The following is a 115,343-nucleotide window of genomic DNA, read 5'->3' on the forward strand; positions in this document are numbered from 1 at the left end:
GCTTATTAAATTGATGAAATTATAATAAAATACGGAGAATACAAAACATGATCATCCATTTATTTGGATATTCGAAAGATAAAACACTAAGGGATTGACTTTTACACCTGATATTAAGTCATGTAATATGCTTATAACAATTAAATTACCCTATTTCTTAACACAAATTTAATTTTAAACGCAAAAAGCCCCGTCAGTAAAACTAACGGGGCTCTGTATACTGATAATATACTATTTAAGAAACAGCTTTCACTTCATGTTCTTTAGCGGCAAGATAACGTTCCGCATCCAAAGCTGCCATACAACCTGAACCCGCAGCAGTTACTGCCTGGCGGTAATAATGATCCTGTACATCACCTGCTGCAAAAACACCTTCAATATTTGTTTTTGTAGTTCCAGGAATGGTTTTGAGATAACCCGTATCATCCATATCCAACCAGCCCTTAAAGATGTCAGTATTTGGTTTATGACCGATAGCCACAAAGAACCCTTCTACTTCCAGGTCTTTTTCTTCACCAGTTTTGTTATTTAAAACCTTCAGACCAGTTACATTTTTACCATTGCCTAAAACCTCTTTAGCTTCAGAATTATAGATCACTTCAATATTAGGCGTATTTAATACACGGTGAACCATTGCTTTAGAAGCTCTGAATTCATCACGACGTACTAACATATATACTTTCTTACACAATTTAGCCAGGTAAGTAGCCTCTTCAGCTGCAGTATCTCCTGCACCTACGATAGCAACATCCTGATTTTTGAAGAAGAAACCATCACATACTGCACAAGCTGAAACTCCAAAACCATTGTAATGCTGCTCACTAGGTAAACCTAACCATTTTGCAGTAGCACCTGTAGAGATAATTACCGTATCGGCAGTAATAGTTTTAATCTCATCAACCACTACTTTATGTGGTGTAGAAGAGAAATCTACTGAACTTACATAACCAAAGCGAATATCTGCACCAAAACGTTCTGCCTGCTTGCGGAAATCTTCCATCATTTCAGGTCCCATGATACCATTAGGGTAACCCGGGAAATTGTCTACATCAGTAGTCTGCGTCAATTGTCCTCCAGCTTCCATTCCGGTATACAACACAGGTTTCAAATCTGCTCTGGCAGCATAAATTGCAGCAGTATAACCTGCCGGACCTGAACCTATGATCAGACACTGAACGTGTTCTATTTCTTGAGAAGTATTCATCTATTTATTTATTATTGTTATAGCTGTACACCTGTAAGTTTTACAGGTGATCTTATATTCTTTTAATGTACAAAATTAAGCTTTAAAGCGGGATGCGCAAAGATTAAATTGGCTAATTTGTCTTCGTACGTTCTGCCTGTTTATCGCGGAGTTTTTTACCTTTTAAAGTAGAAACCAACTGATCATTGACATATTCATTTTCCTGTTTTCCGCCACTGAGCGTCCAGGTGCCTTCTTTTTTTCCGTTGGTGTACAAACCAGATACCTGTTCCTCACCCCGCATATCATAAGCTTTATATGACCCATGGATAATCCCCTGCGAAAAAGTAATGATCTGCTTCATTTTACCATCCGGATAAAAAGTAATCCAGCGGCCATCACGTCTTCCATTCTGATAAGAACCGATCAGTTCAATATATCTTTCCTTTCCGTTGATCTCAAAGCCATCATTCCTGTTGTTATTCTCAGGTGTGATCCAGTTGTAATAAACGAATTTACCTACAGGTACCTCCATATTATCATCCCTGAAAGAACCAGAAGCCAATAGTACACCGCTAAAATCATACTTTTTAAAAGTATAAACAGTATCTCCGGTAATTTTACCAAGTACACCATAAGTTACGGCCTGGGCAGAGTCCAGCGTAAGCTGATCTTTACCATCAAGTAAAATCGTTTTAACCTGGGCATAAGTACTAAACCCGGCGAACAGCAGAAAAAAACAAACAAGTATCCGTTTCATTGTAGCACAAAGTTAGGGACTAGGTCTGGATAATTCCAACATTGAATTGTCTTTTTATTGGTGACTGATTTGCTGCCTCAATTCCCATAGAAATAACCTTACGCGTCTCCAGAGGATTGATAATTCCATCTACCCATAACCTGGACGCTGCATAAAAAGGAGTCGTCTGGCTATTGTAACGGTCTGTAATCTCTTTCAGCAATTCAGCTTCCTTCTCCGGAGTAATTGTTTCCCCTTTTGATTTGAGGGAAGCAGCCTGAATTTGTAACAAAGTCTTTGCAGCCTGAGAACCACCCATTACGGCAATTTTAGCACTTGGCCACGCATAAATCAAGCGCGGATCATAAGCCTTACCGCACATGGCATAATTACCAGCACCATAAGAATTACCAATTACAATAGTGAATTTAGGGACTACTGAATTCGCTACCGCATTCACCATTTTTGCACCATCTTTAATAATTCCGCCCTGCTCAGACCTGCTTCCTACCATGAAACCAGTTACATCCTGCAAGAAAACCAAAGGGATTTTTTTCTGGTTACAATTCATAATGAAACGTGCCGCTTTATCAGCACTGTCAGAATAGATTACCCCGCCAAACTGCATCTCGCCTTTTTTAGACTTCACTACTTTACGCTGATTCGCGACAATACCGACAGCCCATCCATCTACCCTGCCTAAACCGCAGATAATACTCTGGCCATATTCTTTTTTATATTCTTCAAATTCCGAATTATCTACCAGGCGGTAAATGATTTCGTGCATATCATACTGCTTCTCCCTGTTTTCAGGCAGAATTCCGAATATATCTTCAGGGTTTAATTTTGGTTCCTGAGGCTTCACGCGGCTAAAACCAGCCGATTGAGGTTCCCCAAGCATACTCATAATATTACGGATGCTATCCAGTGCAGCCTGGTCATTCGGTTGTTTGTAATCTGTAACGCCAGATATTTCACAATGCGTGGTTGCCCCACCCAGTGTTTCATTGTCAACCTCTTCACCAATGGCAGATTTCACCAAATAAGAACCTGCAAGGAAAACAGAACCAGTTCCTTCCACAATCATAGCTTCATCACTCATGATCGGTAAGTATGCCCCACCAGCAACACAAGAACCCATAATTGCAGAAATCTGTACAATTCCATCCGCAGACATCATTGCATTATTTCTGAACATTCTTCCAAAGTGTTCCTTATCAGGAAATATTTCGTCCTGCATGGGCAGATAAACCCCGGCACTATCTACCAGGTAGATCACCGGAAGCCTGTTTTCCATCGCAATTTCCTGCGCACGAAGATTTTTCTTGGCAGTCATTGGAAACCATGCCCCTGCTTTCACCGTAGCATCATTGGCTACAATCATACACTGGCGGCCGGAAACATAACCAATCCCGCAGATTACTCCCGCAGATGGACAGCCTCCTTGTTCTGCATACATACCGTCTGCAGCAAAGGCCCCTATCTCCAAAAATTCTGTTTCTTTATCGATCAGGTAAGCAACTCTTTCCCTGGCCAGCATTTTACCTTTTTCTTTTTGCTTCGCCGCACTCTTCTCTCCCCCTCCAGCAAATATTTTCTTCAGCCTTGTTTTAAGATCATATACCAGCTGCTTATTAATATCTTCGTTTTTGTTGAATTCGATGTTCATTCGGGCAAGATAAGCCATTCTACCAAATTATAGAAAGAGAAATGCAAATTTTACAAGATAAAATCACTCTTATTGTCAATAAGACACATTATATATTGGGCGATTAACTTAAATTTCTATCCTCAAACCAAACCGAATCTGGTGCAGCCTTGAAGTCCATCATTTTCTGTATTAACTCCACTGGCTCAGTCGCATCAATCACCAGTTTCCTGTTGTTTGGTGTCAATAATTTATGGGCAACCATTACATCCAGCTGTGCGAATAAATGATCGTAAAAACCACCAACATTCAGTACACCAATAGCCTTATTGTGTAACCCCAGCTGTAACCACGTCAATACTTCAAAAAACTCTTCCAAAGTCCCGAAGCCACCAGGAAGAATAATAAAACCATCAGAAAGGTCAGCCATCTTTTGCTTGCGCTGGTGCATATTCTCCGTAACAATCAGCTCAGTAACTTCTAAGTTTCCAACTTCTTTATCCAATAAGAACTGAGGGATTACGCCAGTTACCAATCCCTTGCGGTTCAATACTTCTTCTGAAATAATCCCCATTACCCCCACACTTCCACCGCCGTAAATCAGACGGATGTCATGGTCTGCAAATGCTTGTGCCAGGTTCTCTACAGCCGCTCTTAAAACAGGGTCCCCGTTAAAATTGGCACCACAATAAACACAAATCGATTTCATTTAAAAATTATTTAATATCAGTTTTAGCTTTTTTAGTGTTTGCAATAAATGCGTCTCTTAAATTCTCCAGATCAGCAACCAGCTGTCCTTTAATAGCCTGAAAATCAAAATCCAAAGTATTGAAAGAATAGTTTTTAAAAGTTAATTTATAACTTAAAACCAAGGGGCCTAATTCATAAGTTGATTCTTTAACAGCCTCTTCCAGATCCAAACCATTCTCAGTGAATCCGATATTTTCAATCAGGTTGTTCAGAATTTGTTTTTTATCTTCTCTATGCCCTTCCCGGTCATATACGAAAGTGAATAAAGCTTCAGCATAATTTCTGATGGAATCCATGATCGCCAGGTTCTCTGATATTGCTTTTTTTAATTCCTTCTTGATTTTGGCGCGTATTTCATTACGGCCTTCAAATCCTGCTGCCTCATCTTCAACCAATAATTCAGCCTGATAACTTTTTAAGGCCTCAATACCAAGGAATGATAACTTAACACCATCTTCAGATTCTTCCAAAAAAGCAGGAGCTGCTATTTGATCAAAATCAGCTATATAAACACCTGTAACAGGTACTTCAATTTCTATTCTCATGAGATTCTATGATATATTTTATAGTATAATAAAAAATCACTTCAGTTCTTTATGAAAAAGCACTGAAGTGATTTAAACAATTTTGAAAAGAAAAAATCTTAACGTGAATAATTTGGAGCTTCTTTAGTGATCGAAATATCATGCGGATGGCTTTCTCTCATTCCAGCTGCAGTTATCCTTACAAACTTGGCTTGTTGCAACTCTTCAATAGTTGCAGCACCACAATAGTGCATTCCAGCTCTCAGGCCACCAACATATTGATAAATGACTTCAGCTAAAGTACCTTTATAAGGAACACGGCCTACAATACCTTCAGGAACAAGCTTAGTCACTACATCTTCCTCATCCTGGAAATAACGGTCTTTAGAACCATGCTGCATCGCCTCCACAGAACCCATACCACGGTAAGACTTAAACTTACGTCCTTCATAGATGATAGTTTCACCCGGTGACTCCTCTACTCCTGCGAATAAAGAACCCGCCATAATTGAACTCGCACCAGCCGCAAGTGCTTTAACAATATCTCCGGTTTGTTTGATACCGCCATCAGCAATAACAGGGATTCCCGTGCCTTTTAAAGCTTGTGCACATTCATAAACTGCATATAACTGAGGTACTCCCACACCTGCTATGATTCTTGTTGTGCAGATTGAACCCGGTCCTATACCAACTTTAACAGCATCAGCACCAGCTTCAGCAAGTGCCAAAGCAGCAGCGGCAGTTGCTATATTACCAGCGATAACCTGTAAATCAGGAAAACGGGCTTTGATAGCTTTAACCATATCAATTACACCTTTTGAATGCCCGTGTGCAGTATCTACAGTTACGACATCTACACCAGCTTTAACCAGGGCAGCAACGCGGTCAATATTATCAGCTGCAACACCAACAGCAGCACCAACCCTAAGGCGGCCACGTTCATCTTTACAAGCTTTAGGATAGTTTTTATATTTCTGAATATCTTTGAAGGTGATTAAACCTGCAAGGTGACCTTCTTTATTGATAACCGGTAATTTTTCGATTTTGTAATCCTGAAGGATTTCTTCCGCCTGGATCAGGGTAGTCCCTTCAGCAGCAGTGATCAGATTTTCAGAAGTCATCACCTCAGAAATCGGGCGCTGCATATCTTTCTGAAAACGAAGATCGCGATTGGTAATAATACCAACCAGTTTATTGTCATTGTCAATAATAGGTATACCGCCTATTTTATATTTAGTCATGATCTGGAATGCGTCTGCAACAATGGCATCAGCACGAAGCGTTACCGGATCTTGTATCATTCCACTTTCTGAACGTTTAACCTTGCTGACTTCTTCAGCCTGGCGTTCAATACTCATATTCTTGTGCAGCATGCCAATACCACCAGCCTGAGCAATTGCAATTGCAAGCCCTGATTCAGTAACGGTATCCATTGCTGCAGAAACTACAGGTACATTAATACGTATTTTTTTTGTTAAATAACTTCCGGTGTTGACATCACGGGGAAGGACTTCGGAGTAGGCTGGAACTAATAATACGTCATCGTATGTTAGTCCTTCGGCAATAAATTTTTGGGGATCGAGTTGCATGGCAAATAATTAGGAGTTATTACTTGCCGGGCAAATCTACATAAATTATTTGAAATCAGAAACATTTCTCTCCAATAAACGAGGATTGGAGAGAAATTGACAATTAAATTAGATCTCTGAACCTTCTTCAGGTTCACAATGTTGTCTCAGCTGCTTAGGCCCTTGTGGCCAGATATAAGAAGTTGTTTGTTTTTTCCAGCCCAGCTTCTGATAAAAGTCACCCTTTCCCGGAGCCGCTGTTAAATTCACAAAATGATAATTATCAAGCTGTCCGTTCAGCATATTGATGATCTTCTTTCCTAAACCATTTCCCTGGAAATCAGGATCAACAACAATATCTGCCATCACAGCATAATAACGTCCATCCCCTACCACTCTCCCAAAAGCGATGATCTGATCTTCATGGTAAACAAACAAAGTCCATGTGCTTTTTCTGAAGGCAGATGCTATCTCATCTTCTATCCTTGTTCTCCAGTCAATCTTATAGAAAAGCTCACAAACATAAGTCCAGTCTACCGTAGACAAATCATGGTTTAGTTTATATACGAAATTATTAATATCGATTTTTTTTGGTGTCATAAATCTATTTTACTATCATTCCAAAGGGAGAAATGATTTTTATCCGGCGCAAATATGAGCAAATATTTCAGGTAAAAAAATGGCTGAAAAGAAAAGAAATCTTTTTTTATTACACTAAATGTGTTTCCATCAGGAAGAACACATCCGCTGAAAATTTTAAATATTTATATTTCAAAACACTTTTTATGAGAAAACTTAGTTTTAATTTTCAAAACCAAACTAACGCTCATGATTAAAAAATTAAACATAATAGTAATAGTTCTACTATTACTAAAAATTGAGGTTTCCGCTCAAAAACACAAGAAAAACTTCCCGTTTTTAAATATGGTAAAGTAGAACTCACCGAATTTGAAACCAAACCAGATGGAGTTGATTCAAGCGCTGCGGCCGTTAAACTCTTTGATGTGGGAAATGGGTATTTTGAAATCGGACTAGGTAGTACCTTTATTTATGTTTTTGAGCGTCATGTCAGATATAAAATCATACAGAAAAAAGGTTATGATTTAGCAGATTTAGAGTTAAGGCTATATCGCGACGGTAAAGGCAATGAAGAAAAACTTGATATCGTCAACGCTGCGACTTATAACCTGAACAATGGAAAAATTGAAGTTAGTAAAATGGCTGGTGATGCAAAATTTACAAATTAAGTGGATAACAAGCATGTTATCAAAAAAATCACACTTCCAAATATAGAATATCGTTACAAAACAAAATCTGACTTTACTTTAAGCTGGACGACTGGTATTTTCAGGAAAAGTATCCTACCAAATATTCATCATTCACCATAACGATTCCAAAATATTACTTCTACAAATTGATGTAGGTGGATATTATGATATTAATAAAATTGGTCCTATTAATAATTCACAGAACCTGACGATACAAAATGGCACTGGAAAATCAGAAACATGGGATGTCAAAACTACTAAAACCCAATATTACATCAAAAATATCCCGGCTATCAAAGAGGAAAGTTATATCACTACACTCGATGATTATGTCAGCAAAATAGGGTTTGAACTTAACTCGACTAATTTCCCTCAGGGCGGCTACAAGGAATATACCACACCTGGCCAAAAATCATTAAAGAAATGATGAATCATGAGAACTTTGGTGGATACATCCAGAAGAAAAATCCCGGTAAGGAGTTAATCAAAGAGATCATTAAAGGTGAGACCACTCCAGAAGGAAAAATGAATCTCATCTTCAACTATGTAAAAAACAATATTAAATGGGACAATAAATATCGGCTATATACCGAAGCAAACAGCCCGAAATCTGTACTGGAAAAGAAATCTGGCAGTTCATCGGAAATCAATCTGTTACTGCTCAATCTGCTGGATGCTGCCGGACTGGAAAGTTATCATGTTATCATCAATACAAGAGGTAATGGCACACACCCTGGTTATCCACTGGCCAGCAAGTTTAACAGCGTTATTGTAATGACTATTACCGGAGATAAAAAAAACCTGTTAGATGCCATAAATAAAAACAATACCCCGGGACTTTTAAGTTATTCGAATTTAAATCATCGTGGATTAAAGATAAACAGGGGTGATAATGCCGGAGAGTGGATTTCTACCGAAAATAACAAAACGAGCAAAAACAGTATTTTTTATGGTCTCAAGTTGGACATAGAAAATAAACTGAAGCGAACATTATCAATCTCCAGAAATAACTATGAAGGTCTTGATGCAAGGAATGCTTATCAGGCAGCAACAAATCAGGAAGAATTCCTTAAAAATTATAAAAGCAACAAACCAGGTCTTGAAATAAGCAATTACAAGATTGAAAATCTGGACAATCCAGATGAAGCACTTATTGAAAATATGGATGTGACGATTGAAGACAACATAGAAGCTGCTGGTAATCTCTCATACCTTATGCCACTATTATATGAGCGGACAAAAGAAAATCCATTTACCCTGGAAGAACGGAATTATCCGGTAGACTTTGCTTACCCTAAAGAAGAAAACTATCATATTTCTATCGAATTACCTATTGGTTACAAGCCAGACCAACTTCGGATTATGCAAGTTTTGGACAGGCTAATCATATGATCCTGTGCATCCCTGCGGCAAAAGATACAACCTGGCTGGAAAGTACAAGTCAATATACACCAGCAGGATATATATTGGCAATAATAATTCAGGAAGGACTGTACTATTGGTTACAGAAGCCGGTGGACAACTGGTCAGCACTCCTGTTTATAAGCCCAAAGACAATTTCCAAAACCGCATCACTACTATAACGCTGGCCACAGATAAGCCTATTGACGTTCATATCAAAACCACCTACAGCAATTCTCAATACGAAGATCAATTGGGTATGCTATTGTCAGAACCCGTGGAACAACGGAAAAGAGTCATGAGGAATCTCGGAATACCCGATATGGAAATTTCATCGTTAAGCTTTTTACAACCAGACAAAAGTATTCCAAAAATAGAAGAAGATATTGTTTTAAAAAGTTCTCAGATGATCAGCCGCGGAGGAGATAAGTTATTTATAACCCCGAATTTATTAAACAGAAGAGAGAGTGTACTGGCAAAGGTTGAAAACAGGCAAACTTCTTTTTCAGTGGCTTATGGATTCCAGGATACTGATGTAACTACCTATACCCTGCCACAAGGTTATAAAGTAGAATTTGTTCCTCAGGATATTTCACTGGAAACAGAATTTGGGACATATACTGCAAAAATAAAGGTGATAGATAATTCAATCATCTATACACGCAATCAGATCATGAGCAGCAAAAAATATGCGCCTGAAAAATATAAGATATCGTAGAGTTCTACAAAAAAATCTATGTTGCAGACAAACAAAAAGCAGTACTGGCTAAAATTAATTAGCCAGTACTATTTCTCTATTTTTTACCAACCACAATTTTCGTAAAGTCAGCGGTCCATCTCCTACTACATCTCCAAAAGCTATGATGTAATCTTTATAGTAACCAAATCCATTTGCTCTTTCTAAAGACAGATTCCAGGCACCACCTCGTTCTCTAATCAACCTTAGGTAGATCATAATTTAAATCATATACGAAAATATTATTGAATTTTTTTTAGCATCATCTATTTTATAATAGTCATTTTTTTTATTTCATTAGAGATAATAACTCAAATAAACATGTCTAAAAATCCACTTTATTTAATTTTTACGTAAGTAAAACCACGGTTAACGTAATAAAAAATAAATTTAAAATAAATTTAAGCACCTTAATTAGACAAAGTCATATTTCGAATTCTTAATACAAAACGTAATGTTTACAAAAAAATCTAAATCACAAAACGTATGAAATTAAAACTAACGATCCTGGCATTGAGCCTGGCATTAGCAACCATCTCTTGTAAGAAACAATCTGTTTCTTCACTTGAACAGCAATCCCCGGATGTCAAATTAGAAAACGATTACCTGGCCTTCAAGGATCAGGCAACTTTCTTCAAATATTACCAATTAAATTCCACTCTTTCTGAATCTGAAAGACTGAAATGGGAACAATCCATTCACTTTAACTCTCTGACAACAATTTACAACAAATTTAACAGTGAATTAGATGAGCTTGAAAAAGGCACTAAAGAAAATTATCTCATTGGATTTAAGTCACTTCAGCAGCAATACAAGGGGGCAATCTTATTTACAGAGGACAGCTATAAACTGAACTCTTCAGGAATGAGAGAAGCTGCTCTGGCTAACAAAAATGGAATTCTAAAAGTAGGAAATGACTATCTGTACACTTCTGAAAAAGGAGTGACTACCTACAAATCAACAACCTATGAAAAAGCATTGGAAATGATTGCATCTAAAGTCACAACTGAACTGTATGGGGCAGTACCACCTCCAAATTCATTTACATCGAGACTTGGTGGCTGGTATGTTGTAAATAAAGACCGCGGAAGAGTATTGATGAGAATGAAACTATATAACATTAATAATCCTGCTTTTGGTTATCAGAGTTTCTCTTCTTTAGAAGGGATGACAGAACACAAGAATATTTTTGGAACATGGCGTGATGTCAATATGAGTATCAATTTCACTCCTGTATCCTCAAAGACCCCTGGAATGAGTTTCTGGCCGGATAATCTAACAAGTAATCTTGGTGATTATCCAAATTCGTTAACCTTGAATCCTAACTGCCTTGATGGATTATATAACACTAAACACTTTGATCGTGTTCTGGCTATTTCAAATGGCCTTCAAGGTAAGATTAATTTGATAGATCCAAATGCAAAAGGGAGCAGTGAATTTGTAAACTACGCAATTGCGCCTGCGATGTACCCTAACACAAATCTATATTGGAGAGATGTGAGTTTAAATGTTACGGAATTTTCAGTGATGATACAACCAGGTGGTGTTTTAAGTAATCCAGCAGTGGTATTCAATTCAATTATTATTTTTGATACTCAGGATGGTGGCGTTATAAATCAGTAAATACTGATCACAAACAAGTTCATTCTTTTTAAATACACAAAAAAAAGCCCGGGATATTCCGGGCTTTTTGTAATTACTTTTTACCAACCACAACTTTTGTAAAATCTGCAGTATTTAAATATTTATTAGCCAACGCTTTCACCTGTTCAGCAGTAATTGATTTGACTGTATGAATGTAATTATCATAATAATCATAATCTAATCCTGAATAATAGATGTTTTTAAACTTATCAGCATGAGAGAAGGCATTTTCAAGACTTCCCAGCATAGAACCCAGCATATAACTGCGAACCAGGCTAAGCTCCTGCTCAGAAACTGCTTCCGATTTCAATAAATCGATCTCTTTCTCTATTTCATTTAAGGCACTCGTACAAACATCAGCGCCAACTTCTGTAGCGATAAAAAAGTAACCAGCATCTTTCAAAGAAACGATTGCAGAACCAATACCATAAGTATAGCCTTTATCTTCCCGGATATTAGCCATTAACCTGGAACCAAAGTATCCGCCCAATAAGCAGTTCATCACCTGGAAACCTGCAAAATCAGGATGTGAGCGATTGATACTTAAAGTCCCCATTCTGATTGCAGACTGTATAGCATCTGCCCTTTCAATAAAAATTTCCCCTTTTGGTGAAGCTTCAAAAGAAAACTGATTGATCACAGAACCAGCCTCATTATTCCAGTCCATACCAAAATTGGCATTTAACAAGTCGAATTCAGCGGCTTCAAATTTTCCAGCAACGAATATAGTACAGTTTTCAGGCTTGTAAGCAGCACTGAAATAAGCCACTAAATCTGCTCTTTCTATAGCCTGGTAATCTTCCACATCAATATCAGAACCATAAGTTGAAGTCCCGAAAATTGCATGAGCAAAGTTTTTTCTGGCAAGAAAATCATTCTTCTGCAAACTCACCTTCAGCGACTGCTGCTGATTTTGCTTAAAAATATCCAATTCCTGCTGAGGAAAAATACTTTCATTCAATACTGACCATAAAATAGGCAGTACCGATCCAAGATGTTTATTCAGCGTATAAATTTTGATACTTGATTGATCAGCACCATAATCAGTTTGCAAAAACGCACCATAATAATCTACCCTATCGGCAATTTCCCTTGCAGTCAGCTTATCAGTTCCATTATTAATCAAATGGTTTACCGCAATAGCCTGCAACGGTTTAGATTCATCCCAGTTTACGTTTTCAAAAACAAATTCAATACGAACAAGCTCCTGTTTTCCGGCATTCACAGTAAATACCTTAATTCCGTTCGCTAATTCCTGTTTTTGAGGAGCAATAAAATTAATATCATTCACCTGTCTTGACTCAGGTATAAGGGTTCGGTTAAGCATTTTCGGAAGTTAAGTAGTATAAAGTAGAACATTGCTCTCTCACGAAAGTCTTTTTGGCAACCTGAAGCAATTTCGCTGCATCAACAGCAAGATATTTCTGAATTTCAGTATTTAATCCGTTTGCATCACCCAGTAACTCATAATAAGCCAGGTTCATTGCTTTATCGAGCAGGCTCATTTCAGCAAACACCATAATAGACTCCGATTTGTTTTTCACTTTCGTTAATTCTATCTGGCTCACCTCTTCAGTTGCAATCTTATCCAGCTCTGCCCAAACAGCTTTTTCTGCTGCCTCCATGGTCACCCCTTCACTCAGTTTACCTTCTACAACGAATAAACCCTCATCCAGGCTACTGGTGATATACGCATGGATGTCACTAAACAACTGCTGATCTTTCAGTAAACTGTTATATAATCTTGAAGATTGTCCCTGAGAAAGTACATCAGATAAAAGATCGTACACCTGGTAATCCGCGTCTCTTCGGGCAGCCATTTTGAAAGCGAGGTAAAAAGCATTCAAAGGCACGTTTGCAGTCACAGTTTCCTTGCGCGCTTCAGTTTGTGCAGGCTCCTGAACCAAATCCCTCACATATTTATCTCCGGCAGGAATAGGACTGAACCACTTTTCTGCCAGCAATTTAATCTCTTCAGTTTTTACATTTCCACCCACAACCATAATGGCATTCTGCGGATTATAATGTTTTTTAAAGAAGGCCTTCACATCTTCCATCGAAGCATTTTCGATTTGCGCGAGATCCTGTCCTATAGTTGCCCAGCGATAAGCATGCTTTTTATAAGCAAGCGGCCTTAACTTCAGCCATACATCACCATAAGGCTGATTTAAATATCTTTGTTTAAACTCTTCACAAACCACATTCCGCTGTGTTTCCAGACTTTTCTCAGAAAACGCCAGGCTCAGCATACGGTCACTCTCCAGCCAGAAAGCGGTTTCAATATTCGTAGCCGGCAAAGTGATATAATAATTTGTTATATCATTACTTGTGAAAGCATTGTTTTCCCCTCCCACTCTTTGCAGTGGTTCATCATAGACAGGTATATTAACTGACCCTCCAAACATAAGGTGCTCAAAAAGATGTGCAAAACCGGTTTTACCCTCTTCCTCATCCCGTGCACCAACATCGTACAGGATGTTTAATACAGCCATAGGGGTTGTATCATCTTCGTGTACCAGGACACGTAAGCCATTAGCTAGTGTAAAACGATTAAAATCTACCATAAAATATATAATTGTGTCAAATATAGGAATAATGATTTAGGGTAAATGTGATAATCTCATGAAATAAAAACAGCAGAACAAATGGTATATTTGCTGTATGAATACTGCCGAATTATTACAAAGGGCTCTGCAATTCGACTTTTTAACAAAAGAAGAGGGCGTGTTTTTGTACCACAATGCTTCAACAGCCGATTTGGCCTTTGTTGCAAATGAGCTGAGAAAGAAACAAGTACCAAGCGGAAAAGTTACCTGGCAAATTGATAGAAACGTCAATACAACCAATGTGTGTATAGCGAACTGTAAATTTTGCAATTTCTTCAGAAGACCAGGTCATGACGAAAGCTATATTACGGACATAGAAACTTATAAAGTTAAAATTGAAGAAACTTTCCGTCTGGGCGGTGATCAGTTACTTTTACAGGGCGGGCACCATCCCGACCTTGGGCTTGAATTTTATGCTGACCTGTTCAGAAAATTAAAAGCACTTTACCCTGATCTTAAATTACACGCATTAGGCCCGCCGGAGATTGCACACGTTGCAAAAATCGACAAACTTACCCATACAGAAGTTTTAAGTGCGCTGAAAGCTGCCGGTATGGATTCCTTACCTGGTGCAGGCGCAGAAATACTGAATGACAGGGTACGCAGGCTGATTTCTAAAGGAAAATGCGGCGGACAAGAATGGCTTGATGTCATGCGCGCAGCACATCAGCTGGATATAACGACTTCTGCAACGATGATGTTTGGCCATGTTGAAACTATAGACGAACGTTTTGAACACTTAGTGTGGATCAGGGAAGTTCAGAGTGAGAAACCAGCAGATGCCAAAGGATTTTTAGCCTTTATACCGTGGCCATTTCAGGATGACGGTACTTTATTGAAGCGTTTAAGAGGAATTACGAATGATGTTTCAGGAGACGAATACGTGAGAATGCTTGCTTTAAGCAGGATCATGCTGCCGAACATTAAAAATATACAAGCCTCATGGCTAACCGTAGGTAAAAATGTAGCACAATTATGTTTACATGCAGGGGCTAACGACTTTGGCTCTATCATGATTGAAGAAAACGTTGTTTCTGCCGCTGGTGCACCACACCGTTTTACAGCCAAAGGAATACAGGATGCTATCAGAGAAGCAGGCTTTGAGCCACAATTAAGAGGTCAGCAGTATAACTACCGTGACCTTCCTGAACATTTAGAAGAACAGGTGATTAATTACTAATCATTTTTGTTATAAAAAATAAAAAGGAAGAGAACTTAAATCCTCTTCCTTTTTCTCACCATATCTCCCCCCCGAAAAATTATTTGATAAACAGACTTGCAATCGAAAGTACCTGAGGCATAGTTAGTGGTTCATCAAAAGCTTCTGTTGATGCATTTACTGAAAAACCAAGACCTGGAATATTAATACCTAATTGTGTTACATTATCTTCACCAGCGTAACTCGCTGCTGCTGCTGCAACGCCACTATCGTTAGCACCAGTAATCCATGGTTTTAAAGCAGTTACACCTCCACCAGCAGGAGCTTTACGCATTTGGCGGATATGTGAAGCGTGACGCGCCTCAACAGAATGTATTTGTAAAGCAGTTTGCAATACACTTGGACTGCTCATTAGGTTACCAGCTTGTCCTTTATAAGCTCTTACACCTGTATCTTCGAACACTTGCGCTACCGCAAGAAAAGTTGGATAATCAGAGAACACTGTAGGGAAATTTCCTTTTGCAGTAAAATCAAATGAAGCTGCGGTATAAGATACCGGGGTACCACCAGAAGCAGTAATTGCTCCTTTTAATAAATTAACGTGTGCTAATTCATGATCACGAATGTTAGCAATCGCTGCTACAGCAGGTGTACCGGCAGGAATTAATCCCGCAGTATTAATACCAGTCTGATAGAAATTATATTCAATATATTCTAAAGTTAAAGCAAAGTTCAGCACATCAATCACACTGGTTGTGGTTTGTCCGTAAGCTTTTTTGAACATAGAACCTAAAGCCATTGGAAGCGCAGCTAAAACTACTTTTGATCCAAAGCCATAAAATGATTTCATTGCTGCTCTGCGTGGATTTAAGCGTTCATACACTTCACCATCCACTTTTTCAATTTCTTCTAATATGTTAATAATATTCATGATTTCCCGGATTAAGAAGTAGGTAAATTAGACGCGTTAATTGCAGTTTTAAGGAAGACTTTAGCCTTAGTTAAAACCTGGATAGGTGTCAAAGCACCATCAAGTCCATTTGCATCCACAGCAGTGTTATCAGCAAAAGATCCATTTGAAATCAAGTCACGGATTAAAGCCGCGTGGCGTGCTTCAACAGAGACGATTTTTCCTGCAACTTCTAAGTATTTTAGTGTTTTAATGAGTTTACCGGCTCCGTTATAAGCTGAAACACCTAAATCTTCAAAGCCTTTAGCTGCATTCAGTACACTTGTTCTGTCAGCGAAATTGATTGACGAAAAATCTACTTGTAAGCCTACGATCGCGCTTGTATCTAATGCTTTTTTGAAAAATTCACGGTGAGCTAACTCATGATCTCTAATATCCGTAAGTAAAGCAAGCTCATTTGCAGGAATGTTAGCATAAGGACTTTTTACCACTGCATCATAAAACGCACCTTCTAATTGTTCCAGTGCATAAGCATAATTTAAGATACCTATATCACCGGTACCTAAATCCACACCTGTATCCAAACCTGGAGTACTTTTATCTTTTTTACAGCCTGCAGCAATTAAAGCCACTCCTGCAACCCCTGCTCCTGCATATTGCAGAAAAGATCTGCGTTGCAGTTTTGCAGTCAGAATACCGCTCTCCTGAAGCAGTACTTCTTTCTCTTCTTGTAAACTTTTCATAAGAAATGATTTAAATTATGGTTCAACTAAGTTGAGGGCCCCCATGATTATACCGTGACATACGGCATCTAAATCGCTTTGGTTTTTGACTTTGTCAAAAAAATTCTTGACTCCCCTATTTTTTTGATAATTTCACCTTATAAAAATATCGGCCAGTGTTCAATGTGATAATAGTAGACGATGAAGAATTTGCGCGGTCTTCACTTTTTTTTCTCTTACAGGAAAATTGCGAAAATGTGCACATCAGCGGGATTGCAAAATCTGTAGATGAAGCCCGGGAACTGCTCTCTTTACATGAGGTCGACCTGATCTTTCTGGACATCGCTATGCCCGGAAAAAACGGCTTTGAGCTCATTCCTGATGCGAAACAGCATAATACCCAGGTAGTTTTTACAACCGCTTATGACCAGTACGCTTTGAGAGCGATTAAGGCCAATGCGCTCGACTATTTACTGAAGCCAATTGACATCGATGAGCTCAAAGAAACGGTAGAAAAAGCAGCAAAATTAATACGTTTTATCGACCAGGAATCTGACCGGAATGAGCGCTTAAAAAATTTAGCAAATAATTTAGCAGACCGGTCAGAAATCAGGAAAATAAGTTTGCCGAACGGACAAGGATATACCCTGATTGACCTCAATGAAATCATTCATATAGAAGCAGATAGCAATTATTCTATCTTTCATTTGGACAACAGGGAAAAAATTACCGTATCCAAAGTATTAAAAGACTACGAAGAAATTTTGCCAGAAGATCAATTTATCCGGATCCATAAATCCAGTATTGTAAATTTAAACTATCTTAAAGAATACAACTCAAAAAACGGTCTGGAAGTTTTGCTGAAAAACGGAGAGAAAATAGCCGTATCAAGACGCAGAGCAAGTATTTTTGCAGAGAAAGTTAAACAATATACCAATTTCGCCAGTGATAAATAAAACAAGCACTTTCTATAGCAAAAGACTCATCCTATTACTCCTTTTAATTGTTTCGGGTATTTACGGCTATGGACAGACTACTTTTATTAAACATTACAGCAGCAAAGACGGTTTGCCCAGCAACAGCTGTTATTTTATTCTCCAGGACAAAAAAGGTTATATCTGGGTTGCCTCAGACGCAGGCGTAAGCCGGTTTGACGGAAAAGTATTTGAGAACTTCTCTATCGATGACGGTTTGGCCGACAACCAGATTATCAGGTTAAATGAAGACCGCTCCGGAAGAATCTGGTTTTTCTCTTTAAACGGTCAGCTCAGTTATTTTCAAAATGGGGTGATTTACAATGAAAGCAACGACAAGTTACTTCAGCTTTTAAAGTTTAATGGCGTAGTCACCTCCTTCTTTGAAGACAGTAAAGGACATATCTGGTTTGGGACCAATAAAAACCTCCTCGCCAGGTGGGACGGAAAAACATTAAAAAAATATACCTCTGCAGATCCCGCCAATCAGTTTATCAATACCTTTATTTACGAAGACAAATCTGGCAAAATCTGGGCAGCAAGCGCACACTGCCTACGGACCTTTGATGGAGAAAACTTTAATAAAACAAAATTCCAAATCAGCCCGCTATCTTACAAAACTGTTAAAAACCTGCCCGACCGGACGATGTATTTCCTCGATAAAAAGGGACTTAATTTCAAAAACGGTCAGCAGCAGCAGCTGACAATGAAAATCGACAGCACTTTACTAGCAGATAATCCGGGCTATTTTTATGCAGAAAATCAGAAAGACCTGTGGCTAACTACAAATTCAGGAGTCTACCACCTGGAAGCAGATGGCACAAAGACACATTACCTGCATAACCTGACTACAAATCAGGTAATCAAAGACATGAGAGAGAACATGTGGTTTGCCACCAGTAACGGCATCTACATGCTCCCTAAAAAATCTAAAAGAGTCTACATCCGGGATAACCACTACGGACTGAGCAACAATACCGTAAAAAGTATCAATAAAGATTATGCTGGCAACCTTTGGCTGGGACTGGATAACGGGAAAATTAATGTCCTGAATAAATCAGCCAATCAAATCCGTACCATTCAACTGCCAGATAAGAAAAAATTCAGCAGCATTAAGCAAATCAGTACGGACTCTGCCGGAAAAACAGTTTTTTTCAGTTCAGATTACGGCTTAGGCATGCTCTCCGCTCAACACACAAAAGACCAGCAAATTAAATACCTGCAGGAAACTCACAGCTCTGGTTTTGTCTTGAAAAGTTTTAGTGTGAGTAGTAAAAACCACCTGTCCCTCGCCCTGTCCTCAGGTGTGGTCATGGTGAACGACCCTTTTCATAAATTATCATTTACCTCATCAAATTATAAAGAAGGAGAAAACTTTTTCAGCAACAGGGCCTATCGCGTCTATTACGACAAAGACAATAACCTCTGGTTTTCCAATGTGAACGGACTGGCCGAATTATCAGCAGGCAAACTTACCAGGCATTATCAGCGTCACCCGCTGTTAACCAAAAGGATCAATGACATTGCACAATTGCCAGATGGCACTATTGTCCTCGCTACCGATGGGTATGGCCTGCTCTTTTTCAAAAACAACCTGCTGATCCGTCAGATCACCCGTGAAGATGGCCTGGCAAACAACATCTGCAAAAAGCTATTTATACAAAAAGACCATGTCTGGGTCGTGACCACCAATGGCGTAAACCGTATCTTTTTAAACGGAAAAAATCCGGTAGAATCATTTGAATACACCAATAGCCTGCTCGACAATGACGTTAACGGATTATACGTAGACCGCGATACCGCCTACTTTGCGACCAATCATGGCCTGGTTTTCTTTGCCAATACCCCTTTTGACAGGAATAAGGAAATGCCTAAAGTACTGATCTCCGGAATTATCAATAACAGAAAACCACTGAGCCTGAATACGGATTCCTTTAACCTGGCACCAGCTGCAAATAATATTACCTTTTATTACAGCGCCCTTGACTTTCAAAACAATTATATTTTATACCGCTACCGGTTAAAATCAGCCAGTCCATGGACAGAAACCAAAAACAGGAGACTGGAATTCTCTTCGCTGGAACCCGGCAGCTATAAATTTGAACTCAGTGCAAAAACAAACAACAGCCAATGGAGCAAACCAGTAGCTGTAAGTTTCGTCTTAAAAGCACATTTCTGGCAATCCTGGTGGTTCATCTTCGTGATCCTGCTTTTGGCCAGTTTTAGTTTTTACAAGATTGCCGTTATCGTTACCCAGCAGCAAAAAGATAAAGAACAACAAAGGCTGCTGCTGAAAAATAAGATCCTGATGCTCGAACAGCAGGCTTTGCAAGCGATGATGAACCCGCATTTTGTTTTTAATGTGATGAACTCTATTCAGCATTACATCAATACCAAAGACACTTCCTCGGCCAATAAAATCCTGACCGGTTTTGCCCGGCTGATCAGAAAAAATCTGGACATCTGTACCAAAAGCTTTATTTCCCTGGAAGAGGAGATCGAATACCTGTCCCTTTACCTGACCCTGGAAAAGAAAAGATTTGGAGAGAAGTTTAATTACACTATCCAAATTGCCCCGGACATCGATCAGGATGAAACCATGATCCCCTCCATGATTTTACAGCCCTATATAGAAAATGCCATCTGGCATGGTCTGATGCCTAAAGAAGAAGGAGGGAAAATTTCTATTGTGATCCAGCACCAGGATACAGCCTGTTTATTGATTCAAATCATAGATGATGGGGTAGGCATAGACAATTCGCTGCGCGTGAAAAGGGAAAAACATGAAAGTAAAGGGATGAGCCTTACCCAGGAAAGGATCAACCTCATTAACCAGATTGAAGCAAATCCGATACAAATCAGCATTAAACAGAACGGTAAATCGGGCACAACTATCTCTATTTTAGTCCCAAACAGGTAGATTTTACCGTTTACTCAATGATACCTACCACTTACTAAGTATTATTCGTTTGAAATGAAAATAGCATTAAACTTGTTATAGATATTAAAACAAACAAAGTTTGTAAAACGCGTTCTTATAGAATTGGCCAAAGATATTTTTAACCTAACCTAAAACTTATCTCAATTCAGGTTTCATTTGTGTGTTAAAAGTGGTAAAGTTAAAGCTTTACCACTTTTTTTTTGTCCGGAATTATTTTCAATTATTTATCTGATCAGCAACCTCTTGAAAAACTTCGTTCAAAATTTGAAAAAAGTTCTTTTTTTGAAAAGCTTTTTATGTTAAATTTGATTGAGCAAAAAATCATTAAAAGCAGCTTTGATGCTCTTTAAAAAGATTTTTCGTAAATTTAACGTATCAACAACTCTGGTAATTTTATTTAAGACAAATGACAACTCCAAAAAAATCTGTTAAGAAAAGTTCATTAGATGATCAGGCACAGGACAAAGAGATGAATGATGAGAATTCTTACGACTCTATTGAGAAGAAGAAAACTTACGACGATGACGACGATGATTTTGATCTTCCATTAGATGATCTGGACACCTTCGATGACTTTGATTCAGACGATGACGATGATACTTACTAAGTAATTCTGTCCAACCATATAGAGCATCTTATCAAAAGGATGCTTTTTTTTTATCAGTGCTTTAACCCCAATGAATAAATGCAGTTAATTTCCGTTTCCGGTTCACCAACAAAAAAGGAATTTTTACAGGTTCCGCACACCATCTATCAAAATGATCAGAACTGGATCTGTCCGCTCGATCAGGATGTAGAGAAGACATTTGACCCGGAGAAGAATATCTTCTTTAAACACGGTGAATGTACCCGCTGGATCTTAAAAGATGAACAGGGAAATACAATTGGAAGGATTGCTGCTTTCATCAATACCAAAAAAGCATTTAACTACGAACAGCCCACAGGCGGTGTAGGCTTCTTTGAATGTATCAACAATCAGGAGGCTGCTTTTAAGCTATTTGATGCTGCCCAAACCTGGTTAAAAGAAAAAGGAATGGCAGCGATGGACGGGCCTATCAATTTTGGCGAAAATGATACCTTCTGGGGTTTGCTCGTCGAAGGCTTCACTCCCCCATCCTACGGCATGAATTACAATCCTGCTTATTACCAGGCCTTTTTTGAAAACTATGGATTTGTCACCTCTTACCAGCAAATCACCAATCATCTGGCCGTTAGAAACCCTTTTCCCGAACGCTTTACAAAAATTGCGACCTGGGTAGCGAATAAACCAGGGTATACCTTTGAACACTTCTCCAAAAAGAATTCAGAGAAATATGTGCAGGACCTGATGGAAATCTATAACGATGGCTGGAAAGACTTTGAAAACTTTGTTCCGATCAAGAAAGAAACCCTCCAGGAGAGTTTCAAACAGATGGAGGCTATCATGGATGAAAAACTAATTTGGTTCGCTTACCTCAACGGAGAACCCGCTTCTTTCGTAGTTATTATCCCTGATGCTAATCAAATGATAAAGGATTTCAAAGGAAAACTAGGTTTGATAGAAAAACTGAAGTTTGTTTACCGCAGATGGAAAGGTGTAAACAGGATGAGAGCCATTGTAATGGGTACAAAAACTGCTTATCAAAAACACGGACTTGAATCTGCCTTATTTATTAAACTAAAAGAATATGTTCTGCCGCTGGATCAGTATGACGAACTGGAATTATCCTGGGTAGGCGATTTCAACGATAAAATGCTTTCTATTCATGAAGCAACAGGTGCTGTTTTCGGAAAGCGTCACCTCACTATGCGAAAGGTCTTCTCTTAATTAAAAGAGAAGACCTTTGGAATTCTTAATTAGCCTGTTAATTTAAAAGCCCGTTTAGATTTAAACAGGCTTTTAAAATCTTACTATTTTTCTCTGATTTCTTCGTAAAGATCAATAACCTTCTTTTGAAGTTTAATGATTTCTTCTTCTCTCAGTGATAGTTTCGCTTTCAGATTATTGATCTCTTCAAAATTTACAGATTGAGGATTTTCTCCTTCTTTAGAGATGATGTCCATTGTAGAGACTTCAAAAAGATTAGCGATCTGAGCCAGCCTTGAGATATTAATATCTGTAATCCCAGTTTCAATCTTTGAAAATGCAGGAATAGAGATATTTAACCTTTTAGCTACTTCGCCCTGACTCCATCCATTTTTTTGACGGAGCTGTCTGATGTTCTTACCGATGATGTTCATTGTTATAAATTTAGGTGTGTTTTGTTCTTTAAGTATTCAACTCACGTGCCAGTTTGGTTAAATCCATCCCGCCAAAGTTACCCGAGCTCATCAGCAAAAGGTTTGTCTGGCGAAAATCCAACCCTCTTAAGTATTGCTCAAGAGTAGAGGCATTGTCAAAAAACGTAAGCTTATCGTTATTAAATGCTGTTTGAACATCTATTTCCGTAAAGGGCTTAATTTTTTTTTGTTGAAATGTTTTTATATCTATATATACGATAGGATTCTCTGCACGGATCATCGTATCTGCATATTGTAGTAAAAAATTTTTATTTAAACTACTAAATGTGTGTAATTCTATACAAGCTACTAATTTTCTTTCCTCAAATTGTGACTTTACTGCCTCAATCGTAGCTTTCAATTTTGAAGGGGAATGTGCGAAATCCTTATAAACATTTGTATTTTTCTCTGCATTTAACAACTCCAGCCTTTTTGCAGCCCCTTTAAACGAGGTAATTGCCAGATTAAAATCATTTTCATTGATACCAATTTCTTTACAAACCAATTTCGCCGCACTTAAATTCATAAGGTTATGGTCACCGAAAACTTTCAGTGGCAGATTTTCAGGCAGTAAATAGGTTATACCATTGTTAACGTGGTGTGCAGGAATTTCGTATCCTGTTTTAACAATTTCTTTATGATTATTCATCACAAGAGTACGTAGCTCATGATCTGTCGAAGCATAAAATAATTTGCCCCCAGGCATGATCGTATCAATAAAAAGCTCGAATTGGTGCAAATAATTTTCAAAAGTAGGGAACACATTCACATGGTCCCAGGCTACTCCGCTAATTACTGCAATGTTTGCTTTATAAATATGGAATTTTGGTCTTCTGTCAATCGGAGAGGCTAAATATTCATCCCCCTCGATAATAATTATTGGCGCGGCCTGCGTAAGGCGTACCATCGTATCAAATCCTTCCAGTTGTGCACCGACCAGGTAATCGAAATCTTTTTTGTAATAGTTAAGTACATGCAGGATCATGGAAGTAATCGTCGTTTTACCGTGACTGCCACCAATAACTACTCTCAGCTTATCTTTAGTCTGTTCGTAGATATATTCAGGATAAGAATAAACCTTCAGTCCAAGCTCTTGCGCCCTGAGTAATTCAGGGTTATCAATCAGGGCGTGCATCCCTAAAATCACTGCATCAAGATCAGCAGTGATAGACTCCGGGTGCCAGCCCAGTTTTTCGGGTAAAATCCCGTGTCTGGAAAGTCTGCTTGCCGATGGCTCAAAAATTAAATCATCAGAACCGCTTACAATAAAACCTTTCTGATGCAAAGCTATTGCCAGGTTGTGCATTGCACTTCCCCCGATAGCTATAAAATGTATTCGCATTCTCAAATATTAAAAAAAATAAAGCAATTAAATACTTTTATTTATTAAACCTTTTTAAAACGGGAGGCTACCCATTCCCCAATCTTCTTATGGTTCAGATAATTCATGCCAAATTCAGCACAAGCATCTTTAATCATCTGAAGGTCCGGAGCTTCATAAAATCCACTAAAAAATATTTCGCCGTCGCTTTTCAGCACGCTGGCATATACAGGAATCTGATCCAGTAAAATATTACGATTAATGTTGGCCAGGATTATATCATACTGATCTGCAGGAATCACTTCTTTTCCACCACATAAAGCAGTAATATTAGAAATATTGTTTAGTGCAGCGTTTTCTTTAGCACTCAGATAACAAACTTCATCGTTATCAATAGCCACTAAGTTTTTAGCACCTTTTTTAGCTGCAAGAATAGCTAATATCGCTGTTCCGCAACCCATATCAAGGATATTTTTTCCTGCAACATCACTTTCCAGAATGTACTGCATCATCATCGTTGTTGTTTGATGATGACCAGTTCCGAAAGCCATTTTCGGATCAATAACGATCTCGTATTTGTATTGAGGCTGCACAGGGTGAAAAGTAGCTCTCACATAGCAGGTTTCATCAATAATCAGGGGTTCGAAATTCTTCTCCCATTCCTCATTCCAGTTTTCCGCTGCAATTTCTGTTACTGTATAATTATAATCGAACTCTCCTTCAAACTGAAGAAGAGATCCGGTTAAGTTTTCTTTACTATAGCTATCGAAATCAATAAAAGCAGAAAATCCATTTTCGGTATCTTCAAACGTATTGAATCCAATTTCAGCCAGCTCACTGATTAATATATCCTGTTGATACTCCTGGATAAGCGTAAAGCTGAAGGTGACTTGTATATACTGCATTAAGAATTAAAGGTTTTAATTATATCTGCGAAATCACGCGATTTAAGAGAAGCGCCTCCGATTAATCCACCGTCAATATCTTTTTGTGCGAATAATTCAGGTGCATTTTTAGGGGTGCAGCTACCTCCGTATAAAATCGAAGTTTCTTCAGCAGCAGCTTCACCAAATTTACCAGCAACTTCTGCACGTATAAACTCATGCACTTCCTGAGCTTGCTCCGCAGTAGCAGTAAGTCCGGTTCCAATAGCCCAAACTGGCTCATAAGCGATTACAACTTTCGCGAAATCTTCAGGGCTCAGGTGGAAAAGGCCATTTTCTAATTGTCCTTTAAGGATTTCAAAGAAATTACCATTGTTTCTTTCATCTAATGTTTCGCCGATACAAAAGATAGGTGTTAATTGATTCGCTAAAGCAATATTAGTTTTATCAGCAAGTAAAGCATCGCTTTCAGCAAAATACTGACGGCGTTCTGAATGTCCTACAATTACATATTCACAACCAACTGATTTGATCATTTTGGCTGAAATTTCACCAGTGAAAGCACCGCTTTCTTTTTGGTGGCAATTCTGGGCACCAATTTTAACGACATCGCCTCCTAATTTTGATAAGCTGTTCAAGTGAATGAACGGAGCACATATGATAGCAATCTGATCGCCTTTTTTTTCATCTCTTACGATGTTAACGATTTCTGAGAATAATGAAATACCTTCCGCATAGTCCGTATTCATTTTCCAATTTCCTGCTACTATTTTCTTTCTCATAATTAAATCTAATATTATTTTAACTGTAATCCTATTTCGTTGGCACTTAACCCAAATTTTGACGCTCAAATTAAGTTTCTATACATCAACTACACATATAGCTGATAAAAATACACAAAGTCTCTTAAAAAGATCTATAAATTGAAGTTAAATCAAAAATCGATGACAATATATCTTTTTCTATCTGATTAAACTCAACATTTTTACGTTCGTATACTTTTTCTGCTGTTTCGAACATTTTTTCAAGGCTATAAACAGCCAGGCTATCGCATCCACCCCATGTAAAATCCGGAATAAAGTTCTTCGGATAGCCCGAACCAAACACATTTGCACTGACACCTACTACAGTACCCGTATTAAACATGGTATTGATACCACATTTAACGTGATCCGCCATAATTAAGCCGCAAAACTGAAGACCTGTCTGTCTGAAACCTGTTTTTTCATAGTCCCATAATTTAACAGCTGCGTAATTATTTTTAAGATTGGAATTATTGGTATCCGCTCCGATATTACACCATTGGCCTAACACCGAATTGCCCAGGTAACCTTCATGTCCTTTTGCAGAATATCCCCAGATTACTGCATTGTTAATCTCGCCGCCTACCGTACTAAAAGGGCCTATGGTGGTTTGCCCGTAAATCTTGGTTCCCATTTTCACTCTTGAACCTTCGCCCAGGGCAAAAGAACCTCTGATATGTGTACCTTCCCAGATCTGCGTATTTTTACCCAGGTAAACAGGCCCTGTTAACGTATTAAATGTTGCACATTCTGCCTCCACGCCTTCTTCCAGGAAAATCTGGTCACCCAGTACAGTATTGGTGGCACTTAATTTTGCTGAAACCCTTCCTTTGGTTAAAAGGTCAAAGTCAGCCCTGAGCTGTATATCATTGTTTCTAAAAATGTCTTCAGGAAATACGATACGTGTAAAAGTCCCGCTATAAGAAACAGGACGCAGTAAAGCACCCTGTGTTAAACTAACGATTTCACCCGGATTAACTTTATAGGCTAAAATCAGTTCACCCTGAACCAATACTTCACCGCTATGCAAAGCAGTAATTGCAGCAAAAAGACTTTCGTCCGGGCAAACAGAACCGTTGATGTAAGTGTCCGCATCCTTGCGGGTTTTATATTTTGCAGTCAGATAAACTGCAGTACAGAATCCTGCAACAGCTGATGCGTACTTTTCCCATTTTTCAGCTATGGTTAATATTCCGATCCGCAGATCGGCCACAGGCCGGGTAAAAGTGAGCGGCCTTAAAGATAAAGCAGTCTGATCATCAAATAAATTAATGTTCATTTGTGTTGTTATTGTGTTTCACAGAATTTGCAGAGCGCAAATCCCTATTATATAATATAAGCAAAAATAAAAAAAGTCCCGAAGCTGAGCATCGGGACTTTATAATAATTTCTTATAACTGTAGAATTATTTCTTAGCGTAACGAGTTTTAAATTTATCGATACGACCAGCTGTATCTACCAGTTTCATTTTACCAGTATAGAATGGGTGAGAAGTGTGAGAGATCTCTAATTTATAAAGAGGGTATTCGTTACCATCTTCCCAAGTCACAGATTCTTTAGTTTCAACACAAGATTTAGTTAAGAAAGAGTATTCGTTAGACATATCTTTAAATACTACGAATCTATAGTTTGAAGGGTGAAGATCTTTTTTCATAATGAATATATACTTATTTGTACTTATTTGTCGCTTATTTTGAAGGTTGCAAATATCCTAATTATATTTTTTATTTACAAGCATTATTAAAAAATTATGTACTATACTTTTTTCTGGTTTCGATTTTCTGCAACTGTCTGCTAATATATTCATCTGCAATCACTTCTGCCGAAGGTAGTTGAGAGCTGCTGATCAGCAAAGATTTTAATCTTTCTTCATTCACATCCGTGCGATATAATATTTGCATCATTTTAGCTATATCATTATCCAGCAACCAGGAGAAAGCATGTACCATTTTCGCCCTTAACTGCTCCGCAGACAGTTCCTGCTCCAATTCAAAATCATTCCCTATAATCCTGCAAAGCACTTTTAAATCATCCATTCCCTCATTTTTTAATTTCCTGACACAATTCAATCAGCACTCCATTTGTTCCTTTAGGATGCACAAAGCAGATCAGTTTATTGTCGGCCCCAAATTTAGGTTCTTCATTCAACAGTACAAAGCCCTCCTCCTTCAGTCTTTTCATTTCCGCATAAATATCGTCCACATCAAATGCAATATGATGTATCCCCTCTCCCCTTTTCGCTATAAACGAAGCAATCGGGCTGTCCGCAAGTGAAGCCGCCAGCAATTCAATTTTATTCTCCCCCGTGCGAAAAAAAGCAGTGTCCACCCCTTCGGATACTACAGATTCCCTTTTATAAGCCGCTGTTCCCAGCAACTTCTCATACAGTGAACAAGACGCATCCAGGTCTTTTACTGCAATACCGATATGTTCAATTTTATTCATTGTCTATATAAACGTTAAGCGAATGTAAAAATGCACCTTTCCCCCCGATGTTCATAGCCCTATATTACATTCTTTGGCAATCTTTTTTTGTACATTTGTATATTAAAAGAACAAATTACATACAATGGAACTTCCTATTTATCTAGATAATAACGCGACAACCCCCCTTGACCCAAGAGTGCTTGAAGCAATGTTGCCTTACTTCACCACTAAATTCGGTAATGCTGCAAGTCGTAACCACGCCTTTGGCTGGGTGGCAGAAGAAGGTGTTGATTATGCACGTGAACAAGCTGCAAAGCTGATTGGCTGTACTGAAAAGGAAATTATTTTCACTTCAGGCGCTACAGAAGCAGACAACCTTGGTATTAAAGGTGTGTTCGAAATGTATCAGGATAAAGGTAATCATATCATTACTGCAACTACTGAACACAAAGCAGTATTGGATACTTGTAAACACCTGGAGAAATTAGGTGCAAAAGTAACTTACCTGTCAGTAAAAGAAGATGGCTTAATCGATCTTGCTGAATTAGAAGCAGCAATGACTGAACAAACTATCCTGGTTACGATCATGTATGGTAACAATGAAATTGGTGTTGTTCAGCCTATCAAAGAAATTTCTGCAATCGCACATAAGTTTGGCGCATTGTTCATGACTGACGCTACTCAGGCCGTAGGTAAAATACCTGTAGATGTAAATGCAGACGGAATTGACCTGCTTGCCTTCAGTGCACATAAAATGTACGGACCTAAAGGAGTTGGTGTATTATATGTACGCCGTAAAAACCCAAGGGTTAAAGTAACTGCACAAATGGACGGTGGTGGTCATGAGCGCGGTATGCGTTCAGGAACATTAAACGTACCTGGAATTGTTGGTTTAGGTAAAGCCTGTGAACTGTGCCGTTTGGAAATGGAATCAGAAGCAGCACGCCTTTCCGCATTGAGAGATAAATTAGAAAGCGCACTGACTGTGATGGAAGAAAGTTACGTGAACGGAAATACACAACACCGTTTACCACATGTAGCCAATATCTCTTTCAAATATGTAGAAGGTGAAGGCTTGATGATGGCTATGAAAGATCTGGCTGTTTCTTCAGGTTCTGCCTGTACTTCAGCTTCCTTAGAGCCTTCTTACGTTTTAAAAAGCTTAGGGCTTTCTGATGATCTTGCACACTCTTCTATCCGTTTCGGTTTAGGCCGTTTTACAACTGAAGAAGAAATTGATTACGCTATTGAGAACACTAAAAAAGCAGTAAATCACTTAAGAGATCTTTCTCCGCTTTGGGAAATGTTTAAAGAAGGAATTGATTTAAGCAAAATTGAATGGGCAGAGCACTAGTCTCTTCACTGATTCATTTATAAATTAAAATATTAAAAAACAATCCTCTTTAACAAGAGGTTTAGCGGAAAATAAAATGGCATACTCAGAAAAAGTAATGGAACACTATACCAACCCCCGTAACGTTGGTACATTAGATAAAAATAGCAAATCAGTGGGTACAGGTTTAGTTGGCGCACCAGAATGCGGTGACGTAATGCGTCTTCAAATTGAAGTAGATGAAAACAATGTAATCACTGACGCTAAATTTAAAACATTCGGATGTGGTTCTGCGATTGCTTCTTCCTCTTTAGCAACAGAATGGCTGAAAGGCAAAACTGTTGATGAAGCGATGACGATTGACAATATGGACATCGTAGAAGAATTGGCATTGCCACCAGTAAAAATTCACTGTTCAGTATTAGCAGAGGATGCGATTAAATCAGCAATCAATGACTACCGTGTTAAAAATGGCATGGAACCAATTGCATTGCCTAAATCACACCATTAAACTAATACCGCGCCTTATTTAAACAATTAAGCATATGATCACGATCACAGATAAAGCTAAAACCAAGATTGATAACTTAATGCAGGAGTCTCAGATGGATACGACTTACTTTTTACGTGTTTCAGTAAAAGGTGGTGGTTGTTCAGGCTTATCCTACAATTTAGATTTTGATAACGAGGAAAAGACAGGAGATCAGTTTTTTGAAGACAGAGGAATCCGTATAGCACTGGATATGAAATCATTTTTATATCTGGCCGGTACAGAACTTGACTTCACAGACGGTATCAACGGAAAAGGATTTAACTTCAATAACCCAAATGCCAGCCGCACTTGTGGTTGCGGAGAAAGTTTCTCAGTTTAACCTGATATTATATAAGAGAAGGGCACTTTATAGTGCCCTTTTTTGATTTAAGCTAATTTTACCGTTATTTATAAAAACACCAATTGTGTTTTTAATGTAAAAAACTTTATTATTGCCCTCGCAAAAAAATAAATATGGTATCATTTAACGAGTTTTCTACGGTTCCCAGCTTATTAAGAAACGTAGTAGAAAACATTCACAAGCCTGAAGAAACATTCTTAATCCATAAAAAGAATAATGAATGGGAAAATATCTCCTTTAAGCAGACTTTAGACACCGCCGATGCAGTAGCTGCATTTTTCTTATCAAAAGAAGTAACTAAAGGTGACAGAATGGGACTGATGATTGAGAATGGTCCTGATTATGTATACTATGATCAGGGAATTCAGCAAATTGGTGCCATCAATGTATCTATTTATCCTACCCTGTCAGAACAGGAAGTGGAATATATTATTAACGACTCCGGCATCAAATCTATCCTGGTCGGTAACCCATTTCTTTATAAAAAGATACTGAAGATTGCAGAAAACTGCAGACAGCTTCAATACATCATTCCTGCTTTTGCAGAATATACTAAAACAACCATTCCACAGGGGCTCGATAAAACAATTATCAGTTTTGAAGAGCTGATCAAACAAGGTAAAGAACTCGTTTCTACCTACCAGGTTAAAATCAAAGAAACAAGGGCCATCCTGCGTCCTTCAGATACCTCTTCTTTAATCTATACCTCGGGCACAACCGGCACCCCAAAAGGTGTGATGCTGTCTCACAGTAACTTCGTGGAGAATGTGAAAGTTTGTTTACAGCAAATCCCGATCATTGATGAAACAGACGTATTCTTATCTTTTCTGCCTTTATCCCATGTCTTTGAAAGAACAGCAACCTATCATGTATGCTGCGCACAAGGCTGTAAAATAGCTTATGCACAAAGCCTGGAATTACTGGCGAAAAACATGGCCGAGATCAAACCAACGGTCATGAGCTGCGTACCCCGTTTATTAGAGCGTATCCATGATAAAGCCATTAAAAGCGGTACAGCAGAAGGCGGCCTGAAAGCTAAAATATTCCTTTGGGCACTGGAAACAGGACAAAACTACCGTTATGAAATTGAAGCAGGAAAAACACCAGGTATCATACTTGCTGTAGAAAAGAGAATTGCCGAGAAACTGGTATTCAGTAAAATTAAAGAGAAAACCGGTGGAAGATTAAAATTCATGATTTCCGGCGGTGCAGCACTTCCTAAAAATGTAGGCGAATTTTTCGGTAACCTGGGTATTAAAATACTTGAAGGCTTTGGCCTCACTGAAACCTCTCCGGTCATGTCGGTTACAGAATATGACAGACAAGTTTATGGAACCGTAGGCCGGATTATCCCGGGCATAGAGGTCGCTATCCAGAACATTGAGACTAAAGAAATGATCAGCATACAAACGCATGAATCCTTTACGCCAGATTTTGAGTGTGCTGAAGGTGAAATTATTGTGCGCGGCCATTGCGTAATGCAAGGCTATTTTAATAAACCTGCAGAAACTGCTGAAGCCATCGATAAAAACAACTGGTTTCATACCGGTGATATTGGCCGTTTCTATAAAGGCAACCTTCAGATTACTGACCGTTTAAAGAATATGATCGTCAATGCTTACGGAAAGAACGTTTATCCTACCCCGGTAGAAAATATCTATCTGAAAAGTCTTAAAATAGAATCCTTATTTTTAATCGGCGATAAAAGAGAATACCTGACTGCTATTATTATTCCGAACAGAGAAAGCCTGCAGGAAAAATTCAATTTACCCGACGCTTATTTCTTACAGCCTGATATTTTCATCAATGAACCGGAAATTGTAGACTGGATCGGACAGGACATCAGGAAACTATCCAATGAGCTCTCTAAATTTGAGCGCATCAAGAACTTCAGGATTAAAAGAAACCCATTCAGCATTGAAGACGGGGAGATTACACCTACCATGAAAATAAAGCGTAAGGTGGTCGAAAAGATCTATGCAGAAGCGATCAATGAGCTGTATACAGAAGCTGTAGAGGCAGATTAAAAATTCTAAAAAAAAACAGCCTCTAATTTAGTATTTTTGCAGCTGCCTGAACACAGCGTTCAGACAACGATAAATTAGAGCTTATCCGGCGAAAGCCGAATATAAAACATATATGAGTACAGGATTATCAGAATTAGAAATACTGCGCAGAAACGCGCTTACTCAGTTACGTGAACTGGGCATTGATCCATATCCGCCTGAAGGATATGAAATCAATACAAATGCAGCCGATATACTGGCTAATTACGAAAATAATAAGGAGGCTTATCAAAAGGTAAGTTTTGCAGGCAGGATCATGACCCGCCGTATTATGGGAAGTGCAGCTTTTGTAGAAATACAAGATGCTACCGGCCGTATCCAGGTTTATTTAAAGAGAGACGAACTTTGTCCTGAGGAGGATAAAACACTATACAATACCGTTTTTAAGAAATTACTGGACCTTGGTGATTTCATCGGGATCAAAGGTTATGTGTTTACCACCCAAACAGGTGAAATCTCTGTACACGTAACTGAATTCAAATTACTGGCTAAATCATTAAAACCTCTTCCAATCGTTAAACGTGATGAAGACGGAAACATTTTTGATGGTTTTACTGATCCTGAATTAAGATACAGACAACGTTATGTAGATCTGACCGTAAATCCGGACTTTAAACAGATTTTTATTACCCGTTCTAAGGTAATCAATACCATGAGAGCTTACTTCGATGAGCAGGGCTGGATGGAAGTGGAAACACCTATCCTGCAGGCTATCCATGGTGGAGCAGCAGCGCGTCCGTTTAATACACACCACAATACCCTGGATATGCCTTTATATCTGAGAATTGCGAATGAGCTGTACTTAAAAAGACTGATCGTTGCTGGTTTTGACGGTGTATATGAGTTCGGAAAAATGTTCAGAAATGAAGGTATGGACCGTACACATAACCCTGAATTCACCTCGATGGAAATCTATGTAGCTTACAAAGATTATATCTGGATGATGGGCATGGTAGAAGCCTGCCTGGAAAAAGTAGCATTAGCTACGCATGGTTCGGCTATCGTTAAAGTTGGCGAACATGAAATTAACTTTGCAGGGCCTTACGAGAAACTGACCATGTATGAATCTATTCAGAAATATACAGGGATCGACGTTTCAGCAATGACCGAAGAGCAGCTTAAAGAGACTTGTAAAAGCCTGAACATAGAGGTTGATCCTTCTATGGGCCGCGGAAAACTGGTTGATGAATTATTCAGTGAAAAAGTAGAAGCTAGTTTAATCCAGCCAACTTACATTACTGACTATCCGATTGAAATGACTCCGCTGGCTAAAAAGCACCGCAGTTCAGCAGGTTTGGTAGAGCGTTTCGAACTCTTTGTAATGGGTAAAGAAATCGGGAATGCTTATACAGAGCTGAATGACCCTATCGATCAGAAAGAGCGTTTTGAAGAACAGTTAAAACTGGCTGCAAGAGGTGATGACGAAGCGATGGCGATGGATGATGACTTTATTCGCGCACTGGAATACGGTATGCCTCCTACCTCAGGTTTAGGTATTGGTATTGACCGTTTAGTGATGCTGATGACTAACCAGTCTACGATCCAGGAAGTTCTTTTCTTCCCTCAGATGAGGCCGGAGAAAAAAGCTAAAATCACTACGGATGAAGATTTCGTGAATGCAGGTATCCCTGCCGACTGGGTTCAGGTGATCCGTAAAATGGGTTTCAATACGATAGAAGACTTAGCGGGAGCGAATGCAAACAAGGTATTTAATGATTTGGGCGGTATGCGTAAAAAGTTGAAAATTGAGTTGGCTATGCCGACCAAAGAAGAGGTAACCGCCTGGTTCTCTTAACATAATCATAACAAAAATTTAAAGGCCTGCTACATTGATATATAGCAGGCCTTTTCTATTTTTAGCAAACAATAAAATTGAATGTTATGAATAATTCAAGTCTGGAGATAACTGAAAACGAATACTGCATAAAATTAAGTAAAGATGCCTTTGATCTGTCCCTGATCCGTCAGCTTATCAAAAGAATTCAATCTGAGCAATTGTTTTTCAGCAGAAAAAAAGAAGGTATGGAAGAAGATATTATCAGCCGCGGTGCTATGGGAACGGTTGATACTTTCGACCATCTGAATGATAAATAAAAAAAGCCACATGATGTGGCTTTTTTTATAATGCTATATTAATTCCTGATGAACTACCTGTATCTTACTTGCTGCTGCTTATCCATCATGCCCAGCTGATCTTTCATTTGTTTGATCTGATCTGCCAGTAATTTGTTTTTATCAGCTTTCTTAGCTTCTGTCAGATAAATCTGAGCTTCTCTTTTATTACGTTTACCCATTGCAATACCAGCTAAGCTTAATTTCGCCAGTGCGATATTGTGATCCATCTGCATCCCTAAAGCCAAAGCTTTCTTGAAATACTTTTCAGACTGCATTGGTGCTTTTCTTGATTCAATCAAACCGATTAACAATTGATAGTAACCATGCTGAGGTCTGATCAATTGAGTTTCATAATTTGTTATTCTATTTAAAAAGCGCTCCGCTTTAGGCATATCATCTTTACGTAAAAACCATTGTGCAAGCAGCATGTTTTCGTTGTAGAAAAAAGTAGCAACGATTAGTATACTAATCAATACAGCTAAAACTCCCCAACCCCAAAAACCGAAAATCATAAGTGCTACCGCACCCCCCAGTATCACAAAAGCTGCGATAAGTCTTACTATGTTTGGCATATCTATTTTTAATTATTTCGTGCAAATATCGTGTTTATATACCAAAAATCAGATTTAAATTTAAAACAGATTCTAAAAATGTTTATCTCATTTTGATGCTTATCTTTGTTAAAACCTGACCAGAATCATTATCCAACCAGGAATAATGATTCTGGTCAGGTTTTAAACACCAAAACTAAAGGCGAAATAAAATATGCTAAATACAGCTGCCCGGGAGAAACTATTTGAATCTCCGGAAATGAAAGCACAATACGCTATAGAATACCCAGACTACGTGCCCGGTCCTGAGGCTGTACAAAAGCTAAAATCATTGTTTCAGGATATAAAGGTTACGATCGTACTGGGAACCTGGTGCAGCGACTGCAGAAGACAAGTACCCCGTTTGTACAAGGTTCTGGATGAGGCTGGTTTTTTAGCAGAACAAATCACACTGATCTTTGTTGATGAATCAAAAAAGGCATCTGGTGGATTAACCGATCACCTGAATATAGACAAGGTTCCCACTTTCATCTTTACCGAAAATGGAAAAGAGATCGGCAGAATTACAGAATCACCCTTAGTTACGCTGGAAAGCGATATGATTGAAATACTTACTAAATAAAATAAAATGTCAGCAGCATTAGAACCAGGCTGGTTAAAAGTACTGGAACCTGAATTTGAAAAAGAATACATGAAAAACCTGAAGGCTTTTCTCCTGCAGGAAAAAGAAACAGGAAAAACAGTGTATCCCAAAGGGGCAGATATTTTTGCAGCCTTTAACCATACCCCTTTTGACAAAGTAGAAGTGGTGATCTTAGGTCAGGACCCTTACCATGGAGACGGGCAGGCACATGGTCTTTCTTTCTCTGTTCAAAAAGGAGTGGCTACCCCCCCTTCATTAAAGAATATTTATAAAGAACTGGAAACAGATATAGCAGGGTTTAAAACGCCAAATCATGGTAACCTGACACAATGGGCCGATGAGGGTGTACTACTACTGAACGCATCCCTTACGGTTAGAGCACATGAACCGGGTTCCCATCAGGGTAAAGGCTGGGAAGCATTCACAGACCAGGCGATCAGTCAGCTTTCTGATAAAAAAACAGGATTGGTGTTTTTATTGTGGGGTAAGTTTGCACAACAAAAAGCAGCACTGATTGATGAAACAAAACATACAGTTTTAAAATCTGCACATCCATCACCATTTTCTGCCTACACCGGATTTTTCGGCAGTAAACATTTCTCGAAAACAAATGAAATTCTGATTGCTGAAGGAAAGAAGCCAGTTAACTGGCAGATCAGTTAATCTTAAATTGGCACCACACATTGGTGACGAAACAGTTTATAGCTTCTTTTTGAGCGAAACGATGAAAATTAGTTTCTGGTAGCTTTCCTACCAGAAATTAATTTGAAGAAGTTGTAGCTAAAAAGAAGTATAAACTAATATTCCAGGGGAACGATCGGCTCTTTCTTCGTAGTAGACATGATCATCATCGTCTGAAAAGTCTTCACCACGCTGATTTTACTGATCTTATCCATAATTAAACGCTCGTAAGCCTTAATATCACTCACATAGACTTTCAACAGGAAATCTGCCTGTCCGGTCACATGGTGACATTCAGTAATTTCTTTAATCTGGTTTACCTCATCCAAAAATATCTGGATCGTGTTGTTCTTATGGAAGTCCAGTTGTACCTGGATAAACGTTTTAATGCCTAAACCCAGTTTCTCTTCATCCACTAACGCATGGTAACTCTTAATGAAACCGGACATCTCCAGTTTTCTTACTCTTTCTAAAGTAGGTGCTGGCGACAACCCAATTTCCTGCGATAAAAGCAAATTGGTTATTCTTCCGTTTTCTTGTAAAAGTTTAAGTATTTTAAAATCTATCTTATCTAATTCTGCTGCCATTTTTCCGATCTTGAACCCAAAGGTAGAATAAGAACACCTTATTTACCAAATTTAATTCTAAAAATAAACATAAAAATTATGCTTTATTCTATTCAATAATTTTTAGATTTACCTAAAACTATTATTAGGCTAATAAAATGCACTCATTTACTGAAGAGAATTACCTTAAAGTCATTTATCATATCTCCCAGACAGAGCCAGGGACTGTGCAAACCAATGCGATTGCCAGTGGATTGAACACTAAAGCCGCCTCTGTAACTGACATGCTTAAAAAGCTGGCAGATAAGCAATTAATTGACTATATTAAGTACCAGGGAGTCACACTAACTGAAAAAGGGAAAATTGCAGCGATCAAAGTCATCAGGAAACACCGCTTATGGGAAGTCTTTTTAGTAGACAAACTCAAATTCAGGTGGGATGAAGTCCACGATATAGCAGAAGAACTCGAACATATTAACTCTTCCATATTGGTAGAGCGGTTAGATGATTTTCTTGGTTTTCCCAAGAGAGATCCGCATGGTGATCCTATTCCTGATCAGCATGGAAACTTTGAACCTTCTGCACATATACACCTTCATGAAATTGCGAAAGGAAAAAAAGGGATCATCATCGGGGTCAGTGAACATTCTTCTCCTTTTTTAATCCACCTGGAGAAGCTGGGCCTGACCATAGGGGTTACGATAGCCATCGATGGGATTACAGCCTATGATGGTTCAGTAGAACTCTTGGTAAATGATCAAAAGATAAATGTGAGCCGCAAAGTAGCGCAGCACATCCTGGTTAAATTAGAAGAAGCTCAGTAATTATTAAAAGAATTTTCAGCTGATGAAGCAAACAGAATCATTAAGTGAAGTACATCAAAGTGTAGACACCGGTAAGCGCACCGGGTGGCGAAGAATATTGTCTTTTATTGGCCCGGCTTACCTGGTCAGTGTAGGTTATATGGACCCCGGAAACTGGGCAACCGATCTTGCAGGAGGTAGTAAATTTGGCTATCAGTTAATCTGGGTATTGCTGATGTCGAACTTAATCGCCTTGTTATTACAATCTTTAAGCGCAAGACTGGGGATTGTAAGAGGATTGGATTTAGCGCAGGCTTCCAGAAACGCCTATCCCAAATGGGTCAACATTCCCCTGTTTGGTTTAGCGCAGACCGCCATTGTAGCCTGTGACCTTGCCGAGATTATAGGTATGGCCATCGGCTTGAACCTGCTCTTCAGCCTTCCGCTGATCTGGGGCATCAGTATTACCATTTTTGATACCGTGTTACTTTTGTTCCTAATGAACAAAGGCATGCGGAAAATGGAAGTTTTCATTGTTTCTATGGTTTTCATTGTAGGGCTCTCCTTTTTAGTAGAAATGTTTATTGTGGAGCCTTCCTTAAAAGAAATCGTGAAAGGACTGGAGCCCTCTGTACTTTCCGGACAGGCCCTGTATATTGCTATTGGTATTATCGGTGCCACCGTGATGCCGCATAACCTCTACCTGCACTCCTCTTTAGTTCAGACCAGGAAATTTGAGCGCGATGACAAAGGAATCAAAGAAGCTATTAAATTCAACTTTATAGACACTGCTGTTGCACTTAACCTTGCCTTTTTTGTGAACGCAGCGATCCTGATTCTGGCTGCAGCTGCCTTTTATAAAAATGGAATGCACGAAGTTGCAGAAATACAGGATGCCTATAAACTGCTTGGACATATATTTGGCGGTGTTGCGCCAACCCTTTTCGCCATTGCACTGATTGCCGCCGGACAAAGTTCTACCATTACCGGTACACTGGCAGGACAGATTGTGATGGAAGGTCACCTGAACCTGAGGATACAACCCTGGATACGCCGTTTAATTACCCGTTTACTAGCCATTATTCCTGCCTTTTTCACGATTCTTTATTTCGGAAACGATGCACTGAGTGGTTTACTGATCCTAAGCCAGGTCGTACTAAGTTTACAACTCGGCTTTGCCGTGATCCCACTGATTCATTTCACTTCTGATAAAAAAGAAATGAAAGGTTTTGCAATCAAACTCTGGGTAAAAATACTGGCATGGATCAGTGCTGCTGTAATTGTGGCCCTGAATATTAAACTCGTGATAGAAGAGATCTCAGGATGGGCAACCACTACCCACGGCTGGTATATTTATGGACTGATTATTCCGGCTGCGATCCTGATCGGGCTGCTTTTACTCTATGTTTTCGTTTATCCGATGCTCAGGTCCAGCACTACCCTAAGAAAAAACATTCCACACGGTAATGCACTGGCTATTGATCCGGTAGATCAGATCCACTATACGCGGATCGGTATTACTGTAGACTTTTCAAAAAATGACCTGAACACGATCCGTCATGCACTGATTCAGGGCGGTAAAAAAGCAGATTATCACTTAATCCATATCGTTGAAACTGCAGGCGCTCAGTATCATGGCAAAGCTGCCCTCGATCATGAAACACTAAGTGATGCAGAAAACCTGAAGAAATACGGGCAGAACCTGGCCGATCTGGGTTATCATGGCATTCCACATATCGGTTTTGGAGGAGCAGCACGTGCGATTGCAGAGATCACTAAAACCAACGATTTACAGTTACTCGTAATGGGTGCACATGGGCATAAAGGACTGAAAGACTTGATTTTCGGCACTACTGTAGATGCCGTAAGACATAAAATAACTATACCGGTATTGGTGGTCAGATAACCTGCCGCAATCCTATAACCATTGTAAAATTCAGAAAGAATTGCCATAAATCGGCAATTCTTTCTGATATTAGCTGATTCTATGGCGACTGACATTCAAATAAAAAATAAAAGAGCATACTTCGATTACCATGTTGTTGATAAATACAACGCCGGACTGGCTTTGCTTGGTACAGAAATAAAAGCAATCAGACAAGGTAAAGCCAATATGACCGATGCTTTCTGCATGTTCATTGGCAATGTACTTTATGTAAGAAATCTTCATATCTCAGAATATAGCCACAGTTCTTTCCACCACCATGATATTAAACGTGACCGGATCTTACTGCTGCAAAAAAAGGAATTAAAAAAGCTGAAATTCAGAAGTGAAGAAAAAGGATATACCATTGTTCCGCTTCGCATTTTCACGAATGAAAGAGGCTTTGCAAAAATAGAAATTGCATTGGCACAAGGAAAGAAAGACTTTGATAAAAGGGACAGCATCAAAGACCGCGAATCTAAGCGTGAAATGGACCGGGCAATGAAAGGCTAAATTACCAGGCCTGGTCCCCGACCAGCGGGACAAATCTGAAAGTGTCCAGTTCAAACTTTTCATAATCAGTTTCACTGACACGAATTACGGTCACCATAGTCTGTGAATGCTCATCACCTACCGGAATTACCAGCATCCCACCAATTTTTAGTTGTTTCAATAATATTTCAGGAACAAACGGCGCACCAGCAGTCACAATAATTTTGTGGTAAGGTGCATGTGCTGCAATTCCCATGGAACCATCACCAAAAAAGAAATTCGCACTATAGCCCATTCCCGGCAATACTTTCAGTGTGTGTTTGTAAATACTTTCCTGTCTTTCGATGGTAAATACTTCCGCCCCCAGCTCCATTAAAATACAAGTCTGATAACCAGAGCCAGTACCAATTTCCAGTACTTTATCTCCTTTACCGATATGCAGCAATTCACTTTGGTAAGCTACCGTGTAAGGCTGAGAAATAGTTTGTCCGTCACCAATCGGGAAAGCAATATCTTTATAAGCCTGGTTCCAGAAGGTTTCATCAAAGAAAAAATGTCTGGGTACTTTGCCAATTGCACCCAATACCCGTTCATCTGTGATGCCTCTTGATTTAAGATGCTCCACCAATTTCTTCCTTGCTCCTCTTTCCCGGTAATTATCTACAAACTTATACGCCATTGATTTCAAAAATACTTCTTTGAAACCGATTTTTAAGGTTTTAATTGGATGAATTTAACCTCAAAGTTGTAAAGGCCAACAGATCAAATCTTAAACGATCAATAAGCCTGTTAATGAAAAGAATAAATCTTTCACTTATTCAAGATAAAAAGGCAATTTTTTTTCATCAAAAACTGAAATATTACCTATAAATACAAATAAAAAAATGTGAGGCACATTTTTACCTGTACTATAAAATAATATATATTTTTATATATCTAAATGAAAATTAACGCTTTATGAAACAGGGATTGCTCTCACTTTTACTCGTTTCTCTTTTTTCCCTGAATGCCAGCTCGCAGCCTAACAGTACTTACAGCGTTGGCTTTAATGGATTCAATTATTTGCAGCTGCCAAAAATAGCTGATCAGGACCCGCTAAAGTATATCACGTCCAAATTTAATGGCGGAATATTCAAAATCGATGACCGGCAGATCAATTATCGTCTGAGCGGAAGATTTATCAATCAGTCAATAGACTTTAAAAGTGATTGTGCAAACTGTAACCTCGTGAATGGAAAAGTAACCGATTACGCTGTTAAACTGGGATTTGAGAAAAACCTGACCTATTCCAGCGTGCAGCCTTATTTTGCTTTCGATATTGGATACCGCTATAACCGTTTTAAAGGGATAAGGGATTTTATCGGCCTGCAGAGAACGAGTATACTCACAGATCAGATGGAAACTATAAAAAACGGTTTGACCATTGGCCCCACCCTTGGGCTCAGGATTAGTCCGGTTGAGCAGTTTTCTATTTTTGCGGAAGGCAGTCTTGAACTTTATCTTTCCCATTTACGCACACAAACTGTTGCACAAAATACTGCCGCTTCAAGCACAGAAACCTCAGAGAATAAAAAAGAATTCCTTTTTAGCCCGGTAGCTTCCCTAATAAGGATCCACGTCAATCTGTATAATTACCCCTTTAAAGGCGTTTTCTCCATTAAAGTCTGCAATAGTCTGTTTTAAGGCAGCCTTAACTTTGTGAATGGCAGTTGACTTATCTGTTTTAATGATCAGTTGTTTGATATAATAACTTCTGATCCTGGAAACCAAAGGCTGTTCAGGCCCCAGCACGCGCGTTCCGAGTTGTGCCCTTAACATCGTGGCAAAACGTGCCGCTGCTGCGTTGAGTAAATTTGAATCCTTATGTTTCACATTGATAAAAATCAGCCTGGTAAAAGGTGGATAATGAAACTGTCTGCGTTCAGCAATTTCATCATTAAACATTTCCAGGTAATTGTTATCCACTACCTGTTTGATGATCCGGTGGTCTGCATCATAAGCCTGGATACATACCTTCCCTTGCTTGTCTCTTCTGCCTGCGCGGCCTGCAACCTGTGCCAGCAACTGAAAACTGCGCTCAAAAGCTCTGAAATCAGGGTAATTCAATAAAGTATCTGCATTGATCACTCCGATCAGGGTTACATTATCAAAATCCAGACCTTTGGCCACCATTTGTGTACCGATCAGAATATCGGTTTTCTTTTCCTGGAAATCACCAATAATCTTCTGAAGACTGTTTTTTGTTCTGGTACTGTCTACATCAAGCCTGGCAATTTTTACTTCCGGAAAAATGAGACTTAACTCCTCCTCTATTCTTTCAGTTCCAAATCCTTTCTGTTCGATATGCACAGAACCACAGGCAGGACAAATGTTCATGCTGCTTTCGTGGTAGCCGCAATAATGACAATGCAGTTTACCACTGCTTTTATGGAAAGTAAGGCTCACATCACAGTTCACACATTTAGGTGCGAAACCGCATGTTTTACAAATCAGTATAGTCGCGTAACCCCTGCGGTTCTGAAAAAGAATTACTTGTTCTTTTCTTTCCAGCGTTGCGGTGATGTCATCAATTAATACACTGGAGAAATAAGAAACCATTTTCTTCTTCTTGGTTTCTTCAGCAATCCCCACCACTTCCTGAATAGGGAGTTCTACCCCTCCAAAGCGTTCATTCAGGGTAACCAGACCATATTTTTGATGAAGCGCATTGTAATAGCTTTCTATCGATGGCGTGGCCGAGCCCAGTATGATTTTTGACTGATGCAAATGTGCCAGGTAAACAGCAGCATCCCTGGCCTGGTATCTTGGGGCAGGTTCATTTTGCTTGTACGATGACTCATGTTCTTCATCGACTACAACCAATTTTAAATTTTTGAAGGGTAAAAACACAGCAGAACGTGCGCCAAGAACGATTTTATATTTGCCGTTCATCACACTTTTCCAGATTTCCACCCTTTCGTTGTCATTGAACTTGGAATGGTATACCCCGATTGCATCACCAAAATAGCGTTTGATCCGTTCTACAATCTGTGTGGTTAATGCAATTTCAGGCAAAAGGAACAAAACCTGTCCGCCTTTTTCTATCGCCTGCTCAATCAATTTAATATAGACCTGAGTTTTACCGGAAGCGGTTATCCCATGTAATAAAACAACATCTTTTGTCTGAAACTCTGTTTCTATTTTTTCCAGCGCTGTATTTTGTGCCGGGCTGAGTTTAAAGTTAAGGATCATATCATCAGACTCATCGTTCAGCCGGCTTACTACTTTCTTCTGGAGGAAAAAGATTTCTTTATCCATTAAAGCTTTCAGCGCTGCTTGTCCGCAACCGCTGTCTTCCAGTAATTGCTGCCTGGATATTTCAATTCCCGATTTGGAAAGTTTAATATACATCAGTAAAGCATCCAGCTGTTTTGGCGCACGTTCCAGCACTTCGAACAGTTGCCTGAAATTCCCTTCTTCATTATAAAAAGGATTCAGGGTGATATATGATTTTAATAAAGGCTTATATTTTTCAACGACCTCTTCTGCAATATGAACCACTTCTTTATCTAAAAGAGCGCGGATCAGCGGAAATACAGTTTTCTGTCCCAGTAATTTAGAAATCTGATCTACGGTCAGGCGTTTTTGCTTTTCCAGTGCAGTAACCAGTATATTCTCTTTGTCGGTTAATTCAAGCTCTTCTAAAGACACATCATCCCGAAGGATAATGATTGTCTCACTCGCCAGTTTTAATCCCGCCGGAAGCGCCGCAGACATCACATCCCCTTCATTACACAGGTAGTAGGCAGTCATCCAGTCCCAGAACTGAAATTGCAGCGGGTTTACCACAGGGTGTTCATCAATCACATCGATAATATATTTGGCCTGGTATAATGCCGGGGCTGTCTGACTGATACTTTTAATCAGTGCGGTATAGATTTTATTTTTCCCAAACTGCACGATTACCCTTTTACCAATGGCAGTATGTTCGTTTAATTCAAACGGGACACGATAGATATAGTTTTTTGAAAGAGAAAGCGGTAAAATTACTTCTATAAATAAGGTATCTCTTTCTGAAAAATCAATATCATTTAATTCCTGCATTTATCTGTTTTTTAAAGCGGCAAAGAATAGAAAGATCCAGCCGGTAATTAATAATAATCCTCCCAATGGAGTGATCGGGCCTACAATATTTACCCAGCTTAACTGTAATACTTCGCGGGTAGCCAGCAGGTAAAGTGAGCCCGAAAAGAAGATAATCCCTATTGTGAAGCAGTAATAGGCGAAATCAACCAGCTTATTCCTGAACCTGGCGAAGGTGGATAGAAAAAGCAAAGCAAAAGTATGATAGAACTGATATTCCACTCCCTTGCTCCAGATGGCCAGCTGATCTGGCGCAACCACATTTTTCAGTCCATGCGCACCAAATGCACCCAGTATTACCGCTACTGCTCCAAAGAAAGATGCAGTCAAAATTATTTTCCTATTCATTCAATTCGTCTTAATTCCAGCCCGGTAAAATTACACAACCTAAATTCATTTTTGTTAATTCTATTTGCAAATTATTTAATTAAGCCACTTATAGGTGCTTAAATGATGGATTTACCGGCAAAGAAAAAACCGCCCCATTCCCCAAGATAAACAGCAATTTACCCTAAAAAACAGGGGCTTTATCCGGTTTATAAAAAATGACTTTCAAAAGTTAATGACAAAGACAATCCGTATAAGACAAAAACGTGGCCTTGACGTATAAAACAGGTGTTGACAAGGGGTTGAATAGTGCCTTGAAATGACCTTGGAATGAGGTTGGAATGACGTTGGAATGACCTTGCAATGACCACAGTCATTCCAAGGTCATTCCAACGTCGCTTTAATGTCCTTTCAAGGCACTATTCAACTAAAAGACAACCAGCATTCAATCAGATCCGCTGCCAGTTCAGACAAGAACTCATCAGAATCAGCAAATTCTTCTCTCCTATCCTGTAAAACATCGGAAGAAAGCCCGTTTTAACAATAAAATATCACCTAATGCCCAACAATTACCTTAAATTTGTTAGACGCAAATGAAAAAGATATACTTCACCCTCTTTACTTTATTCGCAGCCATTGTGGGTATGGCCTACTTATATTTTTCTAAACTGAACAAGGAAACCTCTTATAAAGAAACCAGTTTGTATGCGGCAACAGCAAACTCTGGTCTGGTCTTCTGTATTCAAAACGATAAAAGCATATTCGATATATTGAAAGGACAGGACTTCTTTGAGAAACTGCTGGGGCAGGAGAAATTCAATCAGCTCAGTTTACTGAAGAATACACTCGCCAGTAATCCTGCGGCCAATGGCATGGTGGGCAACAAGAATATATTCATCAGTTTCTCTGCCGGAAAAAATAAAGAGATTGATTACCTGATCAGCACCCAGTTAAATGATGAACTGGACAAGCCAAAACTTTACAGTGCGCTGCAGTCCAATGGGGCTAAAGTGACTACTGATAGTGGAATGATGAAGGTTATATTAAATGATAGTGCGACATTTTACCTGAATATCGAGAAGAATCTGATCTTGCTTTCCAACAGTTCTGCACCTGTAAAAGCAGCAACCAAAGCGGTTTCAAATGAGGAAAACAATCAGTTTGTAGCCTATATAAAAGCCAGCAATAAGTTCAAAAGGAACAGTCTGGGGAACTTATATATCGATTTCAATAAAATACCTGCTTTGTTAAAAGCAATGCTGCCAGGCAATTTAAATGGCAATCTGTCTGTACTTAATCAGCAGAATTCATTTGCTGCTTTGAATTATAACTTCAGTAAAGAGCGGCTATTTTTTAATGGAAGTTCAGCAATCAATGATCAGAAAAACTATCTGAACCTTTTTGCAACATTAGCTCCGCAAAAGAATGACATTGATAACCTGTTGCCGGAAAACACAGCCAATTTTAAATTATATGCACTGGCTGATTATAAAAGCTGGAGAAAAGGACTGGACAATTGGTTTTTAGTTAACAAGGAGGCTCAAAAAATCAAAAACACGATCAGAAGTTTTAACAATGAATATCATTTAGATGCAGAAAAAATATTACCGGTATATTTTCAGAATCAGCTGCTATATTTTCAGCTGAAGTCATCCGAAAATATAGCAGCGATCAATCTGACCAATGGCGACAAAGTGAAACAGCTGTTATTGGATATGAGCGATGATTACAGTACAGAGATTAAAAGATTCAAAAAATCAGGGCTTTTATATTGTTATTTCGGGGAGCCTTTCAGACCGTTCAGCAGACCATATTATGCTATAATTGATAATTACATGGTCTTCTCCAATCAACCATCCGCTTTACAGTCTGTTTTAAATGATTATCACCAGAATAAGTTACTGATCAATACGCCTGATTATATCAATGTATACAGTCAGTTATCAAAAACATCCAATGTTACTTATTATGTGAACCGTAAAAACTCCGGGGATCTGGTTAGAAGAGCTATCTATATGCCGTATTATAATCATATGATCAAAAAACAGGGATTAGAAACATTCACTTCTATGATTTATCAGCTAAATGGCGATAAAGGAGCTTTTCAAACTAATCTGCTGTTGAATACGCTACCAGAGGTTGTAACCGATACCCTTCAAAATTTAACAAACTAATATTTAGAATCTATATTTTAAATTCTCATATTTAAACATCGTTTTCAACTTATGGCAAAAAGATACCTTATACTGAGCCTTTTTCTAATCCTGTCTACACAAATTAAGGCGCAACAATACGGGCTATTTAATACCAAAACATTATTTGATGCTTTTGAAAATCCGGCTCAGAAAGCTTTTGTCCTTGATTCTTCCCGTCAGTATGCTTCTAATTTCCTGCTGCCCTATTTCGGTTTAAATGCAGCCAATAAGGGGGCTTCTAATTTTAGCCTGAGAGGTTTGATTAATGATGGTAAATATAACACTACGGGCATTCCGGTAGACATTGGAAGAAATCAGGCCTATCAAACCTCCAACATCTATTTATTCACTTTCAGGATTTTCAAATCTTATAAAGATCACCAGGAATTAGGGTTTTCATGGCAGATGAGATCAGATGCTTTTGCAGATTATACGAATGCAACACTGGTTGCTTTTGATGATTTCAATAAATTTAAGGACAATATAACTTCTCCTTTCAACGGCAATGGTTACGGTCAATCTTACCACCAGTTCAGTATGAACTACAGAGAGAACGTGAGTAAACAACTTGCTTTTGGTGTAAAACTGAGTTTGTTAAGCGGAATAACTTATAATAAAATAGATATTACCAGCTCTGATGTACAATTCAACCCTGAGCAAAGACGACTTACCGTCAACGTAGGCGGAACCTATCAATCAAATTTTCTCCGTGCAAAAGAACTGAATACAAATACATTAATTCCTGATTTCAAAAATCCAGGACTCTCCATGGGCTTTGGTACGACCTATACTTCTAAAACAGGTTTCTTTTTAATGGGAAGTGTGAAAGACCTTGGCTTTATCAGATGGAATAAAAATTCGCATTCGATTATTGCTCCTGAAGAAGACGACATCATTGTTAATGAGCGTGATGATAAAAACACCTTACAAAGAAAATTAGAAGACCACTTTATTGCTAACGATCAGCGAAAAGGTTTCTACACTGCAACCAACGCCAAACTGGATTTACTGGTTTCCAAAAGGTTCGACTTCTATACGCCAAACTTCATCGTCTCCAAAAATATCTGGAACAAAGGCGGAGACATCGCTTTAGTCAACAACTTTGCCTACAATGAGTTCTCAGTCAGCCTTTCCCCTATCTATAACTTAAACGGTTTCATGATGTTAGGCACACAAGCCAAATATCAAACCCCGAACTTCGAGTTTTTCTTAGGGAGTGATAACGTCTTAAAATCAGCTGCTTATAATCAGCAGGCAAGTATTACAAATAACAGTTATGCCGGAGCCTCAGTTTATATGGGGGTCGGTATTAAATTCGGCTATACCGTAGAACATCCTCAAAACAGCAGTTATATGCCGGGAGTTGGTGATGATCCGGATAAGAAAGGGTTCTTTGCTAAATTATTCGGGGTATTTAAAAAGAAAAAGTAATTAAACTTTCTTTTTAGGCTGCGTTACTACGAAATCTTTCAGATAGTAAGGTTCAAAATAAGCTACATCCTCAAAATTACCGGCTGTAAAAGCACTGTATGCCAATTGGCTCATGTTTGCCGCAGAATTAAAATTGAGGTCAGAGAAAGCCGCATTCGCAGAAATAATAGAAGTATTACATTTCATTGCACCATCTCCTATAAAAGTGATCTGATGCGCATTTAATTGTTCCTGGTATGAAGTCCCGTCAATAATCTTTGCTTCCACTGGCAGTACTTCATTTAGCTGGTTATCATATAATCCGGTAAAAACTTCCATTCTTCTGGCATCAATCATCGGGCAAACCAAACCTGTATAGGTATCTGCAGTTTTCAAAAATCCCTGCGCCATCATTCTCAGCGTTTCAATTCCGATCAGTGGTTTATCCAAAGCAAAACAAAGTCCTTTAGCGGTTGATACCCCAATTCTTAACCCGGTATAAGAACCTGGCCCTTTACTCACAGCAACTGCATCCAGATCTGCATAAGTTAATCCAGCTGTTGCCATTACTTCCTGGATAAACAAAGTCAGGCTTCCTGCGTGAATATTCTGTGCAGCAAGTTCTTTTAACGCGATCGTCTCTCCGTTGACAGATAATGCTGCGGAGCATACCTGTGTAGCTGTTTCTAGTTGAAGTATGGTAACCATTAAGGCAAATATAATAGATTTAAAATTCAGACAAGCCGGAAAAATTAAGGAACAGGATCATGTCCGTGTTTTCCCCAGGGATGACAGCGTCCGATGCGTTTAAGCGTTAGCCAGCCACCTTTAAAGGGGCCGTATTTTGTAATGGCCTCTACTCCGTATTGAGAGCAGGTGGGCGTAAAACGACAGCTTGCACCCAGCAAAGGAGACAGGAACAACTGATAAAACTTAATCAGTGCCAAAAAGAACCAGCCAATGATTTGCTTAATTAGTTTCATCTTTTGGAGTTGAAGGTACTGGGTTTTCAGTTGGGGCCGTTGCTGCAGCTTTGACAGGCGTATCAACAGTCAGGATCAGTCTTTTTAAAGCATTAGCCAGTTTCTTTTCAAAAAAAGCATAATCATAGTGTTCCTTTCCAACAAATTGGAGAGAGAGCAATAACAATTGATCAGGATGATTTAATAAAGGATAAAGAGCTGATGATTTAAGTATACGGTAAGCTTCCCGCGTTCTGCGCTTGATCAGATTTCTGTCGTGCGCACGCTTGAACCGCTTTTTCGATACATTGACTACTACCTGTACAGGAAAAACATTTTTCTCCGGTATAAACAGATAGGAAACCCGAAAGGGATATACTAAAAAAGAAGAACCGTTCTTAAATAGCAGGTCTAATAATTTCCTGCTGCATAACCGTTCTTCTTTGGTAAAATTTTTCATGTTTTTGATCGCAGATTTGCAGACTAAATGATCTGCCAGCACCAGAGGTGCTGCAATCAAAATTATGCTTTGTGACGACGTTCGTCAGAAACTGATAATTTTCTTCTTCCTTTTGCACGACGAGAAGCTAATACTCTTCTACCGTTTGCTGTAGCCATTCTTTCGCGGAAGCCGTGTTTGTTTCTTCTCTTTCTTTGCGAAGGTTGGAATGTTCTTTTCATAACTGTATGATATCTTAACTATTATTTTTTAATTGAGAGGTGCAAATATAATGCGATTTTTTCTTAAATGCAAATACATGCAGCCTATGTTTTCATTTTTATTTGTGATCGCTGTGTTAAAGCCGTTTAAATTTCTATAAACCAAGGGCAGCCTTAAGCTTAACATAGCCGGTTTTGCTGACAGGCAGCCATATACCAGATTTCAAAAGTACGATATAACTATCTTTTTCTTTCAATTCAATTTTAGTGACCTGTGCAAGATTTATCAGATAAGACCGGTGAATTCTTATAAATTGTTCACCATCCAGCGTTTTTTCAAAGAAACTCATCGTCTTATTTTTATAAAAAATCCCTTCTGTAGTGCTTAATTTCACATGGTCATCATCAGCTTCCAGGTAATGAATGTCTGCTACTGCAATGATTTTGATCACCCCGTTATTTTTAACCACCACCCTATTGTGCTGCGAAGGGCTCTGTGCCGCTGTTTCCAGCAATTCCCGCGTAAGTTCTGGCTGCTTTAATTTTGCAGGCAGCCTTTGCATCGCCTGCTCAAACCGTTCCTGCTCAATCGGCTTCAATAAATAATCGACAGCATTCACTTCAAAAGCTTTAATAGCGAATTCATCAAATGCAGTCGTAAAAATTACTGCCGGCGGATTCTCTACCAGCTCCAGCATTTCAAAACCATTGATTTTAGGCATCTGTATATCCAGAAAGATGAAGTCAGGACGAAAAGCCGCAATCGCTTTTAATCCTTCGAAACCATCATTGCATTCGGCAACAATCTCTATATCAGGGAAGCTTGTCAGATAATGTTTTACAATATCTCTGGCTAGTGGCTCATCATCAATCAGTATCGTTGTGATCATATTTTTTGGGGTATTTTAAGCGTAGTAATATATTTATTATCTTCTGTAGAGGAAGTTTGCAGTAAGGTATTATCTGCAAAAAGCAAATAAAGCCTCCTGCGGATCGCGGTCAGTCCGAAGCCTGTACCATCAGTAGCTTTCGTTTCCGGATCAAAGGGGTTTTCAACCCTGATCACCAGCAGGTTATTCTCTACACTGACCAAAATAGAAATCAAGATAGCCGCAGAGGTATTGTACAGTCCGAATTTGATCGCATTTTCCACGATAGGCTGCAATAATGTGCCCGGTAAAGAAAGCTGCAATGTATCTTCCTCAATCTGAATATCAATATTTAAGCGATGACTGAACCTCACCTTTTCAATGTCCAGGTATAACTGGATATAATCCATTTCTTCGGCCACACTCACCCAGACCTCATCGTCTCTTTTCAGGGTACCTCTTAAAAAAGAAGCTAATTTTGTAATCATTGTCCCGGCTTCTTTTGGGTTCACAATAGTGAGCGCGTAAACAGAGTTTAAACTATTGAACAAAAAGTGGGGCTGCAATTGATGTCTCAGCTTGTTCAACTCTGCTTCCTTCGCTAAATTCTGAGCGGTAAAAAGGCGTTCCTGCATTTCTGATTGTCCCTCTAACCGATACCATAATACATTTACAAAGGCACACCAGGCCAGAAAAACGAAGATGACAATAAACCTGAATACCAGAGATAAATTCAAAAAACTCACATAAGTATGGTCCTGCGCAAAAATACCGGTTAATAAGCAGCGGCAACACCAGGTAATCAGCAAAGAGAGCGCAATAGCCAGTACAATGACAAACAATACGATTTCATCTTTCGGCTGATAAAACCTCAGCACGACACTAATTACCAGGCAGCTGAGGGCTAAAAGCGTATTGGTAATTAAACTATCTGCAATTGACACGACCCAGCTGAAATTAAGCGTATAAAAAAACAGCAGCACAAGCGCAGTTGTCCAGGCCACAAAGAGTATGGCTGCCGTTTTTTGTGTTTTTCTGGTTAGCAGCGGGTTACTGGTCAAAATTTATTGGTTTAGAAATTACTGATACTTACTCCACCAAATAAAACTACTCCTTTTATCGTAATTATTTTAAGCGGTTCGCTATTTACCGGATTAATTGTGCGGCTATCGTCCAGTCCGCCGAATATCGGGCTCACTTGTGATTCCACTACCCATGTTGGCGGAATGATGAGTTTAACCCCTCCAAATATAGCTACCACTTCGATCGATACCTTATCCGGGAAATCAGCCTGCGTCAGGTCCAGTTCACATCCTCCGAAAACCGAAACTACATCACCACCTTTAAAATTCTTGGAATAGATTTGCTGTTTACTTCCACTAAATACATTTACAGAATCTATATAGTCGTTTTCAGTAGTCTGGGCCCTGTTATAAGCTGCTGAAGACTGATCGCTCAGCGGATCTGGCTGCGGATCTACAGGACTGGTTTGCCCGGCTGAGGGATGGTTCCATGATCTCCCAGGCCCGTGCTGATAGTCTGTCCATTTGAAATCTTCAAACTTCCGCTCCCATCTTTTTTTACGCGGACTTACAGGTTTAAAGATGACAAATAAGCCTAAAATTACAAACGCAGCGCCGACATAGTATTGCGTCAGGTTAAAATCCACAAAGTTCTGCAGGTTAAAATAGCCGCCCACCAGTATCATGATCAGCCAGCCGCCGCCGTGAAATTTGCGTTTAAAACCAATCACTAAACCTATTAAAATTAAAAGTGTAGGCCAGCTGAATATCCAGAATGGGATGTCAAACCCAAAATTCCGGAGTAAAAAGACAGCGCCGATGATCAAAAGAATCAAACCGCTCCATACCCTGTTAGACCGATTTTTATATTTATAGTTTTCCATAACCTTGATGTTCATTTATTGAGATCAAAACTAAGCAGTAAATGTGCATTGCTAAACAGAGATCTTCTATGTTGGTGTAAAACCCCGGTGAACATCATTTTTTCGCCGGTGAATAATTATGCGTTACTTTGAGAAATACTAAAAGATATGAAAAAGAAACTCCTTCTGTTTGCGTGGGTCTTGATCCCTACAGCTTTATTTGCCCAGAATAATGATCAGTCTTATAAGATATTTGAAACAAAAACCAGGAAAACGATCAGTGTAGAGGAACTGGTTAAAAATATGAAAAAAGTTGATGTGCTTTTTTTTGGTGAAGAACATAATGATTCGATCGGACATGTACTGGAAGCACAAATATTCAGTAAAATGAGCCAGGCTTATCCGGGTACAGCCGTCTCTTTAGAAATGTTCCCGACCGATGTACAGCCCATACTCAATGAATATCTGGCTGGCGTAATTTCCGAAAAGAATTTCATTAAAGAAGCGCGTGCATGGAATAATTACAAGGATTATAAGCCATTAATTGAGCTGGCCAAAGAAAATAAAACAGACGTGATCGGGGCCAATGCAGCGACCAGGTATAGCAATGCAGTTACCTTTTCAGGGTTAAATAAACTGAATGATTTCCCTGCTGCTTCCAAAGCATTCTTACCCCCGCTGCCTATTGACACCGCAACAGGAAGATATTATGATAAGTTCGTAGAAACTCTTGGCGGACATGATATGGGCGGAATGAAGATCTTCCAGACGCAGAGTTTATGGGACGCTTCGATGGCCTGGTCTATTGCAAAATATAACAAGTTAAATCCGAAGAAAAAGATCTTCCAGGTGAACGGAAGGTTCCACAGCGATGAAAAACTAGGGACTTTTGCACAGCTTCAAAAATATGCACCTAAACTGACATTGATCAATATTTCCTGTTTTGCAGCGAAGGATTCGACAGAACCAGACTGGACAAAACAGGCAGGACTTGGAGATTATATTATCCTGACGGGTAAGTAACAAAATAAATACGCCTGGCCGGTCCAGCAAAAAAGGCCATCCTGTAAATTAGCAGGATGGCCTTTTTCGTAGCTATATTTTAATTAAATATTCCTGGTTTTCAGTAAGTCTCTGATTTCACCTAACAATACTTCTTCTTTTGTCGGAACTGGCTCAGCCACAACAACTTCTTCTTGTTTACGTTTCAATTGGTTAATCGCTTTCACCATTAAGAAAATAATGAAGGCCAGGATCACAAAGTTAATCACTTCTGTGGCGAAATTTCCCCATGCAAACACAGGACCTGCTTTTTTTGCATCTTCCAGAGAAGCAGTAGGATTAGCGGCAACAAATGCCCTTACCTTATCGCTTAACGGAATATAATAATTTACAAAGCCCTTATCTCCAATCAATAAGCTGATAGGAGGCATAATTAAATCATTAACCATAGAGGTCACAATCTTACCGAATGCCCCTCCGATAATCACACCGACTGCCAGATCGACTACATTGCCTTTGATGGCAAATTCCTTAAATTCTTTTACAAAACTCATAGTATTTAATTTTTCATGGTGTTCAACTACCAATAAAAATATAAACTTTATTGTGAAAACAAAGCTTTTTTATCGGAAAAACACATCTAAACGCAATATTCGTTCCACAATATGGTTGATATATAAACCAAATGCTTATTTTTGAAACGGGTCATAATACCTTTTCTACAAAACATGCTTAAACAACATTTACAACAAAAGTTACTTCAAAAGTTATCGCCTCAACAAATTCAGTTTATTAAACTGTTGCAGGTGCCTACTGTTTCCCTAGATACCAGAATTAAAGAAGAGTTAGAAGAAAATCCGGCGCTCGAAGACCCAAGTTTAATGATCGCGGAAGAACCTAAAAGTGAATATGATGATCTGAATGACTCTCCGGATGATTTTGACGGAGGTTCAAAGGAAGAAAGTACTGATGAATTTAATGTAGATGATTACTTACAGGATGATGGCGGCAACGACTACAGCACTTCCTACAATAACAATGATGATGATGAGGAAAAGAAAGAAACTCCGATAGCGATTGAGAGCACTTTCTTTGAAAGCCTTCAGGAACAGCTTGACCTTGTTCCTTTATCAGACCAGGACTTTATTATTGGTAAACAGATTATCGGCAGTTTAGACGATGATGGTTACCTGCGCAGGCCAATTACCTCGATGATCGATGATCTTGCTTTTTCACAAAATGCAATGGTCGAAGAAGAAGATGTACTGGAAATGCTGAAAGTAATTCAGAGCTTCGATCCTCCGGGAATTGCAGCCAGGGATTTGCAGGAATGCCTGACCTTACAACTGCGCAGAAAAGATCCGCACAATCTGATCATCCAGAAAGCGATCATGATCGTAGAAAATTATCTGGATGAATTTACAAGAAAACATTACGACAAACTTGAAAAATCATTAGGCTTAAACAGTGAAGATCTAAAGGAAATCATTGCAGAGATCCTTCGTCTGAACCCTAAGCCGGGAGATTCAAACCAGGTGACCACCAAGCAATTGCAGGTTATCCCTGATTTCCATATCTCCAATAATGACTCTGTGCTTATTTTGACTTTAAACTCAAAAAATGCGCCGGAGTTAAGAGTGAGCCGTTCTTATATAGACATGTTCCAGCATTATGATAAAGCTGCACAGAAAGATAAAAAGCTAAAAGAGGCGGTTCAATTTGTGAAGCAGAAACTGGATTCAGCCAAATGGTTTATTGATGCCATTAAACAACGTCAGCAAACTTTGCTTAAAACAATGAACGCTATTATGCAATATCAGTATGAATATTTGCTGACAGGTGATGAACGTAAAATGCGTCCGATGATCCTGAAAGATATTGCAGATAAAATTGACATGGATATATCTACTGTATCCAGGGTAGCCAACTCTAAATATGTACAAACAGAATTCGGGACTTTCTTATTGAAATCGTTCTTTTCTGAAGCGATTCAAACTGAAAGCGGCGAGGAAGTATCGAATAAAGAGGTAAAGAAAATTCTGGAAGATTGTATTGGCAACGAAGATAAACGCAAGCCGCTGGCAGATGAGAAGCTGACAGAGATCTTAAAAGAACAAGGTTATAATATTGCCCGCAGAACTGTTGCGAAATACAGAGAGCAGATGAATATTCCTGTAGCAAGGTTGAGAAAAGAGCTTTAAGCTCCGCTCTTGCGCTTAAAATAACTAGATACACAAATGGAACCTGCAGAGGTTCCATTTGCATTTAACGGTCTTTAGTTAAGAAAGCAGATTTTGTCTGAGCAGGAATTCCAGTTGTTTGTTCGCAACCAGTAAAGCTTCAGTCAGCTCTTTATTTTCTTTCCTCAGCGCATAGATTTCGTATGCTTTTTCGATGTTGATCCTTAAATCTTCATCCATCCATGGTTTCTGGATATATTTATAGACCTGACCTTTATTAATCGCATCAATAACGGCGTTAATATCTGCGTAACCAGTCAATAATATTCGGATCGGATCAGGAAAATCAGGAATTATTGATTCCAGAAATTCTATACCAGTGGTGACTGGCATGCGTTGATCGGTAATAATTACATGAATAAGTTCAGTTTCTAATACTTTCCGTCCCTCTACCGCAGATTCTGCAGTAAAAATGTTGAATTTCCTTCTAAAGCCAGCTTTAAAAGAGTTAAGATTATGAACTTCATCATCCACATAAAGCACATTAATTGGGGCGTCGGAATTCATTGTTATTTATTGGATTTTTTTGTTAAATATATTGCTTTTATAAATTCTAAAAAACTAATTTCGGATAAAAATTATTTCTAAATAATAATTGATCAATTTTACACAAAAGCTCACACAATAAAGCAAAAATGGATAAGATTAATTCTAGTGTTAATGCTCCCGACCATTCAATGATATACCGCCCCGTTTATTTCAGATTAATCAATCCGGAGGAAGGAGAAAAGCTAAAAGCTTTAATCAGCAGCAACCCTACCCTGCTCATTTATGATACCATTTTAAGTCAGCTTGCAGAACTTATTAAACTAAATAATCCGCAGCAAAAATTAACTCCGGAAGAATCGGCCGCGTTAATTGCAGCACACCTCAAAACTGATGCAGATCAATATGGGGTATGGGTATATTATCCATGGGCAAACAAGCTGGTCCATACACTTGATGAACAGGAATTTGCACAGGTAAGAACGAGCAGAAATGTCTATAAGATTACACCTGAGGAAATAAATATCCTGAAGCAGAAAAAGATCGGGATTATCGGCTTATCTGTAGGACAGAGCATTGCTTTAACCCTGGCTATGGAAAGAACCTGCGGAGAGCTTCGCCTGGCAGATTTCGATGAAATTGAACTGAGCAATATGAACAGGATCAAGGTCAATGTACAAGACCTTGGTTTAAATAAAGCGATTGTAGCGGCCAGACAGATTGCCGAACTTGACCCTTTTATCAACGTGATCTGCTTTACCGAAGGCATCACACTGAGTACTATCGATGAGTTTTTTACCGGAAACGGAAAACTGGACATCCTGGTAGAAGAATGTGATGGTATTGACATCAAAATTCTTGCCCGCATCAAAGCCAAAGCTTTAGGAATTCCTGTAGTGATGGATACCAACGACAAAGGGATGCTGGATGTGGAACGTTTCGACCTGGAGCCTGAAAGACCTATCTTCCATGGAAAAGTTGCGGAACTGGAAGCCTTAAGTGCAGATCAGCTGACAGAAACTTTAAATAAACTGACTATTCCTGAAAAAATAGGCTACCTCGGAAAAATCATTGGCTTTGAGAATTTATCTCCGGCCATGATGAGATCGGTAGGTGAAATGAACAAAACTATTGTTGGCTGGCCGCAGCTTGCTTCGGCAGTTACTTTAGGCGGGGCAATGATCACTGACATCAGCCGCCGGATACTGCTTAAACAATTTAGTGATTCAGGAAGATACTTCGTTGATTTCGATGAGCTGTTTAATGATGAATTTAATACAATTACTAATATAAACGGAGACAATGATACACATTAGAACATTCAGAGCTCCGGATGATCCGGAAGCTTGCTCAAAATTTATTGTCGGCCACAAACGCTTACTTGAACTTTATGGCATCACCCAAATCACTTCAAATAAACAGGATTGGGTAGAAGACCCGAAGACCATGGTAATTTTAGTGGAAGACAAAGAAACTAAATTTGTCTACGGAGGTGCAAGAATCCAGGTTAAAACTGATCAGTATGAATTGCCTATTGCCTCTGCAATTGGTAAATACGATCCGAAAATATATGACATGATCAACGCGGATGAGGAACGTGGTGGTACTTGCGAATTATGCGGGTTATGGAACTCCAGAGAGGTTGCGGGTATGGGAATTGGAAGTCACGTACTGGCCAGGGTTGGTTCTGTACTTGCTGCAAAACTGCCTATCGTAAGCTTATTTGTATTGTGTGCCCCTGTGACAGTGAGAATGGGAAAAAGAGTCGGCTGCGTGATTGAAACTTCCTTAGGGAATAACGGTTTGTTTTATTATCCTAAAGATGATCTGGTAGCTACTGCCATGCGTTTAAGAAATCCTTTTGATCTGAGTAATGCGGACGATTCAGAACGCGAAAAAATTCTTTCCCTGCGTGACAATCCACATCAGCTTTTTGAAGAAAGAGGCCCAAAAGGTATGTACCAGTTAGAATATAATTTAGACATCCCAAATCTGCATGATCCTGTTTAAAAAATTACTTTTTTTATTAATAGCGCTCGTATTCAGCAGCGCTCTCACCTATTCAGCGACACCGGACAGTACGCTTGTCTTTAAAAACGAAAACACGGTTTTAAAGATTGAACATGGTATATCCATTTTCAGGGATCCTGCAAAATCATTAACTATCCATGAGGTAATCGGCCGTAAATTCGACTATCTCAATCAGAAAGTCCCTAACCTGGGCATAACTTCAGATAAGATATGGATAAAATTTACGGTAGACAATCAAAGCCCTGCGGAGAATTTAATGCTCGTTGTTGCGCAGCCGGCCATTGATAGTATTACCTTGTACAGACTGGATGATCATAAGCTTTATGCCTCTTCAAAATTAGGGAAGTTTAAAGCCTTTCATGCCAGATTAGTCAATAACCCGAACTATATATTTCCGATAAACATCGCCAGGAATAAAAAGGAGACATTTTATATCAGCATTAGTTCTACGGATCAGATTCAATTGCCGATCTCTTTAGGTACTCCAAAAGTAGTACTGGTCAATGATAACAGCAAAAATATACTCTTCGGGATTTATGCCGGCATTATCATGATTTTGTATAACCTGTTTATCTCCTTTACGGTCAAAGATCCAAGTTATATTTACTACATCATTTATATCTTCTTTGTAGGCTTAACACAGGCAACTTTCCAGGGTTACGCTTTTAAGTTTCTATGGCCGGATAGCCCGTGGTTAGCCATAAACAGCTCTTTTCTGGTGCCATTTTTCTCTGGTATCACTACGGCATTGTTCTTAAAGCGGTTTTTACAAACCAAATTACATACGCCAAAACTACATATCGGGATAGATATATTTGTTTTCTTATACTTTATAGCACTAGGGGCATGGATTTCCGGCGCACATACTACTAGTATTAAATGTTTGCAGACACTGGCTTTACTCGGTTCACTTTACTTCTTGTATGTGGCCAATGTGATCCGCAGGAAAGGTTCCCGCCCTGCCCTGTTCTTTCTGGTTGCCTATACGATATTCCTGCTGTGTGTGGTGATCTTTGTTTTAAGGAATTTCAACTTAATTGAGTACAATCTATTTACTTCTTATATTTTAGAAATCGGTTCTGTTATACAAATCACGTTACTTTCTTTCGCACTGGCGGATAAAATAAACGTCTACCGGAAAGACAAAGAACAGTCTCAGGAACAAGCACTTAAAATCTCCAAAGAGAACGAAAGACTGATCCGTGAACAAAATATTGAACTGGAAATCCAGGTGAATAAGCGGACAGAGGAATTACAGAATTCGAATGTGACTTTAAACCTGACGCTGAAAGAATTAAAAGAAGCGCAATCACAATTGGTTGATGCCGAAAAGATGGCTGGTCTGGGTCAGCTGACTGCCGGTATTGCGCATGAGATCAACAATCCTATCAATTTTGTAACTTCCAATATTAAACCGCTCGGGCTGGATATTAATGATCTGTATGATGTGATCCAGAAGTATGAAGAACTCGATCCTGATCAGGATATAAGGGAACAGATCCTGGCAATAGACAGGTTTAAAAAACAAATTGATATTGATTTTATCAAAACAGAAATTAATTCTTTACTTTCAGGAATTGGGGAAGGTGCGAAAAGGACAGCGGAAATTATCAGGAGCCTGAAAAATTTCAGCAGACTGGATGAGAGTGATACCAAGCCTGTAGACTTAAATGAAGGACTGGAATCTACCCTGGTTTTACTCAGGAGCACGGTTCCTCCTTATATAAAAATTATTAAAGATCTGCAGCCGATCCCGTTGGTAGAGTGTTTGCCCGGTAAAATAAACCAGGTTTTCATGAACCTGATTACTAATGCCATACATGCGCTGAAAGTGAAAGAAAATCCGGCAGAAGAAGAGTATATTTATATCACCACTTCTTCCGTAAATGAGCACGTAGTCATCAGCATTAAGGATACCGGATCGGGAATGACGGATGAGATTAAACAGAAGATATTTGAGCCTTTCTTTACCACAAAACAAGTTGGCGAAGGAACAGGTTTAGGCCTTTCAATTGTTTTCAGCATCATAGAAAAACATAAAGGCCATATAGATGTTGTTACAAAAGTGAATCTAGGTACAGAATTTATTATTACCTTGCCTCTAAACATACAATAATATGACTCGCTCGCCTGTTAAAGTTTTATATATTGACGATGAAGAGAACAACCTCCTCGCATTCAAAGCAAGTTTTAGGAGACAATATGAGATTTACACGGCGATCTCCGCGGCCGAAGGTTTAAAGGTATTAGAGAACCTTCCGGTCGAAGTGATTATTGCGGATCAAAAGATGCCCGAAACTACAGGTGTAGAATTTTTTAAGAGTATCGCGCATACCTATCCGGACCCTATCCGTATACTTTTGACTGGTTATACAGATATTGCTGCATTAGCGGATGCGATTAATCATGGTGATATTTACAGATATATCACTAAACCATGGAATGATCTGGAACTGCATAATTCTATCAAAAATGCACATGACGCTTACAAGTCCAAAATTGATTTGAGAAATAAGGTAAAAGAGCTGGAAAAGACTAATGATGAGCTTAACCGGTTTATTTACAGTATTTCTCATGAATTAAGAGCTCCGCTGGTTTCAGTCATCGGTATTGTAAACCTGGTTAAAATGGAAGGGTTATACAATTCGAGCGGAGAATACTGGGAACTGATAGAATCCTGCTCTAATAAGCTGGATTATTATATCCAGAAGACGCTTCAATATTATAAAAACAATAAGAACATTTCTGAAAATTCGGATATTAATTTCAAGACCCTGGTCGATGAAATGATTGACTTATATGCTTACAGTGACAGGGATACGCAATTCAACCTGAATATTAACCAGACGCATCAGTTTATGGGGGATTCGTTCCGGATTGAGGTAATTTTGGGTAACCTGATTTCCAATGCGATCAAATACCAGAAAGAAAGCGGACATCATAAGGTCGTGGATATTTCGATAGAGGCCAATTTGTTATCTGCCGAAATATCAATTACTGACAATGGACTGGGTATTCTCAATGAACACCTTGAAAAGATATTTACGCAGTTCTTTAAAGCAAAAAATAACAAAGGAAGTGGTTTGGGATTGTTTATCGTGAAGGAAGCCTTAAACAAGATTGACGGAAAAATATCTGTCAGTTCGTCTCTGAATCATGGTACTACGTTTAAAATTACTATTCCCAATGCCAAATAAACTCGAGAGCGCAATAAAAGTGATGCTGATCGATGATAATATCATTGACCTGAAGATCAATTCAAAGATCATTTTTATCTCTAAATTATTCGACGAAATCATTCAGTGCCAATCTGGAGAAGAGGCGCTCAGCTATTTCAATACCCATTCGAATCAACTGGATAAATTACCAAACCTAATTCTTTTGGATATTCAGATGCCTGAAATGGATGGTTTTGAATTCCTGGAGAACTATAAGCGCTTCCCTCCTGAGCTGAAAGATAATTGTGTGGTCGCCATGCTTTCTTCTACGCTTGATTTTGGTGACATCCGAAAAGCAGAAGCAAATCCTTATGTGATTAAACTCCTTAAAAAGCCTCTTTATCCTGCACATCTGGAAGAATTGTTCAAGGCGAATTTCTCTGTCGTAAAATAGATCCTGTTTATGGCATTATTAATGCCTGCTATAAGTATGAACGGGTTAAAAGTTATCGCTGCATTTTTCTGTCTTTCTCTTGCTTTTACAAGCTGTAAAAAAGATTCGGGTCTTGATCCGTTGTCTAATGTATTGTTTGCAAAAGATGGTGTGATCAGAGTGGAGTGTGCAGATTGCACATTAAATTACACGGTTATTAACGATAAGTATGCTGTAGGTATTAAAAACAGTGAAGACGTTAAATTTAGCTATGTGTCTGATTTTGAACTAAAAACAACGATACAATCTCCAAAGAAACAACTGATCAGATTGATTGTCATGGATTCTTACGGCAGAACGGTTTCTAATGAGCTGACTGCGATTGATGCGGGAGAACCTAAAACTGATAGTTTTAAAATTAAAATCCAATAATCAGGTTAGCCTGGTATTTCAATAAAAAAATCCCGGAGTTTTAAACGCTCCGGGATTTTTTATATTAAGAAGTTGTGGAATAAATAATTCATATTGAGGAATATCATCCACAACTGTTTAGTCACTCACAAACAACCACTTATGCTTTAAACTCTCCTTTTCTTGCTTCGTGATTAGCCTTCGCCAGTTCCAGAAAAGAATCCTGCGCGGCTTTCACGTTTTCAGGTTTACCTTTCCATATTTCCAAGGCAGGCTGATGTAAGGCTCTGGAGAAAGAATAAGTAACCGGCCATGGCAATTGTGCTGGATAACCGGAGTTAATTGCATTTAAATTTTGTGAAGCGGTTTCCGGGTCCTGGCCACCAGAAAGAAATGCGATTCCTGCAACTGCAGCAGGAACAGCATTACGCAGACAGTTTACAGTTAATTTAGCTACCAAAGCTGAATCAGCTTTTTGAGGGGCATCTTTACCTGCAAGGATCATATTGGGTTTTAAAATCAGTCCGCCGAGCTCTACATTGAGTAAATGCAGCTCCTGAAATAAAGAACGCAGCACTTTCTCAGTAACTTCAGCACAACGTTCAATGGTATGGTTACCATCCATAATCACTTCCGGTTCTACAATGGGTACAATCCCTGCTTGCTGACAAGCAGCAGCGTAACGGGCAAGGGCATGGGTATTACTGACAATGCAAGCCTTGGAAGGCAGCGCTCCATCAATCAGGATTACTCCTCTCCATTTAGCGAACTTTAAGCCCAATGCGGCATAAGTGGCCAGTCTTTCCTGCAGATCGTCCAGTCCTTTGGTTACCTTTTCTTTGGGGAAACCTGCCAGGTCTTCAGTTCCTTCATCCAGTTTGATTCCCGGGATAACGCCTGCTTTTTTGAGTTCCTCCAGAAATGGAACACCTGCGAGGGTTTGCTGATGAACGGTTTCATCAAATAATATTGCGCCGTTGATATAATTTCCTATTCCCGGCGTAGTAATTAATACTTCGCGATAGGCTCTTCTGTATGCTTCGGTCTGTGGTATACCTGCGAGTTCAAAACGTTTGTTAAGTGTAGCAACACTTTCATCTATAGCAACTAGGCCTTTGAAATCGGCCACCATAGCTTTGGCGGTATTGATCAGTTGTTTGGTTATATGCTCCATAATTATTACTGCGGGCCCTGATCTGATCAGGCTCAATTAAAGAACAATCTGACAAATACAATTGTTTGCGCTAATAGTGTTTGCCGGGCCTGGTGATACAAAAACCTTTACCAGCTATATCTTTGAGAAATTTCCGGGGTGTAGTGCCTAAAAAATGATTAAAATCTTTAATCAAATGACTCTGGTCATGATAACCATGTTTTTCTATAAGTGCAAAAAGATCAATTTCTTCTTCTTTTTGGCTGACAAGCTGATTGATGACTTCTTTGAAACGCATAAAACGGAGCATTTCTTTAGGAGAGTAACCTGTAAATTTTTGAAAACGCTGTTGTATAGTTCTCTCGCTTAAGGCAGCATTTGCGGCTATTGCTTTAACAGGTGCTACCGCCGGATTCTGGAAATAAGACAATCCATTTAACAAAGGGATAGTGAAGGGTTCATTTTCTGTCATAAAAGAAGCCGCATAAGCTTCAATTGATTGCATTCTGTCTATCAGGATGGGTAAAACAGCTAACTGCTCCCAGAACTCTGCAAAACAGGTCTTATCAATTAATATATCCGGGTCCATCACTTCCGATGAGGCTAATTCATTGATCGGAATTTTAAATAACCTGTAAAAGCCGTTCAACGTGAAATTTACAACAATGGCATCTGCTGCTGGCTGCAATTCGTAATTCAGCATCTTTTTGAGCGGCCCGATAACCGCAACCCGATGGATCGGAGTGTCGTTCAAAGCCGCATTATTAAATGAATACCGGATAGGTGTTCCAAAATTGAAAAGCATTAACATATCAAAATTGGGAGAAAGATGATTCACGACAACTTCTGCATCTGCTGGAGTATGCACATGATAAAAATGACTGACTACATCACTTAAAGGCTTCTGAACCTCATATAAATCTCCGTCCATCGCTGCGTCTTTCATAGCTTTTTCGTTTACTTCCAATCTTAAGAAGATCGGCCTCGGTAAGTTTGTCTTAGCAAATTTAAAGAAATCAGGAACAACTTAATTATTTATTATCCCGATAGAATGAGGCTGTATAAAACGTTTGAATTTCGCAATTATCGGTTTGATTCTCGTAGCCTCATCGCGCAGGATCTGCTTAAATTTACATTCAGAAATAAATGTAAACCCACCATTTAAAGATCACCTTATGAAAACTCAGAACAGCTACATTCCTTCTACACTTCCAACACACCAGATTTCATGCACACGCCTTACTGACCAGACTATTGTCTGTAAATCTCCGGATAAGATGAAAGAGATTTACACTGCTCTGGGCGAAGAGCGTGAACTGGCTCTTTTATTCCTGGACATCCGGAATTTCACAGCTGCCATGGAGATCAGATCTTCGTATGAGGTTATTTATATGATCAGAAAACTGTTTGTTTTATTTAACCGCTCCATTACTGAGGCCGGGGGCCGGATTGTTGAAACCAATGGTGATAGTATCTATGCAGTTTTCGGGTTAGACACGAACTTAAAAATGGCAGTACAAGCTGCTGTTGATACTGCTTATGCTTTACTGCGTGATGTGGAAGTTTTCAATGCTTCTTATGCCCAGCCCTACTTTAACCTGAGTTATGAGATTGGTATCGGGGTACATCATGGCAAAGTTGTAGTGGGCCAATATGATCTGACCAGTAAAGAACAGCTGACTGTAATGGGTTTGCCTGTCAACATTGCTTCACGTTTGCAGGGAGAAACTAAAGGGCTTCATAACAATCTGATAGTTTCTAAGCTCACTTATGATTTACTGACTGACCCTAAAGATGCCGAGCTCAAATCTGTGCAGCTTAAAGGTATATCCGCTGCAATGAATGTGATGTTAATGGGAAATACTTTTCATCCTGAAAACTATATGGATGACATGGACCTGAATTATTACCTTGGAATATCCGGTTAAATCATTGCTTGGCACGGGTTAAAGCATAACCCTGCCGCTGTCCTGAATAGCCCATTCAGCCATCATGTTCATTAAAGGAACTAATTCCCGACCTGAAGGGCTTAAACTATAAGTAACAAAAGGAGGAACTACGGGCTCAGCTTTCCTGATCACCAGGTTATCGGCTTCCAGTTGTTTTAAACTCTGAATCAGCATCTTTTCGGTAATGATAGGAATTGCCCTTCTCAGCTCGCTGTAACGTTTAGCGTCTTCTCTAAGCTGATAAATAATAATCGGTTTCCAGTGACCACCAATTTTATTCATCACATAGGTAACCGGACAGGTCAGTTCTGCTAATCCTTTGTTCAGGCTGATACTTGAGCTTTCTTTAATCTTGGTCATGATACATACTTTGGGGTAAGTACTTGTAAAAAAGTAAGTACAAATATACCTTTGTCTTGTCAATAATAAAAGATAAAAATATGAACATTACCATAACAGGTTCTTTAGGAAATATAAGCAAACCATTAGCGCAAACCTTAGTTAGTGCGGGTCACCAGGTAACTGTTATCAGCAGCAACGCTGATAAAGTAAAAGCAATTGAAGAGTTAGGTGCTACAGCGGCAATCGGCTCAGTAGACGATCTTGATTTTTTAACAAAGGCCTTTAAGGGCGCAGATGCAATTTATACGATGTGCCCGCCAAATTATGCAGCTGCCGATTTCAGAAGCTACATGAATACAGTTGGTCAGAATTATGCCGCAGCTATTCGTGCGTCCGGAGTGAAACAAGTTGTAAATTTAAGCAGTATCGGGGCACATTTATCAGCTGGCACCGGGCCGATTAAAGGCTTGCATGATGTAGAACAATTGTTCAATAAGCTGGAAGGTGTTTCGGTTAAACACATGCGTCCTGCTTATTTTTATGTCAACTTATATGGCAGTGCCGATATGATTAAACATGCGGGTATTATTGGGGCTAATTATGGAGAAGCAGCTGAATTAGTACTGGTTCATCCGAAAGATATTGCCTTAGCGATAGCAGAGGAGTTACAGCAGCCGTTTACTGGAAAAAGTATTCGTTATGTGACCAGTGATGTACGTAACCTTGCTGAAGTGGCAACTGCCTTAGGAACAGCGATCGGAAAGCCTGATTTGAAATGGGTAGAGTTTACGGATGAACAGGCTTATGATGGAATGATCCAGGCTGGTTTACCTCCGGAATTGGCTAAGAACTTTGTAGAAATGGGAACAGCAATCAGAAGCGGGGTTTTATGGGAAGATTTTAAATTGAACCAGCCGGAGTTTTCAGCAACAAAACTGGAAGATTTTGCGAAAGAGTTCGCGGCTGCTTTTTAATAGTTGCTGGTTTATATCTTTATAATAGCTACTGGTTTTTAACGCTTACACTAACTTTAACAATCACTATATAACGGCAAAGGTATTACAGCACCTTTGCCGTTTCTATTTTAGGATTAAAGCACTGGCTCCAATCCTGTAGTAATCGCAAGTCTGTTCCAGGCATTGATGGTAATAATGGCCAGAATAATTTCTGCAAGGTGGGCAGGTTCGAAAACAGCTGCTGCATTTTTATAGGTTTCATCAGATACGTGGTTACTAATTAAAGTAACTTCTTCTGTTAATGCTAGTAAAGCACGTTCTTGTTCATCGAAAAAAGGAGTATCACGCCATGCGGAAAGCGCATAGATCCTTTGTTCAGTCTCTCCTTCTTTACGTGCATCCTTGGTGTGCATATCAATGCAAAAAGCGCATCCGTTAATTTGTGAAGCTCTGATTTTGATCAGGTCTTTGTGTTTAGCAGTCAGGCTGGTACTTTCAATATATTTTTCAAGAGCCATGATGGCCCGGTATCCTGCCGGCAGTACTTCGTTGATTTTACTTCTATTGCTCATGTCTTTGTTTTTTAGATAATTACTTTGATCCTTATTTGATAATTAAGAAGCTAACCGAATAGGCTCTTATAAAGATTAAAACAAAGATCAGGAACAAAGGGGCTCAAAAAAATGAACTGCGGTTAAGAAATTACAAATCCTTTTTAGCGCGCAAACGACTTAAAAACTGCGGGGTAAAGCCAAGATAAGAAGCCAGCATATATTGCGGAACGCGCTGAACAAAACCAGGATAGAGCTTAGAGAAAAACCGGTAACGCTCTTCCTCGGTCTGGTTAAAGATGAATCCTATTCTGCGCTGAGAAGCAACAAACGATTTCTGCATCATGATCCTGAAATAGGTTTCTAAAGGCGGGACCTCTTTAGCCAGACTTATCCGGTCTTTCTCATGAATTAAAAGTAAATCAGTTTCCTCCAGAGCCTGAATATAACAAGCTGAAGGCTGATTATTCAGCAAACTGTCCTGATCTGCAATCCACCAGTGCTCAATTCCAAAATGGATAATCTGTTCATTGAGTTTCTTATTGATCAGGTATTGACGTATGCAGCCCTTAAGGATAAAGTAATTGCCTTTGCATAATTTGCCGGGTTCAAGCAAAAACTCTTTCTTCTTCAGTTTTTTGAACTTCAGCTTTTCACAGAACTGCTGTTCTTCCCGGGGGGCTAACTGTACGTACTTTTTGATATGGTCTAAAAGCTCCTGATACATCGTGATACAATACTACGAATTAAACAACTATGCTTTTGGATTTCTGTGTTTCCCTTTCCAGAACTTATACCAGTTTTTATTGGCGGGATACCTGCGGTGGGGTGTGGCATTGTTACAAATAACAGCAACGATAAACAGGATCATTACCCCTGTAAATATTGGGCTCAGTACATAGAAATAACCTAATGCGTTAATTTTAGCTGTTCCGGTAGTCGCAATCAATGCGGTTGCTCCACCCGGAGGATGCAGGGTTTTAGTCATCTGCATCACTACAATAGAAAGTGAAACCGCAAGGGCAGAACTTAACCAGATTTCTCCGGGAATCAGCTTGTGCATGGTTACCCCTACTATTGCAGAAAATACATGCCCGCCGATTAAATTCCGGGGCTGCGCTAAAGGACTGTTGATAATCCCATAAATCAATACAGAAGACGCACCAAAAGAACCGATCATAAAAAGGTTTTCATAGGCTGTGAAATATTTACTGTTTATAAATCCGATAATCCCTATCCCCAAAAACGCCCCCATAAAGGTCCATAAATGCTCTCTGAAATCGACCAGTGTTTCCTTATAAAAGATATATTTCGCTTTCCTGACGTGCCTTCTTATTTGATGTCTCATAAATCTGTGGCAAAAATAAACGTTTTGAGACGAAACACCTGCATGATAAAATAATAGCGGGTCAGAAAACCCCGCTATTATTTTAAGGCGTTAAAGAAAATGGCCGGTCCGCAGCAGCAAGTCCGCGGGTTAATTCCGGCTGGTTCGTCATTTCTAATTTCAGGATTCCTCCGTTCACAAGATCACTGTGCCTGATAAAGTTGGCGGTATAATTTTTACCATTTAAAGTCGCAGCTTTAATATATAGATTTTCCCGGCTGTTGGCCGCTGCATCTATAATGAACTGTTTACCGTTCTCTAGATTCAAGGTAATCTTTTTAAACATCGGACTGCCCAATACATACTCATCTGTCCCCGGGGTTACACTGTAAATTCCCATTGCACTGAGTACAAACCATGAAGAAGTTTGCCCCTGATCTTCGTCTCCGGGGTATCCGTTTTCTGTGGAGTTGTACAGTTTATACATGATATTACGCGTATGAAACTGTGATTTCCAGGGCTGACCGGCATAATTATACAAATAAGGCATATGCTGTATAGGCTGGTTACCATGTGCATATTGACCCATATTCGCCATCACCATTTCCGTCATTTCATGAATCATTCCGCCATAGCTACCTGTATTTACCCGGTTAGGTACGGAGAATACAGAATCCAGTTTTTTAGTAAAGTTCTCCTGACCTCCTGTTAATTTAATCAGCCCATTAATATCCTGAAAAACAGACCATTCCCAATGCCAGGCATTTCCTTCAGTAAAAGGGCCACCCCATTCTGCGGGATCAAAATCGGGGCTCCATTTTCCGTGCTGATCTCTGCCGCGCATAAAACCTGACGCAGGGTCATACACGTTTTTATAGTTAAACATCTGCCTTTCAAATATCCCGGCATAAAAATCATTACCAGTCATTTTTGCCAGGTTATAACCGCAGAAATCATCATAAGCATATTCCAGCGTTTTTGCAGTAGCTTCTCTGTACTGCGGATAAGGGACATAACCCAATTGAAAATATTCTTTCCAGCCGTCTCTGCCGTTTGCAGGCCCCCATGGCCCTTTTTGAGTGGCTTCATGCAGGTAAGCTTTCAATACCGTTGCAGGATCGAAAGTCCGGATTCCCTTTACCCAGGCATCAGTCAACAGGGAAATAGCATGGTTACCAATCATAGAACCTGCTTCACTGGGGAAAGACCAGGAAGGCAACCAGCCGCATTGTTCCCAGGAAGAAAGCAGTGACTGCATATATCTTCCGTGCATTTGCGGATGAAGCAAGGTGTTTAAAGGAAATTGTGCTCTGAAGGTATCCCAAAAACCAGTATCCGTAAATAGGTAACCTGAATGTACTTTCCCATCATAAGGGCTAAAGTAATAGGGCTTACCATTTTTATCCAGTTCATAAAACTTTCTGGAAAACAAGCTGGCCCTGAACAAACAGGAATAGAAAGTAGCTTTATCTTCTTCTGATCCGCCTTCTACCACTACCTTCCCTAAGGTTTCATTCCAGATTTTTGCGGCTTTGGCTTTAGTTTGTTCGAGCGTTTGATCCGCCCCTGATTCTGTGGTCAGATTCAGTTCTGCCTGTTCCTGGCTGATATAGGAAGAAGCGACCTTCACCTGCACTTTTGCACCTGCGTTAAATTCAAGGTAAGCGCCTTTACCTGCTCCGTCTGCCGTTTTTTCACCTGCTTGTAAGCTATTTTGTTTATTCTCCCAGGTTCCATAAGCTTTAAAGGGCTGATCAAACTGAATGACAAAAAAGCTTTTGAACCCTTCTTTAAACCCCTCTCCGTTATTCACATAACCGGTTATTTTCCGCTGCTCAGGAAAGATCCGGATACTGCTGATCTGCGTATAACCGTCCAAAACCAAATAGCTTTTCTTGTTTTTCGGATAGCTGAACCTCAAATGTGCACCACGTTCTGTTGGGGAAATTTCTGTGGTGATCTTATTCGCAAAGCTTACTTTATAGTAATTGGGCTTCGCTATTTCGTCCGCATGATTGAATTGAGCTTCCCGCTTATTTTCATCCACCACCAGTTCATCAATTACGGGCATCAAAGAGAAAACTGCATAGTCCCTTGTCCAGGAGCTGCATTGATGAGCCTGTTGAAATCCTCTGATCTTACCTTTCTGATACTGATATTTCCAGCCGTCTCCGTTTTTCCCGGTCTGCGGAGTCCAGGTGTGCATGCCAAAGGGTAATGCTGTAGTCGGATAAGTATTGCCCCTGGTCAGTTCGTGGCTTGAATTTGTACCTTGTAAAGTATTGACATACCTGACCAGGTTTGTTTCCTGTGCATACGTTGAAATGCACAGGAAACAAAATGAGATAGTGAGTAGTTTAAATTTCATCGTGCCTGATTTTACCATCCTGGGTTTTGCACCAGGTTTTCATCTACATTGACATCATTCGAAGGAATAGGAAACAGGTAATGTCTTTTGTTAAAGACCCTGCTTTCAAAAGTAACAACCTGCAGGAAATCGGGTAAGTTTTTACTGATATTCAAGCCGTACATCGGCCCGTTATCAGTAGTTTCTGCAATTTTCCATCTGCGGGTATCAAAAAACCTGACGTTCTCAAAAGCAAGCTCTACTCTTCTTTCTTTTCGCAATGCTGCAGACATTTCGGTTTGTCCGGCGGGAACAGGTAATTCCGCAGATCCGTAAAGTGGCACCCCTGCTCTTTCCCTGATTAAGTTCAGGTATTTCAGAATATCGGGATCACCGGGACTGGCTTCATTCAATGCTTCTGCATAGTCCATAAAAACATTGGCCAGACGATATAAGATGACGGGTCTTCTGTCTATGTTCCAATTTCCTAATCCCATGGCTTTCCTGACTACATAACCCGTGGTACTGTAATCATTGCCTCCGGTTTCTTTACCTGAATTACCGGTATTAAATAATTCTGTGGAAATCAATCCATCGTTTGTATTTAACCAGGTACTTCCATTGTAGGTGATATTCACATAAAAACGCGGTTCACGGTTCACCCATGGGTTATAAATCCCTGCTTTGGTATATTTTGTCGCTGTAGCAGCAAACCCGGTGCTGATATAACCTGAACCTGGATCATTGATACTTTTACCATTCTGCATAAAAAAGGCATCTACTTGATTTTGAGTGGCCCCGAGTGCTCCCCCGCCTCTGGATGCAGAGTTTGCTCCCCGATGATACGGGGTCATTTCATATTGCCTGGCCGATAAAGAGGATTCTGGCCTTGCTAAAATCACTTCTTTATTCCAGTCGGTTAAGAAAACGTCTCTGCAAGAGAGATAAGGATCAAAGTTACCGTTGCCATCTGTCTTTTTAAATAAGTCATAAGTTCCGGGTACAAATTGAGTGATAAAAGATTTATAAGCATCGGCTGTAATTTTCCATTTATTAACGTCAAAACCCGGGCTTATCAGTGCTTTACCGTCTTTATTTTTCAAAGAGGAGAAGTCATTGTTACCGTTATACAGCGGACTGGCTGCCAAAAACAAGGTCTGTGCTTTGAAGGCAAGTGCGATACCTTTTGTTATTCTGCCATAACTATCATCATTTGCAGGGCTAACAGGCAAATCCTTAGCTGCGGCATCCAGCTCTGTCGTAATATAAGTGACACATTCATCCATAGAGCTCCTTGGCAATTGTACTTCAGAACTGGGTACATCCGGGGCAACGACTTTATCGCCTAAAAGGATAACAGGCCCGTATAAACGCAAGAGGTAGAAATAATACATGGCTCTTAATGCCCTTGCTTCTGCCCGGTACTGGGTAATCAACTGGGGAGAAAGGTCATTCTTTACTTTTTCAATATTTGCCATAAAGAAAGTAGCGGAACGTATCCCTCTGTAGTAATTATTCCAATAGGCATAAACAAAACCGGAGTTAGCATCCCAGTTTCCAATATTTAAGGCGTTGCTGGCCACACCTCCCCAGGTAAATTCCGCTTCATCAGAACCTCCTGTCCATAAGCCAGCATTAGCACTTCCGGGATTTCGTTGTCCGAATTCATCAGGTACGCTACTGTAAATATTATTTAAGAATTTCTCGGCTGTCAGCCTGTTCGAGAAGGTTTCATCCAGCGTTAACCTGTCATTAGGCACCTGATCCAGAAATCCTTTTTTACAAGAAAGAGTGAAAAGGGCGATAAGACTTAGTATACATATATATTTTTTCATGATTTCCGGCTTTTAAAATTTAACATTTAATCCTACTGACAAATTTGCGGTCAACGGGTATCTGGTTCCGTTTCCAGTCAGCAACTCGGGGTCCCAGAGCTTGAATTTACTGAAGGTCAAAAGGTTCGTCCCAATCAGGTAAACGGACATATTTTTAAGGTGTAATCTGGCAGAAGCTTCTTTGGAAAAGTTATAGCTCAGCTGCGCACTTTTCAATCGGATAAAGCTGTTGTCTTTCACCCACCATGAACTCGGCTGCGTGTTGTTAAAGTTCTGATCTTCTCCATAGGCTAACCGCGGATAAAAAGCATCTTGTCTTGGGTTTTCAGGTGTCCAGCGGTCTGTGACATTGCTAAAGGCATTACTCAATCCGCCACCGCCATTAAATGGATAAATAGCAGATCCTCCAAGCATCACATCTGAGTGTTGCAAGGCTTGAAAAAGTGTACTAAGCGCAAATCCTTTATAGGCCACGCTAAAGCCAAATCCCATCACCAGGTTAGGTACATCACCTCTGCCAATCCTGGTTTTATCATAGTCATTGATTAACCCGTCACCATTCAGGTCTTTGTATTTAATATCACCAGGCTTTAATAGTTTTTTTGATCCGGGAGCTGCACTTGCGTCAATCTCTGCCTGGTTATCAAATAGCTTTTCGGCTATATACCCATATCTGGACAAGATGTTATTGCCAACATGAGTCATCCACGGATATTTCTGAGCAGGACGATCGTCGTTAACCAATACGTCTTTGTTATAAGTCAGGTTACCTCTTAAGCCGACATCTACCTGCCCTATTTTCATGTTATACTCCAGTGTCGCATCGATACCTTTGTTGTCCACCACACCCAGGTTTCCGTAAGGTGAATTGACTAATCCAATAAATCCGGGTACAGATTGCCTTTGTAAGAATATCCCTGTACGTTTCTCGCGGAATATGTCTACCATTAAACTGAGCCTGTCATTCAGTGTTCTTATTTCCACGCCCAAATCCTGTTTTTTGGATTCAGCCCATCTTATATCCACCCCGTAATCGGTTACATTGATTCCACCTGTGTTTGTAAAGTTCTTACCTAACTGATAACCAGCCGCTCCATCTGTAACCAGTGTTAAATAGGCAAAACGTCTCCCCACTAAATCTTCATTTGAAATCTTCCCGATGCCGGTCGTTCCTACAGAATATCTGAATTTCAGGAAAGAAATAACCTTTTTTAAAGGCTCAAAGAATTTCTCGTTCGAAGGAATCCAGCCAAAGCCAATTGCCGGAAAAGAGCCGTATCTGTTGGCCGGAGCAAATAATTCTGAGCCATTATAGCCATAATTGAATTCTCCGAAGTAACGGTCATCATAAGAATAGGTAGCTCTTGCTGCAATTCCTACAAATCTTTCCGGAATGGAAGAAGTAAAATCACCTGCAAAGGGATTGGTATAATCCTGGGTATAGCCCAAAATCAGTCCACCAACCCTGTGTTTGCCAAATGCGCGATCGTAGTTAAGGGCGGCTTCATTGTATAATTTCCTGTTTCCGCCTCTGTTAGGTTCGTAGCTCAGATAATTACCTGAGCTGTTGAAAGTTTTAATCAGGTTTAAAGTACCATCTTCGTTGTAGGGTTTGCTGGAATCAGGAAAATAGGTGCTTTCTCTTTTAGAGCGCTTTGCACTACTGGTATTTTTGGTATCAAAGGCAATCATTGCTGTAGCCGTTAACCCTTCGGTCAAAAACTTCAAATCTTGCGTTAACCTTAAATTCGTATACAATTGATTTTCGAATTCCGTCCGGTAGCCGCGCCTGGTTAAATCGGCATAAGGGTTTCTGAAACCACCGTTTGAGGCTTTGCCGGGTATAAAGTTTCCGGGGTACATTACCGGATATTCAACGGGAGAAATGTCCATGGCAGATCCAAATATGCTTTCTGTATTCTCTCCCGGATAATTGCCTGTTGACACATATCCTTGTATACCCAGATCCATTTTTGTAGTTCCTGTCAATTTCATGTTCAGGTTAGACGTGAAATTATACCGTTTAAAGTCAAGGGAGGAGTTGTATTGAGAGAGCTGATCGGTCTTTAGAAAACCTGTTTCATTGTAATAGGCCAGCGAGACGTAATATTGTGCATTGTCTGTTCCGCCGCTTGCATTCAGGTTCGCCCTGCGGTTACGGCTGTATTTGTTAAATATTTCGTTCATCCAGTTTACATTTGGATAAAGCAGCGGATCAATTCCAGAGGCTGTTTTGTCAATATAGTCCTTGCTGTATTTTTCACCTAAACCTCTTCCTATACTGGCTTCATTGGCCATGTTCATGAAAGTAATTCCATCTGCCATTTCAGGTCTTCTGGTGAAGGTGCTGACTCCTTCGTTATAGTCCAGAAAGATGGAGGTTTTACCGGCTTTACCAGTTTTTGTTTTCACCAGGATTACCCCATTTGCACCTCTTACGCCGTAAACTGCGGTTCCGGAGGCATCTTTAAGTACAGTGAAAGATTCTATATCTTCAGCGTCCAGGTTATCTATAGAGCGTTCCACACCATCGACCAGCACCAGCGGAGAGCTGGAATTGCCTCCAAAGGTAGAAATACCCCTGATCCATATATCAGCTGTGCTTCTGCCGGGTTCTCCACTGCGTTGTACGCCTACTACACCAGCAATTCTGCCGGAAAGTGATTGTGTAATGCTGTTAACGGGCTGTTTAAGTTCTTTGGAACTGAGTGTAGATTGTGCGCCAATCAAAGAAACTTTACGTTGTACACCAAAACCTACTACCGCAACTTCTTCCAGTGCATTATCACTTGGTAAAAGACTTATTTTTAGGTTTTTCTGATTTTTCACCGTAACTTCCTGAGGTAGATAACCTACATAACTAATGATCAGCACGGCTTCGGCAGAAGGCACATTAATACTAAAACTTCCGTTCACATCTGTAGAGGTGGAAACCAGGCTTCCTTTAACTTTAATACCTGCTCCGGGAATTCCCATTCCCTTTTCATCGGTTACAATCCCACGAATTACAATCGGGTCTGCTTTAGTAGACAAAACCTCCTTTTTAGACAATAAAATCGTTTTATCAACTATATTATAAAAAATAGAAAGTTTATCTAAAGAAGATTTTAAAGCTTCTTCCAGGGTTGCATCTTTCAAATTAACGGTTACGATTTCTTTGGCCGGGTCAAAGTTATTACTCAGAAATACATAGCCTGTTTGTTCTTTGATGGCTTTTAAAACGGCAGAAAGTGATTTGTTTTTTTGATGGAGACTAATTTTCTGCGCCGAAACGCTGGCGCTTGCCTGTACAAGGGCTATCATGAGGATGAAAGTGGTTAATTTCATTATCAATAGCAGTTTAGGATATATCCTGCGAAAGGACATACCGGGGTGAAAAGCATTTAATTTCATACTTTTGATTGGGTTTGAGTAATTACAGAAATTGGTTCAGCTTAATTTTTCCGATAAAATCGGATGGGTAGGCTCAAATCTTCGGCCGGGCAATGGGTCCAATCATTGTCCGGCTTCATTATTCAGCCACCCACAGTAGCGTTGCTACGTCAAGGTAGGTGTTTCATCATGCTCATCTGTTTAATTTGGTTAGGTAAAGGTTTATTATATTATCCTGGCGTTTCGGGCCAGGTCATGGTTCATTCTTAATTAGAGGTGATAATTATTTTTCTTCTGTTGTGTTGCTGGTCAGGGGTTTCCACTCTGAATTTTATCTTTGCATAACTTAAAATCCGAAGTGCTTTAGAGGCATCCATATTCCTGTAAACTTCGCCTGTAAATTTATTATCAGGTATTTTACCTTCATAAGCGACATCCACATTATACCATCTTGAAAACTGTTTCATGATGGTATAGATATTAGCGTTCTCAAATTTAAAAAGCCCGTTTTTCCAGGCTACAGCAGTGAGCGGATCTACTTTGATGACCTGCAGCTCTGATCCTGTCAAAGCTTGCTCTCCAGGAGAAATGAGCCGTTCAAATACCGCCGGACGGCTTACTTTTATACTACCTTCTAACAAAGTGGTCGCGCAAAGACCTTCGTCTTCATAGCTGTTGATGTTAAAGTGTGTCCCTAATACCTCGACTTCCTGATTTCTGCTGACCACGATAAATGGAATACGCACAGCCTTAACGTTGAATTTGGCGACTTCAAAGTAGCCCTCTCCTTTTAACTCTACCCTGCGCTTTTTTAATGCAGCAAAAGAAGCGGGGTATCTTAAAGAAGATTCGGCATTCAGCCAGACATGTGTTCCATCGGGCAAAATCACCTGATACTGGCCACCTGCGGGAGTTGAAATGGTATTGTAAAGTATTGCTGATTGGTTAGTGGTTGTTTCTTTGAGCTCATAAAGCAGTTGTCCGGCAGCTGTTTTCCGGATACTCACTCCTGCCTGTTCAGCAACCTTCCCGTTTACAGCATCGGTTAATGATAATTTTGTACCATCGGCTAAGGTCAAAGTAGCTTTATTACCGCCCGGAAGCAGCTCACCGGTATATTGGCTGTAAACAATGGGTGTATACTGCTTTTTAATAAAATAAGTACCTACCGATAGCATGATCAGCAGCATCGCCGCCGTCAGTACTTTGGTCCATAAAGAGAATAAGGTTTTTGTATGTACGGGTTGAAAAATAACCTGGAGAATGCTTGTTTTCTGGTCTGCTGAAAGCTCTTGTGAATATTTCTCTTCTTCCAGGTAACGGTCCATTAAACCGAGCAGTGTTTCTTTCTGCTGCTCACTGTCTACGATACGCATAAATTCTTTCACTTCTTTTTCAGAAGCAGATCCATTCATATATTGTTGAAATAAAACTTGTAATCTTGCTTCCGCAACTGCCATAAATTGAGCTGTCTTTTGTTCTACTGACTCCTGGAAATCATAACCGGGGTAAGCAAATGGAGAATAAATTATTCAGAGTTGGAGTGCAGGTTATTTCTTCATCAGCACTAAAACGATCATCAGGGCATCCATATACTTAAAATGCGCGCGTATAGCTTTGAGTGCTAATTTCATATGGGTATGAACAGTGCCTGGCGATATATTCATTTTTGCCGCTGCTTCTTCATATTTAAGTCCTTGTTCGTGGCATAATTCATAAACTAATTTACGTTGCGGCGGAAGCGCGTCGACAGCAGCCTTTAATATTTTTGCCGAATCATTATATAAGAGCAGGTGCTCTGCATTAGTTCCTCCGGTGATGACCTGTTCGGTAAGTTCTACTTCCCGGAGTGTTTGCGCGGCTATTTTTTTTAAGGCTGTATAGCTATGATTTCTGGTGGCACGATTAAGATAAGCGCCAAAATTTTCAATATTGACCAGGTGATCTCTTTTAATCCAGATCCTGATAAATACATTCTGAACAATTTCTTCTGCTTGTAGTTTTGAGCGGGTAAGCTTGCTGGAAAAATCATAGACCAGGGCCTGATAACGTTCAAATAATTCTGCGAAAGCTTTTTGATCTCCGGCGGCAACCTGAACCAACAGTTCACTTTCCAATACATTTTTGTATGGTCTTTCTGTGTACATCCGCTTTTATCAGAATAATTTTTAGTTCAATGTCAAATCAATATTATGTATAATTTTTAGCATTCTTTAACGATGGCCAGATAAAAGCTCAGCTTTATATGATTTGACAGTGAATTAAAAAATTAACCCTTCAGCAATTTAAAATTGTTTTAGCTATCATAAATCAGCATAAATGTACTTATTAGCTTTTTAACTGTTCTTTAATTAAAGACAGGTTTAAATAAATACTTTTAAAGATAAATGAAAATATAGTTAAACAAACAGGTTTTAGGGAGAATGCCTTACCTTTAACAAATCATGCGTAAACGTACAGCTCTTATAGTTCTGATTTATCTGGTATTTGGAGGAATCTGGCTGGTGATGGGAGCCCGTTGGATAGACAATTTAAACCGGCTGACACCTGGCAGAGATTTAAGCTGGCTGTATACTTATAAAAACATATTTTTCCTGTTTGTTTCCGGGGTCATTTTATTTCTGCTGATAGAAATGTACCGCGCCAGTTTGTCCAAAGTAGAAAAAAATTACCAGCAGCTATTTGAAGGTTCTCCTGCGGTCATTTATGTTTTCGATAAGACCAATTTTCAGTTTTTGAAAGTAAACAATGTCATGACGCGCAAGTATGGGTATAACGAAAAGGAATTGTTAGCGATGACAGTGCTGGACATCCGGCCTCAGGAAGAGAGTTCCAGGCTAAAGGACTACTTATTAACCAAGCATGATGAAGGGTCTGAGACTGGAATATGGTTGCACCGAAAGAAAAACGGAGAGTCATTTCATCAGTTAATTTCACATCATAGTACTGTTTATGAGGGTAAACCTGCTTATACGGTAATCGCTATTGATGTAGAACAGCATATCAAAGCTGAAGAAAAGATTAAGGAATTACTAAATACTTATGAAACGGTAACCAGCGTAACCAATGATGTAATCTGGGAGTATTCTCCTTATACGGACAGGATTCAATGGATGAATGGTTTTTCAGAAATTTTCGGTTATACGGATGATCTCCGGGAGGATTCCGGGGAATGGGTATTGGATAAGATACATCCTGAGGATAAGAACAGGGTCGTTGAATCCATGGAACTGGCCTTTAAAGAGCTGAGTACTTCCTGGCGCTGCGAGTACCGGTTTTTATGTGCTGATGGAAATTACAAAGAGGTTTCTAATCAGGCGTTTATTTTGCTGGACAAACAGGGGAAAACAGAAAAAATGGTAGGTGCTTTACGGGACATTACAGTCAGAAAAGATTATGAGAAACGTTTATTGCTTAAAAATAGCATGTTAAAAGAAATTGCCTGGAATAATTCTCATGAAATCCGCCGTCCTTTAAGTAATATACTGGGTTTAGCGGAACTACTGAATACAGATCCTGATACTTCAGAAGCTCAGGCAAAGTTGCTGAATATGCTGGGAAAGTCTGCGACTGAACTTGATGAGATTCTCCTGAAAATAAATGATTCACTTAAAGATCTGAATCTTGAGAATTAGGTTAGAAATAAGATTTTTTCATTTCAGGTTTGGTTCGTGAGATTGTTATGAATAAGCAAGTATCGCCAGTATTATAAATCATCTAATCCAGTTTTAAGCGACGATAAATAATCTTATCAGAGAATCTAAAATAAAATGTATCATCAGTGTTATTATAAAAAGACCTAAAAAACACAAGGTCAGATCTGTAGCGCTTTACTGTTTTTCCTGTTTTTCGATTTAATATATAAATATCGTCATAACCAATTTTTGAAGTATTATAGAACAAATAAATAGTTGCAGGAGGTCCAGAATAACCACTTAGAACATTTATAGATTCATCAAAATCAAAACCAGATTTCCTATTAAGCAGAATAACCAGATATTTATCACTTGAAGATATAATCCCTCCCATACCATAATAGTCACTAAATTCTCGTTTCCAGCTAAATTCGCTAGAAGTAACTGTATTTACCTTTGCTAGCCCAGCGAAATCAAGCCTACGCTCGACTTTTACTTTCGTCAGAGATTTGTCTTTAAATGCGTCAGGTGGCAGATACTGCCCATCAGGATCAATGTTTTTAATTGTATCTCTATCAATTGATAAACCATTAATAATTCCAGGAGAAATATTTTTTTTAGAAACGGATTCCATCGCGTCTGATACATTGGGGACAAGAATAAAATAACTATATCGCCAAAAGACGAGTAATCCCAAAATAGAAAAAATAATTAACGGTTGTTTAAAGCTTCTCTTTAATTGTGTTGTCATATATATTAGTCTTTAATAAAAGAAGTTACACTTTAACTTATGGTTAGTGGATTAAGCAGTAAATTAGGCTTTTTATTGGTTTTACGATAAAATATACCTGAACCTTTTTCCTTTATTAGCTCAAATACAGATTTTCCATTTGACCATTCTAATAGTTCATGGCTTAATCCCCAAGCTGTTGGGCCAGAATGGGCTTTTAATTCAGCATCAAATAGAGCAGTATATGCCTCTACAACTAACGATTCAGCCTCACCTAAATAATCTCTAGTAGCAGAAACTGAATTATATGAATTATATGAAACAATATAAGGAGAATAACGCTCCTTTTTTCCAGATTGAATATCAGCTTTTAACTTTTTGCAAGCATAATATACTTTCGCGTAGTTTGCAACAAGGTTTGTATAAAGCACTGTTTGGTCAGGATCTATTTTAACTTCCCCATTTTTATCCACTCCATTAGATTTCAATAACTTATTCATAATGTGCTTTGAATAAATCTTATACGAACCACCTACCAATTCAAACGCTGTTGGGTGCACATCATCACCATCACTATTACACGCATTAGCAATACCATGAATATCTCCCATACGGCTTACCACATCGGCTCTGTCATTTGAAAACGTAAACTGAACTCCCCTGGTTTTTAACTTATTCCAGCTACTGCCACCATCGCCGTCTTTAGCATAATCATCTATGCCCCTGGGCAGTTTAATTTTATCCCTTTCAAAAAATTCTCCCATACTGGCTTTCATGGGTCTGTTCGCCAGCATATCTAATTTCATGGTCTTATAATTCTTATACTCATCACCTTTATAACCCATATTCTGATGTAAAGCGAGATAAACCATATTAATCGCTACTTTATCCCATTTCAATAATTTCAGATAATCGATTATCCCTTTAGCAACTCCTACTCCAAAAGCATTGCCCTGACTGTGCATAACAATAGTAATCGGATTATATTCTGGTGTACTTAGTCCTGGCACATATGGGGAAAAAGTATCATAAGTGGGTTTTTCCATATAATGCAGATTTAACTTCGCCCAGGTTAGCCCCTGTTTACGCCCATGCTTCATGCGGTGGCCCGGATTAGATTCAAGTCCATGCGACCCATTAAGATAATGGATATTATCTTTCGCATCGAAATGTGCCGCATATCTTTCAGTAAACTTATAATTATTTTGTTTAACATTCCAGTATTTCGGATACCTCTCGATTTTCGTAGCATGCAGCCAATTATAAACTGCCCTTCCTGGAGGAACAATACTATGATATAAAACTTCTTTTATTGTATTCTTTACAGGATGCCCAATATCTTCTTTATATTCATCTGGTGTATACCTATCGTCAGAATCCTCCCAATTTTTTTCATTCGTATTCTCAGCCCCCCTCATACTATAAGGATCTCCTCGCTCCGGTACCTTATCCATTACACTATTCCAAGCCACAGCACCCATATTTTCAATTGGCGCACCCCAGAAACCATTGATAAAAATGATATAACCTTTGAATTCCGGAGGCCCGCTCTTAAGTTTCAGTTTTAACCCGCCGGTTCCCACTAAACTCCGATTTGGCTGATAAACATAGGTATTATCAATTCTGCTTCCGAAATTAACATCCTTATACTTTATTGGATTAACTTTAAACCTGGAGTTTTGCCCGGGCTTAAACACAGGGACCTGCCTGGCTTTGGACACATAAGTATTATCAACCTTAGTCTTATAATCATTATACTGCTGAGCCTTCATATCCTGACGGGAAGATTTTTGGTTATCGTCAGTCGCTTTCAACTTTGGCTTAACCTTAATTGGAGGCTGCGATTTACCTGATACTGTTTCTTTCTTTCCCATAACTAAACTGCTCCTTTATTATAACCCGATTGATAAGGTATCAATGGCATACTATCTGATAACTGACTTATCTTTTTAGGGCTTGCACCTCCTGCAGTAGCTCTTTGCAGATCATCATCAATAAGGATTGTCCCACCGTTACTACATTGGATGGTAGAATTGTCCATAACAAATTTCTTACTGCCCATCACTACCTTTTTACTGGTTTGCTTCCACTTTTGCAATGCCGGCGAACAGGGCGGCTGATTGGAAGAACGTTTACAAGAACCAAAGTTTGGCAGCAGCGTTTTATCTTCGTCAGTAACCTTTAATTTTCCCTGTATAAATACCTTTCGCTGTGAAGTAACTTTCAGTTTTCCCTTTGCTGTTCCAAGTGAACACATCACACAAGCGCCATCAAGTACATATTTCCTACTCATTGCCTAGTAATTTTAATTTATAAACTGCTTGTTTTTCATAGCCGTCACAATTCCCCGTAATCGTTAGCTCTGCTGTCTCTATATAACTCTCCGCTCCAATTTTCACTGTGTATATTCCCTGATAATCAAAATAATAATCCATTTCGGCATCAGACTCTTGCTCAGTTATCTCTGCTAAATAATGGTTCATTCCCTCTACATCAAGCTCCTGCGCATTGATATGGCCGCTAATAGCAATTGTTGCTATTTTTGGATCATCCGCTATAGCAATCAGTTCTTTATATTCTGTTACAGGAAGGACGGTATGCCCAAAATGTTTAAGCAGGATCTTATCAGTTCCGATACTTTCCTCTCCAATATAAGTTTGATAAATATTATTAAATAAGAGATTCAATAACAAGTCGTTATAGTATAAACTCTTTAAATCATCATGTAAGGCAGCATCCATGCTATTCACAATCTCAGTCACCTCACCCTCTTCGTATATATAATTAATATCAGCTTTAGCTATCTCCCAGGCTAATAAAATACGGTTCTTATCGCCCACCCCTTTAATTGCTCCGTGTCTGTCTGTTTTGACTATCAATTCGTTATTAATAGAAAATAATTTTGCAAACAGCCATTCCGTTTGTTCATAATCACCCTCTGAACGTCCATTGATAACCAGATTATCTAAAAACACATTAAAGACAGCACCGTCATTACTTTCTGCCGGACTCAAACGGCAGGTAAGCTCAATACGCATGGTATCAGTAGCATCAGCAACGGTCAGCAGATTACTGATATTTACCGCGTAGTTCAGCTCAGTTAAAAGTGCTGTTACCGGCAAAGTATATTCCATCCCTTTATAAATCATAGCCAGTATATTTATTCGCCATAATCTATCCGGTCCTTACTTTGCAAGGTTACTTTCCCCGTGCCATCAATCAGTATTTTCCCCTGGTTAGAGTGCATCGTCATTTCTCCGGCAATGTGCTGTAATTTCTTCCCGGTAACCTGATCTGAATTTTCGACCACCGTACTTTTCAGATTTTTCGCCTGAAAATCAAAGTCCTCACTTATAATTTCCTTCTTATTCTTGCCAACAGCCACATCCATGTTCTCCTGAACATTAAACTTCATGTTCTTAGCATTGAAGGTCATAGTCTCCAATGCAGAAATAGTAATATTATTCCCCTGGGTATCAATATGGATCACATTGTTATTCTGATCGGTAATTGTAATTCCCTGAGAACCTTTGCTATCATCAAACTCAATAACATGACCACTACGTGTAGACATGCTTTTAAGATGATTATTTGCCTGAGGGCTACTATCCGTATTCTGACTATGGTATATACTTCCCATTACAAAAGGACGGTTCGGATCATTGTACCTGAAACCTACAATAACCTGATCATCAATTTCGGGTATGACAAAGAACCCCCTGTTATTACCCTTTACATCCCCGCTTCCTGCATCCGGCTGTAATACACGAATCCAATCAGTAGCTTCCCCATCATTTTGCCATAACATTTTTACCTGTACCCTGCTTTGTCCTTCAGGATCATGGTTTGCAGTTACTGTTGCCACCTGCGATTCAGCAACTGGATACACTGCATTTTTTACCGGAACAACTTCAGTTGTTGCCGGAATAGCGATAAAATCATTTGTATACCGGTTATTTCCGTCTATCTGATGGGTCACCTGGGTTACCAGATAACTTCCATAACTCTCTTTAACGAAGTCTAATAATTCTTTTCTTGACACCTCAATATGAGCGATACTCCCTAAATTTACGCCAGGATTACGGCTATGTCCTTTGATGGCGACTAAATCGGCCGCTGCTGCTGCTTTACGCCGTTTAAGCAAATCATCTAACTCTTTTTTGTTTTTAATACGCGGCCCAACCGGCAGATCGAAACTATCTGCATACAAACCCTGAGATCTGGCTAGTGCAAAAGTGGTCTGGTCATCTGCCCCTGCAACACTATCCGGTGCTTGTGATTTATTAAACTGATGTTGTGCTGAGTTATAACTGTACTGACCGAAACTTACCGGGGCAACTTTCATAGACCAGTTCAGGTTGTGCAAATCCTGACCATAAACCAGTTGTACTTCTTCTTGTTTATCGGGCTTCCCAAAATACAGCGTGTCGGCCTCATAATAAAACCATTCTCCATATTCAGCAGAAAGACGGTTCAAAAAAGCATAAGCACTTTCTTTGTACTGAGTGATGTAGGGGATAGTATTCCTGTATTCAGGTTTTATAGCCAGATTAATATCATTTTTCGCAATGCCGGAACTCAGCTTATGCGCTATCTCCTCTAATGTTTTTCCTTTAAAGGATTTAAGACTTGGACCGCTGTCCAGCAATATACTGGAACTATACCCCTTTAATAACACTTCTCCGTGGAAGCCATGACCTTGCTGCAGGGCGATTTCACAAATGATTCCGGCAAAGCGGGTTTCATTACGGGTTATACTATCAGTTAATACAATGACTAGTTTTTTACCGATCAGTTCTCTGCTTCTATCAGCTTTGTAACTGCCCAAAAGCTCAAATATATCATGATTTACATTCAATTCAAACTCATGATGCGCATTAAAGTACTGATGAATAACAAGTTTGGAAAAATGAAGAACTTCTTTTCCTTCAATGTGAATCTCCGTTAATATTTTCTGTTCCACGATGCTATAATTAGATAACCTGGATTGAATTTACAATTAAAGATACATACAAAGCAAAATAAATAACAGTAAAATAATTATTTATTTTAATGATTACTAGTATTTTACCGTAATTTACAGCAGGATTCCCCCTGGTTACGACGATTGCAAAAAACCTAAATTATTGCTATTAAATTATAACATGTTTCTCTAAATAATTCGTATATTTCGTTTTAATACTCATTTTTTTATAAAAGAAATAATCAGGAAAGAAAATAAAAGACCAGAATAATCATTCTATATTACCCGATAATCTCCCCGCCAACCATAACTGCAATTTCTCGTTCCAGTTCTTTTGATCAACAACTGTATTTTTAGTCCAAATGATTGTATTTTAGCTAAGTTTTCCTTGTTTGCCGATGGAAAAGAACAATTCTTAAATATTTTGTAAGGTTCCTTCGGTAAATGCGACTATACTACTTTATACTATACAATGTCTATACCTAAAAGCACAGAAATACCACAGGCAGAGCCGTCTGTTCTTGACCCTCATCATTGGGTGGAAAATCATGCGGATTATTTGTTTAGCTATGCGATTACCAGGATTAATGAAGAAGAACAGGCGAGAGATCTTGTTCAGGAAACGTTTTTAGCTGCGCTGCAACGTATAGATAAATTTGAAGGCAGAAGTTCTGAGCGAACGTGGCTCACTGCCATCTTAAAAAATAAGGTGATCGATGTTTACCGTAAGAAATCTTCGGGATTAGGGAAAAATACGACCAGTTTAGACACTGAACAGCAGGATCAGGATTTCTTTGATCCCTATGATGGTCATTGGAAAAAAACACACCGCCCCGAACCGTTTGGCATAGATACAAATGACCCTTTAATGAACAAAGAACTGAAGTCCATTTTACAAAAATGTATGCAAAAACTTCCGGCATTGTGGTTATCGGTTTTCACGATGAAACATATGGAGGAAGAATCTACTGAATTGATTTGTGCGGAACTGAAAGTTACCTCTTCGAATTTCTGGGTGATTATTCACCGCGCTAAACTTAACCTGAGAGCCTGTCTCCAGAAAAATTGGATTTAAAAATATGAATGAGCTGAAAGATATAATATACAATTGCAGAAAGGCCACTTTTTTAATCGAGAAGAAGCAACTTACTGCGTTAACTTTTAAGGAAAGAGTAGAATTGCGCATTCATTTAACTGGCTGTTCTTTTTGCAGACTATTTCAAAAACAGAGTATCGGAATCAATAAGATGATTTATGCGCTTTTTCATTCCGCAGCGGACCGCGAACTCAAACTGGACGATGACTATAAAAAGCAGCTTCAAAAGCGTATTGAAGAGAAACTGGACAATAATTAAATTTCCTATCTCTTTAGCTAAAACTGAACCTACAATAAAGGGGGCCTTAAATTATATTTAAGGCCCCCTTTATTGTAGGTTCAACTACTGTCTAAGGTAAATCAAATCCAAACTTCTTATAAATAGCATTCGCTTCTGCACTGACCAGGAAGTCCATAAAATCTTTAGCCGCAGCCGGATGAGGAGCATTTTTCAACTGTCCTGCAAAATATTGTGCCTGGATATTTTCCTGCGCCGGAATTTCAATCAGCTCTACCGGATGACCAATCATTTTCTGATAATGTGCCTCACTATACCAAACCGGAGCCGCATCGCTCTGATTATATAAAATACGCATCGGAGACTGACGGTGATGAATCTGAGTCAGGTAAGTAGTCTGCGCTTTCAGTTTGGTTTCCATCACTGTAGTTTTAAGCTGTACTCCCCCTGCTTTAACATATGCTTCCTCTATGCGTTTCCCAATACCTTCAAAATCAGGATTAGGCATACTGATCCTCAAATCTTTATCACCTAAATCTTTAAGCCCATTCACCTTTTTAGGATTCCCTTTTTGTACCATAATAGCCAGTTTATTCCTTGCATATAAAGCTGTTTTGCTGAACCATTCGGGAGTCTGATCGATCCTGTTTTTTCCCGCAGTATAAACATCAGGTTTTAACGTAATCCGCAGGTTTCCAATCACAATACTTCCTGTAGCGATCTGTTTAGCTAGAATTCCCGGAGGAAGCGTTTCTGCAAATACACGCTGATATTGAGGATGTGCTTTTTTGAATGCAGCAATCAGATCGTCAATCACCATAAACTGATTTCCTGCGAAAAAGACAACAAGCTGCGGATCATTAATATCACCAAACAAATCTGGCACATTATCCACGCCGGGAACTGTAAACTGGACTTCGCTTTCCGGAGGAGTATTCCATGGCGGGTCAAAACGATATTCCTGTGCCACTGCTTTATTGGAAAACAAGGTCAGGTTTGAAACCAGCAGAATAGCTGCCAGGGTTAAAAAACCCGGTGTTAAAATCTTCATCAGCTGCTGATTTATGGATGTACAACTGCCCATCCCTGGGATTCACGGATAATAATTTCGCCATTGCCACTCGGTACAAAACTGATAAAATCAAACAGTGTGCTTTTATCAATATGTCTTTCTCTAAGCGTATTCTCACATTGAGCGAGTAATACTCCCCTGGTTTGCAACTCTTTTAATGTTTTCTCAAATGCCCCGTTCTTATCATACACGGCTACTCCATCCCCAAATACAATCAGTTCTAAGTCCAATTTACCTTTAAGACGCGGATCATCCAACGCATTTTTCATATTTCTGAGCGTACCTGTCATTTTCTTTTCGTCTCCGCTATTCAAAATATACAGCGCTTTATAATGTTTTAAGGTCGCTTTCGCCCCGGTAAAGTCTTGTGGTTTTGTTTGCGCAAAACCTGTAGTTACGCCACCCATTATCAAAAGAAGGCCGCAAATAAGAATCTTTGTGTTCATATGTTATTTATTTATTGGATTTATAATAATCAGCTATAGGTTTAAAGGGGCCGTATTTATGTTGTTCCATTGCAAATTGATCACCATATGGCCCAAATGGTGAATCTATAGGTTTTGTAGTTAAATCAGGGTAATCCAGATGCTGATCCTTGTGTTTACGGGGTTGAGAATTTACAAAAGCTGCAACATCCCAGGATTCTTCATCAGTTAACAGCGGATTTTGATAACTTGCACCAAAGGGCATATTGTTTTTCACAAAACCAGCGAAATTGCTAAGCCTGTGCATTCCCGCGGCATCATTATAACTGTGATCACCCCATAATGGCGGATAAGTATAAGTTTGATGATCTGCTGCCAGCATTCCTTCGCCATGCTGACCATGACAGGAAACACATTTTGAGGCATATAAGGCTTTTCCTTTCAATGGGTCCGCAGCTCTGTCCAAATATTTGATATGCTCATAGCCAGCCCCAAAAACTTTCTCTTTTTTAGCTACGCCTACCCACTTTAAATAAGCGAGTATAGCTTGTACTTCTTTGCCGGACGGATCAGGGACTTTTCCTGCCAGGCTACGTTCAAAACACTCTGCAATACGGTTTGAAGCAGGAACAATACGACCAGAACGGTTACTTTTTTTAGGATAACTACTGAAAAACACCGCATAGCTATTGGCAAATATTTTCGTCCCCCCCTGCAGGTGACAGTTCTGGCAATTCATCCCATTGGTAATTGCAGCTATAGAACCACCAGGCCCAAAATATTTAGCGGTATTCACAATAAGCTCTTTTCCATACCTGATCATTGCCCCTGCTTTACCTGCCGGGATTGTATTTTCATCAGGAGCTTTCCAGTTTTGAGTTGATACAGAATTTGCTGCCGGCACAGCCGACACCTGCTGCTGTGTTAATGCTGATGGCTGTGCTAATGTTGCTGACGATGACTGTCCTGCTGCTGGTTGTGCTGCCGATAAATTATCAATGCTGCCCTGCTGGTTATCTCCTAAAAAAACACTCAGCAGAATTGAGCTGCAAACTATAAAAAGTAAGGCGATGATTACGGCGGAACGCGCATTGTGTACTAATATTTTTTCGGTTTCATCCAGGCTATTCTTTGACATAACTTTACAGAGATTTCTTTCTATATCAAAGGTGAGGTTAACAAATCAGGGTTCATAAGCACAAAAAGTTATCACAGATAACCTGAAGTAATATCGCTATAATACCTTGTTAAACCAACAAAGAACTGTAAATATTGACTTTGTTACTTTTGTCTCAGACGAACTTTATACCGCGACATTTTCTGAGCTAAATAACTCTCTTTCAACCCAATTACAGACCCGCCTGGAAGATGACCTTCCTGTATTCCAGGAACAGCAGTCCTTTGTGCGCTGTAAATACCGGATTGTCCGCTAAATAAGTAAGCAGTGAAACAGGCGACGGCAAAAAACAGGATATATTCGCTACCAAATAATTCAACGCCCATCATTGTACAGGCCAGCGGGGTGTTGGTCGCCCCTGCAAAAACAGCAATAAATCCCAGCGCGGCGAATAAACTTACCGGGGCATACAGCAATCCCGAAAGCGTATTGCCCAATGTTGCACCGATATAAAATAAAGGCGTAACCTCGCCCCCTTTAAACCCTGTTCCCAAAGTCAAAGCCGTATAAACTGTTTTCCAAAGCCAGCTCCAGGTGTCAGCGCCTCCATGAACAAAAGCAGAAGGAATAGTGATTGCATCCGGGTATTCAGGATCGACACCTAAACTTAAATAATCTGGTTTACCGAGCAGAAAAGTCAAGCCGATAATGAGCAGCCCGCCAGCTATCGGAATGAACCAGCTGATGGTGAAAAATCTGGAAAAAGCTTTTTTAACTCCATGAACGGCGAAAGAAAACAAATAACTGGCCAGACCAAATACTACTGATGCCGCAATTACCTTACTCAGCAACAAAAGATCAATTGGCAGATAATCCGATAAAAAATAGGCAGTTTCAGGTATAACAGCGATATGATAAGCGGTGTGATGAATTTGCCACGCGGAAACGGTAAGATCAGCAATTACGCTGGCAATGAATGCCGGGAATAAAGCATCGTACTTCATTCTTCCCAAGGTCAGTACTTCCAAAGCAAAAATTGCCCCGGTAACCGGAGTTCCAAAAACAGCGCCAAAACCCGCAGCAATACCCGCAGTCAGGATCATTTTTGTATCCTGTTCATTCAGCTTAAACCATTTCCCAAAAGCCGCTGCAATACTGCCCCCAATTTGTACCGCAGTACCTTCTCTGCCTGCCGAGCCTCCAAAAAGATGCGTGATAATAGTGGTTACTAAAATAACCGGAGCCATGTGCCAGGGTACGCCACCACCGGGTTCATGGATTTCATCCATAATCAGGTTATTTCCTTTTTCAGAAGATTTACCAACAGACTGATAAATTAAATGGATCAGTACACCTGCTACAGGCAATAAAAAAAGGAGCCACCTGTGCCCGAAGCGAAAATGTATCGCAGCGGAAAGTAACCAGAGAAAAAAGGCAACCACAGTACCAATAGTAATGGCGATTGGAAAGATTAAAAGTGTCCAGCGGATCAGATGGTTAAAAGTTTTCATATATACCTACAAATCATTTATGCCAATAAACGGGATTGTTCATCAGCTTAATTTTGCAGGCGCCATCAGCTTTTTAAGGCGGTTAAGTCGGAAGACACCATTTCCGTGTACACAAATATAGGAATGTCTCTTACAATTACAAATTAATCAGTTTAAACAAGACCGGCCACAAAAAAGCGGCCGGTCTATTATTGTTCAATTGGGTGTGTATAGCTCCTTAGTAATCGTCATTTAAAGCAAAAACTGGTTTCCTTGTCATCCATTGACCTCCTGTGAAATCTGGAAAATCAATCGTTTCATTTCCTAATTCTATAGACTGCTCACTTAAAGGTGTAATTGCGCTCCATGCAGCTGCATCATAAACATCTAATGGTGTAGGTATTCCACGTTTCACAGACTCAATAAAAGCATGTAAAACAAAGAAGTCCATTCCACCATGCCCCGCTCCCTTTGCATCATCGCCGTATTTTTTCCAAAGTGGGTGATCATATTTCTCTAACCATTCTTTTGCACTGTCCCATTGATGTGGTTTGCTGACTCCTTCTACATATACGCTCTCATTAATATCCATCCATAAACCATTCGTTCCCTGTACGCGGAAACCTAAAGAATAAGGTCTTGGAGAATTCGTATCATGCTGAAGAATGATTGTCTCGCCATTTGCACAGTCAATAGTCGTGGTTACAATATCACCTAACCGGAAATTGACTTTCGCATTCGGGTGACTTTCTCCGCCTTTATCAACCACATATTTATGCAGTCCTCTGGATTTGGTCGCAAATGAATTTAATTTAAGGAATTTATTTCCCCTGTTAATGTTGATACACTGCGCAACCGGGCCGATACCATGTGTCGGGTATAGTTCGCCATTACGGTGTACAGAGTGATTTGTTCTCCATCTGGCCTCTGAGAATCCTTTTTCATTAAACTCTACTCCGCCGCCATAAGGTTTGATTCCGTCATTAAATTTCACTTCTCTTAAATCATGCTGATAGCCACCTTGTAAGTGCAGGATTTCTCCAAAAACACCTTGTCTAACCATATTTAAAACAGCAAGTACGTCTCTTCTGTAACAAACATTTTCCAGCATCATCACATGTGCTTCATGTTTTTCTGCAGCATGCACCACGTCCCAATGGTCTTGCAGGGTAATGCCCAGGATAACTTCGGTCGCTACATATTTTATACCTGCTTCAAGAGATCCGATAATCATTGGTTTATGCCATTCCCATGGAGTAGCGATTAAAACAGATTTTATCTCTTTCAACTGAAGCATTTTTTTCCAGGCATTGTTATCACCAGTGAAGATCTTTGGCATTGGCTTTCCGCTTTTGGTAATCATCGCTTTAGCCATGTCCAGCATTCTTGAATCCACATCACAGATAGCAACTATGTCAACGTCTTCCCTTTTTAAAAGTAAAGCAAGGTGATTTTGCCCGCGCAGACCAACGCCCATCATCGCAATTTTAACTTTCTCTCCTGCATAATTCGCAAAAAGTGATTTTTCCGGCAAGATCGTTAGTGCAGCTGCAGTCAGCGTTGTTGATGTTACAAATTCTCGTCTGTTCATAATTTTTTTAGTTCAGATAATTGGTTAGCTATATTATTATTTCGATTGTGTCTGATTTTCCTGATGCGGTTCTGCTTCATGCAGTCCTTGTATACGCAGCAGATTAAAAGGAGGAGCAGATAACGTCATCCCCCCTACCCAGTCTGCAGTAGTATATTGCCTGGTTTTTAAAGTAGCGATGGTGAGTCCGGCGCTATCCATAATTTTCAATTTGGTAAAGCTCATTCCACGTCCAAGGGGATTCACTGTTAAAACCAGCTGTATACCGGTTAATAGTTTATCCATAGGGATCAGCCTGGAATCAGCCAGGTTATCTATAAAAAGATAGCCTTCACTATTAATCCCGGTTTTAATGGAAGAGGTTTTCTCTGGCTGAATACCTAAACTTAAAATTTGCTCAGGATTTACTGCTTTCGCAGGATAATTCAGATCCAGCGTTACCGTAAAAGCATAGGCCGTAGAAAGTTCTAGTTTAAAAGTACCATCTGCAGGTAGCGCTGTCCATTCCTTAAATACAGGTATAGTTTGATCCGTTTTTAAATGTGCAGGAGTTTCCAGAACCGGATCTGGTTCTAGAACAATAGGTTCATTTACTGAACTTCTAAAAAGAAGGTTAAAGATTTCTCTCCTGTCCATTTTTGGTTAGCTGATTCTGTTTGTCAACGTAGGTTAAACTCCTTTGTTGATGATTACAAGGTATAAATTTTCCTTCCAAGCCAGTAAGCGACAGCCCATAATTATCACGCAAACGTTTGCCTTACTACAAACAGGAGGTTTGTGTAGCCACATTACATTTTATAAAAATCGTTTTATAAGAAAACCCGGGCTAAAAATCAGGCTAATGCGTAAAAAGTTTATTTTTTTCAACGAATTATAACTCAATAGCGCAAATGCCGTAAAAATACACTGCGTTTTCCCGTTTTTTTTGTTTTTGCCTATCAGACGCATCCACAAAACGTATCAAACGTTTGCGTGGATTTAGACGGTTTCAAATTCGGTACACACCCCGATTGCTTTATACCTTCAATCATTCCTTCTGAAAAAGCTATCGGAATATCTTTTCAAAGGATTACTAACCAAGTCTTAACCTTCATCTTGCATGACAAAACTCTACAAACCGATTAATCCGGGATTAAACCGGGTTTTCCCACTGTTAGCGAAACTTAAACAGTTTTCGCTAAATCAATTAACAATTGTAATCACCACTTTAGCACTTACTTTATGTTCGGCTATTGCCTTTGCACAAACACCGGTTACCGGAAAAGTTACGGACGAACAAGGCCTTCCAATGCCTGGTGTTTCCGTCAAAGTTAAAAAGACGACGAATGGGACTATTACCGATGGTAACGGCCAATTTGCGTTAAAAACAACGACCGATGTGACTCTGGAATTCAGTTATATCGGTTATACGCAGCAGGATGTTGCCATAGCTGGTAAAAATGTGATTAATGTAAGCCTTAAGCCAGATGCAAAGCAAATGGATGAGGTGGTCGTGGTAGGTTATACCACAAAAAGTAAATCACAGATTGTAAGTTCTGTATCTACAGTATCCGCCAAACAGCTTTTAGACGTAACCAGTAATAGTACTGGAAACCTTTTACAAGGAAAGGCAGCGGGTGTAGCAGTTTCCTCTTCTTCAGGGCAACCGGGAACACCTCCAAGCATCCGGATCAGGGGTTCTGGAAGTATAACTTCTGGAAATGAACCACTTACTGTCGTAGATGGGGTAATTGGCGGGACTGCCAATCCAAGAGATATTGAATCTATTACTGTACTTAAAGATGCTGGTGCAACCGGATTATATGGTTCAAGAGCAGCGAATGGGGTAATCGTTATCACGACCAAACAAGGTAAAAGCGGTAAAACGGTGGTCAATTACAGCGGATCATTTGGAATTAACAATGCTACCCAGGGAAACTTCAAGTTAATGGATGGTCAGCAATTACTGGACTATAGCAGCTATTTATATAACAATGATTATACAGGAAAAAGAGCAAGTTATATTAAGCAGCTTCAGGCCACCACGCCTAATCCTACACCACAGCAGATTGATGATTTTCTAACCCAAAAAGGACTTCCTTTAACTAGTGAGGCTTATTTAGCGCAATCACTGCCTACGACACCAGAAAACACCAACTGGAGAGATCAGGCCTTCAGACAAGCTTATACCAACAGTCAGAATATTAATATCTCGGGTGGCGATGAAAAGACCCGTTTCTATATCGGCGCTGACTATTATGATGAAAAAGGTACTTTAATCAATACAGGATATAACAATGTCAATTTCAGGGTCAACCTGGACCATAAAATCAATGACCGTTTCAGGATCACCACCAGGATCAATGCTGGTTTTGGTAAAAGAACAGATGATCAGAGTGGTGCCCTTTACCAGGCTTATACCAATGTGCCCTGGGACAATCCTTATAACGCAGACGGAACGCCAAGAAGAATTGATCAGGAGAGCCAGTGGTATGGTCGTGACAAGAGTAATTTCGTCTTTTTAAAAGACTATAACCTTGACAATGAGAGATCTCAAAATCTGGCTGGTGATTTAAAACTGGAATACAAGATCAATAACTGGTTAAATTTTGCGACCTCGAACAGGTATACCACAGAAAATACGAAAAGGGAAACGGCGATAGACATTGCTACCCCGGGCGGACTGGCCAATAAAGGGGAGTTAAGAAACCTGATCACTTATACTAATTCGATCCTGACCTCCAATTTATTTAATGCCGCGCACAGCTTTGGAAAACATAATTTATCTGGAATAGCAGGCTTTGAATATCAGCAAAACTATACAGAAGGATTGGATGCAAAAGGTTATGGTATTGTATCAGGTATCACTGCGCCTGATGCTGCAGCTACAGCCGCAGATTTTGCCGGGCTTAAAGGAAAAAATCGTTTTATTTCCGAGCTTTTCATGGCTGATTATAATTATGACAACCGCTATTTTGCAACGGCATCCTTAAGGAATGATGGTTCTTCCAAATTCGGTGCAAATCATCCCTATGGTTTATTCTACTCTTTTGCGGGCGGATGGTTAATCTCTAATGAATCCTTCTTCAAATCTAAAACGATTACTAACCTGAAATTGCGCGCAAGTTATGGGGTGACCGGAAATACACCAAATTCAAACTATGCAGCGCCTGCTTATTACTCTCTTAAAAGTCAGTACGCTGGTATTCCAGGGGCAACCCCTTCCAGCATTGGTAATCCTGATTTAACGTGGGAAACCCCTACAACGATTAACCTGGGTGCAAATATTGGTTTATGGAACAGAATAGAGCTGAATGTTGATGTCTATCAGCGCACGAATAAAGATCTGATTATCGATGTACGTCAGGCTGCCGCTACTGGTTACAGCTTTTTCACGCAGAATATAGGAGCAGTTAAAAACCAGGGAATTGATATTGAGCTGAATACCAAGAACTTTACGGGAGCTTTCAAATGGAACACCAACTTCAATATTGGTTTTAACAAAAACAGGGTAACCAAACTTTATGAAGGGCAGCCACTGGACAAATTTGACAATCAGCGTATTGCCATAGGCCACGATATGAATTCCTGGTATACCTATGAATGGGCGGGTGTTGATCCTCAAAATGGTGACCCACTTTGGTTTACTACAAAAAAAGATGCTTCAGGAAATAGCTATACCACTACCACGAATCAGTATAAAGATGCTGACAAGAGATTTGTAGGTACTTCTTCTCCAAAGTTTACAGGAGGTATGGGCAATGAGTTCACCTATAAAAACTTCAGCTTAAACACTTTCTTCAATTTCGTTTACGGCAGCAAGATTTACAATGGCAACCGTGATGTATTTGACGCTGATGGCGCTTATCCTCAGTACAATAGCATTGTATTGCCAGATGGATGGAACAGATGGGAAAAACCGGGAGATATTGCGACACACCCAAAAGCAGTATTGAATGGAAACAAGTTATCTAACAAACCTTCATCAAGATTTCTGGAAGATGGATCTTACCTGAGGTTACGTAACGTAACGGTAGGTTACAATTTCTCAGATGCAATTACTAAAAGGCTTAAGCTTTCCAACCTTAGAATTTATGTAAGTGCAGACAACCTGCTTACTTTCACTAAGTTTTCTGGCATGGACCCTGAAGTGGCCAATTTAGACCCTGCATCCTACGATAATCCAAATCCAAATACGGTAGGTACCAGCGGAAAGAAATATCCGATCAGTAAAAAGATATTATTCGGCGTTAACATAGGTTTTTAAGATAAACTCTAATAAAAGATCAAAATGATTACTAGATATAAAACAATTGTAGCCATAGCACTTATTGTCTCGGCTACAGCCTGTAAAAAAGATTTGGCTTTAGAGCCTTATAGCGGCCTGTCCAATGACAAAGTAGTGACCACTTTAGAAGGTTTGCAATCTGCCACTATTGGTACGTACAGCTTTATTAAAGACCCTAATTATGTGCGTAATTACCATATTTTCACGGAGTACGCGAGTGATAATGTTTCTTTGAGCGGAACGACTACCGATCCACTGTTCTATGCTTATAACTATCAGCATCAAAAAAACCAGGTGAACGTACTGGCTTTCTGGCGCAAAGCTTACCAGGCAATCGCAGGAACCAATGTAGTGATCGAAAAAGTAGCTGAAAGTGATGATGCTGTGAAAAATCAGTTATTGGGAGAAAACTATTTCTTAAGAGCTTTTGCACATTTCGACCTGGTCAAAGTCTTTGGAAGACCTTATACGGATGACAATGGTGAATCTTTAGGCGTAATGATTAAAACGAAACCTGATGTCAAAGAATTACCAGCCCGTTCCAAAGTAAAAGATGTTTATGCTTTGGTCATTAGTGATCTGCTTAAAGCAACACAATTAATGTCCAGTGCTAAAGACAATAATTTTGCTTCGAAAGAAGTAGCAATGGCGCTGTTAAGCAGAGTATACTTGTATATGGGCGATTATAAAAACGCTTTCGACTATGCGGATCAGGTCATTAAAACCGGAAGATATTCGTTACTGCCTGCCACCAGTTATCCAAAGTATTTTACCAGTGCCCCTGAGAATAATCTGGAAACTATTTTCGCGGTCAAACACACTTTAAAAGACGATCAGCTGGATGGCGCTATAGGTTCTATGTACTGGGGCGGATCTATTGGTTATGGTGAAATGTATGCTTCCCAGCCTTACAGAGCTTTAGTCAATAAATTCCCGGAAGATTTGAGAAATACATTTGTAGTGCCTCAATATGAGAAAAACGCCGATGGCACAGTTAAAAAAGATGTACATGGAAATCCGGTTCTTCAAACCAGAAATGGCTATCCGAAATATTTCATCAACAAGTATTCTTTTCAGGATGGTTATGAGACATTAAGCTCTCCTGTGGTCTTGAGATTAGCAGAAATGTATTTAACAAGAGCTGAGGCCGCTTTTCAGTTAGGCAGGCCAAATGATGCACTGAACGATGTGAACATCATCAGAAGCCGCGCAGGGCTTACCGGAAACGCTTTATTTTCATCAGGTAATATGATGGGTTATACGAGTGTGCTGGACGTGGTTTTAGATGAACGCAGACTGGAATTTGCTTTTGAAACACAACGTAAATTTGATGTTTTCAGAAATAAAAGAACATTAAACAGAGATTATCCGGGTACACACCTGGCTTCGGGACAAACCACGCAGGAAATCCCTTATACAGATCCCCGTGTTGTTTTCTTTATTCCTGAAGATGATATTACCTTGAACCCTAACCTGGTTCAAAATCCTTAACCTAAAACCATAAACCTATGAAAAACATTATTCTATCTTTATCACTCCTGTCTCTTTTGATAGGGACCTCTTGTAAAAAGAGTACTGCTGATGCAGAACAAAGCACCAGAACACCCAAAGAGATTACTGATTTTGTAGCAACCGGGCCAAAGATTGCGATTGCTTTAGGCGGAAATGCCTGGGTAAAAACTACAGCAAGTGAAGAGATCAATACCAATGGCCTGGCTAACTGGACAAATACGGCTGCAGTGACCAGCGTTTACTTCAGAACGGAGAAGCCGGGTATTGTAACGGTCGCTTTAAGAATGAAAATCAGTTCAGGCAACAGTACCTTTAAAGTATCAACGGGTACACAGTCAATCACTAAAACTGCGTCAAATTCATCATTTGATACAGTAGCTGTTGGAAATTTCAATATCACAACCAAAGGGTATATCAAATTTGATATACAGGGTATCAGTAAAACAGGCGACTACTTTGGGGATGTTTCAGACCTGATCATCAGCGGAAAACCGGTGACTGATTCGGTAACTTATGTCAAAGACAACATTGATTCCCGCTTTTACTGGGGACGCAGAGGCCCTTCGGTGCATGTAAACTATACCATCCCTGACGCAATTAAAAACAACGTAGAATGGTTTTACAATGAAATTAATGTTCCGGTAGGTTCAGACCCGGTCGGTTCTTATTTCATGTCTAACGGTTTTGGAGAAGGTTATTTCGGTATCCAGGTAAATTCGGCCACAGAACGCAGAGTGTTATTTTCATTATGGAGCCCTTTTCCTACGGATGATCCTGCAACCATACCAGATGATAAAAAGATTAAACTGCTTAAGAAAGGTACAGACGTACATAGCGGTGAATTTGGTAATGAAGGTTCCGGTGGTCAGAGTTACCTTGTTTATCCTTGGGTAGCGGGAAAAACTTATGCTTTTTTAACCAGGGCACAACCAGATGCAGCCACCAATAAGACTGTTTATACTTCTTATTTTAAACCTTCGGATGGTAACTGGACCTTAATTGCAAGTTTTGAACGCCCTGCAACGAACACAAGGTTGAAAAGTCTGTATTCCTTCCTCGAGAATTTCGACTCAGAAATGGGAAATATCGAAAGGAAAGCAAATTATGGAAACCAGTGGGCAGTGGATACTGGCGGCAACTGGACAGAGATTACAGCCATGAAATTTACCGGGGATGATATTGCCAACCGCGGGTATAGAAAAGATGTTGGGGGCGGTGTAAATGGCAATCAGTTCTTTTTAAGGAACGGCGGATTTTTCAGCGACGCAAGTGTATTGAAACAGACTTTCAACAGACCTTCAAGCGGTGCTGCACATCCGGTAATTGATTTCAGTAAATTACCTTAGTCAATTTATCATTTGATATACAGCAATTAGCCCTGGTTATAATAGCCGGGGCTTTTTATTTAATCATTTTAATTACTTATATTAAAAGATAATTGCAACATTTGGAACAAATGTCAGATAAACCAACCACTATAAAAGAGATAGCAAAGCTTCTTGACATCTCGGTTTCAACCGTTTCAAGAGCTTTAAATGACCATTCAAGCATAGGTTTAATCACTAAAATGCGGGTAAAAAAGATGGCCAAAGAGCTGAATTATGAGCCTAATCAGAGAGCTATTCAATTTTTACAAGGTAAATCACATACGATAGGCGTTATTTTGCCAGAATTGGCTGAATCCTTTTTTTCTGCGGCAATCAGCGGAATTGAAGACATCGCTTATAAAAGAAATTATACTGTTCTGCTCGCCCAGTCTCATGACGATGCAGACAGAGAGAAACTTTTGATCGAAAAGATGAAGATGCAGCGTGTAGACGGACTGCTGATTTCAGTTTCCAAGACCACCAACACGTATGAACATTTTGAGGCCTTTAAGAAATCAAATATCCCTATCGTATTTTTTGATCGTATCCCTCCGGTCAAAAACATACATTTTGTAGCTTCCAACCTGGAATCCGGTACTTTTGAGGCCGTGAACTTCTTATTGAAGAAAGGTCACCGTACCATCGGCATGATCAATGGCCCTACCAACCTGGTTGCCAGTACAGAAAGAAAAAATGGGTATATCAAGGCCATGACCTCTCACCGCTTAAAATTCGACCCTTCTTTAATGGTTAACTGTGACTTGACAGAAGCCGGGACCATTGAGTCAATGGATAACTTTTTGAACCATAAACGCAAACCGACAGCGATCGTGACTTTCAATGATTATGTGGCTTTATTTGCCATCCGTTATGCCCGTTCTTTAAACATACAGATCAATAAAGATATTGACTTTGTGAGTTATGCGAACCTGCCGCTGATCAATTATATGGACTTCACCCCGATTGCTTCAGTAGAGCAGTTTCCTTATAAACAAGGAAAGAAGGCTGCCGACATTTTACTGGACCTGATCAATAAACCAAAGAGTGATTCCGATGCGGAACCCGCTTATTATAACGTAGTTGTAGAATCTGAACTCATCATCGGCAAAGAGAAATAAATTTACACAAACGTTTGCACAACAATCTGATAGCGAAATTGATTAAGTTTGAGTTTACGAAAAAACAAACAAACCCATCTAATTTATGCTTGATCAAATTTTACCGTTGTATGGGATTCAGCCTGCCGAAAATGACATACAACTATTTGGGGATGGTCTGATCAATCGTACCTGGAAAGTAACTACACCAGCTAACGCCTATATTTTACAGCAGGTCAATCAATCTGTTTTTAAAAAGCCACATGATATTGATCAGAATATAGCGGCACTAAAGTCTTATTTAAGCAAAACCCATCCAGCATATCTTTTTGTATCTGCACTTCCCGGGTTATCCGGTAACTCCTTAATGGAAACACCAGAGGGCTATTTCAGGTTGTTTCCTTTTATAGAGAATTCACATTCACTGAATGTGCTGAATAAAAAGGAAGAGGCTTATGAAGGGGCAAAACAGTTCGGCAGGTTCTCCAGGCTGCTGAATGATTTTGACGTTAAAAAATTACACATTACCCTGCCCGATTTCCACAACCTGACCTTACGTTTCGATCAGTTCACTGCTGCCGTAGCACAGGCTTCTGCCCAGCGGAAAGAAAAGTCTAAAGACTTAATTTCTTTCATTCTGAAACACGCAGACATTGTCACTACTTATAAAAACATAGTAGAACACAAGGAGATCCCGCAGCGGGTAATTCATCATGATACTAAAATCAATAATGTTCTTTTTGATCAGGAAAATAAAGGGATTTGTGTGATCGATCTTGATACCGTAATGCCGGGTTATTTCATTAGCGATGTCGGGGATATGATGAGAACATATTTGTCTTCTGCGAATGAGGAAGAAACCGATCTGACTAAGATAAATGTCAGAAAGGACTTCTTTAAAGCGATATATGATGGCTATATGGAGGAAATGGGTGATGTCTTAACGGCAACAGAGAAAAGCTATTTCACTTATGCCGGAAAATTCCTGATCTATATGCAGGCCATTCGCTTCCTGGCAGATTATCTTCAGAATGATATTTATTATGGAGAAAAGTATGAAGGCCATAATTTAGACCGGACGAAAAACCAGGTCACTTTATTGGAAAGGTATCTGGAACTGGAACCTGAACTGGAAGAAATTACCGGAAAGATAGCCACGTCATAACCAACAGTTCTCCAGCTGTCTGGGGTCGTTTAGTGCTCTATGTTGGAAGGGTGTTGGAAGGGTAGTTGACCCTTCCAACATAGAGCACTAACATATCCTGAATACTTCTTCATTTGAGGCACCAATTTTGTTTAATAGTTTCTCTCAAACAATTTAACAGAAAAGATGGACCGCAAACAGTTTATAAAAAATAATATTGTCCTGGGCATTGGACTGACCGCCTCAAAATTAGGATCAGCCTTTCCCTTGCCTGCAAAAAAAGAAGCTGAACATCACCGGGTAATTGTGATCGGCACTGGATATGGCGCAGCTGTTGCAGCTTTACGACTGGCGGAAAAAGGGATAAAAGTACTCATGCTGGAAATGGGCATGGACTGGCCAGCTACTAAAGATCACAATACCTTCTCTAAACTGATTTTTCCGGATAAACGGTCTACCTGGTTAAAATCGCATAGTATTCTGCCTTTTGCCAATGTATTTACATTTAAAAAGTATACGGGCGTACTGGATAGAATGGACTTTGACCACCTGAAAGTTTATGTCGGCAGAGGTGTTGGTGGCGGTTCCCTGGTCAATGGTGGTATGGCTGTAGTACCTAAAAGAGCTTATTTTGAAAGTATTCTGCCGGATATTAACGCGGGTGAAATGTATGAAAAGTATTTCCCGCTGGCGAATAAAATGCTGAAAGTGAATTCCATTTCACCAGAATTTTTTGAATCTACCCCCTATTATAAATTTGCACGTACCGCCAGAGATCAGGCACATCATGCGGGTTATAAAACTGTTTTTGTTCCCAATGTCTATGATTTCGGTTATATGGAAAAAGAAAGCCGGAAAGAAGTTTATCAGTCAGCTCTGAATGGTGAAGTGGTTTACGGAAATAATGCAGGGAAGCAGAGTCTGGACAAAACTTATCTTGCCGCTGCCTTGAAGACAAACAAAGTTGAAATCAGGCCAATGCACAGTGTACGCGCTATTCATCAAACTGATACAGGGTATAAACTGGAGGTCGATAAAATTAATACAGCAGGTAATACTGAGGTTTCACAGGATTTTAACTGCGATTATCTTTTCGTTTGCGCAGGCAGTATGGGAACTTCGGAATTAATGGTGAAAGCAAAAGTAACAGGTACCCTGCCTAAGCTGAATGCGGAAATTGGTGAAGGATGGGGAAATAACGGAAATGTAATGGCTGGAAGAAACTTCATCAAACAGGGTACCGGCGTTAAACAGTCATGTATTCCAACTATGGCCATTGACGATTGGGATAATAAAGAACATCCCGTTTTCGCTGAAATTTCACCCATGCCGATGAAAATGGAAACCTGGACTTCTTTGTACCTGGCCATTACCAAAAATCCTAACCGCGGGAAGTTCACTTACAACAGCCTGACGAATAAGGTAGTCTTGAAAATCCCTGAAAATTTTAGCACGGATGCTTTGGCCACTGTCAAAAACCTGATGGATAAGTTAAACAAGGAAAATGGAGGTACACCAGCCCGTTTATTATTTAAAAACGGTATTAACGGGGAGATTTGTTATCATCCTTTAGGCGGCTGCGTAGTGGGTAAAGCGACCGATTTATATGGCAGGTTCAAGGGCTATCATAAATTGTACACCTGTGATGGTTCTTTATTGCCGGGAAGTACCGGGGTTAACCCTTTTGTGACGATTACAGCAATGGCTGAAAGGAATATAGAGAAAATAATAGCAGAGGATTTTAGTTAAATCCTCTGTTATCAAGATTTCGGCCTGACGCGTTTCCTTGAATACGCAAACCTTTATCTGATCGGTTTAATCCAATAGCTACTGGTCTGATCCGCAAAAGGAACACGGTATTTCTTTAATGGGCTCGAACCCCAGCTATCAATTCCCTGTACACCAGATTGCTGCGCATCCATATGGACATAAATGCTGTTTCTTGCTGTTAACTCACCAGAATGATACTGTTTTTTATCCTGTTCAGGATCAAGGTCATCCAGGCTGTAAGGCAAAGCAGAGAAGCTCAACAGGTTATTTTCATACACAAACTGTAAGCCTTTTCCTTTCTGGTCCGTAAAATTCACCCAGCGTACATCTGTTTTATTACCACTTTCCTGCGGACGGGCATAAGCAAAATACTGATCTGCAGTTTTTTGTTGATACAGGCCAACCAGGGAAGCTGTTTTTCTATCTGCGTAGTTCTCCCACGGGCCTCTTCCATAAAATTCAATACGGTCATAAGTTTTCTTCAGTTCCAGATCAGTTCCTACCCGGAGCAATAAGGGATATTTCCCTTTCACCGCTTTCAAATGGTTATCCACTTTTAAAGTACCATCAGCAAAGACAGTAATTGCCGACTCTTGTACAGCCTCCCCGTCTAACAGGTCTTTTTTAAAATTCATGGTATAACTACCATCCGCATTTTGTTTTAAATCTGACCCGGTCAGCTTTGCGGTCTGATAAGCATTCCGCCATTTACGCAGGTTTTTATTGAACCCGGCACCTATATCGTTATCCGTAGGTGCTCTCCAGTAAGCTGGTACAGGACCGTTTTCCAATACCTGTTCATTGTGCTGAAAATAGCTTTTCAATACCCCTGCTTTCACATCAAATTCTACTTTAAAATCTTTGCCTGAAACAGTATAAATAGTTTCAGTTTTATGGACTTGCAAAGTTCCTTTAGCGATAACCGGTTGTGCGGCAGGCTCTATTTTATTTAAAGCAAACTGCTCATAGGCAACTTCATAACCTTTTTCTAAAAACGGCTCTGCTTCTTTCAGCACATAATGTACATTCAGAAAGTATTCCTGTCCAGCTTGCTGCTTGAATTTAACAGGCAGGTTTACTGTGATTTCTGCACGCGGGCCAACTGCAAGATTTGCAACCGTTCCCTGCCGTATGATTTTCCCGTTCGCGATTATCTCCCAGTTTAATTGCGTATGGCTGATGTCCCTGAAAAAATAACTGTTTGTGATTTTAACCTGGTTATTGCCCAGGAACACGGTTTTGATAAACTGGTGTGTTTTTTTTACCTGTACCGCCATTGGCGTTAGTTCCCGGTAAGCAGTAACAACTCCTTTAACACAAAAATTATTATCACTGAAATTTTCATTCACAGGCCCTTCTAAAGGAAAATCACCACCATAAGCCAAAATACGTTTTCCATTTTTAACGGTATCTAATCCCTGGTCGATCCATTCCCAGATAAAACCTCCCTGCAACTTGGGATTATGCTCAATAGCATTCCAGTATTCATCATAATTCCCTAAACTATTTCCCATAATGTGGGCAAACTCACTCATAATTAAAGGGCGTGTTTCCTTACTTTTTGAGTACTCAATTAACCAGTCAGGATCTGGGTATTGCGGTACAATCATATCGGTATTAAAGTCTTCTTCTGCCCGCTCATATTGTACCGGACGCGTCGTATCTGCGTTTTTAAGCCATGTATATCCTTCATACATATTGGTTCCGTTTCCTGCTTCATTTCCCAATGACCAGGTGACTATCGAAGGATAGTTTTTATCTCTTTCATACATCCTGCGGATGCGTTCAAAATGTGCATTACGCCAGGTCTTGTCATTCGCAAAAGTAACTGCCAGATCATATCCGCGGCCATGAGATTCAATATTCGCCTCATCAACTACATATAAACCATATTCATCGCAAAGCTCCATCCAGTAAGGATCGGGAGGATAATGAGAGTGACGAACTGCATTGATATTGAGCTTTTTCATCATTTCCATATCCTTACGCATATCGGCATGTGTTAAGGTATGACCTTGTTTAGGATTATGTTCGTGCCTGTTCACGCCTTTGATAAAAACACGCTTGCCATTCACCAGGAAATCGCTTCCTTTAATCTCTACACTGCGGAAACCTACCCGATGGGGAATGACTTCTATGATTGCCCCTTTGCTGTTTTTAAGGATGATATTCAGCGTGTACAGGTAAGGAATTTCGGCAGACCACTGTTTAATTAAAGGAATTTCTTTCTTAAAATTCAGTTGCTGCTGGTAATTACCCAATACAGTTTGCGGGTCGCTGTTCTCTTTCCAGATTGACTTTCCAGCCGCATCTTTTAAATCCAATGCGACAGAGAAGGTATCTGGTCTGCTGTGGTTGGTCCGCTGATCCATCCTGTAATTGTCTACATTAAGCTGTACATCGAGGATACCATTGTTATAATCTTTGGTCAGGTTACCGTTTACCCTGAAATCGCGAATATCCAGTTTTGGTGTAGAATATAAATAGACCTCACGTTCGATACCGGAAATACGCCACATATCCTGGCATTCCAGGTAACTTCCGTCACTCCATCTGTATACTTCTAAAGCAACCAGGTTTTTGCCTGGTTTTACATATTTAGTCAGGTCAAATTCAGCAGCAAGCTTGCTGTCTTCACTATAGCCAACCTTTTTACCATTCACCCAGATATAAAAAGCTGATTTTACAGCACCTAAATGAATAAATATCTGGCGGCCATCCCAGTTTGCAGGCACTTCAATTGTTTTACGGTAAGAGCCCACCGGGTTATTGTCTGCCGGAATATCAAAAGGAGGATCTAAGCGTGCTCCTCTTTTAGTCTGGCCTGCAAATTCATAAGGCTGATTGACATAAATGGGTAAACCGTACCCATTGGTTTCCCAGTTCGCAGGAACTTTAAAGTCCTTCCATCCGGCATCGTTATAATCTGTTTTATAAAAGTCCAAAGGACGTTTTGAAGGGTCTTGTACCCAGTTAAATTTCCATGTTCCGTTCAGGGACATGAAATAGGCAGAGTTTTCTTTTTTCCTTTGAGCAGCCATTGCACTGTTTTCGTAAGCATAGGCTTCCGCGCGCATTGGCATCCGGTTAACTGATACAATATCGGGCGTTTGCAGCTCTGTTGGAATTAATTGTGCTTTGACAGTTTGCGTACCTGAAAGCAAAACAATCATCCCCAGAAGCATTGATTGAAGTGAAGATCTCATTTGTGTGTTTAGTTATTTTTAAAGTTCCATGCCGGCACATCAGACGGGTGATGTGATTGGCGGGCAATTTCTTCCAGTTGTTGAATGACCAGAGGCTCTATGGCAGCAAGGTCCTTGGTTTCCTGAGGGTCTGTTCCCAGGTTATAGAGTTCCCATTTCGAAGCCGCAGTACCGGCGTTATTTCTAACCCCTTTCCATTTGCCTTTTCTAATAGCCTGCCTTCCGCCGTCTTCATGAAATTCCCAATACAAGAATTCATGTTGTTTTTGCTGACCTTTGGAAAACAGCGTTGGCAAAATAGAAACCCCGTCTACAGTTGCAGGAACGGATTGTTGTATGAGTTCAGCAAAAGTAGGCAGGAAGTCCCAGAAGGCTCCGGTTTGCTGCGTGCGCTTACCTTTTTGGATTTTCCCCGGCTAGTAAGCGATCATAGGTTCACGGATTCCGCCTTCGAATCCCTGGTTTATCGGATCGCCGGATGACCCCACAAATCCTAATCCCCACTTGCCGAAATCACCTGTTGCATAACCAGCTTTCTTAAAGATTTTAGCCAGCGTGAGGGTGGAATCCGGCAATGGCCGCTGCCCTTCCGGTTCAATTTCATAGTTTCCGCGGATGGGTGTATGCCCGGTATGCTGCCCGGTCATTAACGCAGAACGTGATGGGGCACAAACTGAAGTCCCGGCATAAAACTGGGTAAATAACAGCCCGTTTTCTGCTAGTTTATCCAGGTTGGGTGTCTGAATAAGTTGCTGTCCATAAGCACCCAAATCTCCATAGCCCATATCATCAGCCAGGATAAAAACCACGTTAGGTTTCTCCTGAGCTTTCAGCGCATTCACGATTGTCAGGCTTAAACAGACAAGCAGAGCTAATTTCTTCATATTTAGTATCCTGTATTTTGTTTCAATACTCCTTTTGAAAGGTCAATTTGTGATTGAGGAATTGGCATCAGGTATAATTTATCGTTCCAAATCCTTTGTTGTGCCTGGCTATTTTTAATGTTGTTAACCGTAGTCATTACCTGTGGTGCAATTTTCCAGCGGCGGATGTCCATATAACGTTGTCCTTCCAAAGCCATTTCTACTCTGCGTTCGTTGCGGATTAATGTTCTTAAAGTATGCTGATCAGCATATTTTGCGCGGTCTACTACTGGCATTCCTGAACGGGTACGAATGGCATCTAAAGCGTCATAAACTGAACCGTCCGGCCCGATCACTTCATTTTTAGCTTCCGCATAAGTCAATAAAATTTCAGCATAACGAATCAGAATTACGTTCGCGTAGTTGTCAACCTGTTCTCTTAAGATAGATGGATCTACCATTTTGCGGAAATTATAACCTGTCTGAGACATATTAGAAGCACCTTCCACCCATTTAAACTGATAATTATCTTCTACTGCATACCAAGGTGCTTTTTCAAATAAAATACTGGCATAAAAGCGCGGATCACGATTTTTATATTCATTGACAAAGGCCGGATCATTAGCCAGGTAAAGGGCAGCCCGCTTTGCCGGATCTGTCGGGGCTACTGCATCCCCTGTTTGGTAACTGGCATAACTATCCACCAGAGATTGAGTCGGCGTTACAGAACTCCAGCCACCAATCGTACCCGGAGGCAATAAAGTGTTCAATGGGTTAACATCGATCTGCTTGATATGCTGTTGATCCAGGATAACTTCAGAATTCCCGTTATTCTTCTGATAAAAAATGGCTTCATAGCTGCTTAATCCTAAACGGAATTTATTTTCATCTGCTGCATCTTTGAAATTTACCCAGTCTGTGTACTTGTCATGAGCTTGCAACGGGTCTTGTGCGGTGACTTTGAACAGGCTATAACCCAGGCCCATGACCTGGCTGGCGGCATCAGCAGCTTGTTGCCACTGTCCATCATATAAATAAGCTCTTGCTTTTAATGCTAAAGCTGCACCTTTTGTAATTCTTCCTTTTTCATTTGGTTTACCGCCTGCATAAGATTGAGGCAGGATTTTTGAAACGGCATCGAGTTCGTCCAGTACAAATTTTAAAACTTCTGCTTTTGGAGTCTGCGCGATATTTTCATCCCCTATGGCCACTACATTTTTGATTAAAGGGACTGCGCCGAACCTGCTGAGCAGGTTAAAATAAGCGAAAGCTCTCATAAAACGGACTTCAGCTTTATAACGGTCTAGTAACGCTTTATCAATCACAGTTACTTTATCTGCATTATCCAGGAAATAATTTGCTCTGCGGATACCTGTATAATCCCAACCTGATAATCCCAAATCAATAGTCGAAGTGATCGCTCCTGAGGAAACATCAGCTGCAATACTTTCCCACGGATATTGTGCATGCACATTGTCGGACGCACCATCAGCGTACACCATCCCAAAAGCACCATCTGCTCCTGGAAGTTTTGTATAAACACCCATTACTACCTGGTAAACATCATTTTCATTCTTCCAGAAATTAAGTTCTGAGAGTTGTTGCGGTGGTCTTTCTAAAAAGTCTTTTTTACAGGAAGTCAGCGCAATAGTTGCGAATAAGCCCGTGAATATATATAGAGATAATTTTTTCATTGCTTTAATTTTTAGGATTAGAAACTTGCATTTAAACCGAGTGACCAGGTTTTGATCCCTGGATAACCACCGCGGCCAGAACCCGATTCAGGGTCATAATCAGCCAGGCGTTTATCTGCCATAATCGTAAATGGATTACTGCTTGTACCGTAAAATCTCAGCCTGGACATTCCGAATTTCTTACTGACCTGCTGTGGGATGGTATACCCTAAAGTGATCCCTCTTATCCTGAAATAAGAACCGCTGAATAACCAGAAAGAAGAGGTTGGGGTATAATTTTGTCCTCCCGATGCAGTAGTCAGGATACGTGGGAAATCTGCATTTGGATCAGGATTAGCGGCCGTCCATCGGTTTTTCCACTGCTCTTTGACACTGCCTCCGTTAAAAAACGGATAAGCGGCCTCTTCCGATAAATAAGTCTTCACATTGGCAACGCCATAGGTAAGTACGCTGAAATCAAATCCCTTATAACTCGCGCTGATATTAAAGCCATAATTGAACCAGGGAACATCAGTGCCTAATACTTTACGGTCTAAAGCATCAATTTTACCGTCTCCATTCAGGTCTTTATATTTAATATCACCAGGGCCGGTTGCTGCCGACTGAAAAGCATGATTTTTTACGTCTGCGGCATCTGTGAAAAGACCGTCAGCTTCATAACCATAAAATGAACCGATAGATTCTCCTACTCTCTGGATATATCTGCCGTCAAAATTATCTCTGCTGTCTGATAGTCCTGTAATTTTATTCTGGATAACAGAGAAGTTCGCGCCGATACTATAGCTGAAATCATTCCCTATTTTATTGTTATGGGTTAGCCCAAGTTCAAATCCTTTATTTCGGGTGGAAGCTGCATTTACTAAGGGAAGACCGCTGGTTTTCGCGTTAGTCGTATTGGTATTTACCCCAATTGTTTCGAGCGTGGAAACTCTTAATAATAAGTCTTCAGTGTCTTTAATGTAGTAATCTGCAGTAATATCTAATTTGCTGTTAAACAAACTCAGGTCTAAACCAAAATTGGTCATGTATACACTTTCCCATGAAGTCAGCAGATTAGGTATCCTGTCCTGCCATACACCTCCTTGTGGTAAACCTTCAAAATTATAAGCATAACCATTGCTCAGCAGGTTAGAATAGTTCCCAATCGTTACTGGGTTTTCATTCCCTAATGAGCCATAAGAGCCGCGTAATTTCAGGTTGGAGATCCAGCTGATGTTTTTCATAAAGTCTTCCTTAGAGACGATCCAGCCTGCAGAAAAAGAAGGAAATACGGCTCTGCGGACACTGCTTTCAAAACGCGAAGAATAATCTATACGCGCATTGGCTTCCAGCAAATATTTGTCATTAAAAACATAGTTGAAGCGGCCGAACAGTGAACGTATTGCCCATTGCTGCTCAGCAGAGGTGTTGGCTTGTCCGTCGTCATCGGTGTTAATATCTTCAGGATTCGAAGATCCGCTGCCCACTGTAGTTAAATCATTGTTAGGGAAGTTTTTTCTGCCCAGAAAAGCTGTTCTGTAAGTGTTACTTTCCTGACTTGCGCCTAAAGTTAATTTTCCAAAGTGTTTGCCAAAGGAACGCTGGTAATCTGCAGTACCCTGAACCAGCGTCTCTCTTCTTTTGCGGTAATATTCTTTCATATTATTCACTGTCGATGCCGTAGAAGAAATGGGTGCCCCGGTCAGAAAGTTCTTGATCGGGTCCAGTGTGCTGGTAAAAGCCCAGGAATTTCCATCAGTAAATTTGAACGAGGCCAGTCCGTTGATCGTCAGCCCCGGCAATGGTGTTAAGACTACATTTCCTGCGGTTTGCAGATAGTTATCTTTATCCCAGGCACTGCCACCGTCTTCGATCATCCGCAGCTGATTACGTTTGGCAGTTTGTGAATTGACTGTTCCATTGTCCATAGATCCCCAGTCTCCATTGCTTTGGCGCAGTACAGAAGTTGGCAAAGAACGGTTAAGTTCAGTCCAGTTCAGATCTCCTTTACGGTCAAAATTCTGACTGGTGAAAGACAGGTTGGTCCCGATTTTTAAAATATTGGGAACAATAATACTTTCTGTATTTAATTTACCACCCACACGAGTTTGCTTTTTATCCGGAACTAAAGAGGATTGCGTCAGGTAATTCAAGCCCAGATAACTGCTGGTCACTTTACCGGGTGAGTTTACATTCAGACTGATATTACTTTGCGGTGCACTTTGACGCACGACTTCTTTGTACCAGTTTGTATTGGGGTATAAGTCAGGTTGAGAGCCATCCTGATAGGCCTGAAGTTGTGCAGCTGTGAAAATTGGTTGTCCGCCGGCATTGGTTAACGCTTCATTGTATAGGTTGGCATAATCAAATGATCCTGCATATTTCGGTAAACGTGTAGCGGTTTGCCAGCCATAATCTGCATTCAGCTCTACTAACGTTCTGTCTCCGCCACCACGTTTGGTGGTCACCATAATGACTCCATTTGCAGCTCTTGATCCATATAATGAAGCGGAGGAAGCATCCTTTAAAACGGAAATACTGGAAATATCATTTGAATTGATGGCACTTAATTCTGCTGCGGTTGCGGGAATTCCATCAATCACATACATCGGTTCACTGGCAGAACTCAAACTAGCTCTTCCCCTGATCGAGATTGTACCTGTACTATTGGAAGTACCATTGGTATTCCGGCCTACATCGCCAGGACGCTGTAAAATAGTCAGCCCCGGAGAAACACCCTGCAAAGCATTTTGCAATGAACTTACTGGTCTGTCTTTCAATTGTTTTGCACTAATTGTAGCGATAGCACCTGTTAAGCTGCTTTTCTTTTGTGTACCATAAGCAACGACAACTACTTCGTCCAGGTTACTTGCTTGTACGGCCAGTTTAATGGTTAACGGGCTTCCCGATCCGGCACTAATTTCCTGCGTGATATAGCCTAAATAAGAAACGACAAGAATAGCTTTTTCATCCAGGTTGGCCAATTTAAATTGACCTTCACTATCGGTAATACCGCCTTGGGCTGTGCCTTTGACTTTAACTGTTGCACCAGGAATACCCATTCCCTTTTCATCTACAACTTTACCGGTCACATTGATATTTGCTTTAACGGCTGCAGGAGAACTTGCTTTTTTTTCCTGTACAACTATAGTTTTTGCTGCGATCGTATATTCAAGGGATTGGTTGGCAAAAACCTGCAGCAGTGCATCTTCCAGGCTCGCTTCTTTAACTTCTATATTCACTGGTCTGGCGAGCTTCAGATCTTTCCTGATAAAGAATATATCATATCCGCTCTGACTTTTTATTTCATTGAGAATTTTCTCTAATGGTGCATTTTTACGGGACAGGGTAATACGGCCTTGTGCAAAAGCCATTGCATTGAGCTGTAGTACGGCTGTTAATATTAAAATAGCTGTAAACTTCGTCACACGAAGAATTTTCCTATTCCTACAGGGCTTCCCGTATGAATCAGGGGCAGGGGTTTCATACATTGATTTGGTTGTGTTTAGGCGATAACCCGATTTTGAGGCCCGGTAATCTTGGTTAAGTTGATTTTTGTTTGGTATTTTTAATAGGAGAATTGAGTTTGCCTGATAGCAGAAGCAGGCGTTCCCGCTTATAGCGCTGAGTGTTTTTGATAGAAGAAGTAAAGGTTATGACATCAATATTATCCTCCTTCCTTCGATCTTAAATTTAATTTTCCGGGTTAGTTCCAGGATCTGGAGAACTTCCGCAAGGCTTTTTGATCTTGAAATCGCTCCGCCAAAAGATATGGTATCGAATTTCCCGCTATAGCTGATCTCTACATTGTACCATCTGCTGAGTTTACGCATAGAAACTTCGAGGTCTTCATCTGCAAAAGTGAAATAGCCATTTTTCCAGGCCACTGCATTTTCGATGTCAACCTTTTCTACCTGGAATGAAGCTTGCGTTAAAGTGGATTGTTCTCCTGGACGGAGTAGCTTTGAATCACCATGTTCCTGTGAACTGGCATTGGAAACTTTAACGATACCTTCTAAAAGTGTTGTTTTTGTAGCCTTTTCTTCCGGATAGGCATTGACATTAAAATGCGTGCCCAGTACCTGAACTTCCTGTTTGCCGGTGACTACGGTGAACGGTCTTTTTTTATCTTTTGATACTTCAAAATAGCCTTCGCCTGTGAGTTCAACTTTACGCTGGTGCGCTGCGAACTGTGCAGGATATTTCAGAGAGGAAGCGGCATTGAGCCATACTTTAGTTCCATCAGGCAGATTGATTTGATATTGTCCGCCTACAGGGGTTTCTATCGTATTAAATTCAGTGGTCTGATTTGCTGAGGCAGCAGCTGATGAGTTCTTAATTGTATAAACTAATTGTCCGTCGGCAGTTTTGGTAATAGCTATACCAGATTGCTCGGCAATTTCACCATTCGAAGAATCAGTTAAACTGATTTTCCGGCCATTGGCAAGTGTTAAAGTTGCTTTATTGCCACCCGGTTTGATGTCGGCAGCTATTTGTCTGGCCACCTTTTTCCGGGGAGATAATGAGGTATTCAAAGAAAGATAAACTAAGGTTCCTGAGATCAGAATGAGTGTCGCTGCTGCTAAAACTGAATAAATCAACCCTGTGTTCCTCCGCTTTGGCAAAAGAAGTTTATCCTTTATCTTTTCGTTTATCTTTTTGCCCAGCGCAGCACGATTATCCTCTTCTTTCAGGATAAGCTCTGTATCATCAAAGGAATTGTACCAGCTATTAAACTGCGCTTTTTCCTCTGCTGTGATCGTACCTTTACGCCACTTTGCGGCAAGCTGTGCTAGTTTTTCTTTGTCCGGATTGGAACTCATTGTAGTGGCTGTTTATTAGATAGCCAAATCAATCCGGGAAATCCCTTAGTCTATTTTGAAATTAGTATAAAAAAAGAACTGACTTTGCCATTTGTGCGAGATAACCGAATTTTGCCCGGATCGTTTTCCGTGCTTTAGCAAGATGCGCTTCTACAGTTTTCTCCGCAATATTCAACTCCTTCGCAATCTGTTTCTGAGAATAGCCGTGTTCATGTTTCAGCTTAAAAACCAGCATACATTTTTCAGGTAAAACACGGATGGTTAATGCCAGTTGATTTTGCAGCTCATTGAAATCCAGCAGGTCTGAAGTAGACTCATCGACCGGAGAGCTCCAAACCAGTATTTCCTTCTTCACCCTGCTCTCTCTGCTTTTTTTCGCCATCCGGTTGATGACTTCAAACTTCACTGCAACCGAAAAATAGTATTGAAATCCTTTCATCAGTTCGAATGTGCTGCGTTTTCTCCAGAGGTTACAGAAAATATCCTGCACTATTTCTTCTGCTTCATACGCGTCATCGGTTCTTTGACGCGCAACCACATATAATCTTTCCCAATACCTTTGATAAAGTTCATTGAATGCGGCTTCATCATCAACCGTAAGCAAACCAGCCAGTTCATGATCTGTAAGGGTAGCATAAGATTTTGTAGGCCTGGTGTTAAACAATGAATCCAGCATGTTATTAAGTTTAATCTTAATATACTGGCAA

General features: G+C 39.8%; 104 protein-coding genes and 1 riboswitch. Of the genes, 42 read left to right on the forward strand and 62 right to left on the reverse strand.

The annotated features are described in order from the left end of the window. Positions 1-235: 235 nt before the first annotated feature. The 7 genes from trxB to LY11_RS00790 all read right to left on the reverse strand — a co-directional run bounded on the left by trxB (position 236) and on the right by LY11_RS00790 (position 7,012). Positions 236-1,204 carry a thioredoxin-disulfide reductase gene (trxB, locus tag LY11_RS00760; RefSeq protein WP_111631830.1) on the reverse strand — a complete coding sequence of 323 codons (969 nt, stop codon included), beginning with the start codon at positions 1,202-1,204 and terminating at the stop codon, positions 236-238. 112 nt (positions 1,205-1,316) lie between these two features. Beyond that, positions 1,317-1,943, reverse strand: coding sequence for a toxin-antitoxin system YwqK family antitoxin (locus tag LY11_RS00765; protein WP_111631831.1), 627 nt, complete (start codon positions 1,941-1,943; stop codon positions 1,317-1,319). A gap of 19 nt (positions 1,944-1,962) precedes the next feature. Further along, a complete protein-coding gene (locus LY11_RS00770) occupies positions 1,963-3,591 on the reverse strand; it encodes an acyl-CoA carboxylase subunit beta (RefSeq protein WP_111632225.1) in 1,629 nt (542 codons plus the stop codon). Between the two features lie 103 nt (positions 3,592-3,694). After that, positions 3,695-4,279: an LOG family protein gene (locus tag LY11_RS00775; RefSeq protein WP_111631832.1), complete on the reverse strand. Its 585-nt coding sequence runs from the start codon at positions 4,277-4,279 to the stop codon at positions 3,695-3,697. Positions 4,280-4,286: 7 nt separating this feature from the next. Next, positions 4,287-4,865, reverse strand: coding sequence for a hypothetical protein (locus tag LY11_RS00780; protein WP_111631833.1), 579 nt, complete (start codon positions 4,863-4,865; stop codon positions 4,287-4,289). Positions 4,866-4,963: 98 nt separating this feature from the next. Further along, positions 4,964-6,433, reverse strand: coding sequence for an IMP dehydrogenase (gene guaB / locus LY11_RS00785; RefSeq protein ID WP_111631834.1), 1,470 nt, complete (start codon positions 6,431-6,433; stop codon positions 4,964-4,966). Between the two features lie 108 nt (positions 6,434-6,541). Beyond that, positions 6,542-7,012 carry a GNAT family N-acetyltransferase gene (locus LY11_RS00790; RefSeq protein ID WP_111631835.1) on the reverse strand — a complete coding sequence of 157 codons (471 nt, stop codon included), beginning with the start codon at positions 7,010-7,012 and terminating at the stop codon, positions 6,542-6,544. Between the two features lie 404 nt (positions 7,013-7,416). Here LY11_RS00790 and LY11_RS00800 point away from each other — a divergent pair, with 404 nt between their 5' ends. The 4 genes from LY11_RS00800 (at position 7,417) to LY11_RS00820 (ending at position 11,440) form a co-directional block, all read left to right on the forward strand. Next, positions 7,417-7,659, forward strand: a complete 243-nt coding sequence (locus tag LY11_RS00800; RefSeq protein ID WP_111631837.1) for a hypothetical protein — start codon at positions 7,417-7,419, stop codon at positions 7,657-7,659. 444 nt (positions 7,660-8,103) lie between these two features. Continuing rightward, the gene (locus LY11_RS00805; protein ID WP_111631838.1) at positions 8,104-9,072 is read left to right on the forward strand and encodes a transglutaminase domain-containing protein; all 969 of its coding nucleotides are present in this window, start codon (positions 8,104-8,106) and stop codon (positions 9,070-9,072) included. Between the two features lie 106 nt (positions 9,073-9,178). Further along, positions 9,179-9,799 (forward strand): hypothetical protein, encoded by a 621-nt coding sequence (locus LY11_RS00810; protein ID WP_146610777.1) that lies wholly within the window; start codon positions 9,179-9,181, stop codon positions 9,797-9,799. A 504-nt stretch (positions 9,800-10,303) separates the two neighbouring features. Continuing rightward, positions 10,304-11,440: a hypothetical protein gene (locus LY11_RS00820; RefSeq protein ID WP_111631841.1), complete on the forward strand. Its 1,137-nt coding sequence runs from the start codon at positions 10,304-10,306 to the stop codon at positions 11,438-11,440. A 73-nt stretch (positions 11,441-11,513) separates the two neighbouring features. On the opposite strand, the gene LY11_RS00825 is transcribed toward LY11_RS00820, so the two are convergent. Both LY11_RS00825 and LY11_RS00830 read right to left on the reverse strand, forming a co-directional pair. Beyond that, positions 11,514-12,788 carry a M16 family metallopeptidase gene (locus tag LY11_RS00825; RefSeq protein ID WP_111631842.1) on the reverse strand — a complete coding sequence of 425 codons (1,275 nt, stop codon included), beginning with the start codon at positions 12,786-12,788 and terminating at the stop codon, positions 11,514-11,516. Next, positions 12,781-14,025 (reverse strand): M16 family metallopeptidase, encoded by a 1,245-nt coding sequence (locus LY11_RS00830; RefSeq protein WP_111631843.1) that lies wholly within the window; start codon positions 14,023-14,025, stop codon positions 12,781-12,783. Before LY11_RS00830 ends, LY11_RS00825 begins: the two co-directional genes overlap by 8 nt. A gap of 97 nt (positions 14,026-14,122) precedes the next feature. Here LY11_RS00830 and mqnC point away from each other — a divergent pair, with 97 nt between their 5' ends. Then, positions 14,123-15,247, forward strand: coding sequence for a cyclic dehypoxanthinyl futalosine synthase (mqnC, locus tag LY11_RS00835; RefSeq protein ID WP_111631844.1), 1,125 nt, complete (start codon positions 14,123-14,125; stop codon positions 15,245-15,247). A 79-nt stretch (positions 15,248-15,326) separates the two neighbouring features. On the opposite strand, the gene LY11_RS00840 is transcribed toward mqnC, so the two are convergent. Then, entirely contained in the window at positions 15,327-16,157 is an 831-nt protein-coding gene (locus LY11_RS00840; protein ID WP_111631845.1) for a ferritin-like domain-containing protein, read from the reverse strand. A gap of 11 nt (positions 16,158-16,168) precedes the next feature. After that, entirely contained in the window at positions 16,169-16,879 is a 711-nt protein-coding gene (locus tag LY11_RS00845; RefSeq protein ID WP_111631846.1) for a ferritin-like domain-containing protein, read from the reverse strand. A gap of 164 nt (positions 16,880-17,043) precedes the next feature. On the opposite strand from LY11_RS00845, the gene LY11_RS00850 reads away from it, so the two are divergent. The 4 genes from LY11_RS00850 (at position 17,044) to LY11_RS00865 (ending at position 22,580) form a co-directional block, all read left to right on the forward strand. Then, entirely contained in the window at positions 17,044-17,814 is a 771-nt protein-coding gene (locus tag LY11_RS00850) for a LytR/AlgR family response regulator transcription factor (protein WP_245952539.1), read from the forward strand. After that, on the forward strand, positions 17,804-20,752 hold the full coding sequence (locus LY11_RS00855; protein ID WP_111631848.1) for a sensor histidine kinase: 2,949 nt from the start codon (positions 17,804-17,806) through the stop codon (positions 20,750-20,752). The genes LY11_RS00850 and LY11_RS00855 overlap by 11 nt, the downstream gene beginning before the upstream one ends. 427 nt (positions 20,753-21,179) lie before the next feature. Further along, positions 21,180-21,380 (forward strand): hypothetical protein, encoded by a 201-nt coding sequence (locus LY11_RS00860; RefSeq protein WP_111631849.1) that lies wholly within the window; start codon positions 21,180-21,182, stop codon positions 21,378-21,380. A gap of 78 nt (positions 21,381-21,458) precedes the next feature. Then, on the forward strand, positions 21,459-22,580 hold the full coding sequence (locus tag LY11_RS00865; protein WP_111631850.1) for a GNAT family N-acetyltransferase: 1,122 nt from the start codon (positions 21,459-21,461) through the stop codon (positions 22,578-22,580). An 83-nt stretch (positions 22,581-22,663) separates the two neighbouring features. Here LY11_RS00865 and LY11_RS00870 read toward each other — a convergent pair whose 3' ends face one another. The 8 genes from LY11_RS00870 to mce all read right to left on the reverse strand — a co-directional run bounded on the left by LY11_RS00870 (position 22,664) and on the right by mce (position 28,485). Next, positions 22,664-22,993, reverse strand: a complete 330-nt coding sequence (locus LY11_RS00870; protein WP_041884843.1) for a helix-turn-helix domain-containing protein — start codon at positions 22,991-22,993, stop codon at positions 22,664-22,666. Positions 22,994-23,021: 28 nt separating this feature from the next. Beyond that, a complete protein-coding gene (locus tag LY11_RS00875) occupies positions 23,022-24,374 on the reverse strand; it encodes a UDP-N-acetylmuramate--L-alanine ligase (RefSeq protein WP_111631851.1) in 1,353 nt (450 codons plus the stop codon). 44 nt (positions 24,375-24,418) lie between these two features. Continuing rightward, positions 24,419-25,258, reverse strand: coding sequence for a 50S ribosomal protein L11 methyltransferase (gene prmA, locus LY11_RS00880; RefSeq protein ID WP_111631852.1), 840 nt, complete (start codon positions 25,256-25,258; stop codon positions 24,419-24,421). Further along, a complete protein-coding gene (tpiA, locus tag LY11_RS00885) occupies positions 25,258-26,019 on the reverse strand; it encodes a triose-phosphate isomerase (protein ID WP_111631853.1) in 762 nt (253 codons plus the stop codon). The genes prmA and tpiA overlap by 1 nt, the downstream gene beginning before the upstream one ends. Positions 26,020-26,143: 124 nt before the next feature. Continuing rightward, the gene (locus LY11_RS00890) at positions 26,144-27,319 is read right to left on the reverse strand and encodes a putative sugar nucleotidyl transferase (RefSeq protein ID WP_111631854.1); all 1,176 of its coding nucleotides are present in this window, start codon (positions 27,317-27,319) and stop codon (positions 26,144-26,146) included. 126 nt (positions 27,320-27,445) lie between these two features. Beyond that, positions 27,446-27,694, reverse strand: coding sequence for a type B 50S ribosomal protein L31 (locus LY11_RS00895; RefSeq protein WP_041884831.1), 249 nt, complete (start codon positions 27,692-27,694; stop codon positions 27,446-27,448). Between the two features lie 94 nt (positions 27,695-27,788). Further along, entirely contained in the window at positions 27,789-28,076 is a 288-nt protein-coding gene (locus tag LY11_RS00900) for a hypothetical protein (RefSeq protein WP_111631855.1), read from the reverse strand. Between the two features lie 4 nt (positions 28,077-28,080). Next, on the reverse strand, positions 28,081-28,485 hold the full coding sequence (gene mce, locus LY11_RS00905) for a methylmalonyl-CoA epimerase (RefSeq protein ID WP_111631856.1): 405 nt from the start codon (positions 28,483-28,485) through the stop codon (positions 28,081-28,083). 124 nt (positions 28,486-28,609) lie between these two features. Between mce and LY11_RS00910 the strand changes: the two genes are divergently transcribed. The 6 genes from LY11_RS00910 to LY11_RS00935 all read left to right on the forward strand — a co-directional run bounded on the left by LY11_RS00910 (position 28,610) and on the right by LY11_RS00935 (position 34,853). Then, the gene (locus tag LY11_RS00910) at positions 28,610-29,821 is read left to right on the forward strand and encodes an IscS subfamily cysteine desulfurase (protein ID WP_111631857.1); all 1,212 of its coding nucleotides are present in this window, start codon (positions 28,610-28,612) and stop codon (positions 29,819-29,821) included. Between the two features lie 76 nt (positions 29,822-29,897). Beyond that, positions 29,898-30,311, forward strand: a complete 414-nt coding sequence (gene iscU, locus LY11_RS00915; RefSeq protein WP_068401521.1) for a Fe-S cluster assembly scaffold IscU — start codon at positions 29,898-29,900, stop codon at positions 30,309-30,311. 34 nt (positions 30,312-30,345) lie between these two features. Next, positions 30,346-30,672 (forward strand): HesB/IscA family protein, encoded by a 327-nt coding sequence (locus LY11_RS00920; RefSeq protein WP_068401527.1) that lies wholly within the window; start codon positions 30,346-30,348, stop codon positions 30,670-30,672. A 134-nt stretch (positions 30,673-30,806) separates the two neighbouring features. Next, the gene (locus LY11_RS00925) at positions 30,807-32,720 is read left to right on the forward strand and encodes an AMP-dependent synthetase/ligase (RefSeq protein WP_111631858.1); all 1,914 of its coding nucleotides are present in this window, start codon (positions 30,807-30,809) and stop codon (positions 32,718-32,720) included. 112 nt (positions 32,721-32,832) lie between these two features. After that, positions 32,833-34,554, forward strand: a complete 1,722-nt coding sequence (lysS, locus tag LY11_RS00930; protein WP_111631859.1) for a lysine--tRNA ligase — start codon at positions 32,833-32,835, stop codon at positions 34,552-34,554. Between the two features lie 86 nt (positions 34,555-34,640). Further along, positions 34,641-34,853, forward strand: coding sequence for a hypothetical protein (locus LY11_RS00935; protein ID WP_111631860.1), 213 nt, complete (start codon positions 34,641-34,643; stop codon positions 34,851-34,853). 53 nt (positions 34,854-34,906) lie between these two features. On the opposite strand, the gene LY11_RS00940 is transcribed toward LY11_RS00935, so the two are convergent. Then, positions 34,907-35,446, reverse strand: coding sequence for a hypothetical protein (locus LY11_RS00940; protein ID WP_068401539.1), 540 nt, complete (start codon positions 35,444-35,446; stop codon positions 34,907-34,909). Positions 35,447-35,639: 193 nt separating this feature from the next. Between LY11_RS00940 and LY11_RS00945 the strand changes: the two genes are divergently transcribed. Continuing rightward, positions 35,640-36,047 carry a thioredoxin family protein gene (locus LY11_RS00945; RefSeq protein ID WP_111631861.1) on the forward strand — a complete coding sequence of 136 codons (408 nt, stop codon included), beginning with the start codon at positions 35,640-35,642 and terminating at the stop codon, positions 36,045-36,047. Positions 36,048-36,053: 6 nt separating this feature from the next. Next, the gene (gene ung / locus LY11_RS00950) at positions 36,054-36,731 is read left to right on the forward strand and encodes a uracil-DNA glycosylase (protein WP_111631862.1); all 678 of its coding nucleotides are present in this window, start codon (positions 36,054-36,056) and stop codon (positions 36,729-36,731) included. 134 nt (positions 36,732-36,865) lie between these two features. Here the strand turns inward: ung and LY11_RS00955 are convergent, their stop codons facing one another. Beyond that, positions 36,866-37,336, reverse strand: a complete 471-nt coding sequence (locus LY11_RS00955; RefSeq protein WP_041884810.1) for an Lrp/AsnC family transcriptional regulator — start codon at positions 37,334-37,336, stop codon at positions 36,866-36,868. Between the two features lie 137 nt (positions 37,337-37,473). Between LY11_RS00955 and LY11_RS00960 the strand changes: the two genes are divergently transcribed. The 3 genes from LY11_RS00960 to smpB all read left to right on the forward strand — a co-directional run bounded on the left by LY11_RS00960 (position 37,474) and on the right by smpB (position 40,555). After that, positions 37,474-38,139, forward strand: coding sequence for a metal-dependent transcriptional regulator (locus LY11_RS00960; RefSeq protein ID WP_111631863.1), 666 nt, complete (start codon positions 37,474-37,476; stop codon positions 38,137-38,139). 22 nt (positions 38,140-38,161) lie between these two features. Next, positions 38,162-40,024: an Nramp family divalent metal transporter gene (locus LY11_RS00965; protein WP_111631864.1), complete on the forward strand. Its 1,863-nt coding sequence runs from the start codon at positions 38,162-38,164 to the stop codon at positions 40,022-40,024. An 81-nt stretch (positions 40,025-40,105) separates the two neighbouring features. Beyond that, a complete protein-coding gene (gene smpB, locus LY11_RS00970; protein ID WP_068401558.1) occupies positions 40,106-40,555 on the forward strand; it encodes an SsrA-binding protein SmpB in 450 nt (149 codons plus the stop codon). Position 40,556: 1 nt separating this feature from the next. Here smpB and LY11_RS00975 read toward each other — a convergent pair whose 3' ends face one another. Beyond that, a complete protein-coding gene (locus tag LY11_RS00975) occupies positions 40,557-41,213 on the reverse strand; it encodes a protein-L-isoaspartate(D-aspartate) O-methyltransferase (RefSeq protein ID WP_111631865.1) in 657 nt (218 codons plus the stop codon). A gap of 278 nt (positions 41,214-41,491) precedes the next feature. Here LY11_RS00975 and LY11_RS00980 point away from each other — a divergent pair, with 278 nt between their 5' ends. Next, on the forward strand, positions 41,492-42,217 hold the full coding sequence (locus tag LY11_RS00980; protein WP_111631866.1) for a hypothetical protein: 726 nt from the start codon (positions 41,492-41,494) through the stop codon (positions 42,215-42,217). On the opposite strand, the gene priA is transcribed toward LY11_RS00980, so the two are convergent. Together priA and LY11_RS00990 are read right to left on the reverse strand one after the other, a co-directional pair. Next, positions 42,137-44,617: a replication restart helicase PriA gene (gene priA / locus LY11_RS00985; protein WP_111631867.1), complete on the reverse strand. Its 2,481-nt coding sequence runs from the start codon at positions 44,615-44,617 to the stop codon at positions 42,137-42,139. The two genes, LY11_RS00980 and priA, sit on opposite strands and share 81 nt — an antisense overlap. Beyond that, complete coding sequence (locus LY11_RS00990) at positions 44,618-45,004, reverse strand: DUF423 domain-containing protein (protein WP_111631868.1); 387 nt, start codon at positions 45,002-45,004, stop codon at positions 44,618-44,620. A gap of 572 nt (positions 45,005-45,576) precedes the next feature. Between LY11_RS00990 and LY11_RS00995 the strand changes: the two genes are divergently transcribed. Together LY11_RS00995 and LY11_RS01000 are read left to right on the forward strand one after the other, a co-directional pair. Continuing rightward, positions 45,577-47,157, forward strand: coding sequence for a hypothetical protein (locus tag LY11_RS00995; protein ID WP_111631869.1), 1,581 nt, complete (start codon positions 45,577-45,579; stop codon positions 47,155-47,157). A gap of 51 nt (positions 47,158-47,208) precedes the next feature. Next, the gene (locus LY11_RS01000) at positions 47,209-48,609 is read left to right on the forward strand and encodes a DUF5723 family protein (protein ID WP_111631870.1); all 1,401 of its coding nucleotides are present in this window, start codon (positions 47,209-47,211) and stop codon (positions 48,607-48,609) included. On the opposite strand, the gene tsaB is transcribed toward LY11_RS01000, so the two are convergent. The 7 genes from tsaB to LY11_RS01035 form a co-directional block, all read right to left on the reverse strand. After that, a complete protein-coding gene (tsaB, locus tag LY11_RS01005) occupies positions 48,610-49,296 on the reverse strand; it encodes a tRNA (adenosine(37)-N6)-threonylcarbamoyltransferase complex dimerization subunit type 1 TsaB (RefSeq protein WP_111631871.1) in 687 nt (228 codons plus the stop codon). A gap of 44 nt (positions 49,297-49,340) precedes the next feature. Then, on the reverse strand, positions 49,341-49,571 hold the full coding sequence (gene yidD / locus LY11_RS01010) for a membrane protein insertion efficiency factor YidD (protein ID WP_111631872.1): 231 nt from the start codon (positions 49,569-49,571) through the stop codon (positions 49,341-49,343). Beyond that, complete coding sequence (locus LY11_RS01015; RefSeq protein WP_111632226.1) at positions 49,558-50,010, reverse strand: ribonuclease P protein component; 453 nt, start codon at positions 50,008-50,010, stop codon at positions 49,558-49,560. Before LY11_RS01015 ends, yidD begins: the two co-directional genes overlap by 14 nt. Positions 50,011-50,072: 62 nt before the next feature. Further along, positions 50,073-50,231 carry a 50S ribosomal protein L34 gene (rpmH, locus tag LY11_RS01020; protein WP_083251894.1) on the reverse strand — a complete coding sequence of 53 codons (159 nt, stop codon included), beginning with the start codon at positions 50,229-50,231 and terminating at the stop codon, positions 50,073-50,075. A gap of 134 nt (positions 50,232-50,365) precedes the next feature. Then, positions 50,366-51,100: a LytR/AlgR family response regulator transcription factor gene (locus tag LY11_RS01025; protein WP_111631873.1), complete on the reverse strand. Its 735-nt coding sequence runs from the start codon at positions 51,098-51,100 to the stop codon at positions 50,366-50,368. Beyond that, positions 51,097-52,140: a sensor histidine kinase gene (locus LY11_RS01030; RefSeq protein ID WP_245952541.1), complete on the reverse strand. Its 1,044-nt coding sequence runs from the start codon at positions 52,138-52,140 to the stop codon at positions 51,097-51,099. Before LY11_RS01030 ends, LY11_RS01025 begins: the two co-directional genes overlap by 4 nt. An 11-nt stretch (positions 52,141-52,151) precedes the next feature. Then, entirely contained in the window at positions 52,152-52,985 is an 834-nt protein-coding gene (locus LY11_RS01035) for a LiaF transmembrane domain-containing protein (RefSeq protein ID WP_111632228.1), read from the reverse strand. Between the two features lie 147 nt (positions 52,986-53,132). Between LY11_RS01035 and LY11_RS01040 the strand changes: the two genes are divergently transcribed. Next, positions 53,133-53,987 (forward strand): ChaN family lipoprotein, encoded by an 855-nt coding sequence (locus tag LY11_RS01040; protein WP_111631874.1) that lies wholly within the window; start codon positions 53,133-53,135, stop codon positions 53,985-53,987. Positions 53,988-54,070: 83 nt separating this feature from the next. Here LY11_RS01040 and mscL read toward each other — a convergent pair whose 3' ends face one another. Further along, positions 54,071-54,520, reverse strand: coding sequence for a large conductance mechanosensitive channel protein MscL (gene mscL / locus LY11_RS01045; RefSeq protein WP_111631875.1), 450 nt, complete (start codon positions 54,518-54,520; stop codon positions 54,071-54,073). A gap of 174 nt (positions 54,521-54,694) precedes the next feature. Between mscL and rpoN the strand changes: the two genes are divergently transcribed. Then, a complete protein-coding gene (gene rpoN / locus LY11_RS01050) occupies positions 54,695-56,167 on the forward strand; it encodes an RNA polymerase factor sigma-54 (protein WP_068401600.1) in 1,473 nt (490 codons plus the stop codon). A gap of 78 nt (positions 56,168-56,245) precedes the next feature. On the opposite strand, the gene LY11_RS01055 is transcribed toward rpoN, so the two are convergent. Then, complete coding sequence (locus LY11_RS01055) at positions 56,246-56,713, reverse strand: response regulator (RefSeq protein WP_111631876.1); 468 nt, start codon at positions 56,711-56,713, stop codon at positions 56,246-56,248. A 128-nt stretch (positions 56,714-56,841) separates the two neighbouring features. Here LY11_RS01055 and LY11_RS01060 point away from each other — a divergent pair, with 128 nt between their 5' ends. From LY11_RS01060 to LY11_RS01085, 6 genes are read left to right on the forward strand one after another with little or no spacing between them, the layout of a single operon-like run. Further along, a complete protein-coding gene (locus tag LY11_RS01060; protein ID WP_111631877.1) occupies positions 56,842-58,008 on the forward strand; it encodes a ThiF family adenylyltransferase in 1,167 nt (388 codons plus the stop codon). Next, positions 57,995-58,702: a hypothetical protein gene (locus LY11_RS01065; RefSeq protein WP_111631878.1), complete on the forward strand. Its 708-nt coding sequence runs from the start codon at positions 57,995-57,997 to the stop codon at positions 58,700-58,702. The genes LY11_RS01060 and LY11_RS01065 overlap by 14 nt, the downstream gene beginning before the upstream one ends. Then, a complete protein-coding gene (locus LY11_RS01070; RefSeq protein WP_111631879.1) occupies positions 58,689-60,839 on the forward strand; it encodes a sensor histidine kinase in 2,151 nt (716 codons plus the stop codon). Before LY11_RS01065 ends, LY11_RS01070 begins: the two co-directional genes overlap by 14 nt. Position 60,840: 1 nt before the next feature. Next, positions 60,841-61,920 (forward strand): hybrid sensor histidine kinase/response regulator, encoded by a 1,080-nt coding sequence (locus LY11_RS01075; protein ID WP_111631880.1) that lies wholly within the window; start codon positions 60,841-60,843, stop codon positions 61,918-61,920. Next, positions 61,910-62,335, forward strand: a complete 426-nt coding sequence (locus tag LY11_RS01080; protein ID WP_111631881.1) for a response regulator — start codon at positions 61,910-61,912, stop codon at positions 62,333-62,335. Before LY11_RS01075 ends, LY11_RS01080 begins: the two co-directional genes overlap by 11 nt. Before the next feature lie 9 nt (positions 62,336-62,344). Beyond that, positions 62,345-62,746: a hypothetical protein gene (locus LY11_RS01085; protein ID WP_245952542.1), complete on the forward strand. Its 402-nt coding sequence runs from the start codon at positions 62,345-62,347 to the stop codon at positions 62,744-62,746. 139 nt (positions 62,747-62,885) lie between these two features. Here LY11_RS01085 and LY11_RS01090 read toward each other — a convergent pair whose 3' ends face one another. Both LY11_RS01090 and LY11_RS01095 read right to left on the reverse strand, forming a co-directional pair. Further along, positions 62,886-63,899 (reverse strand): class I fructose-bisphosphate aldolase, encoded by a 1,014-nt coding sequence (locus LY11_RS01090; protein WP_111632230.1) that lies wholly within the window; start codon positions 63,897-63,899, stop codon positions 62,886-62,888. A 70-nt stretch (positions 63,900-63,969) separates the two neighbouring features. Next, positions 63,970-64,824, reverse strand: coding sequence for a helix-turn-helix domain-containing protein (locus tag LY11_RS01095; RefSeq protein WP_146610778.1), 855 nt, complete (start codon positions 64,822-64,824; stop codon positions 63,970-63,972). A 229-nt stretch (positions 64,825-65,053) separates the two neighbouring features. Between LY11_RS01095 and LY11_RS01100 the strand changes: the two genes are divergently transcribed. Further along, the gene (locus LY11_RS01100; protein ID WP_111631883.1) at positions 65,054-65,806 is read left to right on the forward strand and encodes an adenylate/guanylate cyclase domain-containing protein; all 753 of its coding nucleotides are present in this window, start codon (positions 65,054-65,056) and stop codon (positions 65,804-65,806) included. A gap of 18 nt (positions 65,807-65,824) precedes the next feature. Here the strand turns inward: LY11_RS01100 and LY11_RS01105 are convergent, their stop codons facing one another. After that, a complete protein-coding gene (locus LY11_RS01105) occupies positions 65,825-66,187 on the reverse strand; it encodes a winged helix-turn-helix transcriptional regulator (protein ID WP_111631884.1) in 363 nt (120 codons plus the stop codon). Positions 66,188-66,267: 80 nt separating this feature from the next. Here LY11_RS01105 and LY11_RS01110 point away from each other — a divergent pair, with 80 nt between their 5' ends. After that, on the forward strand, positions 66,268-67,143 hold the full coding sequence (locus LY11_RS01110; protein WP_111631885.1) for an NAD(P)H-binding protein: 876 nt from the start codon (positions 66,268-66,270) through the stop codon (positions 67,141-67,143). A gap of 116 nt (positions 67,144-67,259) precedes the next feature. Here LY11_RS01110 and LY11_RS01115 read toward each other — a convergent pair whose 3' ends face one another. The 8 genes from LY11_RS01115 to LY11_RS01150 form a co-directional block, all read right to left on the reverse strand. Next, positions 67,260-67,697 (reverse strand): carboxymuconolactone decarboxylase family protein, encoded by a 438-nt coding sequence (locus tag LY11_RS01115; protein ID WP_111631886.1) that lies wholly within the window; start codon positions 67,695-67,697, stop codon positions 67,260-67,262. Between the two features lie 130 nt (positions 67,698-67,827). Then, on the reverse strand, positions 67,828-68,403 hold the full coding sequence (locus tag LY11_RS01120) for a Crp/Fnr family transcriptional regulator (RefSeq protein WP_111631887.1): 576 nt from the start codon (positions 68,401-68,403) through the stop codon (positions 67,828-67,830). A gap of 27 nt (positions 68,404-68,430) precedes the next feature. Continuing rightward, entirely contained in the window at positions 68,431-69,024 is a 594-nt protein-coding gene (locus tag LY11_RS01125; RefSeq protein ID WP_111631888.1) for an HPP family protein, read from the reverse strand. A gap of 82 nt (positions 69,025-69,106) precedes the next feature. Continuing rightward, positions 69,107-71,371, reverse strand: a complete 2,265-nt coding sequence (locus LY11_RS01130; RefSeq protein WP_111632231.1) for a GH92 family glycosyl hydrolase — start codon at positions 71,369-71,371, stop codon at positions 69,107-69,109. Positions 71,372-71,382: 11 nt separating this feature from the next. After that, positions 71,383-73,185, reverse strand: coding sequence for a RagB/SusD family nutrient uptake outer membrane protein (locus LY11_RS01135; RefSeq protein WP_111631889.1), 1,803 nt, complete (start codon positions 73,183-73,185; stop codon positions 71,383-71,385). 12 nt (positions 73,186-73,197) lie between these two features. Continuing rightward, on the reverse strand, positions 73,198-76,512 hold the full coding sequence (locus LY11_RS01140; protein WP_245952543.1) for a SusC/RagA family TonB-linked outer membrane protein: 3,315 nt from the start codon (positions 76,510-76,512) through the stop codon (positions 73,198-73,200). A gap of 311 nt (positions 76,513-76,823) precedes the next feature. Beyond that, the gene (locus LY11_RS01145; RefSeq protein WP_111631891.1) at positions 76,824-78,017 is read right to left on the reverse strand and encodes a FecR family protein; all 1,194 of its coding nucleotides are present in this window, start codon (positions 78,015-78,017) and stop codon (positions 76,824-76,826) included. 90 nt (positions 78,018-78,107) lie between these two features. Beyond that, positions 78,108-78,704, reverse strand: a complete 597-nt coding sequence (locus LY11_RS01150) for an RNA polymerase sigma factor (RefSeq protein ID WP_111631892.1) — start codon at positions 78,702-78,704, stop codon at positions 78,108-78,110. A gap of 297 nt (positions 78,705-79,001) precedes the next feature. On the opposite strand from LY11_RS01150, the gene LY11_RS01155 reads away from it, so the two are divergent. Continuing rightward, positions 79,002-80,192, forward strand: coding sequence for a PAS domain S-box protein (locus tag LY11_RS01155; RefSeq protein ID WP_111631893.1), 1,191 nt, complete (start codon positions 79,002-79,004; stop codon positions 80,190-80,192). Between the two features lie 82 nt (positions 80,193-80,274). Here the strand turns inward: LY11_RS01155 and LY11_RS01160 are convergent, their stop codons facing one another. From LY11_RS01160 to LY11_RS01180, 5 genes are read right to left on the reverse strand one after another with little or no spacing between them, the layout of a single operon-like run. Beyond that, positions 80,275-80,943, reverse strand: coding sequence for a hypothetical protein (locus tag LY11_RS01160; protein WP_146610779.1), 669 nt, complete (start codon positions 80,941-80,943; stop codon positions 80,275-80,277). A gap of 32 nt (positions 80,944-80,975) precedes the next feature. After that, positions 80,976-82,796 carry a hypothetical protein gene (locus LY11_RS01165; protein ID WP_111631895.1) on the reverse strand — a complete coding sequence of 607 codons (1,821 nt, stop codon included), beginning with the start codon at positions 82,794-82,796 and terminating at the stop codon, positions 80,976-80,978. Positions 82,797-82,798: 2 nt separating this feature from the next. Next, positions 82,799-83,215 carry a DUF4280 domain-containing protein gene (locus LY11_RS01170; protein ID WP_111631896.1) on the reverse strand — a complete coding sequence of 139 codons (417 nt, stop codon included), beginning with the start codon at positions 83,213-83,215 and terminating at the stop codon, positions 82,799-82,801. Further along, positions 83,208-84,071 carry a hypothetical protein gene (locus LY11_RS01175; RefSeq protein ID WP_111631897.1) on the reverse strand — a complete coding sequence of 288 codons (864 nt, stop codon included), beginning with the start codon at positions 84,069-84,071 and terminating at the stop codon, positions 83,208-83,210. Before LY11_RS01175 ends, LY11_RS01170 begins: the two co-directional genes overlap by 8 nt. 11 nt (positions 84,072-84,082) lie before the next feature. Next, positions 84,083-85,885, reverse strand: a complete 1,803-nt coding sequence (locus tag LY11_RS01180; protein ID WP_170132592.1) for a type VI secretion system Vgr family protein — start codon at positions 85,883-85,885, stop codon at positions 84,083-84,085. A 472-nt stretch (positions 85,886-86,357) separates the two neighbouring features. Between LY11_RS01180 and LY11_RS01185 the strand changes: the two genes are divergently transcribed. Continuing rightward, entirely contained in the window at positions 86,358-86,960 is a 603-nt protein-coding gene (locus tag LY11_RS01185; protein WP_111631899.1) for a sigma-70 family RNA polymerase sigma factor, read from the forward strand. A gap of 4 nt (positions 86,961-86,964) precedes the next feature. Further along, positions 86,965-87,240, forward strand: a complete 276-nt coding sequence (locus LY11_RS01190; protein WP_111631900.1) for a hypothetical protein — start codon at positions 86,965-86,967, stop codon at positions 87,238-87,240. 91 nt (positions 87,241-87,331) lie between these two features. Here LY11_RS01190 and LY11_RS01195 read toward each other — a convergent pair whose 3' ends face one another. The 6 genes from LY11_RS01195 to LY11_RS01220 form a co-directional block, all read right to left on the reverse strand. Continuing rightward, positions 87,332-88,270 (reverse strand): molybdate ABC transporter substrate-binding protein, encoded by a 939-nt coding sequence (locus LY11_RS01195; protein ID WP_111632232.1) that lies wholly within the window; start codon positions 88,268-88,270, stop codon positions 87,332-87,334. Between the two features lie 11 nt (positions 88,271-88,281). Next, positions 88,282-88,737 carry a DsrE family protein gene (locus LY11_RS01200; RefSeq protein ID WP_111631901.1) on the reverse strand — a complete coding sequence of 152 codons (456 nt, stop codon included), beginning with the start codon at positions 88,735-88,737 and terminating at the stop codon, positions 88,282-88,284. Between the two features lie 7 nt (positions 88,738-88,744). After that, the gene (locus LY11_RS01205; protein WP_111631902.1) at positions 88,745-89,854 is read right to left on the reverse strand and encodes a c-type cytochrome; all 1,110 of its coding nucleotides are present in this window, start codon (positions 89,852-89,854) and stop codon (positions 88,745-88,747) included. Positions 89,855-89,997: 143 nt separating this feature from the next. Beyond that, positions 89,998-91,344 (reverse strand): voltage-gated chloride channel family protein, encoded by a 1,347-nt coding sequence (locus tag LY11_RS01210; protein ID WP_111631903.1) that lies wholly within the window; start codon positions 91,342-91,344, stop codon positions 89,998-90,000. 49 nt (positions 91,345-91,393) lie between these two features. After that, positions 91,394-91,458, reverse strand: a riboswitch (Fluoride riboswitch). A 103-nt stretch (positions 91,459-91,561) separates the two neighbouring features. Further along, positions 91,562-92,914 carry a Gfo/Idh/MocA family protein gene (locus LY11_RS01215; protein ID WP_111631904.1) on the reverse strand — a complete coding sequence of 451 codons (1,353 nt, stop codon included), beginning with the start codon at positions 92,912-92,914 and terminating at the stop codon, positions 91,562-91,564. A 36-nt stretch (positions 92,915-92,950) separates the two neighbouring features. Continuing rightward, complete coding sequence (locus LY11_RS01220; RefSeq protein ID WP_111631905.1) at positions 92,951-93,550, reverse strand: hypothetical protein; 600 nt, start codon at positions 93,548-93,550, stop codon at positions 92,951-92,953. A 463-nt stretch (positions 93,551-94,013) separates the two neighbouring features. Here LY11_RS01220 and LY11_RS01225 point away from each other — a divergent pair, with 463 nt between their 5' ends. The 6 genes from LY11_RS01225 to LY11_RS01250 all read left to right on the forward strand — a co-directional run bounded on the left by LY11_RS01225 (position 94,014) and on the right by LY11_RS01250 (position 104,050). Next, positions 94,014-97,160, forward strand: a complete 3,147-nt coding sequence (locus LY11_RS01225; RefSeq protein WP_111631906.1) for a SusC/RagA family TonB-linked outer membrane protein — start codon at positions 94,014-94,016, stop codon at positions 97,158-97,160. A gap of 24 nt (positions 97,161-97,184) precedes the next feature. Then, a complete protein-coding gene (locus LY11_RS01230; protein WP_111631907.1) occupies positions 97,185-98,672 on the forward strand; it encodes a RagB/SusD family nutrient uptake outer membrane protein in 1,488 nt (495 codons plus the stop codon). 17 nt (positions 98,673-98,689) lie between these two features. Further along, positions 98,690-100,039, forward strand: a complete 1,350-nt coding sequence (locus LY11_RS01235; protein ID WP_111631908.1) for a DUF3472 domain-containing protein — start codon at positions 98,690-98,692, stop codon at positions 100,037-100,039. A 110-nt stretch (positions 100,040-100,149) separates the two neighbouring features. Then, complete coding sequence (locus LY11_RS01240) at positions 100,150-101,178, forward strand: LacI family DNA-binding transcriptional regulator (protein ID WP_111631909.1); 1,029 nt, start codon at positions 100,150-100,152, stop codon at positions 101,176-101,178. Between the two features lie 85 nt (positions 101,179-101,263). Next, complete coding sequence (locus tag LY11_RS01245; protein WP_111631910.1) at positions 101,264-102,322, forward strand: phosphotransferase enzyme family protein; 1,059 nt, start codon at positions 101,264-101,266, stop codon at positions 102,320-102,322. Positions 102,323-102,487: 165 nt separating this feature from the next. Continuing rightward, entirely contained in the window at positions 102,488-104,050 is a 1,563-nt protein-coding gene (locus tag LY11_RS01250; protein WP_111631911.1) for a GMC oxidoreductase, read from the forward strand. A gap of 53 nt (positions 104,051-104,103) precedes the next feature. Here the strand turns inward: LY11_RS01250 and LY11_RS01255 are convergent, their stop codons facing one another. From LY11_RS01255 to LY11_RS01280, 7 genes are all read right to left on the reverse strand, one after another. Beyond that, on the reverse strand, positions 104,104-107,277 hold the full coding sequence (locus LY11_RS01255) for a glycoside hydrolase family 2 TIM barrel-domain containing protein (protein ID WP_211321462.1): 3,174 nt from the start codon (positions 107,275-107,277) through the stop codon (positions 104,104-104,106). Positions 107,278-107,285: 8 nt separating this feature from the next. Next, positions 107,286-107,684 carry a sulfatase/phosphatase domain-containing protein gene (locus LY11_RS27260; RefSeq protein ID WP_394340905.1) on the reverse strand — a complete coding sequence of 133 codons (399 nt, stop codon included), beginning with the start codon at positions 107,682-107,684 and terminating at the stop codon, positions 107,286-107,288. Positions 107,685-107,693: 9 nt separating this feature from the next. Beyond that, on the reverse strand, positions 107,694-108,161 hold the full coding sequence (locus LY11_RS27025) for a sulfatase-like hydrolase/transferase (protein ID WP_245952545.1): 468 nt from the start codon (positions 108,159-108,161) through the stop codon (positions 107,694-107,696). A gap of 2 nt (positions 108,162-108,163) precedes the next feature. Further along, complete coding sequence (locus tag LY11_RS01265; RefSeq protein ID WP_111631912.1) at positions 108,164-109,834, reverse strand: RagB/SusD family nutrient uptake outer membrane protein; 1,671 nt, start codon at positions 109,832-109,834, stop codon at positions 108,164-108,166. 17 nt (positions 109,835-109,851) lie between these two features. After that, positions 109,852-113,241: a TonB-dependent receptor gene (locus tag LY11_RS01270; protein ID WP_170132593.1), complete on the reverse strand. Its 3,390-nt coding sequence runs from the start codon at positions 113,239-113,241 to the stop codon at positions 109,852-109,854. 225 nt (positions 113,242-113,466) lie between these two features. Beyond that, positions 113,467-114,636: a FecR family protein gene (locus tag LY11_RS01275; RefSeq protein ID WP_111631914.1), complete on the reverse strand. Its 1,170-nt coding sequence runs from the start codon at positions 114,634-114,636 to the stop codon at positions 113,467-113,469. Positions 114,637-114,697: 61 nt separating this feature from the next. Next, positions 114,698-115,312, reverse strand: coding sequence for an RNA polymerase sigma-70 factor (locus LY11_RS01280; protein WP_111631915.1), 615 nt, complete (start codon positions 115,310-115,312; stop codon positions 114,698-114,700). Between the last annotated feature and the right edge of the window lie 31 nt (positions 115,313-115,343).

The organism is Pedobacter cryoconitis, assembly GCF_003259615.1.
Lineage (GTDB): Bacteria > Bacteroidota > Bacteroidia > Sphingobacteriales > Sphingobacteriaceae > Pedobacter > Pedobacter cryoconitis.

Coding starts and splice junctions, on each gene's coding strand:
- trxB (WP_111631830.1), bottom strand. CDS start 1,204: ATGAATACTTCTCAAGAAATAGAACACGTTCAGTGTCTGATCATAGGT.
- LY11_RS00765 (WP_111631831.1), bottom strand. CDS start 1,943: ATGAAACGGATACTTGTTTGTTTTTTTCTGCTGTTCGCCGGGTTTAGT.
- LY11_RS00770 (WP_111632225.1), bottom strand. CDS start 3,591: ATGAACATCGAATTCAACAAAAACGAAGATATTAATAAGCAGCTGGTA.
- LY11_RS00775 (WP_111631832.1), bottom strand. CDS start 4,279: ATGAAATCGATTTGTGTTTATTGTGGTGCCAATTTTAACGGGGACCCT.
- LY11_RS00780 (WP_111631833.1), bottom strand. CDS start 4,865: ATGAGAATAGAAATTGAAGTACCTGTTACAGGTGTTTATATAGCTGAT.
- guaB (WP_111631834.1), bottom strand. CDS start 6,433: ATGCAACTCGATCCCCAAAAATTTATTGCCGAAGGACTAACATACGAT.
- LY11_RS00790 (WP_111631835.1), bottom strand. CDS start 7,012: ATGACACCAAAAAAAATCGATATTAATAATTTCGTATATAAACTAAAC.
- LY11_RS00805 (WP_111631838.1), top strand. CDS start 8,104: ATGATGAATCATGAGAACTTTGGTGGATACATCCAGAAGAAAAATCCC.
- LY11_RS00820 (WP_111631841.1), top strand. CDS start 10,304: ATGAAATTAAAACTAACGATCCTGGCATTGAGCCTGGCATTAGCAACC.
- LY11_RS00825 (WP_111631842.1), bottom strand. CDS start 12,788: ATGCTTAACCGAACCCTTATACCTGAGTCAAGACAGGTGAATGATATT.
- LY11_RS00830 (WP_111631843.1), bottom strand. CDS start 14,025: ATGGTAGATTTTAATCGTTTTACACTAGCTAATGGCTTACGTGTCCTG.
- mqnC (WP_111631844.1), top strand. CDS start 14,123: ATGAATACTGCCGAATTATTACAAAGGGCTCTGCAATTCGACTTTTTA.
- LY11_RS00840 (WP_111631845.1), bottom strand. CDS start 16,157: ATGAATATTATTAACATATTAGAAGAAATTGAAAAAGTGGATGGTGAA.
- LY11_RS00845 (WP_111631846.1), bottom strand. CDS start 16,879: ATGAAAAGTTTACAAGAAGAGAAAGAAGTACTGCTTCAGGAGAGCGGT.
- LY11_RS00860 (WP_111631849.1), top strand. CDS start 21,180: ATGACAACTCCAAAAAAATCTGTTAAGAAAAGTTCATTAGATGATCAG.
- LY11_RS00865 (WP_111631850.1), top strand. CDS start 21,459: ATGCAGTTAATTTCCGTTTCCGGTTCACCAACAAAAAAGGAATTTTTA.
- LY11_RS00870 (WP_041884843.1), bottom strand. CDS start 22,993: ATGAACATCATCGGTAAGAACATCAGACAGCTCCGTCAAAAAAATGGA.
- LY11_RS00875 (WP_111631851.1), bottom strand. CDS start 24,374: ATGCGAATACATTTTATAGCTATCGGGGGAAGTGCAATGCACAACCTG.
- prmA (WP_111631852.1), bottom strand. CDS start 25,258: ATGCAGTATATACAAGTCACCTTCAGCTTTACGCTTATCCAGGAGTAT.
- tpiA (WP_111631853.1), bottom strand. CDS start 26,019: ATGAGAAAGAAAATAGTAGCAGGAAATTGGAAAATGAATACGGACTAT.
- LY11_RS00890 (WP_111631854.1), bottom strand. CDS start 27,319: ATGAACATTAATTTATTTGATGATCAGACTGCTTTATCTTTAAGGCCG.
- LY11_RS00895 (WP_041884831.1), bottom strand. CDS start 27,694: ATGAAAAAAGATCTTCACCCTTCAAACTATAGATTCGTAGTATTTAAA.
- LY11_RS00900 (WP_111631855.1), bottom strand. CDS start 28,076: ATGGATGATTTAAAAGTGCTTTGCAGGATTATAGGGAATGATTTTGAA.
- mce (WP_111631856.1), bottom strand. CDS start 28,485: ATGAATAAAATTGAACATATCGGTATTGCAGTAAAAGACCTGGATGCG.
- LY11_RS00910 (WP_111631857.1), top strand. CDS start 28,610: ATGGAACTTCCTATTTATCTAGATAATAACGCGACAACCCCCCTTGAC.
- iscU (WP_068401521.1), top strand. CDS start 29,898: ATGGCATACTCAGAAAAAGTAATGGAACACTATACCAACCCCCGTAAC.
- LY11_RS00920 (WP_068401527.1), top strand. CDS start 30,346: ATGATCACGATCACAGATAAAGCTAAAACCAAGATTGATAACTTAATG.
- LY11_RS00925 (WP_111631858.1), top strand. CDS start 30,807: ATGGTATCATTTAACGAGTTTTCTACGGTTCCCAGCTTATTAAGAAAC.
- lysS (WP_111631859.1), top strand. CDS start 32,833: ATGAGTACAGGATTATCAGAATTAGAAATACTGCGCAGAAACGCGCTT.
- LY11_RS00935 (WP_111631860.1), top strand. CDS start 34,641: ATGAATAATTCAAGTCTGGAGATAACTGAAAACGAATACTGCATAAAA.
- LY11_RS00940 (WP_068401539.1), bottom strand. CDS start 35,446: ATGCCAAACATAGTAAGACTTATCGCAGCTTTTGTGATACTGGGGGGT.
- LY11_RS00945 (WP_111631861.1), top strand. CDS start 35,640: ATGCTAAATACAGCTGCCCGGGAGAAACTATTTGAATCTCCGGAAATG.
- ung (WP_111631862.1), top strand. CDS start 36,054: ATGTCAGCAGCATTAGAACCAGGCTGGTTAAAAGTACTGGAACCTGAA.
- LY11_RS00955 (WP_041884810.1), bottom strand. CDS start 37,336: ATGGCAGCAGAATTAGATAAGATAGATTTTAAAATACTTAAACTTTTA.
- LY11_RS00960 (WP_111631863.1), top strand. CDS start 37,474: ATGCACTCATTTACTGAAGAGAATTACCTTAAAGTCATTTATCATATC.
- LY11_RS00965 (WP_111631864.1), top strand. CDS start 38,162: ATGAAGCAAACAGAATCATTAAGTGAAGTACATCAAAGTGTAGACACC.
- smpB (WP_068401558.1), top strand. CDS start 40,106: ATGGCGACTGACATTCAAATAAAAAATAAAAGAGCATACTTCGATTAC.
- LY11_RS00975 (WP_111631865.1), bottom strand. CDS start 41,213: ATGGCGTATAAGTTTGTAGATAATTACCGGGAAAGAGGAGCAAGGAAG.
- LY11_RS00980 (WP_111631866.1), top strand. CDS start 41,492: ATGAAACAGGGATTGCTCTCACTTTTACTCGTTTCTCTTTTTTCCCTG.
- priA (WP_111631867.1), bottom strand. CDS start 44,617: ATGCAGGAATTAAATGATATTGATTTTTCAGAAAGAGATACCTTATTT.
- LY11_RS00990 (WP_111631868.1), bottom strand. CDS start 45,004: ATGAATAGGAAAATAATTTTGACTGCATCTTTCTTTGGAGCAGTAGCG.
- LY11_RS00995 (WP_111631869.1), top strand. CDS start 45,577: ATGAAAAAGATATACTTCACCCTCTTTACTTTATTCGCAGCCATTGTG.
- LY11_RS01000 (WP_111631870.1), top strand. CDS start 47,209: ATGGCAAAAAGATACCTTATACTGAGCCTTTTTCTAATCCTGTCTACA.
- tsaB (WP_111631871.1), bottom strand. CDS start 49,296: ATGGTTACCATACTTCAACTAGAAACAGCTACACAGGTATGCTCCGCA.
- yidD (WP_111631872.1), bottom strand. CDS start 49,571: ATGAAACTAATTAAGCAAATCATTGGCTGGTTCTTTTTGGCACTGATT.
- LY11_RS01015 (WP_111632226.1), bottom strand. CDS start 50,010: ATGAAAAATTTTACCAAAGAAGAACGGTTATGCAGCAGGAAATTATTA.
- rpmH (WP_083251894.1), bottom strand. CDS start 50,231: ATGAAAAGAACATTCCAACCTTCGCAAAGAAAGAGAAGAAACAAACAC.
- LY11_RS01025 (WP_111631873.1), bottom strand. CDS start 51,100: ATGATCACAACGATACTGATTGATGATGAGCCACTAGCCAGAGATATT.
- LY11_RS01035 (WP_111632228.1), bottom strand. CDS start 52,985: ATGGAAAACTATAAATATAAAAATCGGTCTAACAGGGTATGGAGCGGT.
- LY11_RS01040 (WP_111631874.1), top strand. CDS start 53,133: ATGAAAAAGAAACTCCTTCTGTTTGCGTGGGTCTTGATCCCTACAGCT.
- mscL (WP_111631875.1), bottom strand. CDS start 54,520: ATGAGTTTTGTAAAAGAATTTAAGGAATTTGCCATCAAAGGCAATGTA.
- rpoN (WP_068401600.1), top strand. CDS start 54,695: ATGCTTAAACAACATTTACAACAAAAGTTACTTCAAAAGTTATCGCCT.
- LY11_RS01055 (WP_111631876.1), bottom strand. CDS start 56,713: ATGAATTCCGACGCCCCAATTAATGTGCTTTATGTGGATGATGAAGTT.
- LY11_RS01060 (WP_111631877.1), top strand. CDS start 56,842: ATGGATAAGATTAATTCTAGTGTTAATGCTCCCGACCATTCAATGATA.
- LY11_RS01065 (WP_111631878.1), top strand. CDS start 57,995: ATGATACACATTAGAACATTCAGAGCTCCGGATGATCCGGAAGCTTGC.
- LY11_RS01070 (WP_111631879.1), top strand. CDS start 58,689: ATGATCCTGTTTAAAAAATTACTTTTTTTATTAATAGCGCTCGTATTC.
- LY11_RS01075 (WP_111631880.1), top strand. CDS start 60,841: ATGACTCGCTCGCCTGTTAAAGTTTTATATATTGACGATGAAGAGAAC.
- LY11_RS01080 (WP_111631881.1), top strand. CDS start 61,910: ATGCCAAATAAACTCGAGAGCGCAATAAAAGTGATGCTGATCGATGAT.
- LY11_RS01085 (WP_245952542.1), top strand. CDS start 62,345: ATGGCATTATTAATGCCTGCTATAAGTATGAACGGGTTAAAAGTTATC.
- LY11_RS01090 (WP_111632230.1), bottom strand. CDS start 63,899: ATGGAGCATATAACCAAACAACTGATCAATACCGCCAAAGCTATGGTG.
- LY11_RS01095 (WP_146610778.1), bottom strand. CDS start 64,824: ATGAAAGACGCAGCGATGGACGGAGATTTATATGAGGTTCAGAAGCCT.
- LY11_RS01100 (WP_111631883.1), top strand. CDS start 65,054: ATGAAAACTCAGAACAGCTACATTCCTTCTACACTTCCAACACACCAG.
- LY11_RS01105 (WP_111631884.1), bottom strand. CDS start 66,187: ATGACCAAGATTAAAGAAAGCTCAAGTATCAGCCTGAACAAAGGATTA.
- LY11_RS01110 (WP_111631885.1), top strand. CDS start 66,268: ATGAACATTACCATAACAGGTTCTTTAGGAAATATAAGCAAACCATTA.
- LY11_RS01115 (WP_111631886.1), bottom strand. CDS start 67,697: ATGAGCAATAGAAGTAAAATCAACGAAGTACTGCCGGCAGGATACCGG.
- LY11_RS01120 (WP_111631887.1), bottom strand. CDS start 68,403: ATGTATCAGGAGCTTTTAGACCATATCAAAAAGTACGTACAGTTAGCC.
- LY11_RS01125 (WP_111631888.1), bottom strand. CDS start 69,024: ATGAGACATCAAATAAGAAGGCACGTCAGGAAAGCGAAATATATCTTT.
- LY11_RS01130 (WP_111632231.1), bottom strand. CDS start 71,371: ATGAAATTTAAACTACTCACTATCTCATTTTGTTTCCTGTGCATTTCA.
- LY11_RS01135 (WP_111631889.1), bottom strand. CDS start 73,185: ATGAAAAAATATATATGTATACTAAGTCTTATCGCCCTTTTCACTCTT.
- LY11_RS01140 (WP_245952543.1), bottom strand. CDS start 76,512: ATGAAATTAACCACTTTCATCCTCATGATAGCCCTTGTACAGGCAAGC.
- LY11_RS01145 (WP_111631891.1), bottom strand. CDS start 78,017: ATGGCAGTTGCGGAAGCAAGATTACAAGTTTTATTTCAACAATATATG.
- LY11_RS01150 (WP_111631892.1), bottom strand. CDS start 78,704: ATGTACACAGAAAGACCATACAAAAATGTATTGGAAAGTGAACTGTTG.
- LY11_RS01155 (WP_111631893.1), top strand. CDS start 79,002: ATGCGTAAACGTACAGCTCTTATAGTTCTGATTTATCTGGTATTTGGA.
- LY11_RS01160 (WP_146610779.1), bottom strand. CDS start 80,943: ATGACAACACAATTAAAGAGAAGCTTTAAACAACCGTTAATTATTTTT.
- LY11_RS01165 (WP_111631895.1), bottom strand. CDS start 82,796: ATGGGAAAGAAAGAAACAGTATCAGGTAAATCGCAGCCTCCAATTAAG.
- LY11_RS01170 (WP_111631896.1), bottom strand. CDS start 83,215: ATGAGTAGGAAATATGTACTTGATGGCGCTTGTGTGATGTGTTCACTT.
- LY11_RS01175 (WP_111631897.1), bottom strand. CDS start 84,071: ATGATTTATAAAGGGATGGAATATACTTTGCCGGTAACAGCACTTTTA.
- LY11_RS01185 (WP_111631899.1), top strand. CDS start 86,358: ATGTCTATACCTAAAAGCACAGAAATACCACAGGCAGAGCCGTCTGTT.
- LY11_RS01190 (WP_111631900.1), top strand. CDS start 86,965: ATGAATGAGCTGAAAGATATAATATACAATTGCAGAAAGGCCACTTTT.
- LY11_RS01195 (WP_111632232.1), bottom strand. CDS start 88,270: ATGAAGATTTTAACACCGGGTTTTTTAACCCTGGCAGCTATTCTGCTG.
- LY11_RS01200 (WP_111631901.1), bottom strand. CDS start 88,737: ATGAACACAAAGATTCTTATTTGCGGCCTTCTTTTGATAATGGGTGGC.
- LY11_RS01205 (WP_111631902.1), bottom strand. CDS start 89,854: ATGTCAAAGAATAGCCTGGATGAAACCGAAAAAATATTAGTACACAAT.
- LY11_RS01210 (WP_111631903.1), bottom strand. CDS start 91,344: ATGAAAACTTTTAACCATCTGATCCGCTGGACACTTTTAATCTTTCCA.
- LY11_RS01215 (WP_111631904.1), bottom strand. CDS start 92,914: ATGAACAGACGAGAATTTGTAACATCAACAACGCTGACTGCAGCTGCA.
- LY11_RS01220 (WP_111631905.1), bottom strand. CDS start 93,550: ATGGACAGGAGAGAAATCTTTAACCTTCTTTTTAGAAGTTCAGTAAAT.
- LY11_RS01225 (WP_111631906.1), top strand. CDS start 94,014: ATGACAAAACTCTACAAACCGATTAATCCGGGATTAAACCGGGTTTTC.
- LY11_RS01230 (WP_111631907.1), top strand. CDS start 97,185: ATGATTACTAGATATAAAACAATTGTAGCCATAGCACTTATTGTCTCG.
- LY11_RS01235 (WP_111631908.1), top strand. CDS start 98,690: ATGAAAAACATTATTCTATCTTTATCACTCCTGTCTCTTTTGATAGGG.
- LY11_RS01240 (WP_111631909.1), top strand. CDS start 100,150: ATGTCAGATAAACCAACCACTATAAAAGAGATAGCAAAGCTTCTTGAC.
- LY11_RS01245 (WP_111631910.1), top strand. CDS start 101,264: ATGCTTGATCAAATTTTACCGTTGTATGGGATTCAGCCTGCCGAAAAT.
- LY11_RS01250 (WP_111631911.1), top strand. CDS start 102,488: ATGGACCGCAAACAGTTTATAAAAAATAATATTGTCCTGGGCATTGGA.
- LY11_RS01255 (WP_211321462.1), bottom strand. CDS start 107,277: ATGAGATCTTCACTTCAATCAATGCTTCTGGGGATGATTGTTTTGCTT.
- LY11_RS27025 (WP_245952545.1), bottom strand. CDS start 108,161: ATGAAGAAATTAGCTCTGCTTGTCTGTTTAAGCCTGACAATCGTGAAT.
- LY11_RS01265 (WP_111631912.1), bottom strand. CDS start 109,834: ATGAAAAAATTATCTCTATATATATTCACGGGCTTATTCGCAACTATT.
- LY11_RS01275 (WP_111631914.1), bottom strand. CDS start 114,636: ATGAGTTCCAATCCGGACAAAGAAAAACTAGCACAGCTTGCCGCAAAG.
- LY11_RS01280 (WP_111631915.1), bottom strand. CDS start 115,312: ATGCTGGATTCATTGTTTAACACCAGGCCTACAAAATCTTATGCTACC.